112 protein-coding genes, 2 tRNA genes and 2 pseudogenes (2 of these 116 cut by a window edge) are annotated in these 110,552 nt (G+C 60.3%); 49 read left to right on the top strand and 67 right to left on the bottom strand.

Features of this window, described 5'->3' with window-relative positions; translation table 11 throughout:
* Both FHX15_RS23890 and FHX15_RS23885 read right to left on the bottom strand, forming a co-directional pair.
* Positions 1-1,349, bottom strand: the 5' portion of a protein-coding gene (locus FHX15_RS23890) for a metallophosphoesterase (protein WP_184400846.1). 10 nt of this gene lie to the left of the window's left edge; only the first 1,349 of its 1,359 coding nucleotides appear in the window; the start codon lies at positions 1,347-1,349; the stop codon falls past the left edge of the window.
* Positions 1,350-1,464: 115 nt separating this feature from the next.
* Complete coding sequence (locus FHX15_RS23885; RefSeq protein ID WP_184400845.1) at positions 1,465-1,860, bottom strand: hypothetical protein; 396 nt, start codon at positions 1,858-1,860, stop codon at positions 1,465-1,467.
* A gap of 238 nt (positions 1,861-2,098) precedes the next feature.
* Between FHX15_RS23885 and FHX15_RS23880 the strand changes: the two genes are divergently transcribed.
* Positions 2,099-3,646, top strand: coding sequence for a helicase HerA-like C-terminal domain-containing protein (locus FHX15_RS23880; RefSeq protein ID WP_184400844.1), 1,548 nt, complete (start codon positions 2,099-2,101; stop codon positions 3,644-3,646).
* A gap of 6 nt (positions 3,647-3,652) precedes the next feature.
* Here the strand turns inward: FHX15_RS23880 and FHX15_RS23875 are convergent, their stop codons facing one another.
* From FHX15_RS23875 to FHX15_RS23865, 3 genes are all read right to left on the bottom strand, one after another.
* Positions 3,653-3,955, bottom strand: coding sequence for an alkylphosphonate utilization protein (locus FHX15_RS23875; RefSeq protein ID WP_184400843.1), 303 nt, complete (start codon positions 3,953-3,955; stop codon positions 3,653-3,655).
* A 118-nt stretch (positions 3,956-4,073) separates the two neighbouring features.
* The gene (locus FHX15_RS23870) at positions 4,074-4,577 is read right to left on the bottom strand and encodes a GNAT family N-acetyltransferase (protein ID WP_184400842.1); all 504 of its coding nucleotides are present in this window, start codon (positions 4,575-4,577) and stop codon (positions 4,074-4,076) included.
* 116 nt (positions 4,578-4,693) lie between these two features.
* The gene (locus FHX15_RS23865) at positions 4,694-4,870 is read right to left on the bottom strand and encodes a hypothetical protein (RefSeq protein WP_184400904.1); all 177 of its coding nucleotides are present in this window, start codon (positions 4,868-4,870) and stop codon (positions 4,694-4,696) included.
* Between the two features lie 99 nt (positions 4,871-4,969).
* Between FHX15_RS23865 and FHX15_RS23860 the strand changes: the two genes are divergently transcribed.
* Positions 4,970-6,493: an ABC-F family ATP-binding cassette domain-containing protein gene (locus FHX15_RS23860; RefSeq protein WP_184400841.1), complete on the top strand. Its 1,524-nt coding sequence runs from the start codon at positions 4,970-4,972 to the stop codon at positions 6,491-6,493.
* A 284-nt stretch (positions 6,494-6,777) separates the two neighbouring features.
* Here FHX15_RS23860 and FHX15_RS23855 read toward each other — a convergent pair whose 3' ends face one another.
* From FHX15_RS23855 to FHX15_RS23845, 3 genes are all read right to left on the bottom strand, one after another.
* Entirely contained in the window at positions 6,778-7,554 is a 777-nt protein-coding gene (locus FHX15_RS23855; protein ID WP_184400840.1) for a VOC family protein, read from the bottom strand.
* Positions 7,555-7,665: 111 nt separating this feature from the next.
* Positions 7,666-8,130, bottom strand: coding sequence for a DUF1579 domain-containing protein (locus FHX15_RS23850; RefSeq protein WP_184400839.1), 465 nt, complete (start codon positions 8,128-8,130; stop codon positions 7,666-7,668).
* 21 nt (positions 8,131-8,151) lie between these two features.
* Positions 8,152-8,880, bottom strand: a complete 729-nt coding sequence (locus FHX15_RS23845; protein ID WP_184400901.1) for a DUF899 domain-containing protein — start codon at positions 8,878-8,880, stop codon at positions 8,152-8,154.
* Positions 8,881-8,985: 105 nt separating this feature from the next.
* On the opposite strand from FHX15_RS23845, the gene FHX15_RS23840 reads away from it, so the two are divergent.
* Entirely contained in the window at positions 8,986-9,432 is a 447-nt protein-coding gene (locus tag FHX15_RS23840; RefSeq protein WP_184400838.1) for a MarR family winged helix-turn-helix transcriptional regulator, read from the top strand.
* A 193-nt stretch (positions 9,433-9,625) separates the two neighbouring features.
* Here the strand turns inward: FHX15_RS23840 and FHX15_RS23835 are convergent, their stop codons facing one another.
* Entirely contained in the window at positions 9,626-11,170 is a 1,545-nt protein-coding gene (locus tag FHX15_RS23835) for an acid phosphatase (RefSeq protein ID WP_184400837.1), read from the bottom strand.
* Positions 11,171-11,380: 210 nt separating this feature from the next.
* On the opposite strand from FHX15_RS23835, the gene FHX15_RS23830 reads away from it, so the two are divergent.
* Positions 11,381-12,679, top strand: a complete 1,299-nt coding sequence (locus FHX15_RS23830; RefSeq protein ID WP_184400836.1) for a cytochrome-c peroxidase — start codon at positions 11,381-11,383, stop codon at positions 12,677-12,679.
* Between the two features lie 51 nt (positions 12,680-12,730).
* Here FHX15_RS23830 and FHX15_RS23825 read toward each other — a convergent pair whose 3' ends face one another.
* Positions 12,731-13,153, bottom strand: coding sequence for an organic hydroperoxide resistance protein (locus FHX15_RS23825; protein ID WP_007818814.1), 423 nt, complete (start codon positions 13,151-13,153; stop codon positions 12,731-12,733).
* Positions 13,154-13,281: 128 nt separating this feature from the next.
* On the opposite strand from FHX15_RS23825, the gene FHX15_RS23820 reads away from it, so the two are divergent.
* Entirely contained in the window at positions 13,282-13,758 is a 477-nt protein-coding gene (locus FHX15_RS23820; RefSeq protein ID WP_184400835.1) for a MarR family winged helix-turn-helix transcriptional regulator, read from the top strand.
* Between the two features lie 60 nt (positions 13,759-13,818).
* On the opposite strand, the gene FHX15_RS23815 is transcribed toward FHX15_RS23820, so the two are convergent.
* Complete coding sequence (locus FHX15_RS23815) at positions 13,819-15,219, bottom strand: MFS transporter (RefSeq protein WP_184400834.1); 1,401 nt, start codon at positions 15,217-15,219, stop codon at positions 13,819-13,821.
* Positions 15,220-15,341: 122 nt separating this feature from the next.
* Between FHX15_RS23815 and FHX15_RS23810 the strand changes: the two genes are divergently transcribed.
* Positions 15,342-16,304, top strand: coding sequence for a LysR substrate-binding domain-containing protein (locus tag FHX15_RS23810; RefSeq protein ID WP_184400833.1), 963 nt, complete (start codon positions 15,342-15,344; stop codon positions 16,302-16,304).
* Between the two features lie 357 nt (positions 16,305-16,661).
* On the opposite strand, the gene FHX15_RS23805 is transcribed toward FHX15_RS23810, so the two are convergent.
* The 5 genes from FHX15_RS23805 to FHX15_RS23785 form a co-directional block, all read right to left on the bottom strand.
* Positions 16,662-17,387 (bottom strand): L,D-transpeptidase, encoded by a 726-nt coding sequence (locus FHX15_RS23805; protein ID WP_184400832.1) that lies wholly within the window; start codon positions 17,385-17,387, stop codon positions 16,662-16,664.
* A 276-nt stretch (positions 17,388-17,663) separates the two neighbouring features.
* Complete coding sequence (locus tag FHX15_RS23800) at positions 17,664-18,476, bottom strand: L,D-transpeptidase (RefSeq protein ID WP_184400831.1); 813 nt, start codon at positions 18,474-18,476, stop codon at positions 17,664-17,666.
* Positions 18,477-18,619: 143 nt separating this feature from the next.
* Positions 18,620-19,543, bottom strand: a complete 924-nt coding sequence (locus FHX15_RS23795; RefSeq protein ID WP_184400830.1) for a S9 family peptidase — start codon at positions 19,541-19,543, stop codon at positions 18,620-18,622.
* A 112-nt stretch (positions 19,544-19,655) separates the two neighbouring features.
* On the bottom strand, positions 19,656-21,281 hold the full coding sequence (locus FHX15_RS23790) for a cisplatin damage response ATP-dependent DNA ligase (protein WP_184400829.1): 1,626 nt from the start codon (positions 21,279-21,281) through the stop codon (positions 19,656-19,658).
* A 199-nt stretch (positions 21,282-21,480) separates the two neighbouring features.
* Positions 21,481-22,491, bottom strand: coding sequence for a ligase-associated DNA damage response exonuclease (locus tag FHX15_RS23785; RefSeq protein ID WP_184400828.1), 1,011 nt, complete (start codon positions 22,489-22,491; stop codon positions 21,481-21,483).
* Positions 22,492-22,644: 153 nt separating this feature from the next.
* On the opposite strand from FHX15_RS23785, the gene FHX15_RS23780 reads away from it, so the two are divergent.
* Entirely contained in the window at positions 22,645-23,241 is a 597-nt protein-coding gene (locus FHX15_RS23780; RefSeq protein ID WP_184400827.1) for a DUF922 domain-containing Zn-dependent protease, read from the top strand.
* Between the two features lie 5 nt (positions 23,242-23,246).
* Here FHX15_RS23780 and FHX15_RS23775 read toward each other — a convergent pair whose 3' ends face one another.
* On the bottom strand, positions 23,247-23,819 hold the full coding sequence (locus tag FHX15_RS23775) for a dienelactone hydrolase family protein (protein WP_409527030.1): 573 nt from the start codon (positions 23,817-23,819) through the stop codon (positions 23,247-23,249).
* Between the two features lie 133 nt (positions 23,820-23,952).
* Here FHX15_RS23775 and FHX15_RS23770 point away from each other — a divergent pair.
* A pseudogene (locus FHX15_RS23770) lies at positions 23,953-24,915 on the top strand (glycerophosphodiester phosphodiesterase family protein); the annotation flags it as partial.
* Between the two features lie 8 nt (positions 24,916-24,923).
* Here the strand turns inward: FHX15_RS23770 and FHX15_RS23765 are convergent.
* Entirely contained in the window at positions 24,924-27,221 is a 2,298-nt protein-coding gene (locus FHX15_RS23765; RefSeq protein ID WP_184400825.1) for a bifunctional diguanylate cyclase/phosphodiesterase, read from the bottom strand.
* Positions 27,222-27,441: 220 nt separating this feature from the next.
* Between FHX15_RS23765 and FHX15_RS23760 the strand changes: the two genes are divergently transcribed.
* A complete protein-coding gene (locus FHX15_RS23760) occupies positions 27,442-28,824 on the top strand; it encodes a TIGR03808 family TAT-translocated repetitive protein (RefSeq protein WP_184400824.1) in 1,383 nt (460 codons plus the stop codon).
* Between the two features lie 96 nt (positions 28,825-28,920).
* Complete coding sequence (locus FHX15_RS23755; protein WP_184400823.1) at positions 28,921-29,586, top strand: glutathione S-transferase family protein; 666 nt, start codon at positions 28,921-28,923, stop codon at positions 29,584-29,586.
* 3 nt (positions 29,587-29,589) lie between these two features.
* Here FHX15_RS23755 and FHX15_RS23750 read toward each other — a convergent pair whose 3' ends face one another.
* The 3 genes from FHX15_RS23750 to FHX15_RS23740 all read right to left on the bottom strand — a co-directional run bounded on the left by FHX15_RS23750 (position 29,590) and on the right by FHX15_RS23740 (position 32,872).
* Positions 29,590-30,486, bottom strand: coding sequence for a LysR substrate-binding domain-containing protein (locus FHX15_RS23750; protein ID WP_184400822.1), 897 nt, complete (start codon positions 30,484-30,486; stop codon positions 29,590-29,592).
* A 367-nt stretch (positions 30,487-30,853) separates the two neighbouring features.
* Positions 30,854-31,432, bottom strand: coding sequence for a DUF4142 domain-containing protein (locus FHX15_RS23745; RefSeq protein WP_246779048.1), 579 nt, complete (start codon positions 31,430-31,432; stop codon positions 30,854-30,856).
* Positions 31,433-31,483: 51 nt separating this feature from the next.
* On the bottom strand, positions 31,484-32,872 hold the full coding sequence (locus FHX15_RS23740) for a cytochrome B6 (RefSeq protein ID WP_184400900.1): 1,389 nt from the start codon (positions 32,870-32,872) through the stop codon (positions 31,484-31,486).
* A gap of 231 nt (positions 32,873-33,103) precedes the next feature.
* Between FHX15_RS23740 and FHX15_RS23735 the strand changes: the two genes are divergently transcribed.
* Positions 33,104-33,484, top strand: a complete 381-nt coding sequence (locus tag FHX15_RS23735) for an MmcQ/YjbR family DNA-binding protein (protein WP_184400820.1) — start codon at positions 33,104-33,106, stop codon at positions 33,482-33,484.
* On the opposite strand, the gene FHX15_RS23730 is transcribed toward FHX15_RS23735, so the two are convergent.
* Both FHX15_RS23730 and FHX15_RS23725 read right to left on the bottom strand, forming a co-directional pair.
* Positions 33,454-34,074 (bottom strand): glutathione S-transferase family protein, encoded by a 621-nt coding sequence (locus tag FHX15_RS23730; RefSeq protein ID WP_184400819.1) that lies wholly within the window; start codon positions 34,072-34,074, stop codon positions 33,454-33,456. The genes FHX15_RS23735 and FHX15_RS23730 overlap by 31 nt on opposite strands.
* Before the next feature lie 188 nt (positions 34,075-34,262).
* Entirely contained in the window at positions 34,263-35,267 is a 1,005-nt protein-coding gene (locus tag FHX15_RS23725; protein ID WP_184400818.1) for an asparaginase, read from the bottom strand.
* A 197-nt stretch (positions 35,268-35,464) separates the two neighbouring features.
* Here FHX15_RS23725 and FHX15_RS23720 point away from each other — a divergent pair.
* Positions 35,465-36,678 (top strand): annotated as a pseudogene (locus FHX15_RS23720) (MFS transporter).
* Here FHX15_RS23720 and FHX15_RS23715 read toward each other — a convergent pair.
* Positions 36,675-37,349 (bottom strand): helix-turn-helix transcriptional regulator, encoded by a 675-nt coding sequence (locus FHX15_RS23715; RefSeq protein WP_184400817.1) that lies wholly within the window; start codon positions 37,347-37,349, stop codon positions 36,675-36,677. The pseudogene FHX15_RS23720 and the gene FHX15_RS23715 sit on opposite strands and share 4 nt — an antisense overlap.
* Positions 37,350-37,450: 101 nt before the next feature.
* On the opposite strand from FHX15_RS23715, the gene FHX15_RS23710 reads away from it, so the two are divergent.
* Positions 37,451-38,875, top strand: a complete 1,425-nt coding sequence (locus FHX15_RS23710; protein WP_184400816.1) for an MFS transporter — start codon at positions 37,451-37,453, stop codon at positions 38,873-38,875.
* Here FHX15_RS23710 and FHX15_RS23705 read toward each other — a convergent pair.
* From FHX15_RS23705 to FHX15_RS23690, 4 genes are all read right to left on the bottom strand, one after another.
* On the bottom strand, positions 38,856-39,854 hold the full coding sequence (locus tag FHX15_RS23705) for an NAD(P)H-quinone oxidoreductase (protein ID WP_184400815.1): 999 nt from the start codon (positions 39,852-39,854) through the stop codon (positions 38,856-38,858). The two genes, FHX15_RS23710 and FHX15_RS23705, sit on opposite strands and share 20 nt — an antisense overlap.
* A gap of 77 nt (positions 39,855-39,931) precedes the next feature.
* Positions 39,932-41,737 (bottom strand): GGDEF domain-containing protein, encoded by a 1,806-nt coding sequence (locus tag FHX15_RS23700; protein ID WP_210290822.1) that lies wholly within the window; start codon positions 41,735-41,737, stop codon positions 39,932-39,934.
* A gap of 153 nt (positions 41,738-41,890) precedes the next feature.
* Positions 41,891-42,133, bottom strand: coding sequence for an amino acid ABC transporter (locus tag FHX15_RS23695; RefSeq protein ID WP_184400814.1), 243 nt, complete (start codon positions 42,131-42,133; stop codon positions 41,891-41,893).
* 213 nt (positions 42,134-42,346) lie between these two features.
* Positions 42,347-42,898: an HdeD family acid-resistance protein gene (locus FHX15_RS23690; RefSeq protein ID WP_184400813.1), complete on the bottom strand. Its 552-nt coding sequence runs from the start codon at positions 42,896-42,898 to the stop codon at positions 42,347-42,349.
* 141 nt (positions 42,899-43,039) lie between these two features.
* Here FHX15_RS23690 and betI point away from each other — a divergent pair, with 141 nt between their 5' ends.
* The 3 genes from betI (at position 43,040) to betA (ending at position 46,985) form a co-directional block, all read left to right on the top strand.
* A complete protein-coding gene (gene betI, locus FHX15_RS23685) occupies positions 43,040-43,675 on the top strand; it encodes a transcriptional regulator BetI (protein ID WP_246779047.1) in 636 nt (211 codons plus the stop codon).
* A gap of 1 nt (position 43,676) precedes the next feature.
* Entirely contained in the window at positions 43,677-45,140 is a 1,464-nt protein-coding gene (gene betB, locus FHX15_RS23680) for a betaine-aldehyde dehydrogenase (RefSeq protein ID WP_184400898.1), read from the top strand.
* A 192-nt stretch (positions 45,141-45,332) separates the two neighbouring features.
* On the top strand, positions 45,333-46,985 hold the full coding sequence (gene betA / locus FHX15_RS23675; protein WP_184400812.1) for a choline dehydrogenase: 1,653 nt from the start codon (positions 45,333-45,335) through the stop codon (positions 46,983-46,985).
* On the opposite strand, the gene FHX15_RS23670 is transcribed toward betA, so the two are convergent.
* Both FHX15_RS23670 and FHX15_RS23665 read right to left on the bottom strand, forming a co-directional pair.
* Complete coding sequence (locus FHX15_RS23670) at positions 46,986-47,285, bottom strand: type II toxin-antitoxin system RelE/ParE family toxin (protein ID WP_184400811.1); 300 nt, start codon at positions 47,283-47,285, stop codon at positions 46,986-46,988. It abuts the gene before it with no gap.
* The gene (locus FHX15_RS23665; protein WP_184400810.1) at positions 47,282-47,563 is read right to left on the bottom strand and encodes a YlcI/YnfO family protein; all 282 of its coding nucleotides are present in this window, start codon (positions 47,561-47,563) and stop codon (positions 47,282-47,284) included. Before FHX15_RS23665 ends, FHX15_RS23670 begins: the two co-directional genes overlap by 4 nt.
* Before the next feature lie 202 nt (positions 47,564-47,765).
* On the opposite strand from FHX15_RS23665, the gene FHX15_RS23660 reads away from it, so the two are divergent.
* Positions 47,766-48,644: a sigma-70 family RNA polymerase sigma factor gene (locus tag FHX15_RS23660; protein ID WP_184400809.1), complete on the top strand. Its 879-nt coding sequence runs from the start codon at positions 47,766-47,768 to the stop codon at positions 48,642-48,644.
* Positions 48,645-48,730: 86 nt separating this feature from the next.
* The gene (locus FHX15_RS23655; RefSeq protein ID WP_184400808.1) at positions 48,731-49,312 is read left to right on the top strand and encodes a flavodoxin family protein; all 582 of its coding nucleotides are present in this window, start codon (positions 48,731-48,733) and stop codon (positions 49,310-49,312) included.
* A 126-nt stretch (positions 49,313-49,438) separates the two neighbouring features.
* Here FHX15_RS23655 and FHX15_RS23650 read toward each other — a convergent pair whose 3' ends face one another.
* The gene (locus tag FHX15_RS23650; protein WP_184400807.1) at positions 49,439-49,885 is read right to left on the bottom strand and encodes an Rrf2 family transcriptional regulator; all 447 of its coding nucleotides are present in this window, start codon (positions 49,883-49,885) and stop codon (positions 49,439-49,441) included.
* 419 nt (positions 49,886-50,304) lie between these two features.
* Between FHX15_RS23650 and FHX15_RS23645 the strand changes: the two genes are divergently transcribed.
* From FHX15_RS23645 to cysN, 3 genes are read left to right on the top strand one after another with little or no spacing between them, the layout of a single operon-like run.
* Positions 50,305-51,048 carry a phosphoadenylyl-sulfate reductase gene (locus FHX15_RS23645; protein WP_184400806.1) on the top strand — a complete coding sequence of 248 codons (744 nt, stop codon included), beginning with the start codon at positions 50,305-50,307 and terminating at the stop codon, positions 51,046-51,048.
* Positions 51,049-51,063: 15 nt separating this feature from the next.
* Positions 51,064-52,017 carry a sulfate adenylyltransferase subunit CysD gene (cysD, locus tag FHX15_RS23640; protein ID WP_184400805.1) on the top strand — a complete coding sequence of 318 codons (954 nt, stop codon included), beginning with the start codon at positions 51,064-51,066 and terminating at the stop codon, positions 52,015-52,017.
* A 1-nt stretch (position 52,018) separates the two neighbouring features.
* Complete coding sequence (gene cysN / locus FHX15_RS23635) at positions 52,019-53,503, top strand: sulfate adenylyltransferase subunit CysN (RefSeq protein WP_184400804.1); 1,485 nt, start codon at positions 52,019-52,021, stop codon at positions 53,501-53,503.
* Positions 53,504-53,542: 39 nt separating this feature from the next.
* On the opposite strand, the gene FHX15_RS23630 is transcribed toward cysN, so the two are convergent.
* Positions 53,543-54,595 (bottom strand): LacI family DNA-binding transcriptional regulator, encoded by a 1,053-nt coding sequence (locus FHX15_RS23630; protein ID WP_184400803.1) that lies wholly within the window; start codon positions 54,593-54,595, stop codon positions 53,543-53,545.
* A gap of 508 nt (positions 54,596-55,103) precedes the next feature.
* Here FHX15_RS23630 and FHX15_RS23625 point away from each other — a divergent pair.
* Positions 55,104-56,606: a DegQ family serine endoprotease gene (locus FHX15_RS23625; RefSeq protein WP_184400802.1), complete on the top strand. Its 1,503-nt coding sequence runs from the start codon at positions 55,104-55,106 to the stop codon at positions 56,604-56,606.
* 49 nt (positions 56,607-56,655) lie between these two features.
* Here the strand turns inward: FHX15_RS23625 and FHX15_RS23620 are convergent, their stop codons facing one another.
* Positions 56,656-58,062 carry a PLP-dependent aminotransferase family protein gene (locus FHX15_RS23620; RefSeq protein ID WP_184400801.1) on the bottom strand — a complete coding sequence of 469 codons (1,407 nt, stop codon included), beginning with the start codon at positions 58,060-58,062 and terminating at the stop codon, positions 56,656-56,658.
* 106 nt (positions 58,063-58,168) lie between these two features.
* On the opposite strand from FHX15_RS23620, the gene FHX15_RS23615 reads away from it, so the two are divergent.
* Positions 58,169-58,834: a GNAT family N-acetyltransferase gene (locus FHX15_RS23615; RefSeq protein WP_184400800.1), complete on the top strand. Its 666-nt coding sequence runs from the start codon at positions 58,169-58,171 to the stop codon at positions 58,832-58,834.
* 164 nt (positions 58,835-58,998) lie between these two features.
* Complete coding sequence (gene yghU, locus FHX15_RS23610) at positions 58,999-59,877, top strand: glutathione-dependent disulfide-bond oxidoreductase (RefSeq protein ID WP_184400799.1); 879 nt, start codon at positions 58,999-59,001, stop codon at positions 59,875-59,877.
* A 326-nt stretch (positions 59,878-60,203) separates the two neighbouring features.
* On the opposite strand, the gene FHX15_RS23605 is transcribed toward yghU, so the two are convergent.
* Positions 60,204-60,389: a hypothetical protein gene (locus FHX15_RS23605; RefSeq protein WP_184400798.1), complete on the bottom strand. Its 186-nt coding sequence runs from the start codon at positions 60,387-60,389 to the stop codon at positions 60,204-60,206.
* 219 nt (positions 60,390-60,608) lie between these two features.
* Positions 60,609-60,685 (bottom strand) — tRNA-Pro (locus FHX15_RS23600).
* Between the two features lie 261 nt (positions 60,686-60,946).
* On the opposite strand from FHX15_RS23600, the gene FHX15_RS23595 reads away from it, so the two are divergent.
* Entirely contained in the window at positions 60,947-61,357 is a 411-nt protein-coding gene (locus FHX15_RS23595) for a hypothetical protein (RefSeq protein ID WP_184400797.1), read from the top strand.
* A 131-nt stretch (positions 61,358-61,488) separates the two neighbouring features.
* On the opposite strand, the gene FHX15_RS23590 is transcribed toward FHX15_RS23595, so the two are convergent.
* A tRNA-Gln gene (locus FHX15_RS23590) sits at positions 61,489-61,563 on the bottom strand.
* 159 nt (positions 61,564-61,722) lie between these two features.
* On the opposite strand from FHX15_RS23590, the gene FHX15_RS23585 reads away from it, so the two are divergent.
* Genes FHX15_RS23585 through FHX15_RS23575 form a run of 3 tightly spaced genes read left to right on the top strand, consistent with a single transcriptional unit; the run spans position 61,723 to position 63,391 of the window.
* Complete coding sequence (locus FHX15_RS23585) at positions 61,723-62,019, top strand: cupin domain-containing protein (protein WP_184400796.1); 297 nt, start codon at positions 61,723-61,725, stop codon at positions 62,017-62,019.
* 2 nt (positions 62,020-62,021) lie between these two features.
* Positions 62,022-62,936: an MBL fold metallo-hydrolase gene (locus tag FHX15_RS23580; RefSeq protein ID WP_184400795.1), complete on the top strand. Its 915-nt coding sequence runs from the start codon at positions 62,022-62,024 to the stop codon at positions 62,934-62,936.
* A gap of 2 nt (positions 62,937-62,938) precedes the next feature.
* Positions 62,939-63,391 carry a thiol-disulfide oxidoreductase DCC family protein gene (locus FHX15_RS23575; protein WP_184400794.1) on the top strand — a complete coding sequence of 151 codons (453 nt, stop codon included), beginning with the start codon at positions 62,939-62,941 and terminating at the stop codon, positions 63,389-63,391.
* Between the two features lie 191 nt (positions 63,392-63,582).
* Here FHX15_RS23575 and FHX15_RS23570 read toward each other — a convergent pair whose 3' ends face one another.
* The gene (locus FHX15_RS23570) at positions 63,583-64,491 is read right to left on the bottom strand and encodes a DUF1499 domain-containing protein (RefSeq protein ID WP_184400793.1); all 909 of its coding nucleotides are present in this window, start codon (positions 64,489-64,491) and stop codon (positions 63,583-63,585) included.
* A 328-nt stretch (positions 64,492-64,819) separates the two neighbouring features.
* On the opposite strand from FHX15_RS23570, the gene FHX15_RS23565 reads away from it, so the two are divergent.
* Positions 64,820-65,209, top strand: a complete 390-nt coding sequence (locus FHX15_RS23565) for a hypothetical protein (protein WP_184400792.1) — start codon at positions 64,820-64,822, stop codon at positions 65,207-65,209.
* 3 nt (positions 65,210-65,212) lie between these two features.
* Here FHX15_RS23565 and FHX15_RS23560 read toward each other — a convergent pair whose 3' ends face one another.
* Positions 65,213-65,458: a hypothetical protein gene (locus FHX15_RS23560; RefSeq protein ID WP_184400791.1), complete on the bottom strand. Its 246-nt coding sequence runs from the start codon at positions 65,456-65,458 to the stop codon at positions 65,213-65,215.
* A gap of 109 nt (positions 65,459-65,567) precedes the next feature.
* On the opposite strand from FHX15_RS23560, the gene FHX15_RS23555 reads away from it, so the two are divergent.
* The gene (locus FHX15_RS23555; RefSeq protein WP_184400790.1) at positions 65,568-65,741 is read left to right on the top strand and encodes a hypothetical protein; all 174 of its coding nucleotides are present in this window, start codon (positions 65,568-65,570) and stop codon (positions 65,739-65,741) included.
* A 74-nt stretch (positions 65,742-65,815) separates the two neighbouring features.
* Entirely contained in the window at positions 65,816-66,088 is a 273-nt protein-coding gene (locus tag FHX15_RS23550; protein WP_184400789.1) for a hypothetical protein, read from the top strand.
* Here FHX15_RS23550 and ppdK read toward each other — a convergent pair.
* From ppdK to FHX15_RS23525, 5 genes are all read right to left on the bottom strand, one after another.
* Positions 66,082-68,748 (bottom strand): pyruvate, phosphate dikinase, encoded by a 2,667-nt coding sequence (ppdK, locus tag FHX15_RS23545; protein WP_184400788.1) that lies wholly within the window; start codon positions 68,746-68,748, stop codon positions 66,082-66,084. The two genes, FHX15_RS23550 and ppdK, sit on opposite strands and share 7 nt — an antisense overlap.
* Positions 68,749-69,177: 429 nt before the next feature.
* Positions 69,178-72,636 carry a chromosome segregation SMC family protein gene (locus FHX15_RS23540; protein ID WP_184400787.1) on the bottom strand — a complete coding sequence of 1,153 codons (3,459 nt, stop codon included), beginning with the start codon at positions 72,634-72,636 and terminating at the stop codon, positions 69,178-69,180.
* 72 nt (positions 72,637-72,708) lie between these two features.
* Positions 72,709-73,407: a DsbA family protein gene (locus tag FHX15_RS23535; RefSeq protein ID WP_184400786.1), complete on the bottom strand. Its 699-nt coding sequence runs from the start codon at positions 73,405-73,407 to the stop codon at positions 72,709-72,711.
* 415 nt (positions 73,408-73,822) lie between these two features.
* A complete protein-coding gene (locus FHX15_RS23530) occupies positions 73,823-74,098 on the bottom strand; it encodes a type II toxin-antitoxin system ParD family antitoxin (RefSeq protein WP_184400785.1) in 276 nt (91 codons plus the stop codon).
* A 66-nt stretch (positions 74,099-74,164) separates the two neighbouring features.
* Positions 74,165-74,653 (bottom strand): DUF721 domain-containing protein, encoded by a 489-nt coding sequence (locus tag FHX15_RS23525; RefSeq protein WP_184400897.1) that lies wholly within the window; start codon positions 74,651-74,653, stop codon positions 74,165-74,167.
* A gap of 97 nt (positions 74,654-74,750) precedes the next feature.
* On the opposite strand from FHX15_RS23525, the gene mutY reads away from it, so the two are divergent.
* Genes mutY through FHX15_RS23510 form a run of 3 tightly spaced genes read left to right on the top strand, consistent with a single transcriptional unit; the run spans position 74,751 to position 76,828 of the window.
* Positions 74,751-75,842, top strand: coding sequence for an A/G-specific adenine glycosylase (mutY, locus tag FHX15_RS23520; protein WP_184400896.1), 1,092 nt, complete (start codon positions 74,751-74,753; stop codon positions 75,840-75,842).
* Between the two features lie 2 nt (positions 75,843-75,844).
* Entirely contained in the window at positions 75,845-76,459 is a 615-nt protein-coding gene (locus FHX15_RS23515) for an HAD family hydrolase (RefSeq protein WP_184400784.1), read from the top strand.
* A 3-nt stretch (positions 76,460-76,462) separates the two neighbouring features.
* Positions 76,463-76,828: a nuclear transport factor 2 family protein gene (locus FHX15_RS23510; RefSeq protein ID WP_184400783.1), complete on the top strand. Its 366-nt coding sequence runs from the start codon at positions 76,463-76,465 to the stop codon at positions 76,826-76,828.
* Positions 76,829-76,950: 122 nt separating this feature from the next.
* Here the strand turns inward: FHX15_RS23510 and FHX15_RS23505 are convergent, their stop codons facing one another.
* From FHX15_RS23505 to FHX15_RS23495, 3 genes are all read right to left on the bottom strand, one after another.
* On the bottom strand, positions 76,951-78,081 hold the full coding sequence (locus FHX15_RS23505; RefSeq protein WP_184400782.1) for a site-specific DNA-methyltransferase: 1,131 nt from the start codon (positions 78,079-78,081) through the stop codon (positions 76,951-76,953).
* Positions 78,082-78,230: 149 nt separating this feature from the next.
* Positions 78,231-78,590 (bottom strand): antibiotic biosynthesis monooxygenase, encoded by a 360-nt coding sequence (locus FHX15_RS23500; protein WP_184400781.1) that lies wholly within the window; start codon positions 78,588-78,590, stop codon positions 78,231-78,233.
* Positions 78,587-78,916: an NIPSNAP family protein gene (locus FHX15_RS23495; protein ID WP_184400780.1), complete on the bottom strand. Its 330-nt coding sequence runs from the start codon at positions 78,914-78,916 to the stop codon at positions 78,587-78,589. Before FHX15_RS23495 ends, FHX15_RS23500 begins: the two co-directional genes overlap by 4 nt.
* A 71-nt stretch (positions 78,917-78,987) precedes the next feature.
* Here FHX15_RS23495 and FHX15_RS23490 point away from each other — a divergent pair, with 71 nt between their 5' ends.
* Entirely contained in the window at positions 78,988-79,674 is a 687-nt protein-coding gene (locus tag FHX15_RS23490; RefSeq protein ID WP_184400779.1) for an ArsR/SmtB family transcription factor, read from the top strand.
* Positions 79,675-79,772: 98 nt separating this feature from the next.
* On the opposite strand, the gene FHX15_RS23485 is transcribed toward FHX15_RS23490, so the two are convergent.
* The 3 genes from FHX15_RS23485 to FHX15_RS23475 all read right to left on the bottom strand — a co-directional run bounded on the left by FHX15_RS23485 (position 79,773) and on the right by FHX15_RS23475 (position 81,647).
* Entirely contained in the window at positions 79,773-80,198 is a 426-nt protein-coding gene (locus tag FHX15_RS23485) for a DUF1284 domain-containing protein (RefSeq protein ID WP_184400778.1), read from the bottom strand.
* On the bottom strand, positions 80,195-80,785 hold the full coding sequence (locus FHX15_RS23480) for a biotin transporter BioY (protein ID WP_184400777.1): 591 nt from the start codon (positions 80,783-80,785) through the stop codon (positions 80,195-80,197). Before FHX15_RS23480 ends, FHX15_RS23485 begins: the two co-directional genes overlap by 4 nt.
* A gap of 190 nt (positions 80,786-80,975) precedes the next feature.
* Positions 80,976-81,647 (bottom strand): GntR family transcriptional regulator, encoded by a 672-nt coding sequence (locus FHX15_RS23475; RefSeq protein WP_184400776.1) that lies wholly within the window; start codon positions 81,645-81,647, stop codon positions 80,976-80,978.
* Positions 81,648-81,806: 159 nt separating this feature from the next.
* On the opposite strand from FHX15_RS23475, the gene FHX15_RS23470 reads away from it, so the two are divergent.
* The gene (locus tag FHX15_RS23470; RefSeq protein WP_184400775.1) at positions 81,807-82,496 is read left to right on the top strand and encodes an HAD family hydrolase; all 690 of its coding nucleotides are present in this window, start codon (positions 81,807-81,809) and stop codon (positions 82,494-82,496) included.
* A 158-nt stretch (positions 82,497-82,654) separates the two neighbouring features.
* On the opposite strand, the gene FHX15_RS23465 is transcribed toward FHX15_RS23470, so the two are convergent.
* Positions 82,655-83,341 carry a hypothetical protein gene (locus tag FHX15_RS23465; RefSeq protein ID WP_184400895.1) on the bottom strand — a complete coding sequence of 229 codons (687 nt, stop codon included), beginning with the start codon at positions 83,339-83,341 and terminating at the stop codon, positions 82,655-82,657.
* A gap of 260 nt (positions 83,342-83,601) precedes the next feature.
* Here FHX15_RS23465 and thrC point away from each other — a divergent pair, with 260 nt between their 5' ends.
* From thrC to FHX15_RS23440, 5 genes are all read left to right on the top strand, one after another.
* A complete protein-coding gene (gene thrC, locus FHX15_RS23460) occupies positions 83,602-85,002 on the top strand; it encodes a threonine synthase (RefSeq protein WP_184400774.1) in 1,401 nt (466 codons plus the stop codon).
* Between the two features lie 27 nt (positions 85,003-85,029).
* Entirely contained in the window at positions 85,030-86,328 is a 1,299-nt protein-coding gene (locus FHX15_RS23455) for a pitrilysin family protein (RefSeq protein WP_184400773.1), read from the top strand.
* Positions 86,329-86,358: 30 nt separating this feature from the next.
* A complete protein-coding gene (locus FHX15_RS23450) occupies positions 86,359-86,973 on the top strand; it encodes a GNAT family N-acetyltransferase (RefSeq protein ID WP_184400772.1) in 615 nt (204 codons plus the stop codon).
* Positions 86,970-89,882, top strand: a complete 2,913-nt coding sequence (locus FHX15_RS23445; RefSeq protein ID WP_184400771.1) for a sensor domain-containing phosphodiesterase — start codon at positions 86,970-86,972, stop codon at positions 89,880-89,882. The genes FHX15_RS23450 and FHX15_RS23445 overlap by 4 nt, the downstream gene beginning before the upstream one ends.
* Before the next feature lie 93 nt (positions 89,883-89,975).
* Positions 89,976-90,284, top strand: coding sequence for a Dabb family protein (locus FHX15_RS23440; RefSeq protein ID WP_184400770.1), 309 nt, complete (start codon positions 89,976-89,978; stop codon positions 90,282-90,284).
* A gap of 11 nt (positions 90,285-90,295) precedes the next feature.
* Here the strand turns inward: FHX15_RS23440 and FHX15_RS23435 are convergent, their stop codons facing one another.
* The 3 genes from FHX15_RS23435 to FHX15_RS23425 are packed head-to-tail and all read right to left on the bottom strand — an operon-like array spanning position 90,296 to position 92,820.
* Positions 90,296-91,195, bottom strand: coding sequence for a metal ABC transporter solute-binding protein, Zn/Mn family (locus FHX15_RS23435; protein ID WP_184400769.1), 900 nt, complete (start codon positions 91,193-91,195; stop codon positions 90,296-90,298).
* A gap of 15 nt (positions 91,196-91,210) precedes the next feature.
* The gene (locus tag FHX15_RS23430; protein ID WP_184400768.1) at positions 91,211-92,083 is read right to left on the bottom strand and encodes a metal ABC transporter permease; all 873 of its coding nucleotides are present in this window, start codon (positions 92,081-92,083) and stop codon (positions 91,211-91,213) included.
* Positions 92,080-92,820 (bottom strand): metal ABC transporter ATP-binding protein, encoded by a 741-nt coding sequence (locus FHX15_RS23425; protein ID WP_184400767.1) that lies wholly within the window; start codon positions 92,818-92,820, stop codon positions 92,080-92,082. The genes FHX15_RS23430 and FHX15_RS23425 overlap by 4 nt, the downstream gene beginning before the upstream one ends.
* A gap of 237 nt (positions 92,821-93,057) precedes the next feature.
* On the opposite strand from FHX15_RS23425, the gene FHX15_RS23420 reads away from it, so the two are divergent.
* Complete coding sequence (locus tag FHX15_RS23420; protein ID WP_246779046.1) at positions 93,058-93,294, top strand: type II toxin-antitoxin system ParD family antitoxin; 237 nt, start codon at positions 93,058-93,060, stop codon at positions 93,292-93,294.
* Between the two features lie 228 nt (positions 93,295-93,522).
* On the opposite strand, the gene FHX15_RS23415 is transcribed toward FHX15_RS23420, so the two are convergent.
* Together FHX15_RS23415 and FHX15_RS23410 are read right to left on the bottom strand one after the other, a co-directional pair.
* Positions 93,523-94,008 carry a peroxiredoxin gene (locus FHX15_RS23415; RefSeq protein WP_184400765.1) on the bottom strand — a complete coding sequence of 162 codons (486 nt, stop codon included), beginning with the start codon at positions 94,006-94,008 and terminating at the stop codon, positions 93,523-93,525.
* A 68-nt stretch (positions 94,009-94,076) separates the two neighbouring features.
* Positions 94,077-94,919, bottom strand: coding sequence for a protein-disulfide reductase DsbD domain-containing protein (locus tag FHX15_RS23410; RefSeq protein ID WP_184400764.1), 843 nt, complete (start codon positions 94,917-94,919; stop codon positions 94,077-94,079).
* Between the two features lie 141 nt (positions 94,920-95,060).
* On the opposite strand from FHX15_RS23410, the gene FHX15_RS23405 reads away from it, so the two are divergent.
* Together FHX15_RS23405 and FHX15_RS23400 are read left to right on the top strand one after the other, a co-directional pair.
* Complete coding sequence (locus FHX15_RS23405; RefSeq protein WP_184400763.1) at positions 95,061-95,666, top strand: YqgE/AlgH family protein; 606 nt, start codon at positions 95,061-95,063, stop codon at positions 95,664-95,666.
* Between the two features lie 88 nt (positions 95,667-95,754).
* On the top strand, positions 95,755-96,831 hold the full coding sequence (locus tag FHX15_RS23400) for a putative zinc-binding metallopeptidase (protein ID WP_184400762.1): 1,077 nt from the start codon (positions 95,755-95,757) through the stop codon (positions 96,829-96,831).
* Here FHX15_RS23400 and rnhA read toward each other — a convergent pair whose 3' ends face one another.
* The 5 genes from rnhA to FHX15_RS23375 all read right to left on the bottom strand — a co-directional run bounded on the left by rnhA (position 96,832) and on the right by FHX15_RS23375 (position 100,501).
* Positions 96,832-97,284: a ribonuclease HI gene (rnhA, locus tag FHX15_RS23395; protein WP_184400761.1), complete on the bottom strand. Its 453-nt coding sequence runs from the start codon at positions 97,282-97,284 to the stop codon at positions 96,832-96,834.
* Complete coding sequence (locus tag FHX15_RS23390; RefSeq protein WP_184400760.1) at positions 97,281-98,246, bottom strand: homoserine kinase; 966 nt, start codon at positions 98,244-98,246, stop codon at positions 97,281-97,283. The genes rnhA and FHX15_RS23390 overlap by 4 nt, the downstream gene beginning before the upstream one ends.
* 66 nt (positions 98,247-98,312) lie before the next feature.
* A complete protein-coding gene (gene ispH, locus FHX15_RS23385) occupies positions 98,313-99,317 on the bottom strand; it encodes a 4-hydroxy-3-methylbut-2-enyl diphosphate reductase (RefSeq protein ID WP_184400759.1) in 1,005 nt (334 codons plus the stop codon).
* A gap of 61 nt (positions 99,318-99,378) precedes the next feature.
* Positions 99,379-100,128 carry an SURF1 family protein gene (locus FHX15_RS23380; protein ID WP_184400758.1) on the bottom strand — a complete coding sequence of 250 codons (750 nt, stop codon included), beginning with the start codon at positions 100,126-100,128 and terminating at the stop codon, positions 99,379-99,381.
* Positions 100,121-100,501, bottom strand: a complete 381-nt coding sequence (locus FHX15_RS23375; RefSeq protein WP_184400757.1) for a DUF983 domain-containing protein — start codon at positions 100,499-100,501, stop codon at positions 100,121-100,123. Before FHX15_RS23375 ends, FHX15_RS23380 begins: the two co-directional genes overlap by 8 nt.
* A 224-nt stretch (positions 100,502-100,725) precedes the next feature.
* On the opposite strand from FHX15_RS23375, the gene FHX15_RS23370 reads away from it, so the two are divergent.
* The gene (locus FHX15_RS23370) at positions 100,726-101,367 is read left to right on the top strand and encodes a chloramphenicol phosphotransferase CPT family protein (RefSeq protein WP_184400756.1); all 642 of its coding nucleotides are present in this window, start codon (positions 100,726-100,728) and stop codon (positions 101,365-101,367) included.
* A gap of 88 nt (positions 101,368-101,455) precedes the next feature.
* Here the strand turns inward: FHX15_RS23370 and FHX15_RS23365 are convergent, their stop codons facing one another.
* From FHX15_RS23365 to coxB, 6 genes are all read right to left on the bottom strand, one after another.
* Complete coding sequence (locus tag FHX15_RS23365; RefSeq protein ID WP_184400755.1) at positions 101,456-102,334, bottom strand: cytochrome c oxidase subunit 3; 879 nt, start codon at positions 102,332-102,334, stop codon at positions 101,456-101,458.
* A 57-nt stretch (positions 102,335-102,391) separates the two neighbouring features.
* Entirely contained in the window at positions 102,392-102,997 is a 606-nt protein-coding gene (locus tag FHX15_RS23360) for a cytochrome c oxidase assembly protein (RefSeq protein WP_184400754.1), read from the bottom strand.
* Positions 102,998-103,001: 4 nt separating this feature from the next.
* Complete coding sequence (locus tag FHX15_RS23355; protein ID WP_165911858.1) at positions 103,002-103,139, bottom strand: hypothetical protein; 138 nt, start codon at positions 103,137-103,139, stop codon at positions 103,002-103,004.
* Positions 103,139-104,095, bottom strand: a complete 957-nt coding sequence (locus FHX15_RS23350) for a heme o synthase (RefSeq protein WP_184400894.1) — start codon at positions 104,093-104,095, stop codon at positions 103,139-103,141. Before FHX15_RS23350 ends, FHX15_RS23355 begins: the two co-directional genes overlap by 1 nt.
* A 67-nt stretch (positions 104,096-104,162) precedes the next feature.
* Positions 104,163-105,866 (bottom strand): cytochrome c oxidase subunit I, encoded by a 1,704-nt coding sequence (gene ctaD, locus FHX15_RS23345; protein WP_184400753.1) that lies wholly within the window; start codon positions 105,864-105,866, stop codon positions 104,163-104,165.
* Positions 105,867-105,883: 17 nt separating this feature from the next.
* Positions 105,884-106,777, bottom strand: coding sequence for a cytochrome c oxidase subunit II (coxB, locus tag FHX15_RS23340; protein WP_184400752.1), 894 nt, complete (start codon positions 106,775-106,777; stop codon positions 105,884-105,886).
* 314 nt (positions 106,778-107,091) lie between these two features.
* Between coxB and FHX15_RS23335 the strand changes: the two genes are divergently transcribed.
* From FHX15_RS23335 to FHX15_RS23320, 4 genes are all read left to right on the top strand, one after another.
* Positions 107,092-107,754 (top strand): invasion associated locus B family protein, encoded by a 663-nt coding sequence (locus FHX15_RS23335; RefSeq protein WP_184400751.1) that lies wholly within the window; start codon positions 107,092-107,094, stop codon positions 107,752-107,754.
* A gap of 82 nt (positions 107,755-107,836) precedes the next feature.
* Entirely contained in the window at positions 107,837-109,252 is a 1,416-nt protein-coding gene (tldD, locus tag FHX15_RS23330) for a metalloprotease TldD (protein ID WP_184400750.1), read from the top strand.
* Between the two features lie 12 nt (positions 109,253-109,264).
* On the top strand, positions 109,265-109,753 hold the full coding sequence (locus FHX15_RS23325) for a GNAT family N-acetyltransferase (protein WP_184400749.1): 489 nt from the start codon (positions 109,265-109,267) through the stop codon (positions 109,751-109,753).
* A 43-nt stretch (positions 109,754-109,796) separates the two neighbouring features.
* Positions 109,797-110,423 carry a hypothetical protein gene (locus FHX15_RS23320; RefSeq protein ID WP_184400748.1) on the top strand — a complete coding sequence of 209 codons (627 nt, stop codon included), beginning with the start codon at positions 109,797-109,799 and terminating at the stop codon, positions 110,421-110,423.
* Here FHX15_RS23320 and FHX15_RS23315 read toward each other — a convergent pair.
* Positions 110,404-110,552: the 3' portion of a MazG nucleotide pyrophosphohydrolase domain-containing protein gene (locus FHX15_RS23315; protein ID WP_184400747.1), read on the bottom strand. The gene runs 160 nt beyond the window's last position; 149 of the gene's 309 nt are visible here — the last part of the coding sequence; its start codon lies off the right edge, out of view — the gene reads right to left on this strand; the stop codon is at positions 110,404-110,406. The genes FHX15_RS23320 and FHX15_RS23315 overlap by 20 nt on opposite strands.

Here is a 110,552-nt window from a genome sequence, read left to right as displayed (position 1 = left end):
ATACTTAGCCTCAGGCTCTCGCCCGCAAACGGCCGATCGCCTTCACCTTTCTGACCATGGCCGACGCTCCAACGAAACGGCCAGACAAGGCGATCAAGCCCCGTCGAGGCGATTGCCTCGAAGGATGACCAGGCCTCGGTGCCTGTCCGCCGCCAGAGCACGCCGCCAGGGCCCATACCGCCATGCAGAAGGATGTGAAGATCGAAATCCTCGCCCGGCGGCAGATCGGGACCGAAGAAATAGTAAGGACTGCGACCGGGATCGCGGCCGAGGACGAGCGTCAGTCGCTGCTCTTTGCCGCGCAGGCCGAGCCATAAGGGTGCCAGTCCTTCATCGGCGAAAGCCGAGAAGATCGTCTGCGACGCGGCACAGGCATCCGGTGCCATCCGGCCGCTCAGGCGGAGTTCGATGATCCGGTCCGGGCTCATCGGACCCAACCAGAAAGCGTCGCTCACGCCATGGGCAAGGCTGTGCCATTTATGCTCGCTCGCAAGAGCAGGAGGCCATTGCAGGCGTTCGCGCGCAACGCCTTCCATATCAAGAACCTGATAGCGCAGGCCCTCCTCATCGAGAGCGGCCTGGATGCAATGGAGATATTCGACGCCCTCGGGCATTCTGTGCGCGGTTCCCGCCCCTGCGGTGCAGATTTGCAGCAGGCCGCGATGAACCTGCACATCGAAAGCCAGGATATGGCTACAACAATACGCAAAGACGCCGGCCCCTGCGAGAATATCCCAGAAACGCTCAGCATATTCATGGCCGATCTCGCGCTGATAGGTGCCGGCGTAGCCATTTACCGGAAAGACCGGGTGATGGCCGAGCACCAGCTTATAGCGGGCATCGGCGTGCGCCTTCAGCGTCGCTTCCAGCCACTCCGTCTCGACATGGCCTTCCCCGCCGAGACCGCTCCAGAGCGTATGGACGAAAACGATAAGCAGATCGCCGCGGCGTACCCAATAGGTCAGACCCTCTTGCCCCGCCGGTCCGTTTGCCGGAAGGGCAAGCACGTCACGGAACACGGCCTCGCTCATCTCGTCATAGGTCGTGTGGTTGCCGGTCGTGTGCCACATCGGAATGTTGGCCCGGTCGAGCCAGGCCATCTCCACATCGAGCCAGTGCCGCCACTGGGCGCGCAGCGAGGCTTCATCCGCCATCAGACCGACGATCTCGTCGCCGGGAAAGAGGATGAACTGCGGTTGCGGCTCGAGCCTGCGCAGGACGGCGTTGACGGACGCGAAGGTTCGCTCGTGCAGGGCGCCGGCAACACCCGAGCAGGAGTCGCCGTAGAGCACGAATTGATGGCCGCCAGACTTCGGCAGCAGCGCCTTGATCGGAGATGTGTCGGTCATGAAACACCCGGAAAAGAACGAGGAAATGTTCAAAAAACAAAAACCCCGAAAGTTCACGGCAAACTTTCGGGGGTCGTTCAACGATGCCCGGGGCTTATTGAAGCGATGGATCGCGTCAGACGAACTGGCTGAGGCCGGGAACGGAAGCGACGACCTGATCCACCACTTCCTCGCCCGCATATTCCTTGGCAATCGCGATGGTTTCCTTGGCAAGCGAGGTGATCTCGCCCATGCCGAGGCCTTCGCTCATCAGCTGCTGGCCGAGGCCCATGATGCCGCCGCCACCAAGTGCACTCATGAGGCCGCCGAGCAATCCGCCGCTACCGCCAGAACCTTCGCCATTGAACTGGGCGACGAGTTCGGTGGCGCCGGGGATCTTCTCGATCATTTCGGCGACCGGGCCATCGGCCGCTTCCCGCTGCAGGAAGCCGAGCATCATGCCGAGCGCCTTTTCGGCCAGTTCGGGCGCAATGCCCACGCGATTGGCGATTTCAGTCACAATCTCATTCATCGTCTGCCTCCTATTTTGACGTTAACGTCAACGTAATGGAATCGAAGCGGCAACTCAAGCGGCTCTCTCCAAGGTCTCCGCTCCTGCTTTCCCTTTTAACGCAGACAGTTGTCCGTCTTCCGTCGCCTGCTTATAACAGAGAAACGATATTTGCATGACTGTGCGGAAAGAGCATCCCGCATATATGGACCGCAAACCTGTAATTGGGCGGCAGCATCGACCGAGGGAGACATTCTACATGCTCGAGGACGGCAAGATTTTCATCGGCGCAAGCCGCAATCCCGACGACAGCATCAACAAGGGCGAATATCTCGACCTCAAATTCGGCAACCGCCACGGGCTCGTGACCGGCGCCACCGGTACCGGCAAGACGGTGACGCTGCAGGTGCTGGCAGAGGGATTTGCGAGAGCCGGCGTGCCGGTTTTCGCCGCCGACATCAAGGGCGATCTCTCCGGCATCGCCGCCAAGGGCGAGCCGAAGGATTTTCTGACCAAGCGCGCCGAGCAGATCGGCTTTGACGATTACGAATTCGAGCAGTTCCCGGTCATCTTCTGGGACCTCTTCGGTGAGAAAGGTCACCGGGTGCGCACGACCGTCGCCGAGATGGGACCGCTGTTGCTCGCCCGCCTGATGGATGCCTCCGAGCCGCAGGAAGGCGTTATCAACATCGCCTTCAAGATCGCCGACAAGGCGGGCCTGCCGCTGCTCGACCTCAAGGATTTCACCGCACTGCTGAACTATATGGGCGAGAACGCATCTGAGCTTTCCAGCCAGTTCGGCCTGATTTCCAGGGCTTCCGTCGGCTCAATCCAGCGGGCGCTGCTGGTGCTCGAACAGCAGGGCGCGGAACATTTCTTCGGCGAACCGGCGCTCAAAATTTCAGACATCATGCGCACGTCGAACAATGGCTACGGGCAGATCTCCGTGCTTGCCGCCGATAAGCTGATGATGAATCCGCGCCTTTACGCCACCTTCCTGCTATGGCTGCTTTCCGAGCTCTTCGAGGAACTGCCTGAGGTCGGCGATCCTGACAAGCCGAAGCTCGTCTTCTTCTTCGACGAGGCGCATCTGCTCTTCAACGATGCGCCGAAGGTGCTGATCGAACGCGTTGAACAGGTCGTTCGCCTTATCCGTTCCAAGGGTGTGGGCGTCTATTTCGTCACGCAAAACCCGCTCGACGTGCCGGAAACGGTGCTCGCCCAGCTCGGCAACCGCCTGCAGCATGCGCTGCGCGCCTATTCGCCGCGCGAGCAGAAGGCGGTGAAGACGGCCGCCGATACGTTCCGCCCCAACCCTGCCTTCGATTGCGCCACCGTCATCACCACTCTCGGCACCGGCGAGGCGCTAGTCTCGACGCTGGAAGCCAAGGGCGCGCCATCGATCGTCGAGCGCACGCTGATCCGTCCCCCGTCCGCCCGTGTCGGGCCGGTCACGGATGCTGAGCGCCAGCAGATCATGGCCCGCAGCCCTGTCCTCGGCGTTTATGACGATGATGTCGACCGTGAATCCGCCTTCGAGATGCTGGCGGCCCGCGCCCAGAAGGCCGCCGATTCCGACGCCGCCAAGCGGGCGCAGGAACAAGCACCGCAGGAGGGCAACACCACGTCAGGCTGGACCCTGCCCGGCTTTGGCGGCAACGATGACGACAAGGCCCAGCCGCGCGGCCGTTCCGGATATCAGCGTGAAACGGTCATGGAAGCGGCGATGAAGAGTGTCGCGCGCACGGTGGCGACCCAGGTCGGCCGAGCGCTGGTGCGGGGCATCTTAGGAAGCCTGAAGCGGTAAGCCGCCTTAGCGCTTGCGAACAAATTCCGTGCGCAGGACGAGGCCCTTGATCGTATCGTGGCGGCAGTCGATCTCTTCCGGATTGTCCGTCAGGCGGATCGAGCGGATGACCGTACCCTGCTTCAGGGTCTGGTTGGCGCCCTTGACCTTCAGGTCCTTGACGAGCGTAACAGAATCACCGTCCTTCAACACATTTCCCGAGGCATCGCGAACCTCGGACGCGGCCTGTGCGGCTGCCGCCATTTCGGAGGCCGGGCGCCATTCGCCTGTCACCTCGTCATAAACATATTCGTCGTCACCACCCGCCATTGTACTCGCCCTCGATCAGGAATTGTCTCAGTCTGTCGACAGCCGCTTATAAGATCACACCGTGCTGCGCAACCGAGCGGCAACTGGCGGGCGTAACACGTCAGGAATCCAGGTGAGATCAAAGAGGCCGCGACATGAAGACTTCGGTGTGACTGATTTCGGCTGGAACCTCATGAAAAGGCGGGCAATGGACGAAGCCGAAGGCTTCGTAAAGGGAGACTGCGCTTTTCAGATAGGCGGCGGTATTGACGAGCATAGTGGACCGTCTGCTTCTTTTCGCCTCATCGAACACCCTTTGCATCAGCAGATTACCGATGCCCCGGCCGCGAAAGGTGGGGTCCACGTAGAACTTGTGGATCTCCATCGCATCCCCCTCGAACGGCGCAAGCGCGATGCAGCCGGCCGGCGCGCCTTCCCATCTGGCGAGAAACATCATCGCGTCGTCGGAGTCGTATTTCCGAGCGAGGCTTTCGTGCGTTTCGCCATGGAAAAGCGCCATGACAGTCTCTGCAGGGATGCCATGGTCGCGTCCGAGTTCCACGTCCAGCGCGCCGAGCGCCTCGCAGAAACCGGCGATGATGATGAAATCCTCTGTGCTAGCTGCCCTGGAAAGAGAAATCATCCCTCGCCCCCGATCCGGATGATGATGGTTGTTCATAGCATTTGCCTGCGTCCGGCGCCACCGCGATCCCTGTCCGCAATCCCTTGTCTGCGGCGGCAAGCAATGGTATTTCAATCCTACACTTGAGAAAGAAAGGAGGGCTGCGCGTGAATATCTATTTCCGGCATCATCGCCAGCGTGGCCCAGTCAACGCCCTGCAGATGCGTTTGCAGGGCTGACCAGAGGCCGTTTCTCAAAATCTCTTCCTGGTCTGCCCCTTGTGGCATTGCTGCGCCTGAACGTTCAGCGTCCAAGCTGTATGCATTTTCCAATCCGCAAGGCATAGCGCACTTTTCCGTCGATGGCTGGAGCCCCGGACAAGTGCGTTCGCCTGGCAAGACCAGGATCAGATCATGACCCTCATCAATATCCGCAATCTCGGCATCGTTCTGTCCGCGCCGCTGTTTTCGAAGCTCAACCTCGTCGTCAATGCCGGTGACCGTATCGGCCTCGTAGCGGCAAACGGGCGTGGCAAATCCACCCTGCTCAGGCTCATGACAGGGGCGCTGGCGCCGACCGAAGGCGAGATCACCAGGGCGCGCGGGCTCACTATCGGCCATGTGGAGCAGAACGTGCCGTCAGCGCTCCTCGACGCCACATTCCGGGACGCCATCCTGCACGCACTTCCTCCCGACCAGGCCGACAGCGAAAGCTGGCGTGCGGATGTGGTACTGGAATCGCTCGAAGTGCCCGAGGCGCTGCGCGAGCGGCCGCTTCAGCAGCTTAGCGGCGGCTGGCAACGGCTGGCGTTGATTGCCCGCACATGGGTGAACGAACCCGATGTGCTGCTGCTCGACGAGCCGACCAACCATCTCGATCTTGAAAAGATCGCGCAGCTCGAAAACTGGCTGAACATGCTGCCGCGCGATACGCCCGTCATCATCTCCAGCCACGACCGCGCCTTTCTCGATGCGACAACCAACCGGACGCTCTTCCTGCGTCCGCAGCAATCGCTGGTCTTTTCTCTGCCCTACAGCCGAGCGCGCGCCGCCCTCGACGAGGCGGACGCGTCAGACGCGCGGCGCTATGAGAAGGACATGAAGACGGTCGAGCAGCTTCGCAAGCAGGCGGCAAAGCTCAACAATATCGGCATCAATTCGGGCAGCGACCTGTTGGTGGTCAAAACGAAGCAGCTGAAGCAGCGCGCGGAGAAGCTGGAAGAGGCTGCCAAGCCCGCGCATCTGGAGCGGTCAGCGGGCGCAATCCGCCTTGCCAATCGCGGCACGCATGCCAAGGTTCTGGTGACGCTCGAGGATGCGGAGGTCGTAACACCTGACGGCACCCTGCTTTTTCGCACGGGAAAGCAGTTCATTTGTCAGGGCGACCGCATCGTGCTGCTCGGCCTCAACGGCGCCGGCAAGTCGCGGCTCGTCTCCATGCTGAGAACAGCAATCGCCGAGCCCGAAACGGCAAAGGCTGGCATCAAGGCCACGCCATCACTGGTGCTCGGCTATGGCGACCAATTGCTTGCCGATCTCAGTGATGCCGACACGCCGTTGCAGACGATCATCCGTCGCTTCGATGTCGGCGACCAGCGGGCGCGCTCGCTGCTCGCCGGCGCCGGCATGACGATCGAGATGCAGGGCAAGCCGGTGAAGCTGCTCTCCGGCGGGCAAAAAGCGCGGCTCGGCATGCTGGTGCTCAGGCTGACGCAGCCGAATTTCTACCTACTCGACGAGCCTACCAACCATCTCGACATCGAGGGGCAGGAGGCGCTGGAAAGCGAGCTGATGGCGCATGAGGCGAGCTGCCTGCTCGTCTCCCACGATCGCAGCTTCGTGCGCGCCGTCGGCAACCGCTTCTGGCTGATCGAGCGGAAGAAGCTGGTGGAGGTTGAGAGCCCGGAAGGGTTCTTTGCAAGTGTAGGGGCTGGGTAATGGGAGCTTGCGGACTAGAGTTCGTCTTCCGGCGTGCCATGTAGCCCCTTCTTCCGACCCTTCGGGCCACCTTCTCCCCGCTGGGGAGAAGGCAAGAATGCGAGGGCTCAGCAGAGTCCCTTCTCCCCAGCGGGGGTCCGAAGGACGGGTCGAGACCCGTGGCTCGACCCCCGGTCAGATGCCGGCAGGCAGATGAGGGGCCACGCGGCACACAATCAAAATCTTCGTTCCTGCCCTTTCAGGAACGCAGAAGCGCGACATGCATGCGCACCCTATTCTGCGGCCTACCGCTTGCCCGCCGAGAGGCAGAAATAGGCGCCTTGCGGATCCACCGCCTGACAGACCCAGCCGCCGGGGACTTCCATGGGACCGTTGACGACCTTGCCGCCGCCGGCATTGACCCGTTCGATGGCGGCATCGAGCGCCGGCACGGTGAAATAGTAGGACCAGAAGGCCATGCCGACTTCGGGCGGGCGGGTCATCATGCCGCCGGTCTGCTTTCCGTGTTCGGCGAAGATATGGTAGACACCCATCGGCCCCATGTCGAAGTCGTGATCCTTCGTCCAGCCGAAGAGCCTGGAATAGAAATCGAAGGCTTTGGCGCCATCATTGGCATAGAGCTCGCGCCAGGCGACATGGCCGGGCGTGTCGGAAGGCAAGTCCGGCGGCGGATTTTCCATCGGCACCGTCGTCATGATGCAAAGTACAGCTCCGTCAGGATCGGCCACGACCGCAAAGCGGCCGATGCCCGGAATATCTGCCGGCTGGCGGCGGACGGTGCCGCCATTTGCGGCGAAGTCGCGCGCTGACTGATCGACGTCGTCGACTGCGACATAACCGGTCCAGTTCGGCGGAATCCCCTGACCTTCCAGCTCTGCCGGGAAGGGCATCATACCGGCGACCCTAACGCCGTTTGCCTCAAAAATGGTGTATTCCGGCTGGTCTGCCGCGGGCATCTTGCTCGACGTCCAGCCGACGACGGAGCCATAAAATTTCGCCGCCGCATCCGGATCCGGCGTCATCAGTTCGCACCATATGAACTTGCCATGCGTATTGGACATCGTGTCCTCCTCGGTCCACGCTTGAGTTCTGTCTCTCTGCTATTACGCAATTCCGGACGCAAAATCGCTCTCGCGCTTTTGCCGGAATTCCTTTGATATGCCCCGGCGATTTCAGCCGTGGCGGGTATATTTGATTTCCATGAACTGCTTCCAGGCGCCGTCAGCTTCCTTGACGCTCGATGTGAAGGTTCTGGCGTTGTCGCCGAGGAAGGTGATCTGCTCGCGATAGTCGGCAAGGCCGTCGCCTTCGAAGGCCGGTCCCCGGGTGTAGAGCGAAAGGACGTTGCCCGAGGGCTCGACCTCGCCCTCGTAGGTCCACATGTAGTCCATCATCGAGCCGATCCAGCTGCCGACATACTTGCCCTTGCTCGAATCATAGCCGAGGGTGAGCATTGTGGTGGCGTGCTTACCATCCGTCATCTCACCACTGCCTTCGGCAACGAACCAGATTCCTTGCAGGGAGCGCACGGTCTCCTGCCAAGGCTTGTCGCCGGTCATGTCTGAAGCGGCGACGGTCCAGTGGCCGACCATTCTCTCCAGGAAGGCATGCTCCTTCAGCACCTCTGCGGTCTTCATCTTCCTCTCCTCAGGGCGATGTCAGTGGCAGCAGGACGAGGCCTGGGGCGCTTCCTCATATTCATCGTGGCGCTTGACGAAATCCATGGTCGTGTCTTCATTGCGACCTTTGGGGGCATGATCCAGGATCATCAGCGTACCGAGGATTTCTTCCGCGCCTCGGGCATAGCTCGAATAGGTATGAAATACTTCGCCCTTGTCATTTTTATAAAAGGCGGAAAGTCCCGGCAGTTCGTCGTTGGCGTCAGAGGGCGCTATCGGAGAGAAATTGTAGAAGACCTTATCTTTGGCAAGGTCCTCAGGCGTGAAAGATACGTGATAATCGAAGTTGAAATCACTGCCGAAGGACGAAACCCAGGGGAATTTCCAACCCATGCGCTTCTTGTAAGCCTCGATCTTGGCGAGCGGCGCGCGGGCGACGGCAACAAGGGTAACGTCGTGGTGATTGAGGTGAGGCAGCGTGCCGTCCAGATGATCGGCGAGGAACGAGCAGCCCGGGCAGCCGGCTTCCCATTCAGGGCCGAACATGAAGTGATAAACCATGAGCTGGCTGCGGCCATCGAAAAGGTCGGCGAGCGATTTCGGCCCCTGCGGCGTATCGAAGGTGTAGTCCTTGTCCACTTTCACCCATGGCAAAGCCATGCGCTCGGCATTTACCTTGTCTCTGAGATGGGTCGCCTCTTTCTCTCTCAAGAGCAAAGCTCGGCGGGCCTCAAGCCATTCTTCGCGGGAAACGACGGGATTTTGAATCACCTTGTTCAACATGGTCTGCGCCCTCCTCCAGCGCGGCCGGTTTTTTCCGGCGGGCAGTCTCCTCTTCTTGACTAAATACATTGATATCAATAGAAATAGACCATGTCAAACGTGATCACGATTCCTTTTTCTACGACGCTTCTGGTGCGGGATACCTGCCTGTGCCTGCACGTGCAGCGGGCCGCCCGTGCACTCGCAAGGCTGTTCGACGATGCGCTACGGCCCGTCGGTCTTACCAACGGCCAATTCTCCCTGCTGATGTCCTTGAACCGGCCGGAGCCGCCACCGATGGGACCGGTCGCAAACCTTCTTGCTATGGACCAGACGACGCTGACGGCGGCACTCAAGCCGTTGCAGCGAAAACGATATGTCGATGTGGTTCCAAACCCTAAGGACCGGCGCGGCCGGCTGCTCCGCCTGACGGATGACGGGCGAGCAGTGCTGCAAAAGGCGCTGCCGATATGGGAAAGCACGCATGCCGCTCTGGAGGCGAAATTGCCAGAGGGCAATGGGGATCGCCTGAGGGGCGACCTGAAATACCTGGCATGATCATAAGAAGCCGGTTTGTACACTCGATAAAATAGCGAAAAACCCTATTGACTTAGCGTGTGCTCGAAGCCGTCGCTTCTGCGGTCGGAGATCGCTACAGAGAGGCGATGATGTGCGGGCTGAACGGATAAAGTTCAACAAGCAGCAAGTCTTCTCCCCATTGCCTGGGGAGAAGACTTGCATGTCCTGACGATCAGCGCGTCAGGTCGAGGGCGGTCGTCAGATTGCCCATCGGCGGCTCGTTGTTGAGCATGAGCGCCTTGTCGCGGGCGAGCAGGCCGGGCAGAACCGGCAGATCGTAGCGGGCGGTGATCAGGCGCAGGATCGAAGTTGTGTCGTACTGCGTATGATCGACCATGCCGCCCCTGGCGTAGGGCGAGATGATGAAAGCGGGAACGCGGTTGCCCGGACCCCAGCGGTCGGCCTTCGGCGGCGCGACGTGATCCCAGAAGCCACCGTTTTCGTCATAGGTGACGACCACGAGCATGTGGCCCCATTGCGGGCTTTTTTCGAGGTGCGAGATCACATCGGCAAGATGCTGGTCACCGCTCGAAATATCGGCGTAGCCGCCATGTTCGTTGAGGTTGCCCTGCGGCTTATAGAAGGCAACGGCCGGCAGCTTGCCGTCATCGATATCCTTGATGAACACTTCGCCACCAAGGCCGCCATCCTTCAGATGCTCGGCGCGGGCGGGCGTGCCCGGCGCGAAATTGGCAAAGTAGTTGAAAGGCTGGTGGTGGAACTGGAAGTTCGGCACCGGCGTGGCATTCTTGCCATTAAGGGCAGCCTGCCACGCACCACTATACCATGCCCAGGTGACCCCCTTCAGCGACAGGAGATCGCCGATTGTGATCTCGTGCTGCGGCGGCAGGGTGTTCGGTTGCGAGGGGTCGGCATAGGCGGCATCGCCGTCCTTGGCCGGGGCGTTGGCGCTCGGCTGGTAGGGCGGCTGCATCGTATTGACGGCGTAGAAATCAGGCGTGAGGTTACCGTCGGATACGAATTTCGGCGCGCCTTCGAGAGCCGATTTCGGGTTGTTGTCGGCAGGCGTCAGCGAGATGCCGTCAGCATCGACTTTGGCGATGGTAGGCTTGGCAGGGCTCTTGTCCGCGTCCGCATAGTAGGGCGCACAGGCGCAGATCAGCTGGAAATGGTTGAAGAAGGAGCCGCCGAAGCCGCCCTGGAAGAAATTGTCGGCAAGCACGTACTTCTTGGCGACCTGCCACATGGGCAGGATAGAGCCGTCATAATGGCCCATGACCAGGCTGCCGGAATCGGCCCAGGCGACGAATTTGTCGTTCTTGCCGCCATCGATCTGCATCTGCTCCTGGTAGAAGCGGTGCCAAAGGTCGCGGGTGATAACATTCGCGGCCTGCGCAAAACCTTTGGGATCATCGATGGAGAAGACGGCGTTGGGCAGATGAGCGGACTGCGCCTCTGTGATGGCAGGCGTAACGCCCTTGCCCGTCAGGCCGCCCCAGGCCGGCGGCAGTTCGGCGAGCGGCGCGCCGTCACGATCGAGCTGGCGAGCCTGGCTTTCGCTGACATTGGAAAGACCGTTGGCGCCCGGGAAGCTGCCATAGAGGTTATCGAAACTGCGGTTTTCGGCGTAGATAACGACGATATTCTGGATCTTGTCCATGCCGGCGGGTGCGGCAGGGGCGGCCGCGGCTGACATCAGCGGCAGCAGGGCCGAGCCGGCCAGCGAGAGATTGCGGAGGAGATTCAGTCTGGTCATCGCGGGAAACCTCATGGCTAAGGGGGCGTGGCTAGAGGAGCTCTCGGCGGGAACAAAGAGCCAAGCGCAAGCGCGACGCTATTCCCGGCGTCTATCAACTTTGTGACATCTGACGGATTGCCGCAATAGTTGGTGAGTGCGCGTCATCAATCTGTTGCACTCAGGTTCGATCATGGGATCGGGCAATGTTAACCCATTGGAATCCTTGGTATGACTATAAAGAACTTCTGGCTCCTGCGATCCGGTCTGGCGCTCGGTTTGGCGGCGGCTGTGCTCGGTTATAGCCTTCTGTCCCTGCGGCAAAGCAGCGCGGCCGTCAGCGGTGGCGTACATCCCGGTCCGATGTCGCGCACGGAAGCCTATGCTCGCGCCGAGGCCCTGACGGAGCTCGGCCGCAAGATGTTCTTGGATGCCTCGCTGTCCGCCTCCGGCGTGCAGGCCTGCGCCTCTTGCCACGATCCGAATCATGGGTTTGCGCCAGCTTCCGCAAAGCCGGTCGAAATGGGCGGGCCGCATATGGATCAGCCGGGACTGCGTGCCGTGCCGACGCTGCGCTATCTGCAGGCCATACCCTCCTTCACCGAGCATTTCTACGATTCCGAGGATGAAGGCGACGAGAGCGTCGATAACGGGCCAACCGGCGGCCTGACCTGGGACGGGCGCGTGGACCACGGCTACGACCAGGCGAAGATTCCGCTGCTATCGCCTTTCGAAATGGGCAACAAGGACGAGGCGCAGGTCGTCGCCTCGCTCAGCAAGAGCGCCTATGCCGGTGATTTCAGGGAGATTTTCGGCCAGGATATCTTCGGCAACACCAAGGACGCCTTCCAGGGTGCGGTTGAGGCGCTTAGCACGTTCGAACAGAGCGGCGCGGACTTCTATCCCTATTCCAGCCGTTACGATGCCTTCCTTGCCGGCAAGGGCACTCTGACGGCGCAGGAACTGCATGGGCGCGAACTTTTCGAAGATCCCACCAAAGGGAACTGTTCGAGCTGTCATCTGAGCGAGCCCGCCAATGACGGCGAGCCGCCGCAATTTTCCGACTTCGGCTTCCTGGGGCTCGCGGCGCCGCGCAATATGGCAATCCCGGCCAATAGCGATCCTGATTATCATGATCTCGGTCTTTGTGGTCCGCAACGGACGGATTTCAAGGACCGATCGGACTATTGCGGCCTGTTTCGCACGCCGACGCTGCGCAATGTGGCGCTGAAGAAGAGCTTCTTCCACAACGGCTACTTCCATTCGCTGCGCGACGTCGTTTCCTTCTACGCGACACGCGACAGCGATCCGGGCCGCTGGTATCCGAAGAACGCGGACGGCACGATCCGGAAATATGACGATGTTCCGCAAGCCTATTGGGGCAATCTCAACCAGGATCCTCCATTCGGCCGCAAGCCCGGCGACCCGCCGGCGCTGACGGAATCGGAAATCGACGACATCGTTGCGTTCCTCGGCACGTTGACAGATGCGGACCAACTGCCGCGTCCGACGCAGGAGGCAGCGCATTAAAAGGGCCGGAGCGATGCCCCAGCCCTACTTCAGCAATACTGCAAAAATCGATCAGGCAACCGTGACCGGAACTTCGGTCGAGGTGCGCATAGCGTGGCTGTAGGGGCAAACGATGTGGGCTGCCGCTGCAAGCTTTTCGGCGGTTTCACGGTCGACGCCCGGAATATTGACGGTCAGCGCGACTTCGATACCGAAGCCACCGCCATCTTCACGCGGGCCGATGCCGACGGTTGCAGAAACCGTGGTTTCCTCAGGAATCTTGACCTTTTCCTTGCCGGCCACAAATTTCAGAGCACCGAGGAAGCAGGCCGAATAACCGGCCGCAAAGAGCTGTTCGGGATTGGTGCCGGTTGCGCCGTCGCCGCCGAGTTCCTTCGGCACGGTCAGCGTGACGTCGAGGACACCATTTTCAGAAACGGCGCGGCCTGCGCGGCCGCCGGTAGCGGAAGCTTTGGTCGTATAGAGAATAGGCATGACAATCTCCTTTGGTTGGCCCCGTTCGCTCGGGTTGCATTTTTAATAGTGCCAAATTAAATTGTACGCAAGTGAATTTTGCAAATTGCATTCGGAATTTGAAAAGAGGACAATGAAGAGCTCTAGGGATGGCAGCGATGAAAGCGAGAACGGCGAAAGTGATGGAGATACCGGAAGAGGAAAAGCGGCTGGAGAAGCAGCTCTGCTTCGCGGTTTACGCGACGGCGCATGCCTTTACCCGCGCCTATAAGCCCATACTCGACAAGGTGGGCCTCACTTATCCGCAGTATATCGTCATGCTGGTGCTTTGGGAAAAAGCCGAACTGCCGGTCAAGACGATCGGCGAGCAGCTCGATCTCGATTCCGGCACTCTTTCGCCTCTCCTCAAGCGGCTGGAGCAGAGCGGCCTCATCAAGCGCACCCGCGATTCCCGCGACGAGCGGCAAGTCATCGTGTCATTGACGCCGAAAGGTCAGGCGATGAAAGGCGAGGTCAATACGATCATGTCTTCGATCGGAGAGGCAATCGGCTGTACGCTGGAAGAAATGGCCGCGATGCGCGACATGCTGACCCGGCTCAGGGGAAATCTGAACGCAAGCATATAGGCCGAGACTGAGCAGTGATTCAAAGAGGAGGCCCGCGCCACCCGGCGCGGGCAATTTGCATTATTCCGCCGCCTGATAGGCCTGCGGGCGAAGCGTTACGCTCTTCGGGCCGACAGCGGCAAGCAAGGTGATCAGGATCGCCAGAAGCGCCACGAAGACGATACCGCCGACATAGGGATCCCAGCCGAACTGCGGGGCTGCAGCGAAGATCGCGGAAGCGGCCGCAAGCACGATGCCGCCACCGATCTGGAAGGAGGCGAAGAGCAGGCCGGAGGCAAGGCCAGACTTGTCTTCTTCGACATCGGAGAGCGCGGCAACCTGGATTGCCGGATAGGTCATGGCATAGCCGACGCCAAGCGGAATCTGGTTGAGAGCAACCAGGACGATCGGATCGATATGGCCGACAAGAGCAACCCAGAGGATATAGCTCGTCGCCTGCAGCCCGACACCAACCGCCATGAGGCCCGTCGTGCCGCGGTTCTGCGCCACAGTGGCAAAACGCGGTGCAAGGAACATGACGCAGACGCCGCCGAAGGCGAAGCAGAAGCCGGTGGCGAAGGCCGACCAGCCGATAACGTCCTGATAGTAAAGCGTCGCGATGAACTGGAAGCCGACATAGGCCCCCTGGAACAGCGCGGCAATCGCATTGGCATGACTGAGCTTTGCCCTGCGAAAGATATGCAGCGGCACCATGGGATCGGCATGGCGGGATTCCACGATCAGGAAGAGTGCGATCAGCACCACGGAGGCGACGAGCGAACCCCAGGTGAAAAAGTCATGCCAGCCGGCCGCCGCGGCATTGGTGATGCCGAAGACGAAGAGCAACAGGCCAGGCGTGATTGTGAGCGCGCCGGCCCAGTCGAAGTGCTTGCGTCCCTCGCTGCGACGTTCGTCCGCAGGCAGGACGAAGGGAGCGATGGCGAGGGTGAGGATTGCGACCGGCGCGCCCATGACGAGGGTCGCCCGCCAGCTGAAGATAGTGGCCGCACCGCCGAGCACCATGCCGAGCACGAAGCCGGTGGCACCCGTCGAGGCGAAGACACCGAGCGCCTTGGCCCTTTTCTCGCCCTCGCCGAAGACGGAGAGCAGCAGGGCGAGTGCGGCCGGTGCGGTGAAGGCGGCAGCAATACCCTTCACCAGACGGGCGGCGATCAGCGTCGGGCCGCTATCGACGAAACCGCCGGCAATGCTGGCGGCCGCAAAGATGCCGAGCGACCAGAGGAAGACGCGCCGGTGGCCGAAGAGGTCGGCGACACGGCCGCCGAGCAGCAGGAAGCCGCCATAGCCCAGCACATAGGCGCTGACGGCCCATTGAAGCGAGGTTGCCGGCATACCAAGTTCGGTCTGGATCGCAGGGAGCGCGACCCCGATGGTGGAAACATCCATGGCGTCAAGGAAGTTCGCAGCGCAGAGCAGCAGCAACGCCAGGCCGGCTCCGCGTGGAGATGGGGAATTGGTCATCGATCTCAGTTCCTTCTTTGCTGCCGCCTTCGCCGGGAGGCTGGCTGACGGCAGGAACGAGAAAATGTACAGCTTCAAACCCTATTGCAAATTGATAGTAGCCATGTCAGGTATTACTCATAATGATGAATGATGCCGTCCTTCGCAAAATCGATCTGAACCTCCTGCTCGCCTTTTCGGTGCTGATGCAGGAGCGTAACGTCAGCCGCGCGGCCGAAAGACTGCTGCTCGGCCAGCCCGGCCTTTCAGCCGCGCTCAAGCGGCTGCGCGAGGCGCTCGACGATGAGCTGTTCGTGCGCGTCGGCCGCGGCCTGCAGCCAACGGCGCGGGCGCTCGCCATCGCACCGGCGATCGAGGATGCGCTATCAGGCATCGAACGGGCGATCCGCCCGCCCAGAGGCTTCGATCCCTCGACCTGGCAAGGCGAATTCCGTGTCGGCATGTGCGACAACCTGGAAACCGCCTTCTTCGGCCCTCTGATTGCACGGCTGCGCCAGCTTGCGCCGGGCGCGCGGCTCGTCGGCATTGCTGCCGACAAGCGCGATGCGGCGCAGATGCTCGATGACGGTGCTTTCGAATTCAACATCTCCGTTCATGGCGAACCGGCCTCCTGGCATATCCGCATGCCGCTGTTCGAGCAGTGCTCGATCGCCATTTATGACCCGCAGCAATTGAAGCTGAAGCCGCCGATCAGCGTCGAGGATTTTATCGCCGCACCGCATATCGCCATCTCCTTTGTCAGTAGTGCGACGACGGCGGTCGATGCTGCGCTCGACAAGGTGGGCTTAAGCCGTAACGTGGTGGCAACGGTGCCCCGCTATTCGGCGGTGCCGCCGGCGCTGAGAGCCATGCCGTCGATTGCCATCGTACCGGAATCGCTAGGACGCTGCATGGCGCAGCTCCACAATCTTGAGGTCTCGATGCCGCCGATCGAACTGCCGGCCGATCCGGTGTCGATGTTGTATCGGCGGGTGGACAGGGCGGACGAGCGGGCGTCGTGGTTTCGGCGGTTGTTTATAGAAGTGGCGGACGCGGCGCTGCTTGCTTCCGGGTGCAAGGCTGGGATTCGCGCCGAGGCGGCTTGAGGAGAGCCAGTATGTTGGCGGTGGTTGAGGGTGGACCATGCTGGCCAGAGACTCTCGTCATGCTCGGGCCTGTCCCGAGCACTGCCCTGGTTAGATCCTCGGCACGAGGCCGAGGATGACGTCGAATGCAGAGCGTAGATCGACAAAAACAAACCGCCCATTCCGGGCGGCTTGTTTCTCGGGTTAGGCATCACTCCGGCCCTGCGCTTGCGCTTCGGGCGCTCGTCGTTACAATCGATTCATTGGATCGATTGTTGCCGCTACGCGGCACCTCTCCAGCCCTTCGCTTGGGCTCAGGGCGTTCGTCACTGCAATCGATTCGCTGGATCGATTGCTCGGGCTTCGCCCGACCGTTCCTCACTGCCAAACAACGATGGGTGTCTTGTTCGGAACGCGATCGTAGAGGTCGATGATGTCCTGGTTGAGCAGGCGCACGCAGCCCGACGAAACTGCCTTGCCAATGGAGCGCCATTCAGGATTACCGTGCAGGCGATAGAGCGTGTCTTCGCCATTCGAGAAGATGTAGAGCGCGCGCGCACCGAGCGGGTTCAAGAGGCCGGGCTCCATGCCGCCGCGATCGATCGAATATTTCGCGAGCTCCGGCTGACGGGCGACCATCTCGTTCGGCGGCTTCCAGCGCGGCCATTTCTGCTTCCACTGGATGACGCCGCTGCCCGACCATGCGAAACCTTCGCGGCCAATGCCGACGCCGTAGCGCATCGCCATGCCACCAGGCTCGACGAGATAGAGGAAGCGCGAGGGCGTATCGACGACGATGGTGCCGGGCGGCTCGCCCGTCGGGTCTACGACCTGCTGGCGATAGTAGCGCGGATCGATCTGCTGATAGGGAACGGCGGGGATGAGGAAACCGCCATCTTCAATCGGGCCGTACATGACGGCAAGTTCTGCTTCGCTGGGCACGCTCGTCGTTTGGAACGGGCGGAAAGGCGAACGGTAGCTGATCGACATGCTGCCATTTTCGACCGTATTCGAAGTAGAGGCACAGCCTGCCAGCGCGGAAGCCGCTGTCAGAGCGGTAAAGGAAAGAAAGCGACGACGGGAGAGGGATGTATCGAGGCTCATGACGCGGTACTGATTTCCTTCGTGATGCGGGGCTCGCCATAAACGCAGCTTGCCCCCGATTCGTCCAATGCCGATATCGACAACAGCGCCGCGCGTCTTCAAACGCGCAAAAGACGCTATAGCACTTTAAATTGCTGCATAATTTTATCCTCAAAGCGATTCCGGTTTAAGGAATCATGCAGCAGGAAAAATCTATCGGCTTATGCTGAATAAACCATAGCATCACGCAGACGTGTCCGGCTCAGGGAAGACGATCTCGCCAGTCCTGTTGCAGCCCTACATCACAACGATCTCGGACTTGGCAGGTACGCGGTCATAGAGATCGATCACATCCTGATTGAGCATTCGGACACAGCCGGAAGAGACAGGCTTGCCGACGGACTGCCAGTCGGGCGTACCGTGGATGCGATAGAGCGTGTCCTGACCGTTCTTGAAAATATACATGGCGCGAGCACCGAGCGGATTCTGGAGGCCGGGATTCATGCCGCCGTTTTCCGCAGAAAAAGACCGGACTTCCGGCTGGCGCGACACCATTTCGGCGGGCGGCGTCCAGCGTGGCCACTTCTGCTTCCACTGAATGACGCCACGGCCCTTCCAGGCGTAACCTTCGCGGCCGAGGCCGACGCCATAGCGCATCGCCCTGCCATTGCCTTCGACGAAATAGAGGAAGCGGTCCTTGGTATCGACGACAACAGTGCCGGGACGCTCATTGGTCTGATAATCGACCTCCTGACGCAGATATTGCGGCTGGATCCGGCTGGCGGGGATCGCCGGCAGCGTAAAGTCGCCATCCTTGACCTGGCCGTACCTGTCCATATCGAGGCGCAGCGGATTGCTGACCGGCAGACCGTAAGTCTGGTGGAACTGTGTCTTGTAGAGTTCGCGCGTCTGAGGCACCGGCTGATCGGGGATCGGCTTGACGCGACGCGGGTCGACACCCGGCGGCTCGTAGAAGACCGGCGAAGTTTCCAGCACGAAGCGCGCCGGAGAATCAGCTGCGACATCCGGAACGAGGATATTGCAGCTGCTGAGCGTCATTGCAGCAGCCGCGAGCCCGGCAAAGGGCAAAGCCCGGTGCAGAAAATTCATGAAACCACCCTCATCAGCGATCGTCGAACGGCATTAGCTGTCCACAGGATGACACACGCGGCTGGCGCGAGGCTGGTGACGGAGGTCAAATGACCCCAATAGCGCGGATGCAGGCCCTTGCTAAGATCCGCATTCGGCAGCTGTCAGGCTGCGATACTCCGGAAGAAGTGCATGCTCTGTTCGATCTCGCCCGGCAGCGCTGAAGTGTGGTTGCCGTCAACCGTATCGGCTTCGATATGCGTGCCGGCCGCACGGGCGCGCGAAACCAGCAAATCGGCCCGGTCGTTAAAATGCGCTTCCTCTGTGCCGTGCAGCACGCGCACCGGGCATTTAAAACTGTGGGCGTAACAAAGTGCGGTGCGTACTTCGAACTCATGGGCGTTCGAATCGTCGAAGCGGATGTCTTCCGGATAGCGGTTGAAGAAACGGAAGGCATCCGCACTGCCTGAGATCGGCACCGCGGCGCGGAAATGACGCGCGCTCATGGCCGTCAGCATGGTCAGCGTGCCGCCGATGCTGTGACCGGCGATGAACAGCCGCTCGGGGTCGATGCCCGGCAAGTGGCGCAGGCGCTCGGTTGCGGCAAGCACGTCGTCCACTTCGTCATAGAAGCCGGAAAAATTGCCCATCTGGCCGTTTTCGCCGCGCACCGACGGCATCATCACGACATAGCCGGCATCGACATAGGGCTTCATGAGCTGCCAATGACCCATGCCCATGGCATTGCCGCCATGGAGGAAGAGAATGGCGGGCTTAGGCTTTCGTTCCCGCTTGTACTTCGAAACCCAGGCGGTCAGTTCCAATTCGCCGCCGTAGCCGGAGCGGTAGAAGATCCTGTCGGCATCTGCAGGAGGATCGAGCGGCTCGAATTTGTCCGGGGCCGGTCCCTTTTGCAGCAGCTTGGTTCGGAAGTGGTGGCGAACGCCGGCATAATCATGCTTGGCGAGCCTTGGGACGTCGGGAACATCGAAGGCGTTCGCGAGGCGCGGCAACAATAGCGAACCGGCAATGCCTCCAAGCAGGCCGCGGCGCTGGCGAAAAAAAGCGTTTCGTTCTTGCGAGCTCATATGCAGCACCCATCATTTTCCGGCTCAAAAAATCTGCACTGCAAGCGCGCTGCCGCCAATACACATGCTGTTGAAAATCTGGGGATGCGTCATTTTGCACAGGCAAATATCATCATTCTGCCTTGGCATCGATCATAGCGATAAGCGTGCGCAGCCGATCGGCCTCGTAGGAGGGCTTGTCCGGACGCAATCTTGCGATACGCGGGAAGCGCATGGCAACGCCCGACTTGTGGCGAGTCGAGCGATTGATTCCCTCGAAGGCGACTTCCACCACGAAGCCGAAATCCTTATCCGCCCGCACTGCCCTCACCGGGCCGAAGCGCTCCGTCGTATTGTTGCGCACGAATTTGTCCAGCACTTCGAGCTCGGCATCGGTGAAGCCGAAATAGGCCTTGCCGACGGGAACGAGCTGTTCGCCGTCCTCGCCTTCCGCCCAGACACCGAAGGTGAAATCCGAATAATAGCTGGAGCGCTTGCCGTGACCGCGCTGAGCATACATCAGCACGGCATCGACATTGTAAGGGTTGCGCTTCCACTTGAACCACGGCCCCTTCATACGGCCGGCCTGATAGATGCTGTCGCGCCGCTTGATCATTACGCCTTCGATGACAGGATCGGGCGGGGCGGCGCGCAGATCGTCGAGCTCCTCCCAGGTCGAGAAAGGTACGAGCGGTGAAAGATCGAAGCGATCGTGGGGCGCGCGCTCGATGATTTCAGAGAGACGGTCGCGGCGCTCGATATAGTTCCTGCCGCGCACATCTTCGTCGCCGTCGAAGAGCATGTCATAGGCGCGGATGAAGGCTGGATATTCGTCCAGCATCTTTGCCGTCACCGTCTTTCGGTTCAGGCGCTGCTGCAGATCGGAAAAGGTGCGGGTCGGACTATTGGAGCGCGCCGTGCCGCCGACCAGAAGTTCGCCGTCGATGACCCCGGAAAAGCTGATCGATTCCAGAATATCAGGGAAGGCGCCGGAGATATCGTCGCCGGAACGGGAATAAATCTTTCGTGTCTCTCCGGCGCGCGACAGCTGGACGCGGATGCCGTCCCATTTCCACTCGGCGGCGTAGTCGGCAGGGTCGAGGGCACCCAAATCGCCCTCCTCTACCGGATTGGCGAGCATGACGGAATGGAAGATGGCGGGCGAAGCGAGCACCGGCTTTTCCTCTCCACCCTCCAGCCATTTGAAGAGTGATTCATAAGGCGGCTGCAGGCCATGCCAGAGGGTCTCGATCTCGGTGACATCCTTGCCGCCGAGGTCGGCGAGCGCCTGTTTGGCAAGGCGGGCGGAAACGCCAATGCGCAGCGCTCCAGTCGCGAGCTTGATGAAGGCGAAACGGCCGGATGAATCCAAGCGATCGAGCAGGTCGCGCACGAAGCTTCGTACCTCCGTGCGGCCGAGCGAATTCATTTTAATCACCACTTCGCCGAGGCGCGGCTGGGCGAGTGCCGAGCGGTCGATATCGCGCTCGTTGTCCCAGACCAGTGAGATGGTTTCGGCGAGATCGCCGACATAATCATAGGAATAGCGGAAGAGCACCTCGTCCATGCGCTCCAGCACCAGATCGCGCAACATTGCGGGCTTGACGTCACGCACTTCGAGCGTGCCGGCGATGGCGGCAAGGCCGTAACCGCGGTCGGGGTCCGGTGTGTCGCGGAAATAGTCGGTCAGCAGTTTGAGCTTACCGTTGCGGCTGGGGGTGAGAACCAGGCGGTCGAGGAGGTCGGCGAAGGCTTTCATGTCGAGCCTCCTCGTGGGAAGGAAGTCCCCGCACCAACCCCTCCCCACAAGGGGGGGCTAGCCTGCCGCGCCATCAGCATTTCACCCCCAACCGTCCCGTATGCAAAAACGTAGCGTAGGATTGCGAGGGAGCCGCGTTGTAGCCCCTCCCCCTTGCGCGGAGGGGTTGGGGAGGGGTTTTCAGCCACAAACGCCATCCTCAATCCCCCTCATCCTCGTAGCCGACCAGGTGCAGGGGCTTCGCCTTGATGCCTTGCAGCTCGCACCAGCGCACCAGCGCCTCTTCGCGACCATGGGTGACCCAGACTTCCTGCGGAGCAAGCTCGGTGATGGTCTCGATCAGCTCCGGCCAGTCGCAGTGGTCTGATATGACGAGCGGCAGTTCGACACCGAGCTGTTTGGCGCGCTGGCGCACCATCATCCAGCCGGAGGCAAAGGACGGCAGCGGATCGTTGAAGCGGCGTGCCCAGCGGTCGGCGAAAGCAGAGGAAGGGCCAATGACGACAGCACCTTTGAAGATGGACTTATCGCGGCTTTCGACAGTGGCCGGCAAGAGTTCGCCGAGATCGATGCCCTGGCTAATATAATAATCGCACAGCCTTTCCATGGCGCCGTGGATATAGATCGGCTCGCCGTATCCGGCGTCACGCAGCAGGCGGATGACGCGCTGCGCCTTGCCGAGCGCGTAGGCGCCGACCAGATGCGTGCGTTCGGGAAACTGCCGCAGCGAGGCGAGCAGCTTGCCGGTCTCGTCGATCGGGTCGGGATGATGGAAGACCGGCAGGCCGAAGGTCGCCTCGGTGATGAAGACATCACAGGGAACTGGCACATAGGCTTCGCAAGTCGGGTCCGGGCGGCGCTTGTAGTCGCCCGAAACAACAATGCGCGTGCCATTTTTCTCGATGGCGATCTGGGCGGACCCGAGAACATGGCCGGCGGGATGGAAATTCACCCTGACGCCATTGACCACCAATTCTTCACCGAATGCGACTGGCTGCTCGCTGGCGCAGAAGCCGTCGCCGTAGCGGATCCGCATGATGTCGAGCGTCTGGGCGGTGGCAAGCACATTTACATGGCCTGGACGTGCGTGATCGGAATGGCCGTGGGTGATCAGCGCCCGCTCCACCGGCCGCACCGGATCGACATAGAAGCCGCCTTCCGGGCAATAGAGCCCTTCAGGGGCGGGATAGAGCAACGCGTCAGGTCTCATGGCAGAAAAGATAGTGGGAATTGCGTTTTGCGCCAGAGGGATAGATAGGGCCAATTTTACGGGCCAGATGTGTCGTCCGATCGGTCCATTGCATCCTTCTGCAGCGCCCGTTAGCTTTGCTCGCGCTGCAGCAGGGAAGCGAATGAGAGGCGCATGCGGATCGTTTTCGAATTTGGACTATTGGCGCTCGGGCTGATGCTGCCTGCCGCTGCCTCGGCAACCGACTGGCAGCCGAGCGAGGAGGTGAAGGCTTACGCGATCACCGGCCGTACCGGCATGGAGCTCTACCGGTCCATCGGCGAACGCGGGCCACAGGTCGGGCTAGGTCGCGTCATCGCGCACACGACCTTCAAGCTGACCTGGACGCGCAAATACGAGCAGCAGGGCAGCGCCTGCACGCTGACATCAGCAAAGCCGAAACTCATCATCTTCTACACGCTGCCGAAAGCGCCGAACGACCTGCCGACAGCCACAAAGGCAAGCTGGGAGAGTTTCATTGCCGGCGTGCGCACGCATGAACGCTGGCATGGCGAGACGATTATCGAGATGGTCAAGGAGATCGAGACGCTGAGCAACGGCTTTTCGGTGCCTGATGATCCCGGCTGCAAGAAGATCAGGCCTGAACTGATGGTGCGGCTCGGCGAGCTCTCCAACAAGCAGCGCCAGCGCGGCCGGGATTTCGACCGCGTGGAAATGAGCGAGGGCGGCAACATCCAGCAGCTCATCCTGAAGCTGGTGAACGGTCCCTGACCTGTTCAGAGCGCGGCGAGGAAAGCGTCGACGCGGCTCCAGGTGGCTTCCGCCGCCTTGGCGTCGTAATCAGGCAGTGACGGATCGGTATAGAGATGACCGACGCCGCGATAGAAGAAGACCTCCAGGCCGATATCAGCTCTCGCGGCATGCGCACGCCACGAAGCCACCTCGTCCGCCGGCGCAAACTCGTCGGGCTCCGCCAGGTGGAGCTGAAGGGGAATGCCTTCGCGCACATTATCAGGAATTTCTGCGATACCGTGCAGCAGGAGAATGCCGGCCGCTTGCGGTCGGCCTGGCCAGAGGCTTGCGGCTACGCCTGCGCCCATGGAGAAGCCGCCGAGGACGGCCGATGCCGGCAAGTCGGCGACCGCCTTTTCGGCGCGCCTGCAAAGTTCGGCCCAGCCGATCTCACTCTTGAGGGCGAAGCCTTCTTCGAGGGTACGCCCTACCCTGCCCTCATAGAGATCGGGCGCGACTACCTGATGGCCGGCTCCACGCAGGCGCTCCGCAGCGTCACGCTCAAGGGATCGAAATCCGTAGACCGAATGAAAAAGTGCAATCACCGCCATAGCTATCTCCCTGTTTTTGGAGGTCAACGTAAGGTTTCTGCAACGTTAAGGCGAGCTTTAACCAGTAAAAGCCCGAAATGAGCCAAACAACCACCGGAATCACTTTCTAGTCATTGCCGAGGCACCGCCGGAGGGGATGATGGGACGGAAGCTCAAATATGCAGGCGCGGCGGTTGTCGCCTTTGCTGCCGCAGTTCATCTTAACAATACCAGCCTTTTAGCCGACCACCGCAAGGGCAAGCCGCTGCTGCTGGCCCATCGCGGCATCGCGCAGCGCTTCGACGAGACGGATCTGAAGAACGATACCTGCACAGCCGCACGCATGCTGCCGCCGAAGCATGATTATCTGGAGAACACGATCCGCTCCATGCGAGCAGGATTCGATGCAGGTGCCGATGTGGTGGAGATCGACGTGCATCCGACAACCGACGGGCAGTTCGCTGTCTTCCACGACTGGACCCTCGATTGCCGCACGGATGGGCATGGCGTCACGCGCGAACATTCCATGGCCGAGATGAAGACACTCGACATCGGTTATGGCTACACGGCCGATGGCGGCAGGAGTTTCCCCTTCCGTGGTAAAGGCGTCGGTCAGATGCCGACCCTTGACGAGGTGCTTTCCACCTTTCCGGACAAACATCTGCTCATCAACGTCAAAAGCCGCGACCCCTTGGAGGGCGAAAAACTCGCCGCCGTGCTGAACGGTCTGCCGGCTGAACGGCGCGCCAAGATGATCGTCTATGGCGGCGATGAGCCGATCGACAGGATCAGGCAACTGGCGCCTGATATCCGCACGGCTTCTCGCGCCAGCCTGATGGGCTGCCTCACCGGCTATATCGGTTACGGCTGGACGGGCGTTCTGCCTAATGATTGCAAGAATGTGATGATGCTGGTGCCGATCAACTACGCGCCCTGGCTATGGGGCTGGCCGGACCGATTCCTTAACCGGATGCAGGACGCAAATACGCAGGTCTTCGTCATCGGCCCCTATCACGGTGGCGGTTTTTCAACCGGGATCGACGATGCCGAGCGCTTCGCACAGCTGCCGGACAATTATTCCGGCGGCATATGGACGAACGAGATCGGGACGATCGCCGACCTGATGAACAATCAGGCGCCCCGCGCCAGCAGCATAATGACGATTTCTTCCGGTGTTACTGGCTTGGAGAAGCGATAGCCCTGCGCCTCCTCGCATCTCGCATGGCGCAGGAATTCCAGCTGCGCATCGGTTTCCACGCCTTCGGCGAGCACCGAGAGCTTTAAGGTCTGGGCGAGCGAAATGACGGCCGAGGCAATGGCGACAGCGGTCTTATCGGCAGGCAGCGCCTCGACCAAAGAACGATCCATCTTCAACCGATCGAAGGGAAAAGTCTTCAACGCCGCAAGCGAGGAATAGCCGGAGCCGAAATCATCGATCGACAGGCGCACGCCGAGGGCGCGCAGCGACAGCATCATGGAAAGCGCACGGGCAGCATCCTGCATGATGACACTTTCGGTCACCTCAAGCTCCAGCCACCGCGCATTCAGCCTATGGCTATCGATAGCCTCGGCAACGTGGGAGGCAAAATCGGGATCGGCAAACTGTTTGGGCGAGACATTCACGGCAATTGTCAGTGGCGTCAGTCCCATGTCCTGCCAAGCGCGGGCCTGCCGGCAAGCCTCGTTCAGCACCCACAGGCCGAGCGGCACGATGAGCCCGGTTTCTTCGGCAAGCGGAATGAAATTGACGGGCGATATCACGCCCTTCGCCGGATGGTTCCAGCGTACTAGGGCTTCAAGCCCGGTGACACGGCCGGTCGTGACATCGACCTGCGGCTGATAAAGCAGGAAAAGCTGGTTTGCGACGATTGCCTGGCGCAATTCCTCCTGTTCGCTGAGCGGCAGGTCGACACCCGGGCTCTCGACGCCGTCGTGGTATTGCAGCGTGTTGCGGCCAAGCTGCTTGGCACGGTACATGGCGCGATCGGCATTGGTGAGCAATTCGTCCGGTGTTGCGCCATCCCAGGGGAAAGCCGCGATGCCGATGCTGGCGGTGACGGCGATCTCTCCTACTTCGGAGCGGACCGGTTTGGAAATCGCCTTCTGCAACTCCCGCAAGCGCCGCATGATGCCGGCATCGTGGCCGGATTGGTGGACGAGCACGACGAGGAATTCATCGCCGCCGAGGCGCACGACCATATCGGAGGCGCGCACGCAATTCGCCATGCGGGAAGCCGTCTCTTTCAGCACCTCGTCGCCGGCGCCATGGCCGCTCGTATCGTTGATTTCCTTGAAATTGTCGAGATCGATATAGGCGACGGTGACTTTGCGATTGTTGCGGCGGGCCTGGTCGAGGATCTTGGCCATGCGCTCCTTCAGGAAAGCGCGGTTCGGCAGGCCTGTCAGATCGTCGTGATGGGCCATGAAATGGATGCGGTCGTCGACGCGCTTACGTTCGACGGCGATGCCGGCAATGTGGGTGGCAAGCGCCACCAGCTTCATCTCCTGTTCAGTCGGGCGCCGCGGCTCCTTCGAATAAAGCGCAAAGGTTCCAAGCACATTCTTCTGCGAGGTGCAGATCGGCGTCGACCAGCAGGAGCGGAAGCCGAACTGGCTGACCATCGCCCGGAAGTCCTCCCAGAGCGGATCGGCCATCACATCCTCGACGATAATGGTCTCGCCGCGCCAGGCTGCCGTGCCGCAGGAGCCCACCTTCGGGCCGATGGCAACGCCGTCGATCATCCGGCTGTAGGCGCCAGGCAGATTGGGAGCCGCGCCGTGGTAGAGCCGCGTGCCCTCGCTGTCGAGTAGCAGCACGGAGCCGGAAATGCCGGCCATCTGCCGTTCGATCATCAGCACCAGCGCCTCGAGTATCATCGGCAGCGGTTCATTGCGGGCGATCATTTCCAGCAGGTTCGCCTGGCCGCGATGGAGCTCCTCCTGGCGCTTGCGCTCGGTGATGTCACGGGAGACGCCGATCAGGCCGACCACCTCGCCGTGATCGTTGCGCAACGGTATCTTGGAGGTCAGACGACAGATGGTGCCGCCACCTGGCAGCGGCACGAGTTCTTCCATGTCGATGCGGGGCTCGCCGCTCGACATGATTTCCTGCTCGATATCGAAAAACCCCCGGGCCGTTTCAAAATCGAACATATCGAAATCGCACTTGCCGGCGATCTCGGCAGCGTTCTCCAGTCCGTGGCTGCGCGCCGTCACAGCATTGGCGAAGACGAAGCGACCGTCTCGATCCTTGACGTAGAGAAAGTCGGGAAGCTCGTGGACGATCGCCTTGAGACGGAGGTTTTCTATACCTTCGGAAAGGTGATGGGCTGTGGCCGCCATCAGCGCTTCGGTGGCCGCCACAATACGCTGTGTCTCAGCACTGAAAGTATCACCAGATTCCCAACGTCGGGCGCCCAATCCATTCATGACGCTGTTCTCCGGCAATCGCAGGCTCTGTTCAGAAGCATAATTGAAACCGCTTTCCAAGATAGCGATCATTTCCTTCGGGTTGCTTAAATGGGAAGGTGAACAAGACGACAATATTAGAAAGGTTGCGTCCGTTATTCGACAGACGCCTATTCTTCTCTTGCGGACATGTGCCGAAAAGAAACATTTCATATGGCACAAATCCTGCGTGAAATCAGACATGAAGAGGGATTTCAGCAAGCTCACCCGGCGGGATATATTTGGTCTGGCCGCGGCCTCCACCGCGGCCATGACGGCACCGCGCGCTTTTGCTGCTCCGCTCACCGCGGAGCAGCCCGACCTGCGCGGGTCGATCGATGCGGTACAGTATCGCGCCAGTCCTGAAAGCGATGACAGGAAGAACCGCAATCTGCAGCAGATGATCGAGAAAGCAGCACGCGAGAACGTCCCGGTCTTCCTGCCGGCAGGAACCTACCGTATCTCCAACCTGACGCTGCCGGACAATACGCGCATCATTGGCGTGCCCGGTGCAACGCGGATCGTTTATACCGGCGAAGGTTACCTCTTTGCGGCAGAGAATGCCGGCCGCATCGAGCTCTCCAACCTCGTCATCGACGGATCGAACCGGTGGCTTGCGGACTATGCCGGCGGCCTCATCCAATTCACCGGCGTCGGCGAGTTGCTCATCGACAATTGCGAGATCGGCGGCAGCCGCAAACATGCGCTCCAACTCGAGCGTTGTGGCGGGCGGATCGAACGCAGTCGTATTTTCGGCGCCGAGCAATCCGGCATATATGCCGTGGAATCGACAGGCCTCTCGGTCACGGACAACACGGTTTCCGAGTGTGGCAATGGCGGCATTCTGGTGCATCGCTGGAAGAAGGCCGAGGACGGCACGATCGTTTCCGGCAACCGTGTTTCCAATATCCGCGCCAATGATGGCGGCACTGGCGAGAACGGCAACGGCATCAATATCTTCCGCGCCGACGGGGTGACGGTGACGAACAATCAGATCTCCGACTGCGCCTTCACCGCGATCCGTGCCAATTCCGGCTCCAACGTGCTGATCAGCAACAACCAGTGCCGCCGCTCCGGCGAGACGGCGATTTATGTGGAGTTCGAATTCGTCGGCGCCGTCGTGTCAGGCAACATGATCGACGGGGCAGCAAACGGCATCTCCATTGCAAATTTCGACCAGGGCGGGCGGCTGGCAAGTGTGACGGGCAACGTCATCCGCAACCTGACGCTCAAAGGACCTTATAAGCATGAGGTCGGCTTCGGCATTGGTATCGCGGCGGAGGCCGATACGCTGGTGTCAGGCAATGTTATCGAGGATGCGCCGCGCTGGGGGCTGCAGATCGGCTGGGGGCCTTATCTGCGCAATGTCGTCGTCAGCGGCAATGTCGTGCGCAAATCGCCGGTCGGTTGCGCGGTCTCCGTTGCCGAAGGCGCGGGTTCGGCCGTCATCACCGACAATATCTTCCAGGAGATGGGCAAGGGCGCCGTCATGGGTTTCGAGTGGGATAAGCCGGTCTCGGATGAGCTTGCCGCCGACAGTTCCCGCTATAAGCAGCTGACAATCGAACGAAACCGGACTTCCTGAGCACTATCAAAAGCTTTGATAGACATATCATCCGCAGGCGCTTTCCTCGCGGCTAGGCTGGCTGTAGGTCTGTCCTCAGAGGAAGGAGGCCTTGCCATGCTGACAGTCTACGGAGTTTACCGCTCGCGTTCCGCACGGGTTTACTGGATGGTCGAGGAACTGGGGATCGAATTCCGTTCTGTGCCGGTGCTGCAGGCCAAGCGGCTTGCCAATCCGCTATCTCCGGACGCACCCATCAACACGCTCTCGCCGGAGTTCCTGGCTATCAATCCGATGGCGATGATCCCTGCCATCAAGGATGGCGACCTCGTCATGAACGAGTCGCTGGCGATCAACCTCTACCTAGCGCGCAAATATGGCGGCGATCTCGGTGGGAAAACCGTCGAGGAAGACGGTTTGATGACGATGTGGACGATCTGGGCCGTTTCCGAGCTCGATTCAAACACAGGCAAAATCGTTTCGACCTATGACGACGGCAAGGAAAACACCGAAGCGGGACGCGCCGTGATCGATGTCGCCTCCCGCACGATGAAGCGCCCGCTTTCGGTTCTGGAGAAGCATCTCGACGGCAAGGACTGGATCGTCGGCGAACGTTTCACCGTCGTCGACCTTAACATCGCGGAAGTGCTGCGTTACGCGCAAAGTGAAACGGAGCTGTTTGCGGCACATCCGAATATCGATGCCTGGATCAAGCGCTGCCAGTCGCGCCCTGCCTACCTGGAAATGCAACGCAAGCGCTCGCTGGAGCCGATCGAATTCTGATGGTCAGCCAAAGATCGCGGCCGTTGCGGCCATTTCCTCGCGGATCCAGGCCTTGAAGTCGCGCACTTTCTTCGGCTCCCGGCTGCCTTCCGCGGTCACGAAATAATAGCCGTCGCCGGTATTCGCACGGATACCAAAGGGCGCGACCAGCCGCCCTTCCTGCAGGGAAAAGCCCGCAAGCGTCTGCCAGGCAAGCATCACGCCCTGCCCGGCTATCGCCGCATCGAGGCAAAGCGAGGCATCATTGAAGCTGTGGCGTACAGCGGGCGGGGCACCGGATAGGCCGGCCGCCTGCATCCAGACATCCCATGTGAACATGGCATGGGCATCGATGACGGCCGGGAGCTTCAGGATATCGGCCGGCTCCTTCAGCTTTGCGGCGATTTCGGGAGAGCAGACCGGAAACACCTCCTGTTCCAGGAGATGCTCGACCTTGACGCCCGACCAATTACCCTTGCCGACGCGGATGGCGACATCGATATCGGAGGCGGCCAGATTGACAAGCCTGGTGGTCGCATCGAGACGCAGGTTGATTTCCGGGTGACGCTCCATGAAACGGTCCAGCCGGCAGACCAGCCAGCGGGCGGCGAGAACAGGCGCGACCGAGATCGTGAGGATGCATTCGTCCTTTCGTTGCGCCATTGCGACGGCTTCCGAAAGCCTGACGAAACCTTCGTTCAGCGCGGCAAGAACAGGCGTGCCGGCTTCCGTTACCAGCATGCCCTTCGGTGTGCGCTCAAAGAGCAACCGGCCGAGTTGGGCTTCAGCCTTTATGACCTGCTGGCTGACGGCGCCGACGGAAACGCCGAGCTCATCCGCGGCCGCCTGAAGCGAGCCCAGCCGACCGACCGCTTCCACGGCGCGAAGGCCGTTGAGATGTACGGAACTGAGGTTTCTCATATAGCTTTTCTATAGCACGAGATCGGTAATCTCAATTGAAAACCAACCAGCCGCCGCCAATATTGATATCACAAGAGCGGTGCAAGCAGTCTATAAACGGGCCGGTGCAGTTATGTCTCTGCGCCGCAGAGCCGAACACGACCCTCAGAAAGCGAGAGCAAGATGTCGCTACTGAAGTTTTTCTTGAGCCAATCGACCTCTAGCAGGGTCGCCGAACGCAAATATGACGAGGATGAAAATCTCCTCGATCACCCCGATATCACCACGATGTCGCAGCGGGAGCTTGCGGACCTGCCTTTGCGGCCGATACCTGCGCCAAAATGCTCGACGCAACCGCAATCATGCTCAGGATCTATCGGTTGACGGCTTATGGCCCGCTCTTTGTTGCCATCTCTTGCGGCGGAAGTCTAATCGCCGCACCCGTCAGGACGTTGTTGAGTTCCTGCGCCATCCGGAGGTGATCCAGCACCTTCGGAAGAAGGGCCGCCGCCAGCCGCTGCATGTCCGCATCCTCGCCCATGGAGATCTCCCATGAAAGCAGTTGCGCGTTTTTCTGGTGGTCGACGATCTGGGATTTGACGTAGGCGGCGTCAAAATCGTCGCCATTCAGCTTCTGAAGCCGGTCGCGCAGGATTGAGTGCTCCGCGTCCAGCTGGTCGGACACAGGGATTTTGGCGGCGTCAGCCAAATCCTTCAGCTTGGCCTTGGCATCGGAATGATCCCGGACCATCATCTCGGCGAAGCGCTGTACGGCGTCTGCCTTCGCCTTTTCACCGGCCAATTTTCCAAAATCGACTTCAGCGACGCCGCCGGCTATCGCGAGCTGCGCGAACAGCCTGTCCTGGTTGTTGGTCTGATGCGGTGCGGGAAATCCCGGCTTCGTCATGCGGGTATCGACGCCCATGCCGGCCGGGTTGCCCATTTGCGCCGCGGCGGCGAGCGGCATGACGCAGAGCGCGGCGCTTAGAATTGTCGTGCGGATTGTCATCGCGTTCTCCTATAGCGTCAGCATGTAAGCGACGAGGTCCTTCTTTTCCTGCTCCTCCAGCTTGGTGCCGAGAACGAGGTTGAAGAACTCGACGGTGTCGGCAAGCGTCATCAGGCGGCCGTCGTGCAGGTATGGCGGCGAGTCTTTGATGCCGCGCAGCGTGAAGGTCTTGATCGGGCCATCGGGGAGTGTGACGAAGTCGTTGAAGACTTGGCCGACCTTATAGAAACGCTCGAGCTTCAGATCGTGCATGTTGTTGTCCATGAACTCCGTCTGCGGCACGTGGCATTCGGAACAACGCCCCTTGCCCATAAAGATCTTTTCGCCTGCCAGCTCCTGTGGAGTGGCAAGTGAAGGATCAAGCCGATTGAACGGGTCGAGCTTGGGCGCCGGGGGAAAGTCGATAATATTTTGCATCTGCGCCATCATCGCGACCTGGTTCGTCCGGTCCGGCAGGTTGGGGCCTTTGCGAGTGGCGCTGACATGGTCGCCGTTAAAGTAGGCCGTCCGCTGTTCAAATTCACTGAAATCTTCGACGGACCGCAAGGAGCGCTTCGATCCGTGAATCTGCTGGTTGAACAGGCCTCTGATGCTCGTGGTATCGAGACGGAAGCGGTCCGCCTGCGGCCTTACATCCGGCGTCAGATGAAAGGCAGCGTTGGTGTGAAAATTCGAATGACAGTCAAGACAGGCGACACCGGTGCTCTGATCGGCCACCTTCCGGTCTTCCGTCTGGTTGAACTCCTCCTGCGGGAACGGCGTCAGCAGCAGGCGCAGTCCTTCCATCTGCACCGGCGTCACGATCCCGTTCATGATCTCGTAGAAATTTTTGATGGTGAGAAGCTGCCCTCGCGACACGTCACCGAGTTCCGGATGGGTCGTCAGGAAGATCGGCGGCGGGAATTCCGGCGTGAGATTGTCGGGCAAATCGAAATCGACGTCGAACCGCCGAAGATCGCGCATCTCCTGCGCATGGATCTCGTCTATCTGCCGGTTTGGAAACACTTGGCCGCCGGTCGCCTGCTTGACGTGAGGTAGAGGCAGGAAGCCTTCAGGCAGAAGGTTTTTGTCCCTGATCTCAAGCGGCTTCATCGTCGCGAGGTCAGTCCAACTCGTACCAGGGGCGAGTTTAACGCGGACGCCGTCCTGTACCGGTTTCAGCCCGCCGGACATCATCACGCCTGTCATTGGCCTGTCGGAAAGGTCGTAGCGCCTTTCGAGAAGGTCGCGCTGGCGCTTCATGACTTCGGGCTTCTGTGCCTCGTCGATTTGACGAGCTTGGGAAAACGGCATCGTCGGCAACGGCCGATATGTCGTGTCGGGAGGCAGCGGATCGGAAAAGGCTCCAACCGCAAAGATACAACCTCCTGCCGACAGAGATCCAGCAACGAGCGTCATCAAAATTCGTGATTTGGACATGATTTCCCCCTGCGTCGAGTGACCTCCAACTCCGAAAAAATCAAAATGTTCCCGTTAAGCGTGCTGCAGGCTGAACCATGCGATCCGAAATGAAGAGCTTTGAAATTGTCTGCTCAAACGGCCGGTTGGCGAGACAAAAGCCAGTCCTGAACTGGAGAGTACAACCGAAGATGTGATAGATTTTTTGCGGGAGACAATCGGGCGGACAACATGAGCGAAAGCGTGGAAGGCATTCTGGCGCGGTTGAAGCGGCTGGCGAAGGAGGCTAACCTGCCTGGCATCGAAGAAGGCACGTCCTACGGCAGCCTGGCGTTGAAGGTCGGCGGTAAAAGTTTCGTCGCGGTCAAGAACGACGAAACCGTGGTGATCTCGATCCCGATCGACCACAAGGAACACCTGCTGGCGATGGCGCCCGACATCTATTTTCAAACGAACCATTATGTCGGCTGGCCACATCTGCCGGTTCGGATCGCCGCTATCAGCGACGACGAACTCAAGCAACGGCTGATCGACGCCTGGACGTACCGGGCGCCGAAGAAGCTTATTTCAGCCTATCGGAGTCAAGCTTTTTCGCGTGCAAGTGCGCGCTGAACCGCCGGGCGCTCCAGCATGCGGGCATAGTGCTCATGCGCCTTAGGGAAGCGCGCGGGATCGACGCCATCGGACGGCAACCAGCCGGTCATGACGAAAAGATAGGGATCTGCGATCGTATAGGCCTCTCCCAATACCCATGGCCCTTCGAACATCGTCGATTCGATCAGTTCGAAGCTTTCGGCCATATTCTGCGGCACCTTCGCCTTCATGGATTCCAGCGCCGCCTGATCATCAGCCCAGCGGAAGCCGCGCGGGCGATGAGCGTGGTTCACATGCACTGTCGACGTGATATATCCATTGAAAGCCTGCAGCCTGGCAAATTCGAAGGGATCGTCGAGGGGCGCGAGCCTGGCGGCTGGCGCCATCTGGGCAATGTAGGCGAGGATTGCCGGCGTCTCCGTCAGCACGCCGCGGTCAGTGGCGAGAGCCGGAACGCGACCTTTCGGATTGATCTTCAGATAGGCTTCCGAGCGCTGCTCGTTCTCCCGCGTATTGATATTCTTGGTATCGAAGGAAAGGCCGGATTCCTCCAGCGTAATCAGGCTGGCAAGCGCGCAGGTACCGGGTGCGAAGTAAAGTGTGAGCATGATGAGACTCCCCTTTCGGGGAGCCTTATAGCGCGAGCTTCATGGCCAGCGGAAGACCAGGTTTTGTCATTCGCGCAGCCTTTCAGGCGCAACCCGGCACGTCCTCCAGCAATTTCGGCGCTGCGGCCGGATCTTCTTCCTCGGTGGAGGAATGAGGTCCGGTAGCGATGCATCGATCCGGGTAGCGATCAGGCGAAAGCGTCGGTCACCCTGATATCGCCGACATGGATGCCGTTCCAATTGCGCATCGATTTATTCGCCATCGCAGTCAGCGCAACCTCTTCCTTGCCGCCCCTCTCGAAGAAGCGGGCGAGCGTGGCGGCGACCATGGCCTCAGCGGCACGGGTGGTGCCGTCATCGCACTTCAACGCGATCGCAATGCCGTGCTCCGGAACGGCGGCGCAGAAAACGCCTTCCGCACCGGTCTTGCAGAAGATGCGGCCAGGGGCGATCTGCATCAGCGTCGTACAGGCGCGGCCGGTGCCGGCGACATAGAACGGCTCCGCCATGCAGGCTTCGATGAGCCGGCGGGAGGCTTTCGCACGCTCGCGGCCAAGGCCAATGCCGGTCGCCATCTTGGCGAAGCCACACGCGAGCGCTTTCAGCGGCACGGCATAGGTCGGAATGGAGCAGCCGTCGGTGCCGCAGACATCATGACCGAGTACTGTGCCCGTCAGGTTTTCCATCACGTCGCGAATCTGCTGCTGCAGAGGGTGATCGTAGCCGATGTAACCGTTGCTATCGATGCCCTGATGGCAGCAGGCGCAGATGAAGCCGGCATGTTTGCCGGAGCAATTGTTGTGAAGCGCGGTCGGCTTCTCCAGCGTGCGGGCCTGATGGATTAGTGTCTTCTGCTCCGAAGACCAGTGCGCGCCGCATTCCAGCGCTTCCACATCGCGGCCGGCCCGCGACAGCATGGAGGCGGCAAGCGCCACATGCTCGTCCTCGCCGCTGTGGGAGGAACAGGCGAGCGCAAGCTCCTTGTCACCGAAGCCATAGGCATCGGCAGCGCCGCTCTCGACGAGCGGCAGCCCCTGCATCGCCTTGCAGGCCGAGCGCGGGAAGACTTCCGCCTCTATATCCCCCAGCGAAAAGACGACACGGCCGTCGCCATCCACGACCGCAACCGATCCGCGATGGCGGCTTTCGACGAGCGAGCCTCGGGTGACTTCAACGAGGACGGGATTGAGCATGGGCAAGAATCCGGATTGTGGGTTTGAAGGCCGAAGGCATATCCTCTCGCTCTCTGAAAGCCAACGAAATTTGCGCTGCATGCCGGCCGATCACAGCATCTAAACACCTATCACATGAAGTGACGGCGGTTGCGGCAAACTATCGTTTTCTGTGCAAGTACGATGGGGTTAAACGTTCGATGTCAGGACTCGTTCTCATGCCATCTTCCTTTTCTTCCATCATCCGCGACAGCCGCATCCGTATTCCGACCGCCACCCTCGTGGCACTCGCCTTCACCTATGCCTCGACCGTTCCCTACCAGTCGATCATCGGGATCAGTGAGCTCGGCATGAGCGACGGCGCCTATTCGGCGCTGGTGTTTTTTGCCGCCGTCGTCAATGTCGCGATCAGCCTCACGCTCGGCATATGGTCGGACAGGCTGAGGGAACGGCGGCCGCTGGTACTTGCGCTTTCGGTTGCCGGCATGATCGGCTTCGGATCGATCGCGCTCATTCACAGTCCTGCAGTCTTCGTCTTCTCGGTGCTCTTCCTCGTGCCGATGAGCAACTCCACCTATTCACTGCTGTTTGCCAGCGTCAGGGCGCGCACCAACCAGCTCGCCCGCAGCGAGGCGGTCGCGATCACCTCGACGGTGCGCGCGCTCTATTCCGGTTCCTGGGCCGTGGCACCTGGCCTTGTCGGATTGGCACTGGTGACATCACCGTCGATGACGCCGGCCTACGGGGTCGCGGCGATGGCCAGCCTCATCTGCTTCTGTCTCTATTTCTTCTTCGCGCCCGGCAATGGCCCGGTGCGCGAGACGATCCCTAACCAGCCGGGGTTCTTCGCGTCGCTGAAACGGGTCTTTGCGCCTGATGTTTTCATCCGCGTGTTCGTGATGTCGTTGCTGCTTGGTCTGCAGCGGCTGAGCGGAATGGTCTCGCCGCTCATCATCGTGCACAAGATCGGCGGCAGCGTCGTCGATGTCGGCTTCCTGTCGGGCCTGACGGCCTTCCTCGAAATGCCCTTCATGATGATGTGGGGGCTGGTGCAGCGGCGCTTCCACACTGTGCATGTATTGGCTTTCGGCTCAGCGCTTTATTGCCTTTATCTGGTGCTGCTCGGTTTCGCGACCGCGCCTTGGCAGCTTTATGCGCTGCTCGGTCTGAACGCATGCGGTGCGGCAGCCATCCTCAGCCTGCCGATAACCTATCTTCAGGATCTCATCGCCGATCGGCCTGGCCTTGGCAGCTCGCTCATATCGCTCAACACCTTTATCGGCATCGGCGTTGCCGCTGGCCTTTTTGCAATCGGAACAGCCGTGACGGATTATTCCGGCACGGCGCCTTTGTCGGGGCGGCTGCAGGTATCGCCACCATCGTGATCTTGCTCTATCTGGAAAGCGGCAGTCGCCTGCGCCAATTTGCCTAGAGGCTCTGATTTCGCAATTCCGCACGACATCTTTTCCGGGAATTGCCCTGCGCCGGTGTGATCCGATAGGCGCAGCGGCGCGCGCCAAGCAGGATATGTTCGCTACGCTCGACATTGGCCGAAAGCACGCTGCGGAAGGTTTCGATCTCCGAGCGGCAGAAGCCGGCGCAAATCGCCGCCGCCGCACAGATCGGACAATGGTTTTCCACCAGCATCCAAGACCCGTCCTCTTCCTGCCAACTATCGGCCATATAGCCCTCGCGACTGCGGATGGCGGCCAACCCTTCGACACGTGCGGCTAAGTCTGACCGGCCTGCGAGTTCGTTGCGATAGCGTTGCAATGTTTCATTTTCGCGGGCGACGATAACCTTATCGAGCGCGGTGGGTCCGAGCTGCTCGACCATAGTCGTCAAAAGGGTTGCGGTCAGTTCGGCATGACCATCCGGGAAATGTCGGTTGCCCTCGGCCGTCAAATGCCAGAGCTGGCTCGGTCGTCCCCTGCCCTTGGCGGCAACCGTGACGGCTTCGACCAAGCCCTCTTCCGCCATTTTGGCAAGTTGCTGGCGGGCGGCCTCGCCTGATATGGCGAGTGCATCGCCAACCGCGGCAGCGAGCTGCGGCCCCTCGGTCTTCAACAGGATCAGGATGCGGTTGACGGGTGACTGACGCATATTTTCCAAGTTATCTCTTGTTTTAATCCGTAGCTCATGCAATTTTCCAATTCATAACTTGGAAAATAATCATAGGTTGGGAAAAACTCAAGGATTTCATTATGTCCGAGACTGCATTGGAGCCACCAGGCTCATCAACTTCTGTCTTTCAGCTGTTTTCTCCCCCGTTATTGCCAGCGACGCTGATGCTCGGTGGCGGCATGACGCTCGCTGCCGTCGAAAGTTATATTACGGCGACGATCGCGCCGAGCATCGTGCGCGACGTCGGCGGGCTGGAGTTGCTTTCGCTGGTAACGACGCTCTATGTGGCCGCCACCATACTGGGATCGATCTTCACGGCGATGCGGCCGAGAAGCATCACTCTGCGTAGCGTCTATGTCCTGGCGGCGGTGATCTTCGGCATCGGCAGCCTGCTTTGCTCCGGGGCACCCTCGATGCCCGTCGTGCTGATTGGCCGAACGGTGCAGGGGTTCGGCACTGGCGCGCTCGCTGCCCTTTGTTACGCTTTCATTCGCTTTGTCTATCCCGAGACGCTCTGGCCCAAAGCGTCGACGCTCTATGCGGCAATCTGGGGTGTTTCGACCGTCATTGGCCCGACGCTTGGCGGCTTCTTCGCGCATGACGGCGCCTGGCGCTACGCCTTCGCCGTGCTCGTTCCGCTCGGCGTGCTGATGGCATTGCTGGCGCCGCGGCTTTTACCCCAGGCAGAGGACGACCGCGAACAGACGAAGATGCCTGTCTTGCAGATCTGCTTGCTGCTTGCGGCGGTGCTGCTCATCAGCACGGCAGGTACGGTCCAGGCGATGATCGCAAAAATCGGATTGGTCACCGTTTCGGTCGTCGCCATCGGCGCGATGCTCGTCGTGGAACGCAAGGGAGACAACCGGCTGCTGCCATCAGGCGCGGTGGCGCTCGGCCAGCCGATCTCGCGGGTGTATCTGACCATGCTCGGCCTGAACTTCGTCCTCGTCAGCGATATCTTCATTCCCTATTTCCTGCAGATCCTGCACGGGGTGACGCCGTTGATCTCCGGCTACCTGGTAGCGCTTGTCGCGCTCGGATGGACGGTCGCAGCCTTCTTCAGCGGCTCATTCTCCGGCCGCAAAGCCAATGCGGCGATCGTGGCAGGCTGCATAACGCAAGCCGTTGCGACAGCGGTGCTCGCCGTTTTTCTTGCGCACGAGAATCCGGAAGCGAATCTGGCAATCCTCGGGCCAGCGGCGATCGCCATGTTCATGATGGGCTTTGGCGTCGGCCTCGGCTGGGCACACCTGGTTTCCAAGGTGCTGAAGCTGGTGGCCGACAGCGAGCAGGACAAGGCTTCGGCGGCCATCCCGACAATAAGTTCGCTCGGCAGCGCTTTCGGCGCGGCGTTTGCCGGCGTCATCGCCAATGGCGCGGGTCTGGTTGAGCCGGGCGGCATTGCCGGCGCGCTCTCGGCGGCGAACTGGCTCTATCTTATCATGGCATTACCGGGACTGATCGCGACAGGCGCTGCGCTGTCTCTCAGGCGAGCTTCAGCATGATCTTGCCGATGTGGTTGCTGCTTTCTATCAGCCGATGGGCGGTAGCCACATCTTCGAAAGCAAAGGTCTTGTGGATGACGGGCGAAACCGTGCCGGCTTCCAGCAGCGGCCAGACCTCGGAGAGAAGATCGTCGCGGATCGCCCGCTTTTCCTCCGCCGTGCGCGGGCGCATGGTGGAGCCGGTCACCGTCAGGCGCTTGACCATGATCGGCGCCAGGTTGACTTTTTCGGCAACCGCACCCCGCAGGAAGGCGATGATCGAAAGGCAGCCATCCTTCGCCAGCGAGGCGATATTCTTTTCGAAATAGGCCGCACCAATCATGTCGAGTACGATATCGACGCCCTCGCTGGTCTCCTGCTTGATGACCGCGGCGAAATCCTCTTCCCGGTAATTGATCGCGCGTTTTGCGCCGAGCTTCTCACAGGCCTCACACTTCTCCCTCGAGCCGGCGGTCGCATAGACCTCGGCGCCGAAGGCCCGAGCCAGCTGAATCGCAGTCGTGCCGATGCCGCTGGAGCCGCCATGAACAAGCACCTTTTCGCCTTCCGTCAGGCCGGCCATCTGAAAGAGGTTCGCCCAGACGGTGAAGAAGGTTTCAGGAAGGGCCGCTGCCCTCAGTGCATCATAACCTCTAGGGAAAGGCAGAGCCTGGCCGGTCGGCAGAAGGCAATATTCGGCATAGGCGCCGCCATTGGCGAGCCCGCAGACCTTCTCGCCCAAAGAATAGCCGGTTACGCCGTGGCCGATCGCAACGACCTCTCCGGCAAGTTCTAATCCGAGAACGGGGCTCGCATCCTTCGGCGGCGGATAGCTGCCCTGGCGCTGGGCAATATCGGGGCGGTTGACGCCGACCGCTTCGGTGCGGACGAGGATCTGGCCTTCACCGGGAACCGGTAGCGGTCCCTGAGCAATAACCATCGCCTCCGGCCCACCGAATGACGGCAAATCCACAAAACGCATATGGGACGGCAATGACATGACCGGCTCTCCCTATTCCCGGGTTCTCGAGATAAATCAGGCTCCGGAGCTTGGGAAGGCCGGAAGTGGCAGAGGCGTCAATTCGCCTCGCCTAACACATGAAATACAAGGCCGTCTTCATCTTCCTTGGCGGCAGACTTTACGAGAGCAATCTCCGCGCCGACGCGATTGATATCGTCGATGACGAGACCTTCGGGCAGTTCGAGAACGCCGATAGAGCAGTGCATCAGCGGGAAGAAGGCGTCCGCTCCGGCACGATCGTGGCCGCGGATGCGGCCGGCGGCGCGGTCCTCATCCGTGTAGAGATCGACCACGTCATCGTGAAAATCGCTGATAAGGCGATCGAGGATCTCCGTCAGTTCCTCCTTCATCCAACCGACGACACCGATGAAGAAGTCGTCGCCGCCGACATGGCCGAGGAAATGGCGCTCGGCGAAGAAGTAACGGCGCATCAGCGCGGCGAAAAGCGAGATGGCATGGTCGCCGAGATGAAAGCCGTAGGAATCGTTGAAAGGCTTGAAATTGTCGAAATCGCAATAGCAAAAATGGCGCACTTCATCGCCATCGCGGCCTGAATGGCGCATGAAATCCCGGATGGCGCGGTTGCCGGGCAGGCCGGTCAGCGGGTTCTGGTCCTGCGCCGTCTTCAATTGCTTCTCATTGATGACCTTAATCAGCGAGGCGGCGGAAACGACACCGGCGTAACGCATGTTGTCGGTGAGGATCAGGCAGTTGCTGCCTTCCATATTGGCGAAGATCGTCATGAGCCGATCGGCGTCGCTGTCGAGGCCGACGATCGGGGCTCGCTCGACGAAATGCGAGATGGTGCGTTCGTAGACCTTGTTCTTCAGGAGATCGCGGCCGAAGGGCTGGTAGATATATTCCTTGAGGTGATGCTCGTGGATGATGCCGCGCGGCTCGCCATTGGCGTTCAGGACCGGGAAGTATGCCTGGCGCGGGTTGCGGCGGAACAGTTCGAAGACGGTGTCGATGGCATCGCTCTCATAGACGGTCGGCAGCATTTCGATCTGCTTGCGGATGAGGATTTCGTCGAGCGACTGGCTGTTGCCCTTGTTCTTGCCGAGCTCCTGCAGATGCGGGAAGGCAGGCACGAGCTCGGAGAGATGCGTCGACGGGCGGGAGATGAACCAGCCCTGCACGAGGTCGACGCTATAATCGCGGCAGACGATGAATTCGGCTTCCGTCTCGATGCCCTCGGCGATCACGCGGGTGCCGAGAACATGCGCCATGTTGACGATGCTCTTCAGTAGGTGCCGCTTACGCGGGCTGCGATCGATGTCGGCGACGAAGTGACGATCAATCTTCAGGTAATCTACGGAATAATCGCAGAGCAGCTTCATCTCGCCATGACCGACCCCGAAATCGTCGATCGCCAGCTTGAAACCGGCCTTGCGCAGCCGCAGTACGAGTTCGGCGAACTCGGGCACGCTGGTATTGTCGAAACGTTCGGAGAATTCGAAGCAGACGGAGGACGGCGGAATATTCGCCGTTTTCAGCTGCAGCAGCAGGCTCTCGACCAGGCGGTTGCCCTGCGGGATGAGGCGGACGTCGAGATTGAGGAACAGCGTTGCGGTCGCGAAGTTCGACAGCGTGGCGAATTTGGCGAGCGCACGATTGGCGGCCATCTGCTCGAGCTGCAGAAGCTGCCCGTGTTGATAGGCCTCGTCGAGGATTTCGATCGGCGTTTCGAACCCGATGCGCTCCTGCCCGCGCATGAGGGATTCATAACCGAAAACGGTGCCGGTACCGGCTTCGACGATCGGCTGGAACGCATTTTCGACGACGAGTTTGGCGAGGGTGACGATCTGATCGCTGGCGTAACGACGCAAGACACCCGGTTCGACGCTGGCAGCCAAAGACATGCCAATCTCCACTGTGACCTTTTCTTTTTCGGCCGGACAGTGGAGCAGAAGGGTCAACGAACCCTTTCGTCAGTGTGAAACTTTTGTGAAACGCGCAAACTTCCCTGCGCGGCCAGCGATCATTATATTTTCATTTTATAATCAATAGCTTACTTAGGCGGAGCGGCTGTGTCCCGCTTCATGATCGGCGAACATGTCGGCAACGCATCTGCTGCCGCGAGGAGCACTTTCGTCGACCGAAATGTCGTGGTGGCATCCACCCGATTTACGGGCGGCATCCCACATGCGCAGCGCCTCGCGCACGACCTCGCTGCTCGATGCGTATCCGCCCTGATCGACGGCATCACGGATACCGGCTGCCTGGAGCGGTGAGATGGAAACGGTGACCATTGGCATGGAATTCTCCTCCCATTCTTTTCGGCAGAGACTGCCGACGGGGGTCCATTTTCGGCTTTGCAGGGCGACGCGCGCCAATGCCGAAGTGCCTCAGCACAGGAGCCGGCCCTCTTCGGGAGCCGGCCTTCAACCTTGAAATGTTAGTCCCCCGGCGTCTGCTTGTCAAAAAGGAAACGGGCCGATCAGGCCATCCGGCCGCCTCGTTCCGCAGCTTCAAGACCGAATGCCGAGGCCGAAGGCAACCATTGTCCAGCCCTGTACGATGAGATCGATTGCCAAGAAAAGACCGAGGATCCAGAGACTGTTGACCGGCCAGCCGAGCGCGATCACGAAGCCCGCGAGAGTGGTGATGATGCCGCTTGTTACGATCCAGCCCCAGCCCTTGAGCGGCCGCATGCGCATGCCGACGAAGAGACGGAAAATGCCTGCAACGAGCAGTGCGATCGCCAAGAACAGCGTCAAAATGGCCGATGTGAGGATGGGATTGATGAAGGCGCAGATGCCGGCAAGCACGTAAAGCACGCCGCTCAAAGCCCAGAAGAGCACATGATCCCAGCTGCGCACCTGGAAGGCGTGAATGAGATAGATGATCCCGCCTGCCAGCATCAGCATGCCGACATAAAAGACCGAAGCTACGGTAGCGACCAGCAGATTGCCGAGAGCAATGAGACCACAAATGAGAAGCAGCAGGCCGAGACCGACAAACCACAGCCATTTCGACCGCAGCGTTGAGGATGTGGGCATTTCATTGAACACACTGGCCATTGGCTCACCTCCTGATTGTTGATCATATGCTGCAGCAATTCCGCGCGGAAAGAGGTGACTCAAATCAACCGCGCGAAAGATTTTTATTGATTGATCAGTCAATCAAAAATACGGTTGAGACATTCACGGAGGAAACTGGATTTGCCGAAGGTCGGGATGGAGCCGTTGCGCCGCAAGGCGCTTGTCGATGCAGCGCTTCGGGTGATCGGCGATCGCGGCTCGCTGACCGTCACCATGTCCGACATCGCCCGGCGCGCTGGCGTATCGCCTGCCCTTGCGCATCATTATTTCGGCAGCAAGGAACAGCTGCTGATCGAGACCATCCGCTTCCTTCTGCGGCAGTTGCGCAACGACGCGGTGACGGCGCTGAAGCAAGCGGCAACGCCGCGCGAGCGCATCTCGGCGATTATCCGCGTCAGCTTCCATGCCGATCAGTTCGCGCCACAGACGATCGCCGCCTGGCTTGCGTTCTATGCCGAGGCTCAGCGATCGGAAGAGACACGACGTTTCCTCGTCATCTATGCACGGCGCCTGCGTTCGAATCTGCTTGCGACCCTCAAGGCGCTCTGCCCTGCCGATGCCGCAGAACGCATCGCCGAGGGCGCAGCCGCGATGATCGATGGGCTCTATATCCGCCAAAGTCTGAAATCGGCGCCGATCGGCATTACAGCCTCGATCGCGCTGACAGAGGATTACGTGAATGCGCTTTTGACCGCCACTTCCCCTTCTCCCGTGGAGCAGAAGGGACGACCACATCGAACCGCCAAGGACAAATGACATGAAAGCCCAGCCGAAAGCATCGCATTTCATCGACGGGGAATATGTCGAAGATGAAAGCGGCACCGTTATCGAAAGCATCTATCCGGCCACCGGCGAAGTGATCGCCCGGCTCCACGCCGCGACACCCGCCATCGTCGAGAAGGCGATCGCCGCGGCCAAGCGCGCTCAGCCGGAGTGGGCCGCACTGAGCCCGATGGCGCGCGGGCGGGTGCTGAAACGTGCGGCCGAGATCATGCGCCAGCGCAACCGCGAACTTTCGGAGCTGGAAACGCTCGATACGGGCAAGCCGATCCAGGAAACCATCGTAGCCGACCCGACCTCGGGTGCCGATGCCTTCGAATTCTTCGGCGGCATCGCACCGGCGGCATTGAACGGCTCTCACATCCCGCTCGGCCAGGACTTTGCCTATACGAAGCGCGTGCCGCTCGGCGTCTGTGTCGGGATCGGTGCCTGGAATTATCCGCAGCAGATCGCCTGCTGGAAGGGCGCACCGGCGCTGGTCGCCGGCAATTCCATGGTCTTCAAACCCTCGGAAACCACGCCGCTCGGCGCGCTTGCCATCGCCGAGATCCTGCATGAAGCCGGGTTGCCGAAGGGACTTTACAACGTCATCCAGGGCGACAGGGACACCGGGCCGCTGCTCGTCAATCATCCCGATGTCGCCAAGGTCTCGCTGACCGGTTCGGTCCCGACAGGACGCAAGGTGGCTGCCGCCGCCGCCGGTCAGCTCAAGCATGTGACGATGGAGCTCGGCGGCAAATCGCCGCTAATCGTCTTTGAGGACGCAGACCTCGATAGCGCCGTCGGCGGCGCGATGCTCGGCAATTTCTATTCCACGGGCCAGGTCTGCTCCAACGGTACACGCGTCTTTGTGCAGAAGAAGATCAAGGACGAGTTCCTGAAGCGATTGAAGACGCGGACCGAGTCGATCCTCATCGGAGACCCGATGGACGAGGCCACGCAACTCGGTCCGATGGTCTCCTGGGCTCAGCGCGAAAAGGTGTTGTCTTACATCGAAAAGGGCAAGGCCGAGCGCGCAACGCTGGTGACCGGCGGCGGCATTCCCAATCACGTGACCGGCGAAGGCTATTATGTGCAGCCGACCGTCTTTGCCGATGTGACCGACGACATGACGATCGCCCGCGAGGAGATTTTCGGGCCGGTCATGTGCGTACTCGATTTCGACGACGAAGCTGAAGTGATCAAGCGCGCCAACACCACGGAATTCGGCCTTTCCGGCGGCGTTTTCACCGCCGACCTGACCCGTGCGCATCGCGTCGTCGATCAGCTCGAAGCCGGCACGCTCTGGATCAACACCTACAATCTCTGCCCGGTGGAAATCCCGTTCGGCGGCTCCAAGCAATCTGGCTTTGGGCGGGAGAATTCGCTGGCGGCACTCGAACACTACAGCGAGTTGAAGACGGTTTATGTCGGCATGGGGCCGGTCGCCTCGCCTTACTAATAAAGTCCCCTCCCCAACCCTTCTCACAAGGGGGAGGGACTAACGAGCCGCATCGTTTCGTTCGACCTCATCCGTTGTGGTGGTGATGGGTAGCAAGACAGAGCGGCAAGTTAAGCCCCTCCCCCTGTTGGGAGGGGTCGGGGAGGGGAAATTCACACGATCCGTTGCACACGACAATCCAAAGGGAACAGCATGCAACAGGCAGATTTCGTCATCGTCGGCTCCGGCTCGGCAGGCTCGGCTCTGGCCTACCGGCTCTCGGAAGACGGCAAGAACACGGTTATCGTCATCGAGGCAGGCGGCTCGGATTTCGGGCCGTTCATCCAGATGCCGGCAGCGCTTGCGTGGCCGATGAGCATGAAGCGCTATAATTGGGGCTACCTCTCCGAACCCGAGCCGAACCTCAACAACCGGCGCATCACCGCACCGCGCGGCAAGGTGATCGGCGGCTCGTCGTCGATCAACGGCATGGTCTATGTGCGCGGCCATGCCGAGGACTACAACCGATGGGAAGCGCTCGGCGCGCGTGGCTGGGCCTATGCTGACGTATTGCCCTATTTCAAGCGCATGGAAAATTCCAAGGGCGGAGAGGAAGGCTGGCGCGGAACCGACGGGCCACTGCATGTGCAGCGCGGCGTGATGAAGAACCCGCTCTTCCACGCCTTCATCGCGGCCGGGCGGGAAGCGGGCTTTGAAACGACAGAGGATTATAACGGCTCGAAGCAGGAAGGCTTCGGGTTGATGGAGCAGACCATCTATCACGGCCGGCGCTGGTCGGCCGCAAATGCCTATCTGAAGCCGGCTTTGCGGCGTCCGAACGTTGAACTCGTTCGAGGTTTTGCTCGCAAGATCGTGATCGAGGACGGACGCGCGACGGGTGTGGAAATCGAGCGCGGCGGTGCAATCGAGATCGTCAAGGCGAACCGCGAGGTGATCGTCTCGGCCTCCGCTTTCAACTCGCCGAAGCTTTTGATGCTGTCAGGCATCGGCCCTGGCCAGCATCTGAAGGACATGGGCATCGAGGTGAAGGTCGATCGGCCCGGCGTCGGCGCCAATCTGCAGGATCATATGGAATTCTATTTCCAGCAGGTTTCGACCAAGCCGGTGTCGCTCTATTCCTGGCTGCCCTGGTTCTGGCAGGGTGTCGCCGGTGCGCAGTGGCTGCTCTCCAAGGGCGGGCTTGGGGCCTCCAACCAGTTCGAATCCTGCGCCTTCCTGCGCTCGGCCCCTGGCTTGAAACAGCCCGATATCCAGTATCACTTCCTGCCGGTCGCCATCAGCTACGACGGCAAGGCGGCCGCCAATACCCACGGCTTCCAGGTCCATGTCGGTTACAATCTCTCGAAATCGCGCGGTAACGTGACGCTCCGCTCGGCCGAGCCGAAGGCCGACCCTGTGCTGCGCTTCAACTATATGAGCCACGCCGAAGACTGGGAGAAGTTCCGTCACTGCGTGCGCCTGACTCGCGAGATATTCGGCCAGAAGGCCTTCGACCATTATCGCGGCCCGGAAATCCAGCCGGGCGAGAAGGTCCAGACAGACGATCAGATCGACACCTTCCTGCGCGAGCATCTGGAGAGTGCCTATCACCCCTGCGGCACCTGCCGGATGGGCGCGAAGGACGATCCGATGGCGGTTGTCGATCCCGATACGCGGGTGATCGGCGTCGACGGCCTGCGTGTCGCCGACAGTTCCATTTTCCCGCATGTGACCTACGGCAATCTCAACGGTCCGTCGATCATGACGGGCGAGAAGGCCGCAGATCATATTCTCGGCAAACAGCTGTTGGCGCGCTCCAATCAGGAGCCGTGGAGCAATCCTCGGGCTGCGGTGAGCGACCGATAGTCAGTGATAGTCTTCTTCGCGCCGATGACGAATGGCAAGCACGATGACGGTCGCTTCATCGGTCACTTTGAAAAGAATGACATACCCGGCTGAGCCGAACGGGACGACAAGTTCACGTAGGAACGGATCATCCGCAGATGCGCGTCGCGCCATCAGCGGAAAGTCCTGCAGTATCATCAGAGCTTTTTGAAGGCCGCTGATGGCACGTTCCGCCAGATCCGGATCGTGTTCGATAAGAAAGTCGGAAAGCCGCTCCAAATCCTCATAGAAGGTTCGAGTATACTTCAGCTCGAAGGTCATTTCGGTTGAGCGGCCTTGCGCGCTTTCGCCTTTTCAAGCTTCTTGCGTATCAGCTCCATGACGTCGGCATCCGTGTGATAGACACCCGTGCGTTCCGCTCCCGCCAAGCCGGCTAGCCCTCGTGCAATGAATTCCGCCTGGGTCTTTCTGTAATCGATCTGACGGCGAAGGGAGTCCTCGATCAGCGACGACAAGGACTCGCCTTCTTTCAAAACGCTTTCTGCGGCGGCGCGCAATTCAGGATCGACGCGAAGGGATGGGAGCGATGCCGATTTCATGATCTGCCTCATGCGTTGCAATCGCGATGCAAAATAGCGCGCTGTTGAGTCTTAAACAACTCCTCTCTGTCGAGCGCGTCTTGGCCGAAGCGAATAAAAACTGGACAGCATGTCACAAATGGCCCCTGATCTCGTCCAGCCTTCTCGAATGGACCAAGTAGGAGATGGCGATGGCGAAGCTGGACGAAAGAGAGGCTGAGCGATGACGGCGGCAGAGGGAACAGATGCCATTGCGGCCTTCAATCCGCTGCGCCCGCGACTGACGCGGGTCGCCTATCGCATGCTGGGCTCGGTGGCAGAGGCCGAAGATATCGTTCAGGAGGCATTCCTGCGCTGGCTCGATGCCGATCGCGACGCGGTTCGCGAGCCGGCAGCTTTTCTGCACCGGATCGTGACGCGGCTTTGCCTTGATCAGCTGAAATCGGCCCGGCGCCGGCGCGAAACCTATATAGGTCCATGGCTGCCGGAGCCGCTCATCGTCACTCCGGAAGAGGATATCGACGACGTCACGCTGCCGCTTATGATGGCGCTGGAACGGCTCTCGCCGCTCGAACGGGCAGTTTTCGTACTGCACGATGTGTTCGGCGTCGGCTTCGAGGAGATCGCCGCGACGATCAGGCGCAAGCCTGCAACCTGTCGCCAGCTTGCCAGCCGGGCGCGGGCCAATGTGCGAAGCGCACGGCCTCGCTATACCTTGCCGCCAGATCATGGAATGCAGATCGCCTCCGCCTTTTTCGCGGCATCACGCAGCGGTGATATCGAGGCGTTGCAGGCGCTGCTTGCCGAAGATGCAACTGTCTACACAGACGGTGGCGGCAAGGCGGCAGCCCCGCGGCGGCCGGTTATCGGCTGCGACAAGGTGATGAAGCTCTTTGCAGCCCTGGCTCCGATCTTCAGCGCGTACATGTCGCGACTGCTGCACTATGGCCTCGTCAACGGACTGCCGGGCTTTGTCAGCATCGAGGAAGGCGGTCGGCTGCAGACCACAGCCCTGCAGATCGACGGCGACAGGATCATCGCAATCTATGTGACCCGTAATCCTGAGAAGCTCGCGCATCTGGAGCAGAACGTCCTGCATTAGGGCGCACCGGACATCTCACAGCCTTTGCCAGTCCGCATTCCATCGCGGAGGCAGGTATTAATTTTTCAAATCATAGGAGATCACCCATGACAAACATTGCCGTCGTCTATCACAGCGGTTACGGCCACACAGCGCGGCAGGCGCGGGCGGTGAAGGCCGGTATCGATCGGGTCGACACCATGAGCGGGCTGCTGCTGACAACAGAAGAAGCGCAGGACCGCTGGGATGATCTCGCGGCGGCGGAGGCGATCATCTTCGGTGCGCCAACCTATGTCGCCGGGCCGACCGCCGCTTTCAAGGCCTTTCAGGAGGCAAGCTCGCATGCCGTCATGGCGCAAGGTTATCGCTGGAAGAACAAGATCGCCGCCGGCTTTACCAATTCAGGCGCTCAGGCGGGCGACAAGCTTGCGACGCTGATGCAGATTGCCCTCTTTGCCGCCCAGCATGGCATGCACTGGATCAACCTGGACCTGCCGCCGGCAAACAACTCCTCCTTTGGCTCGAAGGAGGAGCTCAATCGGCTGGGTTTCTGGCTTGGCGCGGCAGCGCAATCGAATGTCGATGAAGGTCCTGAGATCGCGCCGCCCGAAGCTGACCTCGCAACCGCCCGCCACCTCGGTCAACGGGTTGCCGAGGCAACGCTGCAATTCATGCGTGGGCGCTGCTAAGCGAAATCAGGGGCAATCGTCTCAGAGAAGGTTCCCCTAGCCGCATGCGCTGCCAGGTGGAGCATCGGTGGAGATAAAAAGTGCACCCACCGATTCCCAGAGATCGGTGAGTGGGAGGAAAACGGATCAGGCAAGCAGGCGAGTGACTTCAGCACCCCGCTTGGTGCTGACGGCATCGGCGATCGTCGTAGAGAACAGCACCTTGCGGGTGGCGTCCGCTACCTTGGCAAAGACGTGACGAATTTGGCAAGTCTGCTCGCCATCGCAATCGTCGCACTTGCGGTAGGCGGTGATCGACAAGCATGGCAGCGGCGCGATGGGGCCGTCGATGACGCGCAGGATTTCGCCGAAGGTGATGTTGTGGGCCGGCTTCAGCAGCAGATAGCCGCCCTGCTTGCCGCGGCGGCTGGCGACGATGCCATGATGCTTCAGGTCGAGCAGGATCTGTTCCAGAAACTTCTTTGGGATCTTCTGCTGCACGGCAATGTCGGAAATCATGACGGGTTCGTCCGACTCGGCTTCCGCCAGAACCGTTAGCGCCCGCAGCGCATATTTTGCCTTTTGCGTAATCATCTCGGACCGTCGACACACACAAAGCGGTGCCGAATCCCGACATCGCCAAAAAAGCTAATTGCCTCTATTGCACGGCCAGCATGAACGGAATTTGAACAAGCTGGAAAAACCCTTGAGAGACAAGTATTTTGGCCTTGTTTTTCACCCTCGGCCAACGCTTGATAGTTTACGTCAAAAGACGGCAGATTTCATCATTATTACCATCACTTCCGATTTCCAATTGACAGGCGGCGTGTAACACTACTATTTCTATAGACTTTAAGTTCGAGGCGCCTTCTCGGCGTCGGCGGCTGCTTTTCTGCATTGCGGCAGGATGGGAGAGATATTTGCTCCGCCAAGCAGCCCTTTCGAAATGCCTTTTTCTGTCCGATCCATCGCCGAACTGCAATACTCCGGCCAACACAAGGACAGGATCCCCCATGACTGTTATCAATCCGATCGAAGAAGCCGAGGCTTTGGCTGACAAGCTTTCGGGCCTCGACCTCGCCGACCGGCTTTCGCTTGTCGCAGGCCTTGGCGGACGCGTGGTCTTCACCACCTCGCTCGGCATCGAAGACCAGGTCATCACGGCGGAAATCGGCACGCATCGCCTGCCGATCGATGTCGTGACGCTGCAGACTGGCCGGCTTTTCCCTGAAACGCTTGCGCTGATCGATGAAACCGAAAGCCAGTACGACATCCATATTGCCCGTTACGAACCCGAGCAGGCCGATATCGATGCCTATGCGACGAAATACGGCATGAACGGTTTCTACGAGAGCGTCGAAGCCAGACATGCCTGTTGTGGCGTGCGCAAGCTGAAGCCGCTTGCGCGGGCGCTGGCAGGCGCCACCATCTGGATCACCGGTCTGCGCCGCGGCCAGTCGGCCAATCGCGCCGAGACGCCCTTCGCCGAATATGATGCCGAGCGCCACCTCTTGAAGGTCAATCCGCTCGCAGATTGGGACATCGACAAGATCAAGGCTTTCGTCGCCGACAATGGCGTGCCTGTCAATCCGCTGCACGCCCGCGGCTACCCCTCGATCGGCTGCGAGCCCTGCACCCGCGCCATCAAGCCTGGCGAGCCTGAGCGTGCCGGCCGCTGGTGGTGGGAGCAGGATGAAAAGCGCGAATGCGGTCTGCATGTCGCCGAAGAAGCGGCGTCGATCGTCGCACAGCAATAGGTTCTGGAGTACGAAATGCCCGATACCCGTCAGGATACGGAACTGACCAATCCGCAGAGCGCCAAGCCGCCGCTCGACCCGCACCTGAAGGCGCTGGAAAACGAAGCGATCCACATCTTCCGCGAGGTTGCCGCCGAATTCGAGCGTCCCGTGATGCTCTATTCGATCGGCAAGGATTCGTCCGTGCTGCTGCACTTGGCACGCAAGGCCTTCTATCCCGGCCGCGTGCCCTTCCCGCTGCTGCATGTGAACACCGGTTGGAAGTTTGCGGAAATGATTACGTTTCGCGACGAGATCGTGAAGAAGTACGATCTCGACCTGATCGAGTATATCAACCCGCGCGGCAAGGCTGAAAACATCACGCCGTTTACCTACGGCTCTGCCCGCTACACCGACATCATGAAGACGGAAGCGTTGCGCAACGCGCTGGACGCCGGCCAATTCGACGCGGCCTTCGGCGGCGCGCGGCGCGATGAGGAAGCCTCCCGCGCCAAGGAGCGGATCTATTCCTTCCGCACGCCTGACCATCGCTGGGATCCGCGCAATCAGCGGCCTGAGCTCTGGAACATCTATAATGGCCAGATCCGCAAGGGCGAAAGCGTCCGCGTCTTCCCGCTGTCGAATTGGACCGAAGTTGATATCTGGCGCTACATCCAGGCTGAGGATATCCCGATCGTGCCGCTCTATTTTGCGGCCAAGCGCCCCTATGTCGAGCGCGACGGCATGATGATCGCCGCCTCCGATCCGCGTCTGGAGCTGCTGCCCGGCGAAACGAAACAGGAAGATTTCATCCGCTTCCGCACGCTCGGCTGCTTCCCGCTGACGGGCGCGATCCGCTCGACGGCCACTACCCTTGAAGACATAATCGCGGAGCTGGAGATCGCCACGGTCTCCGAACGTCAGGGCCGCGCCATCGACCGCGACCAGTCCGGCTCCATGGAAAAGAAGAAGCGTGAAGGATATTTCTGAGATGAGTGCAGCAATTCCCGCAAACGTCGTCGCCGTACCCGCCGCCGAGCCTTTGAAGGCCCTGCGCGACTCGCGCCCGTTGCGCCTCATCACCTGCGGCAGCGTCGATGACGGCAAGTCCACCCTGATCGGCCGCCTGCTCTGGGACACCAAGGCAGTCAAGGAAGATCAGGCGGCAACGCTTCGCCGCGATTCCACCGGCAAGCAGAACGATCTCGGCCTGCCCGATTTCGCATTGCTGCTCGATGGCCTGCAGGCCGAACGCGAACAGGGCATCACCATCGATGTCGCCTATCGCTATTTCTCGACCGACAAGCGTTCTTTCATCGTCGCCGACACGCCAGGCCACGAGCAGTACACGCGCAATATGGCGACCGGCGCCTCCACTGCCGATCTCGCCGTCTTGCTGGTCGATGCCCGCGCCGGCATTCTCGAGCAGACGCGCCGTCATGCGACGATCGCCTCGCTGCTCGGCATCAAGCAGTTCGTGCTCGCGGTCAACAAGATCGACCTGACGAACTATGATCGTGCCGGCTTCGACAAGATCACCCACGAGTTCAAAGAGTTTGCGCTGTCGCTCGGCGTCAAGCAGATCACCGCGATCCCGATGTCGGCGCTAAAGGGTGAAAACGTTGTCTATTCCGGCCAGGCTGCCATGCCCTGGTATAATGGTCCGACGCTGGTCGAGACGCTGGAACATGCAACTGTGCGCTCCGGCCAGTCCACCGGCTTCCGCCTCTCCGTACAGCGCGTCTCGCGCCCGGGCGAAAGTTTCCGCGGCTATCAGGGCACGGTTGCCGGCGGTTCGGTGAAGCCGGGTGACAGCGTCATGATCCTGCCTTCGGGCATGGTTGCCAATGTCAGCAAGATTGTCACCTTCGACTTGGTGCGCAATGCGGCGGTTGCCGGTGACGCGATTACGCTCGTTCTCGACCGCCAGGTAGATGTGGCGCGCGGCGACATGATCGTTTCGATAGACAGCCAGCCGCAGACTGGCCTTTCCTTCGACGCGCAGGTCGTTGCTCTGCAGCCCGAAGGTATCGACGCTGGCAAGCGCTACTGGCTGAAGAGTGGCTCGCGCCGCCAGCGTGTTCAGGTCGAGCCTGTCAGCCAGCTCGAATTGAAGACCGGGGCATGGAATTCCGCCCAGCGGCTTTACATGAATGCCATCGGCAAGGTGCGACTCGTTTTCGACGAAGCCGCGATCTTCGATCCTTACGAGCAGAACCGCGCGACCGGCTCCTTCATCCTGATCGACCCGGAGACGAACAATACCATCGCCGGCGGCATGGTGACCGGCAAGCGCGCCGATGTCAGCGGTCTGCATGGCGACGATGCCCGTGTCATCCTCTCGCTTCCGGCCGATCTTGCCGAGCAGATCATGGCAAGCGAACTCTTCGCCAATCGCCGTCACGAGGCAGAAGTACGCCGGATGACGGCATCGGAAGCGGCCGACCTCTGGTCGAGCGCGGCGAGCGACATCTAATGAAAAAGGGGGCCGATCGGTCCCCTTCTTATTTCTGCTTTACTGTTTTCGTTCAGGGCGTGTCGAACCGCGCTCGATGATCGAAAAGCCGAGATCGACCCTGTGCTCCTGCGGCGGTTCCTCCCGGATGGCGCGCAACAGCATGTCGGCGGCGCGGTGGCCGAGATCGTGACGCGGGACATGCACCGTCGTCAGCGACGGCGAGGTGAACTGCGCGAACTCCAAGTCATTAAAACCGCAGATGCCGAAATCATCGGGAACGCTGATGCCGCGTTCGCTGCATTCGATCAGCGCGCCCAAGGCGAGATCGTCATTTTGCGCGAGTATCGCGTCGACATCCGGCACGCGCTTCAGCAGTTCGCTGCACAAGCTTCGTCCGAGGCCGATGCTGGTGGAGCCGTCTTCGCCGCGTATCAGCGACGGATTGTGGAGGCCAGCCAGATGCATGGCTTCCTCATACCCCGCACGGCTGCGGCGCGAACGGATATCGCCAAGTCCGCTGATGAAACCGATCCGCCTGTATCCCTTCGACAGAAGGAAGCGAGTGGCGGCCGCAGCGGCAACGTGATGCGACATGCCGACGAGGAGCGTTGCCGGCGGCTGGCTGAGATCGGCGACGTGGGCCACTGGAAATGCGGCTGCGTCCATCAGCAGCGCGAGCCCGTCATAATATTCCGCATTGACGAGGATAATACCGGCCGGCTTTTGTGCCAGGAAAGATTTGAATTGGTCGATCTCCTGATCGACGTCGTTCAGCGTGTTGGCATATTGCACGCGCAGATCCGTAGCGCGCAGACGCTCCTCGATGCCCATCATCACACCGGTGAAGCAGGGATGTTGAAGCGACGGCGTGATGACGCCGACGATACCGCTGTGGCGACCGGCCAGCGCACGGGCGGCAAGATTTGGAATGTACCCCATCTCTTCGACAGTGCGCAGGATGACCTCGCGCAGCTCTTCGGAGACGATCTCGGGGTTGCGAAGCGCGCGCGAGATGGTGATCGGACTGACCCCCACCCTCTTTGCAACATCGCTCAACTTGATATGGGCACCGCTCTTCTTCTCCCGCCCTGGCTTCACTGAAACCCTCATTGCTTCCCGCTCGGCCGCCGCGAACCTCACCCCGCCGATTCGCAGCCTCCATTTATGAAGAAAAATTAAATTAGATCCTACTAAGATTCTACCGTTACCTCAACCCAGGCGCGAAGCCGTATGTAAAGATCTCGAGCGGTTCGATTTGTTACGCAGCTGGCTGGTTGGCAGATCATAGGAAGAATGGACTATATTTTACTGTTCTGGCGCCTCGCGGTGCAGGCGGCGGGAGGATTGCGGCGATGCGTGATCGGCCAAGATTAAATCATAGTAATGTCTTACAATATCGTAATATAAACATGATAAATGTTTAATTTGTAAATCACGCAGAACGGATCATATAGATATCAAGCGCCAATTCCTGATGATCATAGTATTCACAGAAGAATACATGGGAGATCGTAGTAATCAACAACGTGAATTGGCAACGATACTTTTTGGCGCCGAGGCCCATGGTAGGGGACCAAGACGCCATCTAATGCCAACGCTCTCGCAAGGGACTTCCACCATGTCAAACATTCTTCGCAAACACCGGGCCGCAGCACTGGTCGGAGCGGCCATCGTTCTCGGCGCGGCTTCCCTGCCCTTCGCCATCTCCTCTTCCTCGAAGGCTCTTGCCGCACCAGCTGAGGCCGGCGGCATTCTCGCCTCCAGCGGCTCGTTTGCTTCCGTCGTCGACGCCGACAAGCCGGCCGTAGTAACCATCACCACCACGATGAAGGCGGCCAACGCCAGCGCCGACAATTCGCCGATGGATGAGCAGTTCCGCCAGTTCTTCGAGCAGCAGGGAATTCCTTTGCCGCATCAGGCACCGCAGCAGCGCGAGTCGCAGCATGCCATGGCGCTCGGCTCCGGCTTCGTCATCAGCCCTGACGGCGTGATCGTCACTAACAACCACGTTATCGACAATGCGATCGACATCAAGGTCACGCTCGACGACGGCACCGAGCTGCCGGCCAAGCTGCTAGGGGCGGATGCCAAGTCTGACCTTGCGGTTCTGAAGGTTCAGGCTCCGCATCGGCTTGCGACGATTGCATGGGGCGATTCCGATAAGCTGAAGCTCGGCGATCAGATCCTTGCCATCGGCAATCCGTTCGGCATCGGCACGACGGTAACGGCCGGCATCGTCTCGGCCCGCGGCCGCGACCTGCACAGCGGCCCCTACGACGATTTCATCCAGATCGATGCGCCGATCAATCACGGCAATTCCGGCGGCCCGCTGGTCGATCGCGACGGCAATGTCGTCGGCATCAACACCGCCATCTACTCACCGAACGGCGGCAGCGTCGGGGTCGGCTTCGCCATTCCCTCGGACGAAGCCAAGGCGATCGTTGCCAAGCTGCAGAAGGATGGCTCGATCGATCACGGCTATCTCGGCGTGCAGATCCAGCCAGTCACCAAGGACGTCGCCGATGCCGTCGGCCTCTCCAAAGCTGAGGGCGCGCTGGTGGCTGCCGTCTCCGATGACGCCCCCGCTTCCCATGCCGGCGTGAAGGCCGGCGATATCGTCACCGCAGTCGGCAGTGAAAACGTCAAGACGCCGAAAGACCTGTCGCGCCTCGTTGCCGACCTCTCGCCGGGTGCCAAGGAAACGCTGACCGTCTGGCGCGACGGCAAGGCGGTCGATCTCAATGTCACCCTCGGTGGCAATGAAGACACGCAGAAGCGGGCCGCTGCCGAAAGCAGCGACGACCAGGGCCAGACTGCCAGCCAGCCGAGCATCGGAATCGGCCTTGCCGACCTCACCCCTGATATGCGCGAGCAGCTCGATCTGCCCCGCAGCGTCAACGGTGCCGTCGTTGCCAACGTCAACCCGGACAAGTCCGCTGCTGCTGCCGGAATCCAGCCCGGAGACATTATTGTCTCGGTCAACGACAAGCCGGTGCATAACGCCCGCGACGTCAAGACCGCTGTTGCCGACGCCGGCAAGGCCGGCCGCAAGTCGGTGCTGCTGCTGATCGAACGCGGCGGCAACAAGACCTTCGTGGCAGTGCCCTTCGCCGCCGCTTGAAGGGTGGCCACGTGAGCGCTGCGCCCGGACCAGCTCCGGGCGCATGCGTTTAACCAAGTACTGTTCTGAGATCGGCTGCAAGTCTCTCGACAGCAACCGGTTGCGCTTGAGAGATGCCGAAGAGAATGCCGGGAGCGGATCTGCCGATAAAGAAATCCGACATCGGCATCAGACCGTATCCCAATGCATTCATCCTCGCGACGACCCCACGGTCGTCCGCAGTTTCATCGCGAAACCAGACCGCAAGCTGCAGCCCGCCATTGCCGCCGGAAATAACAAGTCTTCCGCCAAAACGGCTCTCCAGCATTCCGATCGTCCGGGCCATGCGTTCTGCATATTGCTCATTCATGCGCCTCAAATAGGCGCGCAGACGGCCCTCGTTGATAAAGTCGGCAAGAGCGGCCTGAATATGGGTGGAGACGGCAACGCCCCGGCGGTGCAGCGCCTCCGAAGCCTCCGCCATCAGCCAGCGCGGCACCACGGCATAGGCGACACGCAGGCCGGGCGCCAGCACCTTGGAGAAGGTACCGACATAGGCGACGACCTCCGCCCTGTCGATGCCCTGCAAGGCGGCGATCGGCCGCGAGCCATATTGAAAATCGCTGTCGTAATCGTCCTCGACGACAAGGCTTTCGTGACGGCGCGCAGCCTCCAGCAGCGCCAGCCGGCGCGGCAGGCTGAGCGTGACACCCGTCGGATATTGATGGGACGGCGTCACGTAAACCAGCGCCGGCTGCGGGCCTTCCGCCCTCGAAACATCGATACCCTGATCATCGCAGGGAACCGGCACGATATCGGCGCCGGCATCGGCGAGCAGCAAGCGAGCGGCGGGATAGCCGGGATCTTCCATCCACACGGTCTTGCGCCCGCTCCTTCTCAGCATTGACCTCGCCAGCATGTCGATCGCCGCGCGCGTGGACGGCATGATCATGACCTGCTCCGGCGCGGCGACCACGCCGCGCGTCACTGAAACATGAGCAAGAATGGCTTGGCGCAGCTCGCGGATGCCGGTCGGGTTCTCATAGCCGAGATGATGAATGCGCAGCGAGCGGCTGCGCGCGGCAAGGTGACGGCTCCAGGCGGCATGCGGGAAATCCGATATGTCGGGCACACCGGGCCGGAACAGGCCGCGATAGGAAGGCCGGTCGGGCCTCTTTTCCTCAACGGGCGCGCCATCGTCCCGCTGCCGTTCCGGCCGCATTCGCTCAAGTGCAGCAACCCGCGTCGCAGAACCCGCAGAAGCTTCGATATAGCCTTCGGACTTCAGCCGGTCATAGGCATCCACGGCCGTGGAGCGCGCGACACCGAGCGAGGCCGCAAAAGCACGCGTCGACGGCAGCCTGTGACCAGCCGGAAGCTGGCCGAGCAAGATGCGCTCGCGCAAGCTTCGATAGATCTGGCCGGTTAGATCGCCGCCATTTCGATCGAGGCTCAGCCATGTGGGTGCGGATGTCATGCCTCAACTGGTCTGCTGAAAAGATCGAAACTGGACTTTTACTCCAGTCCATTTGCAAGGCAAGAGCAGCCGGAGTTCAATGCATAGGCTCAATGGAACGACTGACATGACGAAGGATCTTGCCGATTGGAAGGGCGTTGCCCGCCCCGCCCGCACGCCGCTTGAGGGCCACTACTCCCGTCTGGAGCCGCTGGACACGGCAAAACACGGAGCCGACCTGCTCCGCTCGGCGCAGCAGCCGGGCGCGGAAGATCGCTTCCGCTATCTTTTCGAACAGGCGCCGGCTGACATGGCGGCCTTCACGCCCTGGCTGGAAAGATCCGCCGCGAGCGAGGATCCACTGTTCTTCGCCGTCATCGACAAGGCGACGGGACGCGCCGAGGGCCGGCAGGGGCTGATGCGGATCGATACTGCCCACGGCGTCATCGAGATCGGCAACATCCTTTGGGGACCTGCAATCGCCCGCACGCGTGTTGCGACCGAAGCGCTCTATCTCTGCGCCGCTTATGTCTTCGACGCGCTCGGCTATCGGCGTTTCGAATGGAAGTGCAACAATCTCAACGAACCTTCCAAGCGCGCCGCTGAGCGTTTTGGCTTCACCTTCGAGGGGATTTTCCGCCAGCATATGGTGCAGAAGGGCCGCAACCGGGACACCGCCTGGTTTGCCATGATCGATAGCGACTGGCCGAGGCTGAAGGCCGGATACGAGGCATGGCTTTCGCCCGAGAACTTCGATGCCGATGGCCGGCAGAAGAGCAAGCTCAGCTTCTGAAACGCTGCGCAGTCTTGCGTGGCATGGCTGAAAGCGGCGGCGATTAAAAAGCCGCTGCCCCGATGACAATAACTTCATTGCTACCAATATGTTCATAGGCCCCAATTGAGGTTAAGGATTGGGCCATTCATTCAAAGCACGAAGTTATTCTGTCAGGAGATCACATGACCAGTTCGTCCGAGTATACGCCCCCAAAGATCTGGACCTGGGACAAGGAAAACGGCGGTCAATTCGCCAGCATCAACCGCCCCATTGCAGGGCCGACTCACGAGAAGGAACTGCCGGTCGGCCGCCATCCGCTGCAGCTTTATTCGCTGGGAACGCCAAACGGCGTGAAAATTACCATCATGCTCGAAGAGCTGCTGGCACTCGGCCAGAGCGGCGCGGAATATGACGCCTGGCTGATCAAGATCGGCGATGGCGACCAGTTCGGCAGCGGCTTCGTCAAAGTCAATCCGAACTCCAAGATCCCGGCCCTGATGGACCGCAGCGGCGAGAAGCCGGTGCGCATTTTCGAATCCGGCGCGATCCTCACCTATCTTGCCGAAAAATTCGGCGCCTTCCTGCCGACCGATCCGGCCAAGCGCGCCGAATGTTTCTCCTGGCTGTTCTGGCAGGTGGGAAGCGCGCCCTATCTCGGGGGCGGTTTCGGCCACTTCTATGCCTATGCGCCGACGAAGATCGAATATGCGATCAACCGCTTCGCCATGGAAACCAAGCGCCAGCTCGACGTGCTCGACCGGCGTCTGGCAGAAAGCGAATATATTGCCGGTGACGAACTCACCATCGCCGACATGGCGATCTGGCCCTGGTATGGCGGCCTCGTGAAGGGCTGGATGTACGGCGATTCCGCCGAATTCCTGCAGGTGCAGGAATACAAGCACGTAAACCGCTGGGCCGACATGATCGGCGACCGCCCGGCCGTCAAGCGCGGCCGCATGGTCAACCGCCTCAGCGGCGAGCCCTCCAGTCAGCTCCGCGAACGCCATGATGCCAGCGACTTCGATACGAAGACGCAGGACAAGCTAGCGCCAGCCAGCTAGCGGATTGAAGAGGCCGGACGCGCCTTTCGATCACGCGTCCGCCTTTGAAAAAAACTGTAGCAGACCGCAATCGCATTTTTTCCCACTAAAAATGATGGGTTTTAAAGCGAACTGTACCAAATTCGGCAAAAGTGCCCTCGCCTCATCCTCTCAGGCTTGCTGAAATACAAACGCTCTCCTGCCACCTTTCGGAGAGCTTTCCCTATCTGCCCCGCCGACAGCCGGCGGGGCTTTTTTGTTTCAAGAAAAGCGGACACGTCTCACCGGTGCGCGGGAGCCATGGCCGACATCACATGCGGGGCTGAAAGGTGGAGACGGCGTGCGATCTAACGCCACTTCGGTTGAGGTATCGGACCGTTCGCCTGGATCTCATGGAGCGGCGCTCTGTGACCCAGAAGCTTCTTCAGCTTCTTCTCGTCTGCCGGACCTATGCCGAATTTTCGGCAATGCTCGGTGATGTCATGATCTTTCGGGCCGGGAATGCGGACTTGTCGGTTGTTCATCTGCTTCATCGACGTTTCCTCCTCCGAGGGAAACCAACGTAACGCCGATTTGTTCGTTAGGAAAATCTAAAATTATGGTCTTGCCTGCCGCAGATCGGTGCGGTGAATTGTGGCCTCCCAAATCCTCGCGGACCCATCGTCGTTGGAAAATTGAAGACGTTCGAATTCTGGGCTACCCAGCGCAGTAAACCACAAAAGAAAAAAGCCCGCTTTCGCGGGCTTTTCGGCTGGTCGGAGTGGAGTGATTCGAACACTCGACCCCCACGTCCCGAACGTGGTGCGCTACCAGACTGCGCTACACTCCGTGACCAGCGGCGCCTCTATAGACCGGCCTATTATGTTGCGCAAGCACCAAAATTCAAAAAGCCCTGGGAATTTTTGACAGGCTCATGACAGCGCCTTTCGGCCGGTCGTGCAGCAAAAAGCCACACCTTCGACAAATTCTGCGGAAGCGGCCAAGCGGCAATTTTCTTTTGCCGGGTTACGCGCTAAAGCGCTTGACGGGACAGGCGAAACCGTCGCGAGGGCGGCTTCGCAGCCACAGGCTAAATATCAGGGACGACACGATGAAACTCCGCATCATGACCGGGGCCGCCGCGCTTGCGATTGCGCTTGCCGGATGCACCACCATACCTTCTGCCGGCGATCCGATCAAAGCACGCTGGGTCGGCCAGTCGGCCGGCAAGTTCTTTGCCGCTTACGGCCCGCCGCTCAGCGACCGCGACGAAGGCTCGTCGACGATCTACAGCTGGAAGGGCGGTTACAAGACGGTGCGCGTTCCCGCGAAATATGCCGAAGGTGCCGACGGCAAGCGCGGCAAGCAGGTTGCGAGCGCCCGCACGCTCTACCTGCGTTGCCAGGCCGAAATCACCACCAATTCCGACTACACGATCCGCGATATCCGCACCGTCAACGATATCCCGGGCGTGAATGGTTCTTCTTACTGCGCCGAATTCCTGGCGCCCGAACAGAAATAGTCTGGCCGCTTAAAAGACGTTTGACCGAGCCCATTGGTGAAAATCGATGGGCTTTTTCTTTTCAGGCCTCGGAAAAGCCTCGCTCTGCTTCGCGACAGAGCCTTCGATAGCACGATCGTTATCTGGAAGTGTGGCTGGGGCGCCTGGATTCGAACCAGGGGATGGCGGTACCAAAAACCGCTGCCTTACCGCTTGGCTACGCCCCACCAGAGCTGAAGCGTGCGCCGCTTCGCCAAAACGTGGCCTGATTAGCAAAGGTCGGTCTGCCCCACAATCACTAAGTTCACTGCGACGTCATATTTGTATGCGGCCGCCATGCCGGCATGATAGGACTTCACCCATCGACACAGCCAATGGAGATACCGTTGAGCCAATATCGCGCCCGCCCGCCCGCGCTTGCCACGCTGATCCTCGACGACGCCGTCGTGCGCATCACCCAGTGGGATTTCGAGCCGGGTGCGGATACCGGCGTTCACACCCACGGATTTGGCTATGTCGTGGTGCCGATGACCGATTGCCAGTTCCTGATCGAGGATGCCGAAGGAAGCCGGCGGGTGGATGTCGCCAAGGGGGCTGCCTATCGCCGCGAGGCCGGCATCGAGCATAATGTCGTCAATGCCGGCGACCAACCGATGTCCTTCATCGAGATCGAATATAAATAGTCATGTCCGGTGCGAACTTCGATCTCTTCTTCGAGCCGGCCTATGGCCAGCCGGTTCCAGTCGCCGACGGCATCCAGCGCCTGACGGCGAAAAATCCGAGCCCTTTTACCTTCCATGGCACGAACAGCTATATCGTCGGCGGCGCGTCCGTCGCGGTCATCGACCCCGGACCGGAGAACGAGGCGCATTTCGAAGCGCTGATGGCAGCGCTTGCCGGCCGGCAGGTAACGCATGTTTTCGTCAGCCACACGCACCGGGACCACTCACCGCTGGCAAGGCGACTGAAGGAAAGAATGGGAGCGCTGACAGTCGGTGAAGGGCCGCATCGTCCGTCGCGGCCGCTGAGGGACGGCGAGATCAATCCCTTTGCGGAAAGCTCGGACGTGGATTTCGTGCCCGACATTGCTATCCGTGACAAGGGGACGATTTCCGGTGACGGCTGGACGCTGACGGGCGTTCTGACGCCAGGCCACACCGCCAATCATGCGGCCTTCGCGCTGGAGGGTAGCGGCATTCTGTTTTCGGGCGACCATGTGATGGCCTGGGCAACGACGGTGGTTGCGCCTCCTGATGGCTCCATGGCCGACTATATGGCCTCGCTAGACAAGCTGATCGCCCGCGATGACCGGCTGCTGCTCCCCGGCCACGGTGGACCGGTTACCTCGCCAGCCCCCTTCCTGCGCGGACTAAAGACGCATAGGCGCCTGCGGGAACGCTCCATCATCGAGCGTATTCGGAAGGGGGACGGCACCATTCCCGAAATGGTGAAGGTGATCTATCGCGATACCGATAAGCGGCTGCATGGTGCGGCGGCGCTTTCGGTACTGGCGCATATCGAGGAACTGATGGAGCGCGGCGAGGTCAGGACTGATGGGCCGCCTTCTCTCTTTGCGCATTATCGATTGGCGGAAGGCTGAGCATGACACAGGCGGATTACAGCTATCGCGACGATCCTTCCGTACCTGCTTTTGCCGATGACAAGCCGTTGATCCTTTTCGATGGCGAATGTGTTTTCTGCTCCGGCTGGGTGCAGTTCCTCTTGAAGCGGGATAGGGCGAAACGTTACCGCTTCATCGTCGCTCAGACGCCGCTCGGCGAGGCGCTTTACCGGCATTACGGGCTGGAGACGCGCGATTATGAGACCAACCTGCTGCTCGACAAAGGCCGTGCCTATTACAAGTCGGATGCGACGATCCGCATGCTGGAGGGGCTTGGCATGCCTTGGGCCTTGGCGGGCGCGCTGAGGATCGTGCCACGGTGGGTGGCGGATGCGGCTTATGGGCTAGTTGCACGGAACAGGCTGAGGATTGCCGGGCGGCGGGAGAGTTGTATGGTGCCGACGGCTGAGGTGCGGGAGCGGTTCCTGGGGTGAGGCTTGGGGTTTTGCAAGCCTTTGTGCGCAGCCCTTCGGGTGGCTCGGGTGCCGGAGCAATTTACCGGATAAGTTTGCGGTAAAGGCGTTTCAATATGCCTCGCCGTATCCCGGCCCTCCGCATGGCTCCGGGCGTTCGGTCTTGCAATCGATTCACTGGATCGATTGCTGCTGCTCCGCAGCACCAGACCTCACCCACCCGCAATTCCCAGGAGTTCGGAGTCGAGGGCGCCAAGATATTGCTCGGCCACCTCGGCGCTGAAACCGAGATCGTGCTGGCCGTAACGGGAGGCGACGCGCACGTCGACGAAGGTGGTTTCAGCCTCTTCGCGCAGACGGATGATGATGTCGAAGCGCAGACCGAGGATGAAAGTGCGGGTCGAGCCTTGCAGGGTCACGCCATTGGCGCCGCGGATCAGCTTGGCCACATCATCGTCATAGGGGCGCGGTGTCGGCACGGGAATGACGTCGGGAGAATCTGCGACCCCGCTATTTTCCGGCTGGGCCGGAACGGGCTTGTCCTCCAGCTCGCGGCCGGGCGTCGTGTCGCCTTTGCTCTTGGTGATGGTGATGCCGTTCTGCTTGGCGACTTTCTTGACCGCCTCGAGAACACGGTCGAGCGCGCCGTCGTAACGGCGGCCAGTGAGCTCCGGATAGGCGGCAAGCTGCCGCTCACGATCGCCAGGCGTGATCACGGGATCGCGCGGCAGCCATATCTGGTCGGCCTGCGGTTGCGACAGCCAGTCGGGTGCGGATGCAGTATCCGTCGTAACATCGTAGATCGCCGGCAGAGTGAAGTAGCGGTCGGCCGCGAAGGCACCGATACCGAGCGGAAACGCGGCGTAGATAAGGCCCGCCAGCGCATTCAGCCCACCTTCCGCACCGGTCATCCAGAGGCTGCGCAGGCCGATTACGGCCAAGAGGGTAGCGAGGACAGCGCAGCCGACGGAAACGAGGAGCACCAGGACGAGATAGGGCGTGGCAAGCCCGCCGAAGCGATGGGCGATCAGCACCGCCACCGCGAGCACGAGCGCGAACGCCCCGAAGTGCCGCGAAAAGCGGGCAGCGCTGGAAACGGGACGATCGAAACGAATGGCCATCAAAACTACCGGTTGGTCGGCGGCAGACGCGTCGAACGCCCCTGCTGCCAACGGCTTTTCTACTGCATAATTCCCTGAATCGGAATCGATTTAAGGATGAAATCATGCAGCAATTCAAAGTACTACAGCGTCCTTTACCCGTCTGAGAGGACGTGACGCTGCAAGGCAGAATTCTCTAAATTGAAACTCTTGCCTGAGCATTGCCGACGCAATCCACGTCAAAGGTCCATGTCAAGTCCTGCGGCACGTCCATAAGCTGTTGCTTATACGCCGTAAAAAGGCCATTCTGCCGGGGTTTCATGCACGTCCCACGAAACAGGAGAGACAGATGATCTCATCCGAGACGATGGAAAGGCAGCAGGCATCTTCACTTGGCGGAATCGAGCGCGCCGAGCCGCTCTTGCCGCTGGAGCTTCTTGAACTGGAACTTTCGCTGGAAGGCTATGCGGGGGGCGAAGCCGGATTCTGCGAGGCAGTGCGCAAGGCGGCCGGCGAAACCCATGGCGAGCTTCTCTTCGATCTGCCGGCAGCAGGCCTCGTGGAGGATTGCCGGCGCATCGCGGTGCTGCGCATCCCGACGTCGGACAAGAAGATGCGAGTAGTCCTTGCCCTGCTCGACCAGAACGGCACGGAAATCCGCATGCAGGCGCCGGATGAAGATACCGAGCACTTGGTGCGATTCGCCGATGCCTTCGTTGAGGTTCTGGAGCGAATTTGAGTTTCAGTCCAGACCGGCTGCGGCCTCCGCCAGCGAGCGGAAGGGGAATTTGCGGCCGCATTCGCATTTGAGCATGAATGTTTCCTGGTGCGCCGACGGGCGCTGCACGAAGAAGCCGCGCGGCAACTGATCCACTTTGAAGTCGGGATTCCTGCGTTTGGCATCATCGACCTCGGAGGCTTCGGCAAAGCCGCTGTTGCCGCATTGCGGACAGGTAAGTTTCTTCGAGAATCGATCGCGGATCGCCATGGTGCTCTTTCCAGTGCTGTTATCTTTGCTCTTACATAGGAACGCCCAAGGGCGAAAGTGGAACCAAGCATGCGTCCTGCCGTTCCTTCCCTAAAAGAAGGAGGCAATCATGCCAGACAAAGATCGCATTCCAACGCGGTCGCAGCCGGATCCGCAACGGCCCCGCAACATTCCCGACCCCAAACGGGAAAACCCACAGGATCAGAGCGATCCGAAGAAGCCTGAAGGCCGGCCACTCGATCCGGCGCTATTGCCAATTGGTGACCCCGCGGGCGCAGCCTGATATCACAGCCGAGTTGACGGCGCCCGGCAGATGAATTTTCTTGGCCGGATGTTCATGCTTCAGGGAATAGACCGATGCGCTCGTATGTTCTGCCGCTTGTCATTTTAGCCATGGGACTCGCCTCTTGCCAGACGCTGACACCCGAGGAGCGGCGGGCACGTGACGAGCAAACCTGCGTCGGGTACGGCTTCAAGCGCGGAACCGATGGCTTTGCCACCTGCCTGCAGCGTATCGATCTCGATCGCCGCGCCCAGGCCCGCTACGACAGTGACTGGGTAATGGCCGACATGGCCTATAATCTGAACGGTCCCTACGTCTATCCGCGCTATTACCGCTATCATCACTGAGCGGCTGAGATAACTGCCTGCGCTGCCGCAAGGCGCGCGATCGGTACGCGGAAAGGCGAGCAGGAGACATAGTCGAGGCCGATCGTCTCACAGAAATGAATCGAGGCCGGATCGCCGCCATGTTCGCCGCAGATGCCGAGCTTCATGTCGTTGCGGGTGCGCCGGCCACGTTCGGCGGCAATGCTGATCAGCTCGCCAACGCCGTCGAAATCCAGGGATATGAAGGGATCATGTTCAATGATGCCCTTGCGCTGGTACGTCGGGATGAACGCAGAGGCATCATCGCGGGAAATCCCGAAGGTGGTCTGCGTCAGGTCGTTGGTGCCGAAGGAGAAGAATTCGGCGGCTTCCGCAATCACGTGGGCGCGCAGTGCGGCACGTGGCAGCTCTATCATCGTGCCGACCAGATAATCGATGCGCATTGCGGCTTCTGACATGACATCCTGCGCCACAGCATCAATCTTCGCCTTCACATAATCGAGCTCGGAACGCAGGCCGACGAGCGGCACCATGATTTCGGGAACGACGGCGGCACCCGTTTCCTTTGCAGCAGCGACCGCCGCCTCGAAAATCGCGCGGGCCTGCATCTCAACGATCTCAGGATAGGAGATGGCCAACCGGCAGCCACGATGGCCGAGCATGGGATTGAATTCGTGCAGCGCATCGACCCGCAGGCGCAGGGCAGAAGGCTCCATGCCCATCGCATAGGCAACCTCGGCAATCTCCTCGTCCGTCTTCGGCAGGAATTCGTGCAGCGGCGGGTCGAGCAGGCGGATCGTCACCGGGAGGCCGTGCATGACCGTAAACAGCCCGGTGAAATCGCCCCGCTGCATGGGCAGGAGCTTGTCGAGTGCACTCCGCCTGCCCTTCTCGTCCTCAGCCAGGATCATTTCGCGCATGACATGGATGCGCTCGCCTTCGAAGAACATGTGCTCGGTGCGGCAAAGCCCGATGCCTTCGGCACCGAAGGAGCGGGCGGCGCGGGCATCGGCAGGGGTATCGGCGTTGGTGCGCACGGTCATGCGGCGGGCGCGGTCCGCCCAACCCATGATGCGGCCGAAATCGCCTGACAGCTCCGGCTGGATCATCGGCACTTCGCCCTTCAGCACCTGGCCGGCGGAACCGTCGATGGTGATGATATCGCCCTTTTTCAGCGTCACGCCAATGCCGATCAGCCGCTCATTGCGGGCATCGATACGCATGGTGCCGGCGCCGACAACGCAGGGAATACCCATGCCGCGGGCAACGACGGCGGCGTGGCTGGTCATGCCGCCCCGCGTGGTCAGAATGCCTTCGGCGGCATGCATGCCGTGAATGTCCTCGGGACTCGTCTCAACGCGCAGCAGGATAACCTTGCGGCCCTCTTCCTCCGCCTCGACTGCCTCTTCCGCGGTGAAGACGATCTCTCCGGTGGCAGCCCCCGGAGAGGCCGGCAGGCCGGAACCGATCACCTGGCGGGTGACACGCGGATCTATGGTCGGATGCAGGAGTTGGTCGAGCGTCGATGGCTCGATGCGCAGGACGGCTTCGTCCTCGGTGATGAGGCCTTCATCCACCATGTCGACGGCGATTTTCATGGCGGCGCGTGTCGAACGCTTGCCGGAACGTGTCTGCAGCATCCAGAGCTTTCCGCGCTCGATGGTGAATTCGATGTCCTGCATGTCGCGGTAATGGGATTCGAGTTCGGCGCAGATCCGGCCGAATTCAGCGAATGCCTCCGGCATCAGCTTTTCCATCGAAGGTTTTTCGGAACCCGAGGCGATCCGTCCCTCCTCAGTGATGCTTTGCGGCGTGCGGATTCCGGCGACCACGTCCTCACCCTGCGCATTCACCAGGAATTCGCCGTAGAGGATCTTCTCGCCCGTCGAGGGATTGCGGGTGAAGGCAACACCTGTCGCAGAGGCATTGCCGAGGTTGCCGAAGACCATGGCCTGGATATTGACCGCGGTCCCCCAGACTTCCGGAATATTATGAAGCTGGCGATAGGTGACGGCGCGTGGGCTCATCCAGCTCGAAAAGACCGCACCGACGGCGCCCCAGAGCTGGACTGCCGGATCCTGCGGGAAGGCTTCTTCCAGCTCTTCCTCGATCAGAGCCTTGTAGAGCGAAACGACGTGTTGCCATTCTGAAGCGCTCAGTTCGGTATCGAAATCGTGGCCAAGGCGCGCTTTCTCATCCTCGAGGATTTCCTCGAACAGATCATTGCCAAGACCCATGACGACGTCGGCATACATCTGAATGAAGCGGCGATAGCTGTCCCAGGCAAAGCGGGCATCGCCGGCATCATGACCAAGCGCCTGCACCGTCTCGTCGTTGAGCCCGAGGTTCAGCACCGTATCCATCATGCCCGGCATGGAAACGCGCGCACCGGAGCGAACGGAGAGCAAAAGAGGCTGGTTGCCCGCACCAAAACGGCGGCCGGTGATCTCTTCGATACCGGCAATGCCCGAAAGCACCTGCTTTTTCAGATCAGGATCGATCTTGCGGCCATTCTTGTAATAGGCGTTGCAGGCTTCGCTGACGATGGTGAGACCCGGGGGAACCGGAAGGCCGAGGCTGCACATTTCGGCGAGATTGGCGCCCTTGCCGCCAAGGATCTCCTTGTCTCGCGCCCGGCCTTCTGCTTGCCCGTTGCCGAACGTATAGACCCACTTGGTCATCTTCCCCCCAACACCATTTCGGGGATCAGCTTAATCCCTTGGTGTTGAAATGAAAATCGACAAATGCGGCGAAATATTGCGCCGCACAATAAATCCCTGACACGAGGCGAAATCAAACGATTGAAACTTATGGAGCGCATTAAAAAGCTTTGCGGGACTGCAACAACGGTCCCGCAAAGCCTTGTTTCCGTCCGGCCAGGAAAACCGGACGGGGGGTCCATTCATGCCGTATGGGCCTCGGTCCCCTCCCTCAACCCCAAGACAGCATTACAATTCCAAACACCGCAACGAGCGATTGCTACCTATCCGGAACGACCACGGTTGCGATAAAACAACTTCTAATGCAAGACACGCAAAAGAGCATCACCCAAATGGGGTACGTACCCACCGCCAGGCTGACCTTTTTTGGTCTTTAATTAAAATGCCACGTCAGGCCGTCTCACGGAGACGCTCCGCGGTCTGCAAATCGACCGAAACGAGCTGGGAAACACCCTGCTCGGCCATCGTAACCCCAAAGAGGCGATTCATGCGGGCCATGGTAATGGGGTTATGCGTGATGATGACGAATCGAGTCTCGGTCGATGCCGCCATCTCATCCATGAGATTGCAATAACGCTCGACATTATGATCGTCGAGCGGAGCATCCACCTCATCCAGGACACAGATCGGCGCTGGATTGGTGAGGAAGACGGCGAAAATCAAAGCCATTGCCGTCAGCGCCTGTTCGCCACCCGAGAGCAGCGTCATCGTCTGCGGCTTCTTGCCCGGCGGGCGAGCAAGAATTTCGAGACCGGCTTCCAACGGATCATCGGATTCGATAAGCTGCAATTCCGCTGTCCCGCCCCCGAAAAGATGGGTGAAGAGCCGCTGGAATTGCGCGTTGACCACATCGAAGGCGGCGATCAGCCGTTCACGGCCTTCGCGATTGAGGCTCTGGATCGCGCCGCGTAGCTTTCTGATCGCGTCGATGACGTCGTCACGTTCCTTGACAAGCGCTTCCAGCTTCTCGCTGAGTTCCTTCTGCTCCTCATCGGCACGCAGGTTGACGGCGCCGAGCCGCTCGCGCTCGATCCGCAGCCGCTCCACCTCGCGTTCGACCTCGCGCGGATCCGGCAACGTCTGCAGTCCCGTCCGACCGGCAAGGCGCAGCGCTTCATGTGGCGGCACGTTCAGTGTCTCGCGAATGCGCTGTTCGCTTTCCTGCCGCTTCTCGCGGGCGGAAACGAGGCGTTCTTCGGCACGGCCGCGACGCTCGCGGCTTTCGGCGAGTTCGGAAAGAGCGGTTGCCGCCTTATGGTCGGCATCGCGCTGCAAGAGTTCGGCTTCCGCCAGGAGGTCGGCAGCGTGGCGGCGGGCATCCTCCGCCTTTTGAAGTTCGCTCAGCAAGGCGCGGCGCTTATCGTCGAATTCATCCGGCGCCATTTCGAGCTCTGCCGCTTCCTCGCGGGCTTCCTCCTCGCGATCGCGCAGCGTGCCAATGTGATCCTCGGCGCTTGCGGCGCGCTGGCGCCATGTCTCGCGCTCTTGCCCGATGGCTACGATGCGGCGCTGGCGGGTGTCGTTCTCACGGTTCAGGCTCTCGTGGCGGGCGCGAGCTTCGGCGAGAGCGCCGCGATCCGTCGCCACCTCGGCCTGCTGGAAGCGTAGCCGTTCATCGAGCGCGGACAGATCCGGTGCATCTTCGAGCTCGATACGGGCATTCTCTTCCTGAACCGAAATGTCTTCGAGCTGTGCCTGCAACTGGCTGACGGCCTCGGCGATGACATCGCGACGGCGAATGAGATCGCCGGAGGCGCGCTCGGCAGCAGCAAGCGCCTCCCGTGCCTCGGCCAAGTGGCGGGCAGACAGGCGGCTCATGTCACGGGCGTCCGCCAGCCGTCGTTCCTCACCGCGGATGGTTTCGGCAGCAACGGCAAGGCGTTCTTCAGCTTCGGCCAGAATGTCGCGAGCGAGGTCGGCTTCGCCTTCCAGCTCGGCAAGACGGTTCTTCTGGGCAAGGCGGAGGGCGGCAGCACTGGGTGCATCCGCGCCGGTCACATGGCCATCCCAGCGATAGACCGCACCTTCCCTGGTGACGAGCCGCTGGCCCGCCTTGAGTTCCTTCACCAGACCCGGGGCATCGGTCGCAGCGACGAGACCGATCTGGCGTAGGCGGCGGATCAGCGCGGCGGGTGCACGGACATGGTTCAACAGAGGCTCGGCGCCCGGGGGCAACGCAGGGTCATCAGCGCCGTCGCCATTTTCCGACCAGTGAGCAGGCGCATTCGGGTCGAGCGGAGATTCGAGATCATCTCCAAGCGCGGCACCGATCGCCGTCTCGAAACCGCGATCGACCTTCAGCTCCTCGGCAACCGGCGAAAATTCTCCGGCCGCGGCACCGGCCAGCATGCGCTGGATCGTGCGGGCTTCCGTTTCCAGCGCGTTGAGCTTGCTGCGGGCTTGCTCGACCGGGGCACGGGAGAGCGCTTCGGTCTCACGCGCCTTCGCAAGCGCCTGCTCGACCGACTGGATCGTCGCTTCGGCATCAGCGACTGCAATCTCGCCCGCCTCGACCATGGCGCGTTTTTCGTCGGGATCGGGCAAGGTAGCGATCTTCTGATCGATGCCTGCAAGCTCGCGGCTAGCCTCCTCCATCTGGCGTTCGAGGCGCAGCTTGCGGTCCGCGAGGTCGCGAATGGCACGTTCAAGCTGGTTGCGGCCGGCGGCGGCTTCGGCGCGTTCTGCCGTTAGGGCAGTGAAGATGCGTTCGCTATCGGCGAGTTTTGCGGCCGCCTCCTCGAAAGCCTGCTGCATTTCCTCGGCATAACGGCCGGAATCGGCCAGGATTTCGGCGATGTCGGCTTCCTCGGCATCAAGTCTGGCAAGGATGGCGGCGTTATCGGCAACAAGCCGTTCTTCGCGCCGGATGTCTTCGGCAAGCTGCGCCAGACGCCGGGTAAGCTCATCACGGCGGCGCAGGATGCGGTTGGCATCTTCTTCGAGCTGGCTACGGGCGATCTGCAAGCGCTGGAGAGCGGCAGCCACCCGCGCTTCGCTTTCGCGCAGTTCCGGGAGCTTCAAGCTGGCGATACCCTGGTTCTTCGCCGCATCCATCTGGATCTGAGCCTTTTCGGCGACGACCACGGTTGCCTGGTTGAGCGCGCTGTCGGCCTCGGCTTCCGCTTCCTTCGCTTGCACCCAACGAATGTGCATAAGCATCGCCTCGCGGGCGCGAATATCGGCAGAGAGCGTCTTGAAGCGGTTTGCCTGGCGCGCCTGGCGCTTCAGGCTTTCGATCTGGCTTTCGAGCTGCGAGGTGACATCGTCCAGGCGCTCAAGATTGCTTTCGGCAGCCCGCAAGCGAAGCTCCGCCTCGTGGCGGCGCGAATGCAGGCCGGAAATGCCGGCGGCCTCTTCCAACAGCTGGCGGCGGGCCTGCGGCTTTGCGGCGATGAGCTCGCCGATACGGCCTTGCCCGACCATCGAGGGAGACCGCGCGCCGGTAGAGGCATCCGCGAAGAGCAATTGCACATCCTTGGCGCGGCTTTCCTTGCCGTTGATGCGGTAGATCGAACCCTGCTCGCGCTCTATGCGGCGGGTGACCTGGATTTCATCGCTGTCATTGAAGGCGGCAGGGGCTGTGCGCTCGCCATTGTCGAGATAGAGCGCGACTTCGGCGGTGTTGCGCGCCGGGCGGTTTCCCGAGCCGGAGAAAATGACGTCGTCCATGCCGGACGCGCGCATATTCTTGTAGGAATTCTCGCCCATGACCCAGCGCAGGGCCTCGACGAGATTGGACTTGCCGCAACCGTTGGGCCCGACGACGCCCGTCAGGCCGCGTTCGATGATGAATTCGGTCGGTTCGACGAAGGACTTGAAGCCGACAAGGCGGAGCTTGTTGAACTTCATGCCACAGCCTTATCGAACGAAAAAGCGGGCGCACAGCCTTCGCCGTCGCCCGCCTTCGCAAAACGGTACGGTTTAGAGGAGGCTGTCGATGAGGGCCGACATGGTGTCAACCGGCATGTCTCCAGAATAGCGCTTGCCATTGATGAGGAACGTCGGCGTGGCGTTGACGCCAAAATCCTTGGAACCTCTTTCCCGCGTGGCATTCACTTCATCCAGCAGCTTCTGGTTCGTCAAGCACTTCGTGAAGCTATCCTCAGTAAATCCGGCGAGCTTCGACATCTGCAGCAGCGCGGCGCGGCCGTCATCGGCGGCAGCCCACTGCTGCTGCTGCTTGAAGAGCATGGCGACCATCGGGAAATACTGCTCGGGCGTCGAGAGTTCTTCCGGTTTTTGCGGATTGCAGCGAGCGAGCATGAAGGCGGCGGCCGCGCGCGGATCGAAGGGGAATTCGCGCAGGACGAACTGAACTTTGCCTGTGTCGACGTATTTCTGCTTGATGGTGTCGAAGGTGGTATTGTGGAAGTGGGCGCAGTGCGGGCAGGTCATCGACATATATTCGACGATCTTGACCGGAGCATCGGCCTTGCCGAGCGCCATTTCCGGCAGCGTGCCTGCCGTCATGACCTTGGCCATGTCCACATCGCCATCCGGCTTCGGGATTTCGGCGGCTGCCTGCGCCTGCGCCGTACCGTAGACCGCCATGGACGCGGTTGCGGCGGCGACACCGCCCAGAAGCTGGCGTTTCGTCAGTTGCATTTCAGAGATGCGCATGGGTTCCCCATAAACAAGTGTGGCAGCTGATTGTGCGATATAACGGCAGCAAGCCGCTAACAAGGCACGCTTCGCCAACTTTCTTCAAAGAATTGTGACCTGCGAAAGACGAAACCGCAGATCAAGGGACAAATCAATCATTCCCAGAATGCTGCTGGTACGTTTCGCCCCGCATAAAAGAACCTACCTGACCCTTTAGTACGCGATAGGCGATCGTAACGCGCTGCTCGAAGACCAGAATTCGGACACCGGGCGCGAAATCATCGCGCGGGGCACCACGCTCCGGCATTGTTTCCAGCGAGGTGCAGAGGCTCTTAGCCTGCGGATAAACTCGATAGCCCGGGCCGGGCTGTTGCCGGCGATGAACTCGTATACGGCAAAAAGATCGTCCTCCGCCTTGGGACGAAAGATGATCTTAATTGCCATTGCCGTCCGCGCCGCCGCGCTCGGCGTGCAACCGCTCGATACGGTCAAACGCTGTTTCCGCGTCGACATCCGGACGCGGATCGTCGAGCGCGTCGCGGATTTTCTGTTTCATGATTTCGTTGATCGCGTCTTCTTCGCGGTCGAGCGCTCGTAGCGCCGCACGAAGAACTTCGCTGGCGGAGCCGTAAGCTCCCGATTCCACACGAGCATCGACACTTTTCTGCTGGTTGCCCAAGGTGACGGTGATGGGCTTGCTGCTGCGCATTGGTTGACCTCTCTTCGATGCATTACAGTGTAATACACCAGCTGGATCATGCCAACAGAATGAGGACTATCTAGGCTTTTTACCGAGAACCGCCGTCCCGAGGCGGGCAATCGCCTGTCTGATTTTTTCGTCTTCCAAGCCCTGCATCATGCTGTCCAGCTTCCGAGCGGCCTCGCCCTTCAAAGGCGGGGGTGTGCGGGAACGCTTAACCGGCTGATAGACCGGCTTTTGGACGATGCGGATTTGGTGGACGGCGGCAAACCCGAAGAAGCCGTTGATGCGCTGAATGAGTTCGCCCTGTGCGTGGGTAAGGAAAAGAGCTCGTGCGCCTTCGCAGGCAATGGTCAGGATACCGGGGCGGAAGCTGCCGTCATCGCCGCCGCGGGCCCAGGCGATCTTTTCCGGGCGGGTGCAATCGGCGAAGTCCTCGCCGGCGATTTCGTCCCAGGAGCCGAGAAGTGCGCTGTTGATGCCGGCGCGGCGAGCGAGAACGGGATCGACGATGCCGTTCGTCAGCTCGGAAATCTGCTTCTCATCTTTGCGTGGATAACTCATCGAAACCTTGATAAGCGACGTCCAGTCGAGGCCACCGGCTTGATCGCGCCGCATTGCTTCGCCAAGTATAGAGCACTTCCCCCGATCGCGGCAAATGATGACGATACGCACACCGGACGCGCCGACCGCCTCCCCTCTCCTCGAATGGTATGACCGCCATCACCGCGACCTGCCCTGGCGGGTTTCACCGCCGATGGCCAGGCGCGGCATCAAGGCCGATCCCTATCACATCTGGCTGTCGGAAGTGATGCTGCAGCAGACGACCGTGCAGGCGGTGAAACCATACTTTGCCAATTTCCTGGCGAAGTGGCCCTCGGTAAAGGATCTCGCAAAAGCGCCGAGTGAAGACGTAATGGCCGCCTGGGCGGGGCTAGGCTACTATGCGCGAGCGCGCAACTTGAAGAAATGCGCCGAGGCTGTTGCGGGCGACCATGGCGGTATCTTTCCTGATACCGAAGAAGGCCTGAAGGCCTTGCCCGGCATCGGTGATTATACGGCGGCGGCGGTGGCGGCGATCGCCTTCAACCGGCAGGCCGCGGTCATGGACGGTAATGTCGAGCGGGTGATTTCCCGACTCTATGCCATTGCAACGCCGCTCCCCGCCGCAAAGCCGCTGATGCGCCAGAAGGTGGCGCTATTGACGCCAGCCGACCGGCCCGGCGATTTTGCGCAGGCGATGATGGATCTCGGCGCCACGATCTGTACGCCGAAGCGTCCAGCTTGTTCGCTCTGTCCCTTCAATGGGTCGTGTGAGGCGCTTAGGCTGCACGATCCCGAGCAATTTCCGCTCAAGGCTGCGAAGAAGGAGAAGCCGATCCGGCGCGGCGCCGCCTTTGCGGCGGTTACCGCCGATGGCGACATTCTGTTGCGGCGGCGGATTGAAAGCGGCCTGCTCGGCGGCATGACGGAAATTCCGACGACAGCGTGGACCGCCCGTCAGGACGGTGAAACGTCAGTCGAGGCTGCGCCTTTCCCGGCCAACTGGGAAAGTGCCGGCAGCGTCACCCACGTCTTCACCCATTTCGAGCTCAGGCTTTCGATCTTCCGCGTGGCGATTAAAGATCGCGTCCCGATTAATGACGGATGGTGGGAACCGGTTACAAATCTTGAAGCTCAGGCGCTGCCGACCATCATGAAAAAAGCGATCGCAGCGGCTATTCCTCTCGCGTTCAAAACAGCCAAGGGATGATTATGGCAGACGACATCAAGCATATCGTTTTCGATATCGGCAAAGTTCTTATTCATTACGATCCGCATATTCCCTTCAGCCGCCTCATTCCCGATGAGGCTGAGCGCAACTGGTTTTTCGCCAATATCTGCACACATGACTGGAACATCGAGCAGGACCGCGGCCGCACCTGGGCCGATGCCGAGGCATTGCTGATCGAGCAGCATCCGACGCGCGAAGAGCATATCCGTGCCTTCCGCAAGAACTGGCACGAGATGGTGCCGCATGCCTATGAAGACAGCGTTTCGATCATGGAAGGCTTCATCAACGAAGGCCGGGACGTGACGATGCTGACGAACTTCGCCTCTGACACGTTCCGCGAAGCGCAGGAGCGCTTCCCCTTCCTTAAGAAGCCGCGTGGCGTCACCGTTTCCGGCGATATCGGCCTTATCAAACCCGATATCGCAATCTATGAGACGCATGCGAGGAGCTTCGACCTCGATCCCGCCGCGACGATCTTCATCGATGACGCTCCTGCCAATGTCGAGGGTGCCAAGGCTGCCGGCTGGAATGCCGTGCTCTTCACCGGTGCCGACAAACTGCGCGCCGATCTCGCCGCTTACGGACTGAAGGCCTGAGCCATGGCTTTCGATCCCGCAGCCGCCATCGACCGCTTCCACGCCGCCATCAACGATCTCGATTTTCCCGAGATCGAGAACTGGTTCGCCGAGGATGCGACTTATGTCTCCAATGGCGTTGGTAGCCTTGCCGGCCGCGCCGAGATCATGGCCGCATTCCGCCGCTACTTCGACGACTACCCGGACCAGACCGCAGAGAATTCTCTGGTCGAGACGCTGACGCCGCTCTCCGGTCGTGCCGTGTGGTCCGTTCGCGCAACGCACAGCAAGACCGGCAAGCCATTGATCCGCGAAGGTGAGGAAACGATCACCTTCAACGAGGAGGGCAAGATTACGCGCGTCGATGTAACTGATTACAAGGAATTCTGAGGTGCGATCTTGATGTGAAAGCACGAAGCCCGGGATCTTTCGGCCCCGGGCTTCTTGTTTCTTCTTCCGTAACTGGAGGTACAAACCGGAAGAAGCTGTATCTCAATCTCGCAAGCTGTTGCTTAATCCACTTTCGCTAGGTCACTGCGGATGACGGATCGCAAATCGTCGATCGGGCGCAGGGATTGCCCGTCGTCAAAATGCCAGAAGGTCCACCCGTTGCATGCGTCAAGGCCCTGCACTTTCGCGCCGAGGCGATGAATGGAGCCGGCCTCGCCACCGGCGGCGACCGTGCCGTCGGCACGAACCACGGCGCTGTAGCGGCGTTTGGCGTCCGTCAGCACCTGGCCAGGCCTGATGAGGCCGCTTTCGACCAGCACGTTGAAGGCGACGCGCACTTCGGCCTTCTTGCCGGTCATCACGGTCAGTTCCGCCTTGCCGAGCGGCTCGACGGCGGCGATTCGCGCGGAGGCCGCGTCGATATAATCCTGCTCGCGTTCGATACCGACGAAGTGGCGGCCGAGACGCTTGGCGACGGCGCCGGTCGTTCCCGAGCCGAAGAAGGGATCGAGAATGATATCGCCCGGCTTCGACGAGGCCATGATGACGCGAGCAAGCAGCGCTTCCGGCTTCTGCGTCGGATGCACCTTCTTGCCGTCGTCGCCCTTCAGGCGCTCGTTACCGCTGCAGATCGGGAAGAGCCAGTCCGAGCGCATCTGCACGTCGTCATTGGCAGCTTTCATGGCATCGTAGTTGAAAGTATAGCCCTTGGCCTTGGCGTTGGGACTTGCCCAGATCATCGTCTCATGGGCGTTCTGGAAGCGTCGGCCCTTGAAGTTCGGCATCGGATTGGTCTTGCGCCAGACGATGTCGTTCAAGATCCAGAAGTTCAGATCCTGCAACGTGGCGCCGACGCGGAAGATATTGTGATAAGAACCAATCACCCAGATCGTGCCCGTCGGCTTCAGGACCCGGCGGCAGGCGAGCAGCCAGGCGCGGGTGAAGGCATCATAGGCCTCGAAGGAGGCGAACTGATCCCAATCGTCGTCGACCGCATCGACCAGCGACTGGTCCGGACGGTGCAGTGTGCCACCGAGTTGGAGATTATACGGTGGATCCGCGAAGATGACGTCAACGGAGTGGCTTGGAAGAGCCTCAAGGGCTGCAACGCAATCACCCTTGATGATCGTGTCAACCCAAGAACCCGGTTTTACGGAAGTCTTGAGGTCGGCAAGCGGAAATACAGACGCCATGTAGATACTCACTCATACGCTTTACGCTTAACTCTCCATTATGGTTACGCAAGTTGGTTACCAAAGCCTGAAGCACAGGCCCGTTTCGGGAAAATATTCCGGTTCGCGTATAAGAAAGGGACAGGCGCATGGACACGCCCGCTCCTATTTCACTCAGCCGCCGGGGACATGTGGACCTGCCTGCTATCCTCGGGCGCCTCGGCCCGGTCGACCATGCCGTAATCTCTGACGACATGGCCGATACGCAAACGATAATCTGCGAAAATGCCGTTGCGGCCGGCCTTCTGGGCCGCCCGATGGGCTTCGAGATTGCGCCACTCGCGCACCGCCTCCTCATCGCGGAAGAAAGACAGCGAGAGGATCTTGCCGCGCATCGTCAGGCTTTCGAAACGCTCGATGGAAATGAAGCCGTCGATCTTTTCCAGTTCGGATCTGAGTTCGCCCGCGAGGTCGAGATATCGATGGCGCTCGCCCACATAGGGAATGACTTCGAAGATCACGGCGATCATGGCAGCACCAGCTTCGCATGCGGCGCCGAGACGCTCTTCAGAAAGATACGGTCTTCCTTCAGGATGAAGCGCTCGCGGCGGGCGAATTCGTAATTCTCCCGGCCGAGCGGATCAGCGGCAAGCCTCGCGCGGTAGGCTTCGTAGGCTGCAAGGCCTTCGATATTATAGACGCCGTAGGCTGTCGTCGCCGAACCCTCGTGCGGGCCGAAATAGCCGATCAGGTCAGCACCGTTTCGCGGAATCGCCTGCCCCCAGTTGCGGGCATATTCGGCAAAGGCATCCTTGCGGAAGGGGTCGATCTCATAGCGGATGAAGCAGGTGATCATCACTTTCTCCTTTCGTATGCAAAGAGTTTTCGCACGTTGCAGCGCAGGGATGCTTCGGTTACGATCGAAGTATGAAAGAAGGACCCGACATTGCGCAGATCGGTGCACTCATAGGTGATCCGGCGCGCGCGAACATGCTGGCGGCGCTGACCGGCGGCCGTGCGCTGACGGCGACCGAGCTTGCTGCAGCCGGCGGCATCACGCTGCAGACGGCAAGCACGCATCTCTCGAAACTGGAAACCGGCGGCTTGCTTACTCAGCGCAAACAGGGGCGGCATCGGTATTTTACGCTCGCCGACGAGGCGGTGGCCCGGCTGATCGAAAGCATGATGGGTCTTGCGGCGAGCCGCGGGCATCTGCGTCACCAGCCCGGCCCGAAGGATCCGGCGCTGCGCAAGGCGCGCATCTGCTACGATCATCTTGCCGGCGATTACGGCGTGCGCATGCTGGACAGTCTGGTCGCCTCCGGATCGATCGATGCTGTCGGCGACGGACTTGCGGTGACGGCCAAAGGCGAGAGCGATCTGCGATCGATCGGCATCGATATCGGCAGCCTCAAATCCTCGCGCCGGCCGCTCTGCCGCTCCTGCCTCGACTGGAGCGAACGTCGCGCCCATCTCGCCGGCAGCCTCGGCAAGGCGCTGCTATCGAACTTTATGGAGAAAGGCTGGGCACGGCGGATGCCGGAAAGCCGCTCGGTGATCTTTTCACCCGAAGGCGAGCGGCAGTTTCTGAAGTTGTTTCCGCTGGAAACCTAGAGCATTTCCGTTTTTCTTCGAATCACGAAAATGCTCTATCTCTTTGTTTTCACGCAATTCCGGACGCAAAACCGCTGCGCACTTTTGCTGGAATTGCTCTAGCAGGGCGCGACCAACGTGTTCCTGAATTGATTGCGGGCGACGGTGCCGCAGAGTTCGCTCCATTCGCAATCTTCGCAGGCATCACGGATGAGATCGGCAGCGAAGGCGCGGCGTAGTCTTTTCAGCAGCGGTTCATCGGGAACAAGGCGGGCTCCTTGCTCTATCGGCACGCCAAGAAGCTTGTCAACCGCTTCGGCGGCAGCTTCATCCCGGCCCTTTGGACTCGGCAATAGACAATGCGCAGCGGCCTCCGACAGCAAAGGAGCACAGATATCGTCAGGGCCGGAGACGATTTCGATCTCCTCTCCGGCCGAAAGGCGCTCTGCGATGCGACGGTAATTGGCGGTGAAGGCCGGAGTATAGCCTTCACCGACGAATGTCAGCATACAGAGCAGATGATGGGCACGCAGCCTGACGGTCAACGCAGCTCTGCCTGACCGCCATAGATGCGGATGCCCTTAAGAACGGCCGCGGCAAGCGCCGACTTCAAGACGCCGCCCAGGATGAAGGGCGCAACACCCAGCAGCCAGCCTTTTTCTGCGCCAATCAGAGAGGCCAGATAGAGGCCGCCGAGAGCGAGGCAGAAGATGTTGGCAACAAGATGAGCCACGAAGCTGCGCACGATATTGTCGCCCGTCCAGCCGCGTTCTGCGAGCCAGCCAACCATCAGCGCCATCAGAGGAAAGGCGACGAGATAACCCGCGGTCGGGCCGGCAAAAGGCGCCATGCCACCGGAACCGTTTGCAAGCACCGGTGCGCCGAGCATGGCTTCGCCGAGCCAGGCGAGAACGGTAAGCGCGCCAAGCCGCCAGCCATAGAGCGCACCGATCATGGTGACGGCAAAGGTCTGCATCGTGATCGGCACCGGCATCATCGGCACCGATATTTGCGAGGCCAGCGCAAGCACGAGCGTGCCGGCGAGAACGAAGAGATATTTGACGACCAGGGATCGCGCAGCAAGGCGCAGCGGATCGAAAGTGACGGTGCGGGACTGGTCAGAGAGGGACATAAATTCTCCTTTCAAAATTATAGATAATTTTTGACACCCATCTATTTCATGGCCGAGATCTTCACCCGAAGCAAGAGCGGATAAATGAAATGCAGATATGCCGCATCTGAACTCGGCTCGATACGGGACTGAAACGTCAGAAATTTCAGGAACTTTACGCTTCCAAAATTATCTATAATTTTTTGGAGGATCAGCCGACGATGGCAAAAGCTTCTCGTTCCAAGCCCTTTTGAGCGGGCTGCGGAGCGCGTCCGATCCACTGCACATGCTTCTGGAGGATGGCAGCCGCCTCCTCCGCCTTGCCTTGCCGAAGGGCGGCAAGGATGGCGCGGTGGTCGTGATCGGTGCGCTTTTCCCAGCCTGAACGCCAGGCGGAAAACAGGAAGCGGGCGCTTGCCGCATGCAGATCGTCGATCGAGGCGAGCAGGCGCGGCATAGCGCAAGGAGTGAGGATCAGGCGGTGGAAGCGGCGGTTTGCCTCCTCCCAGGCATGTACGTCGGCGGCCGCATCCCCTTCGCGCGTCGCCTCTTCCGCCGCATCAAGGATGGCGGGCGTCAGGTGGCGGCTGGCATGTTTCAAAGCGAGCACCTCGAGGGCGGCGCGCATTTCAGCCACTTCGCGCACTTCTGCAAGATCGAAGGAGGCAACGCGAACGCCGCGACGTGGCTCGCTGATCGCCAGCCCCTGCGCTTCAAGCCGGCGGAAGGCCTCGCGCACCGGCACATGGCTAGTCTCGAATTCCTCGGCGATATAGTCCTGACGAAGACGCGCACCGGGCGCAAGCTCGCCGTGGACGATGCGCTCTGCAAGCACGCGGGCGATGCGCGCGGCGATGGTATTGTCTTCAGGTTCCCTGCTCATTGCCATCCAGTAGCGAGACCTGCGGAGCTTGTCGAGGTGGGATGAAAGGAGCTCCCGGTAAAGCTGCCCGCACTGCGCATTCCAGCCATGTTCCGCTATCGGTTGAGCTTTTATCCGCCATCGTGTAAAGGCGCATTATCCTGAACAGGGCATGAGTATATGGACGGCTTCGACCTGATTATCTTCGACTGCGACGGCGTGCTGGTCGATTCCGAAATCATTGCGGCAGATGTCGAATCCAAGCTGCTGACGGAAGCAGGTTATCCCATCGGCATCGAGGAAATGAACGAGCGTTTCGCCGGCCTTACATGGCAGGACATTCTCTTTCAGATCGAACGGGAAGCCAACATTCCGCTCTCGGCGTCCCTCATCGATCAGTCGCAGAAGCTGCTCGACATTCGGCTCGAACAGGAAGTCCAGCCCATTCCCGGCGTCGAATTCGCTGTCAATCGGCTGTCGATGAAGCGCTGCATCTGCTCGAACTCCTCGAGCCAGCGCCTCGACATGATGCTGAGCAAGGTCGGCCTGAAGAAGCTGTTTGCGCCGAACATCTTCTCCGCCAAGGATCTCGGCCCGGACCGGGCCAAGCCTAAGCCGGATATCTACCTGCACGGCGCAAGCCAGATGGGCATCTCGCCTTCCAGGACGATCGTCGTCGAAGATTCCACCCATGGGGTCCATGCTGCGCGTGCTGCCGGCATGCGCGTAATCGGCTTCACTGGCGGCGCGCATACCTATCCCTCGCATGCAGATAAGCTCACGGATGCAGGCGCAGAGACGGTCATCTCACGTATGAACGATCTGCCGGGAGTGGTCGCGGCACTCGCCGAATGGGAAGGCGTGCTCTGAGCGGCAGCCTCGCTGCCTCCGGCCTCTCGCCGAAGTTCATCCCGAGCCCGCAGGTCCGCGAACTCTTTTCATATTATGGATAATCGTTTGCCGCGTGCCTGCATGCACCGCGCCGCTACTTCAGCGCATTAACTCTCGAGACGTTGCAAGCCGATTGCTCAGCTGCTCTTCTTCTTGGAATTCTTTGCGCTCTTGGCAGGCTGGGTGTCGAAGCCGACATTGACGCGGACCAGTGCGCCGGAGCCGACCGGCATCTTGACGCCTTCGTGACGGAAGATGACCTGCGTGCCTGGCGAGCCTGGGGGAATTTGCGTCGGGAAGTTGATGACTTCGGACGACAGTACATCCTGCCCATCCAGCACCGAGATGCGGATCGGCAGAGTGACCGGACCCGGGGTGCCGCCCGGACCGGCGACGAGGCGAAGTTGCGCCACGACGGTCATCGAAAGCGCCGTGTCATTCAGCGTGCACTGGCGGGTGTAATCGCCGAAAGAGGCCTGGAAAACGACTTGCTGCGGATCGCCGCTCTTAGCGCCCTTCGCATAGGTGCGGTAAATCGCATCCTGGTCACGCAGGAATATCTGCGGGCAAGCCCCCTGAACGACAGGGGCAACCTTGCCCTGAGCGGTGACACCGGTGCCGATCGGGGTTTGGCTGGACGAAGGATTGGCAGGCGCGACCGGCATGACCTGAGCATTGCCGTTCGGCTGAAGCGGAGCGGAACCACTGCTGGCAGAGGCCGCTTCAGGCTTGCTGTCGCCACCGATCCCGAGTGAATTGCAGCTGGCAAGGGCAGCCAAGAGCGATGCGGAAACGATGAGACGCGAGACCTTGCCAAGCACGATATTCCACCCTTTGCAAACGCTTTTCTTCTAGGTACTTGCGACTTGCGCGCAAGGCCTTTCATGACAGTTGGCGATGGTCTATATCAGCGGCGCAAAGAAAAATCGATTGGGTAAGCACCGTTTTGATGCACTTTTCGGCGCCGGATGCGGGCAACTTCAAAAGGATACCTGCGACCATGCCCCTGCAGCCCGGCAAGCTTCCTCTTTTCGGCGATGCGGCGGCTCGTTTTCGCACGAAAATTCTCAAGCCATAATCAAGGATGACGAACGTGGACTATATCTCGACCCGCGGCGAGGCCCCTTCCCTCGGCTTTTGCGACGCGCTTCTGACGGGGCTGGCGCGCGATGGCGGGCTCTACGTTCCCCGCAAATGGTCGAGTTTTTCCAAAAAGGAAATCCGGGCCTTGCGCGGCAAGACCTATCAAGAGATTGCTTTCACCATCCTCTCGCCCTTCACCAATGGCGAAATTCCGGATGAGACCTTCCGGACGATGATCGATGAAGCCTACGGCACGTTCCGCCATCCGGCGATCGCGCCGCTGGTGCAGACAGGCCCGAATAGCTTCGTCATGGAGCTCTTCCACGGCACGACGCTCGCCTTCAAGGACGTGGCGATGCAGCTTCTCGCCCGGCTAATGGATTATGCACTGGAAAAGCGTGGTGAGCGGGCCACCATCGTCGGCGCCACGTCGGGCGATACGGGTGGTGCGGCGATCGATGCTTTCGGCGGCCGCGAGCGCACTGATATCTTCATCCTCTTCCCGCACGGCAAGGTTTCACCGGTGCAGCAGCGGCAAATGACGACGTCGACGGCCGGCAACGTGCATGCGCTCGCCGTCGAGGGCAATTTCGACGATTGCCAGAACCTCGTCAAAGCCATGTTCAACGATGCCGTCTTCCGCGACCGGGTGAAGCTTTCGGGTGTCAATTCGATCAACTGGGCACGCATCATGGCCCAGATCGTCTATTACTTCACGACGGCGATCGCACTCGGCGGGCCGGACCGGAAGATCTCGTTTACGGTGCCAACGGGCAATTTCGGCGATATATTTGCCGGCTATTGCGCCAAGCGCATGGGCCTGCCGATCGACAAGCTCGTCATCGCCACCAATGAAAACGATATCCTAACGCGAATGCTGAAGACCGGCCGCTACGACATGAAATCGGTGAAGGCCACGACCTCTCCATCAATGGATATCCAGATTTCCTCCAACTTTGAACGGCTGCTGTTCGAAGCCTATGACCGCGACGCTTCCAAGGTGCGCGCCGCCATGGAAAGCCTCAAGCAATCCAATGGTTTCGAAATCGCGCCGGAAGCGCTGAAATTCATCAGAAAGGACTTCCGCGCCGGCCGTGCCAGCGAGCGCCAGGTGGCCGAAACGATCCGCAAGACCTATGCGGAAACCGGCTATCTGCTCGACCCGCATACGGCAATCGGCGTCTTCGTCGCCACCAAGCGGGAAAAGCCGAATACACCAATGGTGACGCTTGCGACCGCCCATCCGGCAAAATTCCCCGCAGCCGTAAAATCCGCCTCCGGTATTGACCCGGCGCTTCCGACGTGGCTTGCTGATCTGATGCACAGGGAGGAGCGCTTCCAGATCATCGAGCCCGAACTTAAAGCGGTTGAAACCTTTATCGGCAAGCACGCCCGCAGCTAGATGACGGCAGGCGCAGAAAGATAGCACATGACAGTTGAGTGCACCCGGCTCAAATCCGGGCTGACAGTAGTCACACAGACCATGCCGCACCTTGAAAGCGTTGCGCTTGGAGTCTGGATCAAATCAGGTTCGCGAAACGAAACGGAAGACGAGCACGGCATCGCTCACCTGCTCGAACACATGGCCTTCAAGGGCACGGCACGTCGTTCCGCGCGGCAGATTGCCGAGGAAATCGAGGATGTCGGCGGCGAGGTGAACGCTGCGACCTCCACCGAGACGACCTCTTATTATGCCCGCGTTTTGAAGGATCACGTACCGCTCGCCGTCGATATCCTCGCCGATATCTTGACGGAATCCGCCTTCGAGGAGGAAGAGCTGGAGCGCGAGAAACAAGTCATCCTTCAAGAGATAAACGCAGCCAACGACACGCCCGACGATGTCGTCTTCGACCGTTTTTCGGAAGTCGCCTATCGCGGCCAGACGCTCGGCCGGCCGATCCTCGGCACGCCCGATACCGTCGTTTCCTTCACGCCGCAGCAGATCCGCACCTATCTCGGCCGCAACTATACGACCGATCGGATGTTCGTCGTGGCAACCGGCGCCGTCGAGCATGATGAATTCTTGCGCATGGTCGAAGACCGTTTCGCGAGCCTGCCGACGGAGCCCAATGCGCCGCCGGTCATGGAGGCTGCACGTTATATCGGCGGCAATGTGCGCGAGCCACGCGACCTCATGGACGCGCAGATCCTGCTCGGCTTCGAGGGGAAGGCCTATCATGCCCGCGATTTCTATTGCTCGCAGATCCTCGCCAATATCCTTGGCGGCGGTATGTCCTCCCGCCTCTTCCAGGAAGTGCGCGAGTTCCGCGGCCTCTGTTACTCCGTCTATGCCTTCCACTGGGGCTTTTCCGATACGGGCATCTTCGGCATCCATGCCGCGACCGGCGGCGAGAATCTGCCGGAACTGGTGCCCGTCATCATCGACGAGCTGCACAAGTCGGCAGACAGCATCCACCAGAAGGAAATCGAGCGTGCCCGCGCCCAGATCCGCGCCCAGCTTCTCATGGGCCAGGAAAGCCCCGCCGCCCGCGCCGGCCAGATCGCCCGGCAGATGATGCTTTACGGCCGTCCGATCTCCAATCCGGAGATGATGGAGCGGCTGGAAGGCATTACCATCGAGCGCCTGACCGATCTTGCCGCCCGCCTCTTCTACGATACCGTTCCGACGCTTTCGGCGATCGGCCCGCTCGAACAACTTGCCCCGATGGAAGACATCACCGCCTCGCTCTCGGTTTCGGCGCCGAAGACGATGCAGGCAAGCCGCTGACCGGCACATACGGTGCGCCGGAGGGTATCGATGCCAAAATCGGTTTTTCGGTTCCTGTCGCGACAGCCTGAAGCGGTCGAACTCGAGAACGACAGATATGTCCTGCGCCTGCCGCGCTATCAGGATTTCAACCAGTGGCACCGGCTTCGCGCCGACAGCCGCCGCTTTCTGGAACCCTGGGAGCCGACGTGGCGGCGCGACGAACTGACGGAAGGCTCATTTCGCGCCCGCGTCATCCGCGGTAAGCAGGAATACGCCTCAGGACAGGCAATCCCGCTCTTCATCTTCCTGAAGAAGGATATGACGCTCGTCGGCGGCATTACGATCGGCTATATCCGCCGGGGCGCCGCACAAAGCTGCATGATCGGCTACTGGATGGGCGAGCGTTATGCCGGTCAGGGACATATGTTTGCCGCACTTCAATTGGTTATTCCCTATATCTTCACAGGGCTCGAGTTGCACCGTATCGAAGCAGCCTGTATTCCAGACAACGCACGGAGCATTCGCCTGCTTGAGAAAGCCGGGTTTCAGCGGGAAGGCTATCTGCGCGGATATTTGAAGATCAACGGTCAGTGGCATGATCACGTGATGTTTTCACGTCTGGCCACGGACGCGGATACAGGCAGGAAACCCAACAGCCGATGAATAAAAACCGCATGCTGCTGGCGTCGCCATCCGGACGAGTGATCGCGATGATCGCAGCCCTTCTCCTGTCGGTATTCGCCTTTGCGGCGGGTACCGTGCGGGCGGCCGAACCGGTTAAAATTTCCCGCGACGATACCGCGCTGGACCTGACTGCCACCACCGAAATCTACGCCAATCAGGGGGAGGCCTTTCAGGTTTCGACCGCAGCCGGCGCAGATGGTATCCGACGACGTATTGAAGTGCGCGCAAGCTCAGAAAACCATCAGGGTGATTGGGCGGTCTTTGCACTCGCCAACGTTTCGGAAGAGCAGCTCGAGCGGGTCATCGTCGCGCCGCACTTCCGCCTCGTCAATTCCAAACTGTTCTGGCCCGATCTCGGCTCGCAGCGCATCATCGCGATTACGCCGAGTGAAGGTTTTGCGCTCGACCGTCAGCCGAGCGACGAAGCGGACGTCTTCCGCATCACGCTGAACCCCGGCGCGGTCATTACCTTCGTTGCTGAGCTTGCCACACCCGATCTGCCGCAGATCTATCTGTGGGAGCCGGATGCCTATAAGGACACGATCAACGCCTTCACGCTCTATCGCGGCATCGTGCTCGGTATTGCCGGCCTGCTGGCGGTCTTCCTGACGATCCTCTTCGTCGTCAAGGGAACCTCGATGCTACCGGCAACGGCGGCGCTGGCCTGGGCGGTGCTCGGCTACATCTGCGTCGACTTCGGCTTCCTTGGGAAGCTGATCAGCGTCGCCTCCGCGGATCAACGAATATGGCGCGCCTGTGCGGAGGTGGCGCTCGCCTCCAGTTTCGTGATCTTCCTGTTTACCTATCTCAATCTCAACCGATGGCATGTGCATCTCGGTTATGCCACGCTCGCCTGGGTGCTGGGGCTTGCGCTGCTGTTCGGTGTGGCGATCTACGATCCCTCGATCGCAGCCGGCATTGCGCGGCTGTCTTTTGCGCTGACGGCGGCGATCGGCCTGCTGCTCATCATCTATCTCGGCTTCAATCGCTACGACCGCGCCATCCTGCTGGTGCCTGCCTGGGCGCTGACGCTCGTCTGGCTGTTCGGCGCGTGGCTGACGATTACCGGCCGGCTCGACAATGATATCATCCAGCCTGCACTCGGCGGCGGCCTCGTCCTTATCGTGTTGCTGATCGGCTTTACCGTCATGCAGCATGCCTTTGCGGGCGGCGCCTTCCAGCAGGGGCTGTTCTCCGATCTGGAGCGCCAGTCATTGGCGCTGACGGGCTCCGGCGACATGGTCTGGGACTGGGATGTCGCGCGCGACCGCGTCGTCACCATTCCCGATGTTTCCGTGAAACTCGGGCTTTCGCCGGGCACGATGCACGGCGCGGCGCGCAACTGGCTGCCGAGGCTGCACCCCGACGACCGCGACCGTTTCCGCGCCACGCTCGACGTGCTCTTGGAACATCGCCGCGGGCGGCTGAATCACGAGTTCCGCATCCGCGCCGAAGACGGCCATTTCCACTGGCTGCTGATCCGCGCCCGGCCTGTCCTCGGCTCGAATGGCGAGATCATCCGCTGTGTCGGCACGATCGTCGACGTGACCGAGCAGAAGAATTCGGTCGAGCGGCTGCTGCAGGATGCGCTGCACGACAATCTGACGGGCCTGCCGAACCGGCAGGTGTTCATCGATCGCCTGCAGTCCGTGCTGACGCTGGCGCCGGTCGGCGAGACGCTGCGCCCGACCGTCATGGTGATCGACATCGACCGCTATAAGCTGGTCAACGATTCCCTTGGTGTCGCAGCCGGCGACAATATCCTCATCGCGCTCACCCGCCGTCTGCGCCGCCTCCTGAAACCGCAGGATACGCTGGCGCGCCTTTCCGGCGACCAGTTCGGCCTCATCCTCGTTTCCGAACACGATCCGGCCAAGGTTGCCGATTTCGCCGATGCAATGAGCAAGGCGATCATGGTGCCGATCAACTTCTCCAACCGGGAAATCATCCTGACCGCCTCCATCGGCCTCACCTCCTGGGTCGACCGGCAGGAGAGTGCGTCGGGTCTGCTCAGCGACGCCGAGCTTGCCATGTACCGAGCCAAGCGCGCTGGCGGCAATCGTGTGGAGCCCTTCCAGCCGGCTTTCCGCGATTTCGGCACCGATCGCCTGCAGCTCGAATCGGATCTGCGCCGGGCCATCGAGCGCAAGGAGCTTTCGATGGTCTACCAGCCGATCGCACGGCTGGAGGATGTCGAGATCGCAGGTTTCGAGGCGTTGATGCGCTGGGAGCATCCGAAGCGCGGCAACATTCCGCCGTCGGAATTCATCCCGATCGCCGAAGCGTCCGATATCATCAGCACACTTGGCATCTTCGCACTGGAACAGGCGACCAACGATTTGATGGCCTGGCAGAATCAGACGGGCGAACTGCCGATCTTCGTTTCCATCAACCTCTCCAGCGTGCAGCTTCTGAACAATGAGCTTTACGACGACGTTCGATCGGTGCTGGCAAAGACCCATTGCGATCCATCCAGGCTGAAGCTGGAACTGACGGAATCCATGGTGATGGAAAATCCGGAACAGGCTCGTCTCGTGCTGCAGAAGCTGAAGGAAGCCGGCCTTGGACTCGCGCTCGACGATTTTGGCACCGGCTATTCCTCGCTCGCCTATCTCACCCGCTTCCCCTTCGACACGATCAAGCTCGACAAGGCACTGGTCCGCGACGACAGCGACAAGAAGGCCACCATACTAAGATCGGTCATATCCATGGCCCGCGAGCTGGAGATGAAAGTGGTCGCCGAGGGTATCGGATCCAACGAGGACGCGATCGAGCTTGCCAAAATGGGTTGCAGCTATGGTCAGAGCTATCTCTTCGGTCCGCCGATGCCGTCGGAATCGGTGCTGCGGCTGCTGAGGGAACGATTTCCGCTGACGAAGCGGGCCTGATCTTTGCCTGTGAATAGGGAGGAGGCGGTTTGCTGCCTTGCTCTCCCCGCCGCGATAGCTATTCTGCCCGAAAACACAACCGGGAGGCACCTTATGATCCTGCACTGCGTATTCATGCGGCTGAAGAGCGCTATGACACCTGACGATAAGCAGGCATTGTTCGACGCGATCGTGGCACTGAAGCGGGTGGTCCCGGGAATTCTTGACATTAAGTACGGGCCGAATGTTTCGCCCGAGGGGTTACATGGCGGTTTCGTCGACGGATTTGTCGTGACCTTCGAGGGCCCCGAGGCCCGGGATAGCTATCTCGTACATCCCGAACATGTAACCGTCGGTGAGCGCATCGTCTCGTCGACGGATGGAGGCCTGGCCGGCCTCCTGGTTTTCGATCTGGTTATCTGAAGCCCTATCTATCAGCTCGATTTCGCCATGGCGGCGGAGAGCTGTTCGACATTGTAGTGGAACATCTTCTCATAGGTCGGTGCCGGGCCTTTCGCGTCCGACAGCGACTCGACGTAGAGCTCGCCGCCCGGCTCAGCGCCGGTTGCCGTGGCGACCTGCTTGACGAGGCGAGGATCGTTGGAGTTCTCGAAGAAGTAAGTCTTCACATGTTCCCGCTTGATCTGCTCGATTAGCTTAGAAACGCCGGCGGCGGAGGCTTCGCTTTCTGTCGAGAGGCCAAGCGGGGCCAGGAAGCTCACATTGTATTCGCGGCCGAAATAGCCGAAGGCATCGTGGCTGGTCAGCACCTTGCGGCGGTCAGCCGCGATCTTGTCGAATTTGGAATGCGCATAGGCGTCCAGTTCGTCCAGCTTCTTTGTATATTTTTCGGCATTGGCCTTGTAGGCGGCGGCATCGGCCGGATCGGCGTCCGACAGCGCCTTCTCGATATTGGCGACCCAGACCTTCACGTTGACAGGGCTATTCCAGACATGCGGATCTGTGACGATCTTGCCATCCTCTTCCATTGTGCGGGTGTTGATGCCCTCTGACACGGTGACCGGCTTGCCCTTGTAGCCGGAGGCGGTGATCAGGCGATCCATCCAGCCTTCCAGCCCCTCGCCGCTGACGAAGGTGACTTTTGCGGCGTTCAGCGCCTTGGCGTCGGCCGGCGACGGTTCGAATTCATGCGGATCGCCGTTCGACCCGACGAGGCTCGTGACTTTGACGTGGTCGCCGCCGACCTGGCGGACGACATCGGCAAGCACGGTGAAGGAAGCGACGACTTTCAGCGTTTCAGCCGAAGCCGGTACGGCCGAAAGCGTCATCAGCACGGGCAAGGCGGCGGAGAGAAGCAATCTGCTAGACATCATTGGTGTCTCCTGTAATCAGCCCTTCAGATGTGGGCGGGGGAAAAGACGCCGGGCAAGGCCCGACGGCGCGAAGAAGATCGAGAGGCCATAGAGCAGCGCCACCGTCATGATGATCGTCGGGCCAGAGGCAAGTTCGAGGTGATAGGAGGCGATGAGGCCGAGATAGCCGGAGACCGCCGCACTTGTCGCCGCGACAACCATCATGACAGGCAGGCTGCGGGACCAGAGTTGGGCGACCGCTGCCGGCAGCATCATCAGGCCGACAGCCATCAGCGTGCCGAGCGCCTGAAAGCTCGCGACTAGGTTTAGCACCACCAACAGCAGGAAGAGGAAATGATAGATTGGCCCGCGCCCGCCTACGGCACGCAGAAAGCCCGGATCAAAGCATTCGGCGACCAGCGGCCGATAGATGATCGCCAGCGCCAGCAGGGTGACCGAGGTGATGGCGCCGATCTGCGTCAATGCCGGCGCATCGATCGCGAGGATCGTGCCGAAGAGCACGTGCAGAAGATCGATGTTGGAACCGCGCAGCGAGACGATGAGTACCCCGAGCGCCAGCGAGGCGAGATAGAAGCTCGCAAAGCTCGCATCCTCCTGCAGCACAGTCATGCGGCTGACGACACCCGACAGCAGCGCGACGGAAAGACCGGCGACGAGGCCGCCAATGCCCATGGCCGTCAGTGACAGCGAGCCGGCGACGAGATAACCGACCGCCGCACCGGGCAGCACAGCATGGCTCATGGCGTCTCCCATGAGGCTCATGCGGCGCAGCATGAGGAAGACGCCGATCGGACCGGAGCCCAGCCCGAGGCACAGGCAGGCGACGAGCGCGCGGCGCATGAAGCCGTAATCGGCGAAGGGGGCGAAGAAAATATCGTAGATCGTCATGCCGCGGGCTCGCAGGCTTCGGCATCCTCATCCCACCGTTCCGCCATGGCGCGGGCCTGTAGAAGATTGGCTGACGACATGACCTCCTGCGTCGGCCCCCAGCCGATCAGCCGGCGGGCGAGCAGCAGGGTCTGCGGGAAATGCGCCCTCACCTGTTCGAAATCATGCAGCACGGCAATCACCGTGCGACCATCAGCATGCCAGCGGGCGACGATGTCGAGCAGGTCCCTTGTTGTTCGGGCGTCGATCGCAGTAAAGGGTTCGTCGAGCAGGATGATGGGAGCGTCCTGCAGCAGTAGGCGGGCGAAGAGCACACGCTGAAACTGGCCGGCTGACAGCGAACCGATATGGCGCTTTTCGAAACCCTCCAGCCCAACGGTGGCGAGTGCGGCACCCGCCCGCGCAGCGTCTTGCTTTGCGATGCGGCCAAAAGCGCCCGCCCAGCGCCATCTTCCGAGCAGCACGGTATCCAGCACCGAGATCGGAAAACGCCTGTTGATGTCAGCCGCCTGTGGCAGATAGGCGAAATCCGTGCGCTGCAGCCGGTGCTCCATCCGCCCCTCCGCTGGACGCAGTTCCCTCATGATCGCTTTCAGCAGCGTGGATTTTCCGGCGCCATTCGGCCCGGCAATTGCTGTCAGGCTGCCGGGCTGAAACGTGCCTGAGAGATGATGAACCGCTGGATGACGATCATAGGAGACCGTTAGATTGTCGAGGCGAATGGCCGACGCGCTCATGGCAGCAGGACCGCCCAATGGATCGCGAACCAGAGAAGCAAGACGATAATGGTTGCACCGCAGGCGCGCAGGACTGCCGATTGCCCGAGGAGACTGCTGGCGAAACGTTTTGAGTTGGGCAAGTTTATTCCCTTCATACGTAATAACATTACGGTTATGTTATAACAAATACGGCAAGAATGAGGCAGAAGAAACCTTGACGCAATGCTAATTATTGCGCGTTTTTCGTTATCGAGATTGAACGGAGACGATTGCTATGAACGTGTCGAGCAGGCCGTCAAGGATGGCCGATATGGTTCGGCAAGCGAAGTGGTACGCGAAGGATTGCGACTGGTGGAGGAGCGGGAGGCGAAGCTTAATGCGTTGCGCCGTGAAATCGCTGAAGCAATCGTACTCGGCGGGGAGATAACTGAAGAGGAGCTACAGGCATCGCTGGACGAGGTAGAGGCCGAATTGGCAAAGGAAGGCCATTGATATGCCGCAACTTCGCTTTCTCCCGGGCACATCGGACGACTGCGCCCGGAACTCGGCGACGACATCCGTAGCTTTGCCTACAAAAACTATGTCATCATATTCCGCTCTGTCGGCAATGACTTCGAGGTCGTTAAGATATTCGAAGGCCATCGCGATATCGACGCGTGTCTCAACATTCCGCATTGAAAGGCGCCCGCTGGCCTTTTGATCGACTGATACGCTTCAGCCTCAGAGCTGTTCGAGCATCGCAGCAGCACCGGAAACTGTTGCCTGGCCGGGAGATTCCTCGACATTGAGCGACTTCACCACACCGTCTTCAACCAGCATGGAATAGCGCTTCGAGCGGACCCCAAGACCGCCGGCGGAAAGATCAGCCTCAAGGCCGACCGCCTTGGTAAAGCTCGCATCCCAGTCGGCGAGGTAGTGAATCTTGCCGAGGCCGCCTGACGATTGCGCCCAGGCGCCCATGACATGCCAGTCGTTGACGGCGAGAACGGCGATATCGTCGACGCCCTTGGCGAGGATGGCGTCGCGGTTTTCCAGGTAGCCCGGTAAATGATTCAGCGAACAGGTGGGCGTGAAGGCACCTGGTACGGCGAAGAGCACGACGCGTCTGCCGGCAAAGAGCTGCTCGGTGCTGGTTTCGACCGGACCGTCGCCGGTCTTTTCCTTGAAGGTGGCGGCAGGAAGCTTGTCACCGATCGCGATGGTCATGGATTTCCTCCTCGGTTCTGGCTGGCCGCGGCAGCGCCGCGTGGGGATCGAGGGACTATAAGATGCGATCAATCAAAGGCAAGTGTGGTTTCCATCGCCCGCGCACCATCGATGATCAGCACGCCCCACTGCTTGCCGTGAATGTCATAATCCTTCGGCAGCTTGCCGATGGCGATATCGGTGGCATAGGCCTTGCCGCCGCGGGCAGTGTTCACTTGTCTGCTAAAAGCATAACCATTCGGGCCGGTGACGATGATATCAGGTGTCTCGCTCCGCTCTTCCGGCAGCATGACCTTCAACGAAAGCTGCTTCAGGTCGGGTGACATGGCGTGCGCCACGATCTCGAAATCGGCAGACGGCGCTTCGGGAAGGCGGGCAGTTGCAGCCTGCAGGATCGCTTCTTCCTGCGGCCGCGACTGGGCGACTGCCCCGATTTTCAGCGAGAACTGCGCCTGAAAAGGGATGCAGATATCCTTGCAGATGCCGACGAAGGCTGTGGCGTCTAATATAAACGATCCAGTCTTCGAGGTCCTCAGCGACAATGGCAGTGTCACTGGCGCGTCATAAGCGATATCATCGACCTTGTTGCCATCGGTAATGTGCCTGGGGACGGGATAGGAAATCGCATCGAGCGTCACGCCACTCTGCGGTGCAATGGTGATCTGCGGTGGGATGCCGTTATTGCCCGGTTCACGCCAGTAGGTGATCCAGCCGGGCTTCGGCTCGATCTGTAGGCCGGCGCGCATGTGGCCATTACCATCAGGCGGCAGCGCCACGAGGCGCATTCGGCCGCCTTCGTTCTCTGCCCAATCACTGATCTCAGCATGGGCCGAATGAAATAGGCCGACTATGGGCATAGCCGAAATGACTATGATTAATACGGCTCGCTGGAGCAATGAAATAAGTCTCATGGAACAAAGGTTTACCGAAACATGCCAATTGCCGCCAGAAGTCCTGTCCATTTAAATCTTCATTTTCGGTTGATTGATTTGTGACATTGGCCCATGTTTCTCTTGTCGGGGCCTTTGTGCAGTCTGGCGGCAGGAGGAACCATGTCCTTAGCAACGCTGAAGAACAGACGGGAACGCGGATTTTTCGACGGTCAGTTCCTGATCGCCATGCCCGGCATGGAGGATCGCAATTTCTCGCGCACGGTGATCTATATCTGCGCTCATTCGGATGCCGGCGCCATGGGCTTCGTCATCAACCGCCCGCAAAGCCTCACCTTCACCGATGTGCTGCTGCATCTCGACATGATCAAGCAGGATGATTCCATCGTATTGCCGAAGGACGCGCGAGAATTCCCGATCCAGACGGGCGGGCCTGTGGAAAGCGGCCGCGGCTTCGTGCTGCATTCCGACGACTATGTCAGCGACTCCTCCATTCCCGTCAGCGACGATATCTGCCTGACAGCGACACTCGATATCGTGCGGGCCATTTCGAAAGGCGGCGGCCCTAAGCGGGCAACCATGCTGCTCGGCTATTCCTCCTGGGGCGCGGGCCAGCTCGAAAACGAGGTGGCTGCCAATGGCTGGCTCAATTGCGCGGCCAATGAAGAGCTGATCTTCGATCGCTGCCTCGACGACAAGTATGAGCGGGCGCTGGCAAGCATGGGTGTGACACCGGCCATGCTCTCGGCCGAAGCCGGCCACGCCTGATTGTATCCTTCCGGAACGAAACCCGTTCATTAGCGTTTCCCCGGCAGTGCCTGCGGCGCTCAATGCGGTGGGCATTTAGGGGGCTGCCATGAGGTTGTTTGCCTGCGACAATTGCGGTCACGTCATCCATTTCGACAACAGGCAATGCGTGCGCTGCAACCATCGCCTCGGCTTCTTTGCCGGTGATCTTTCGATGCATGCCCTGGAATCGCGCGACGAAGCGAACTTGCAGCTCGTTTCCGATCCGACGCGCCTAGTGCGGTTCTGCGCCAATGCCGGCCTCGATATATGCAACTGGCTGGTCGATGACGGCAACGATTTCTGCATCGCCTGTCGACATAACCGGCTGGTGCCAAATACCGGCACGCAAGATGGCATCGACCGCTGGCGGCGGATCAGCCAAGCCCAGCGTCACCTTTTCTATTCGCTGTTGCGCTTGAACCTGCCGCATCCCAACCGACAGCAAGACCCGCAGGGCGGCCTCGTCTTCGATTTTCTCGAAGACGCCGTGCAGAGCAACGGCGAAGTCGTGCCGGCCATGACCGGCCATGAGGAAGGGTTGATCGCCATCCGTGCGGCCGAGGCGGACGACGTGACCCGCGAGCAGGCACGCACGGCGATGGACGAGCCTTACCGCACCCTGCTTGGACATTTCCGTCACGAGACCGGACATTTCATCTGGAACAGGCTGGTACGCGACCGCAATGGGTTCGATGCATTCCGCATCGTCTTTGGCGACGAGCGGGAGGACTATGGAGCGGCATTGCAGAACCACTATGCCAACGGACCCGCTCCCGGCTGGCAGGAAAGTTTCATCAGCGCCTATGCCTCCGTCCATCCCTGGGAAGATTTTGCGGAATGTTTCGCGCATTACCTGCACATCGTCGATACGTTGGAAACGGCACGCAGTTTCGGCATGGCGATCGATCCGCGCGGGCATGAAGAGATTGCGGCGGAAGTGGATTTCGATCCCTACCGGGCGCGGAGCGCCGAACAGCTCGTCAGCGCCTGGGTGCCGCTCAGCCTGGCGATCAACGCGATCCAGCGCAGCATGGGACAGCCGGATTCCTATCCCTTCGTGCTGTCTCCGCCTGTTGTGGCGAAGCTGGAATATCTGCACCAGCTGATACGGAATGCCGCCGGCGAGCAACGGCAGGCGGCCTGATCAGCTCGCCTTCCTGCTTTTCTTGAACGGCTCCATCCCCTTGCGGGCCAGTTCATCGGCACGCTCGTTCTCGGGGTGGCCAGCATGGCCTTTGACCCAGTGGAGCGTCACCTTATGCCTGTTGCGAGCCTCCTCCAGTGCCTGCCAGAGTTCGGCGTTCTTCACCGGCTTGTTGTCCGATGTCCTCCAGCCATTCTTCTTCCAGCCGAAGATCCACTTGGAAATCCCGTCTTTCACATAGGCGCTGTCGGTGTAGAGATCGACCTCACAAGGCTCTTTCAACGCACTGAGCGCAGAAATGGCGGCCAGAAGCTCCATGCGGTTGTTGGTGGTTTCAGCCTCGCCACCGGAGAGCTCCTTTTCCACCTCACCATAACGCAGCACGGCGCCCCAGCCGCCAGGGCCGGGATTGCCGGAACACGCACCATCCGTGAAGATATCGATATGCTTCATCGGCTCAGCCCGTATTCGGCCGGCGAGGAAATCTGACGGTGGAAGCGCAGCTTGCGCAGATATTCGAGAGGGTCCTTCTTGGTAACCATCGCGCCGTCGGGGGTCGTCAGCCAGTCGTAGAGACGGGTCAGAAAGAAACGCAGAGCCGAGCCGCGCGACAGAACCGGCAGGGCCGCGATCTCGGCATCGCTCAGCGATCGCACGCTCTGGTATCCTTCCAGCATCTGCATGCCTTTGGTGATGTTATAGGCTCCATCCTTCTCGAAGCACCAGGCATTGAGGCAGATCGAGACATCGTAGGCGAGGAGATCATTGCAGGCGAAGTAGAAATCAATGAGGCCCGAGAGCTCGTCGCCGAGGAAGAAGACGTTATCGGGGAAAAGATCGGCGTGGATGACGCCAGCGGGCAAATCCTTCGGCCAATGGGCGCTGAGGAAATCAAGTTCGCTGCGGATTTCGTTCTGCAGGCCGGGCTCGACCTCGTCGGCGCGAGCCTCGGACTTCTCCCAGAGTGTCTGCCAGCCGTCTAGCGACAAGGCGTTCGGCCGCCTCAGCGCAAAACCTTCTCCAGCGATATGCATATGCGCCAGTGTCTTGCCGACTTCGCGGCAATGCTTCGCTTCCGGCTTTCGCAGCCACATGCCTTCGAGGAAGGAGATCAGTGCAGCCGGACGGCCCGACAGCGTGCCGAGCAGAGCGCCGTCCTTGCGCGGCAGCGGCAGCGGGCAGGACAGGCCGCCGGCCGACAGATGCTGCATCAGGCCGAGAAAAAACGGTAGATCGCTCTTTTCCACCCGCTTCTCGTAAAGCGTCAGGATAAGCGGCGCCTTGGATGTGTGCAGCAGGAAATTGGAGTTCTCCACGCCTTCGGCGATGCCCTTGTAGGATAGCAGCGTGCCGGCATCATATTCGGTGAGAAACCATCTCAAATCGTCTTCGGCGATATCGGTATAAACTGCCAAGGTAGGTTTCTCACTCAAGAAGCGGTGTCATTGGATGGGCAGGACAGGGAGGGCAGCCGCCCTCACCTATTCTCCGTTCACGAATGCCATGTCAGCCGTCGTCAATTCAAGGCTGCGCAGTTCGCGGTTGACGAGGAAGTGCTCGTTTTCCTGCACGGTTTCGGCAAGCTCGACACGGGCATCGAAGCGGGCGCGGAAGGCCTCGATGATCTCGTTGACGATCACTTCGGGGGCGGAAGCACCGGCGGACAGGCCGAGGGTGGCAATCGGGCCGATCTCATCCCAGTCGAGTTCGGAAGCGCGCTGCACGAGGATCGACTTCTTCGCCCCTGCTCTCAGCGCCACTTCGACGAGCCGCTTGGAATTGGACGAATTCGGCGCGCCGACAATGATAAAGAGATCGCAGCCGGGAGCTGCTTCCTTCACAACTTCCTGGCGGTTGGTCGTGGCATAGCAGATGGAATCGGCGGCCGGTGCGTGCAGATTGGGAAAGCGCTCTTCCAGCCGTTTGATGACGCTTGCGGTATCGTCGACCGAGAGCGTCGTCTGGGTGACATAGCCGAGATTATCGGGATCGCCAGTCTCATAAGCATCGACGTCCTCGACAGTCTCGACCAGAGAAACAGCACCCTCCGGCAGTTGGCCCATTGTACCGATCACTTCCGGATGGCCGGCATGACCGATCAGGATCACATGCCGGCCGAGGCGATTGTGACGCATTGCCTGCTTGTGAACCTTGGAGACCAGCGGACAGGTAGCGTCGAGGTAGAAAAGGTTGCGGGCATTCGCATCTTCGGGGACTGATTTCGGCACGCCATGGGCGGAAAAGACGACCGGCTGGGCGCGGTGTTCGGCCGGAATCTCGTCGAGCTCTTCGACGAAGACGGCGCCCTTCGCTTCCAACCCTTCCACGACATAGCGGTTATGGACAATTTCGTGGCGGACATAAACGGGGGCGCCATAGGCCTTCAGCGCCAGCACGACGATCTGGATTGCCCGATCGACGCCGGCACAGAAGCCGCGCGGACCGCAGAGCCTGATCACCAACGGAGGTTTTGCCGCAATATTCATAACATATCCAGGTTAAGCTTCAGGGACCTCTAACCCAATATGGAACGGAATTGAAGCGATACTATTGCGTGGCACCCTTGTGCCGGAACCAGGAAACAGCGACGACAGCAACCAGCACCACCGCCAGCCCATACCAGGTGAAGGCATATTGCAGATGGTCGTTCGGCAGATCGACCTGGGTCACGCCGCCGATCGGAAGGCCCGCCGGGTTGGGGGTGGAATCGGCATCTACGAAGAAGGGCACGACATCAGCCTTGTCGAGATCGACGCTCGAGGCCATGACATCAAGATCCTTCCAGTAGAAGATATTCTTCGCCACGTCATTATCGGGCACCAGCCAGGAAGGTTTGGCCGGAAGTCTGGCGCGTGCAAGGCCGATCACCGTCTGCTCGCCGGTCAACTGGCCCTGCATGCGCATTTCCGGCTCCTTGTTCTCATAGGGAACAAAGCCTCTGTTGACGAAGAGGTAGCGCCCGTCCGGAAGCTGCAGCGGCGTGTAGATGTAATAGCCGGTCTGGCCGCGCCAGGTGGCGAAGAAGTGGCGCTCCTTGTTGTTGACGTATGTGCCCGTGGCCGCGACTGTGCGGTATTCGATATCACGGCCCTGCGCCGCCATGGCCTCGATATCTGCAAGTGGGACCGGAGCTGCGGCGCGACGCTCGGCAATATCGGCGAGCAGACCTTCCTTCCAGTGAAGACGCTCCACCTGCCAGGTGCCGAGCGATATCAGGATGGCAAGCGCGAAGAGAACGGCAATGCCGGTAAAAACCGGCAGCTTGCGCCGGCGCGACGGGCTTTCGATCTCAGTCACTCAGGCGTCCCTCGCGGGCATTGTGGCGATATTGCATGGCGATGAGGATGCCCTTGCACCAGCGCAGCGCAAGCAGGGACAGAATGATCGTCAGCGGACCGAAGAGCAGGATATGGACCCAGATCGGCGGGGCATAATTAATCTGCAGCCAGAGAACCGAACCAATGACGATGAAGCCGACGATGAGGATGACGAAGACGGCGGGGCCATCGCCTGCATCGGCGAAGGAATAATCCAGCCCGCAGGCGGCGCAGTTCGGTTTCAGGCCGAGCACGCCATCGAAGAGTTGCCCATGACCGCAGCGCGGGCAGCATCCCTTGATGCCGGTCTTGACCGGATCGACCGGCGGAAATTGTGCGCTATCTTCATTCATGCCGATCTCCATGCAGCCGGCTTTTCGTCGTCTGCCTTAACTCTCCCATAAAGTATTCGCATCCCGAATGGAAATGCCTGCGCGGTTTCGCCCGCCGCATAATTCCTCAAATCGGAATCGATTTAGGGAATTATGCAGCAATTCAAAGTGTTACAGCGTCCTTTGCTCGTCTGGAAAGACGAGCGGCGCTGTAATGATTCGCGCCAAACAGAAGAAGAAGACTGATGACCAACGACAGCCATGCCGGACAGATCATTATCCTCAACGGCGCACCGCGAAGCGGCAAATCCAGCATTGTGCGCGCAATCCAGGAAGAATTCGAGGGGCCGTGGATCAACCTCGGCGTCGACAACTACAATGCCATGACGCCGAAGCGCTATCTACCCGGCATCGGATTGAGGCCCGGCGGAGAACGGCCGGATCTCGAAGAACTCGTGCCGTTTCTCTATGCGGCGCTTTATGAATCGATCGCGATCCATGCCGGATTAGGCCTCAATGTCATCGCCGATCTCGGTCATCACGACAGTTATTCGCAGCCACTCGGCATCCTCGGCGATTGTGCCCGGCGGCTGGAGGGCTTTCCCGTGTTATTCGTCGGCGTACGCTGCCCGATCGAGACGATCATGCAGCGCCGCGAGATCACGCAGGAAGGCCGCGAGACCCTTTACCTGCGCGCCAGTGAAGAGACACCTGTGCCGGAAGCGGTGCAGCGCTGGCAGGACGAGGTACATCGTCCGGGTCTCTACGACATGGAGGTCGATACGTCCGTCCTGACCGCGCTCGAATGCACCGAGGCGATCCGCCACCAGCTCGACTTCGGAATTCCCGATCCTTCGGCTTTCGAGAGACTGGCCAGCCAGCGGTAAGACAGAGCGAGTCTCAAGACAAAAAGGCGGGACAAAGAAAAAAGCGGGGCCGATGGCACCCGCCTTTTTGATTTCTATCCGAGCTCGTTCAGCCTGCTGCGACCGGAGCGCCCCAGCCACCCCAGACGTAGATGCAGAAGAACAGGAACAGCCAGACGACGTCGACGAAGTGCCAGTACCAGGCAGCCGCTTCGAAGCCAAAGTGCTGCTTCGGCGTGAAGTCTCCGCGCAGCGCACGCAGCAGGCAGACCAGCAGGAAGATGGTACCGACCAGAACGTGGAAACCGTGGAAGCCCGTGGCCATGAAGAAGGTCGCGCCGTAGATCGAGTTGCGGAACTCGAACGGAGCATGCGCATATTCATAGGCCTGGACGGAAGAGAAGAGCACGCCGAGCAGAACCGTCAGCGTCAGGCCCTGAATGAGACCCTTGCGATCATTGTGCAGCAGGGCGTGATGAGCCCAGGTCACCGTCGTGCCGGAGAGCAGCAGGATGACGGTGTTGTAGATCGGCAGATGCCAGGGATCGAGAACCTCGATGCCCTTCGGCGGCCAGACGCCGCCGGTATAGGCAAGCCGCGAAGCCTGGATTGCTTCGTGCGGAAACAGGCTGGCATCGAAATAGGCCCAGAACCAGGCGACGAAGAACATCACTTCCGAAGCGATGAACATGATCATGCCATAGCGCAGGTGCAGGGACACGACGCGCGTGTGGGCGCCCTCATGGGCTTCCTTCACGGTGTCCGACCACCAGCCGTACATGACGTAGAAAACGACAGCGAGGCCGATGAAGAAGACCCACGGCTGGGCCCACTCGACGCCGAGAACATGCAGCGAGCCGCCGTTCAAGAAGCGCATATAGCCGACGCCGCCGAAGGCCATCAGGAAAGCGCCGAGCGAGGCCAGGATCGGCCACGGGCTCGGAGCTATGATGTGATAGTCGTGATTCTTCTGATGAGCATCGGCCATGTCAGATCCCCGGTGTCTTCCTTCTCAGCTTCCGGCACCGCCGGAAACACTCCTCAATCAAAGTTTCTTTTCAACCTGTACCGTCTTATCCTCATTCGAAGCCAGCGGCTTCGGACCCTCTTTGGGATAGAACGTGTATGACAGCGTGACCGTGTGAATGCTTTTCGATTCAGCGGCCTTGGTAATTTCCGGATCAATATAGAACACGACCGGCATTTCAAGTTTTTCGCCTGGCTTCAGATCCGTTTCATTAAAGCAGAAACATTGCACCTTATTGAAATAGGCGCCCGCCTCGCCCGGCGTCACATTGAAGATCGCCTGGCCGCGCTGGGTTTCGTTGGATCGGTTCTCAGCGATGAAATTGACCTGGATGGTCTCGCCGATCTTCGGATTGACCTCGCGCTCGACTGGCTTGAATTCCCACTGCAGACCCGGAGCGACATTGGCATCGAAAGTCACCCGCATCGTGCGGTCGAGAATGACGCTCGAAACCTGTTCGACACGCTTCGTCGTGCCATTATAGCCGGTCACCTGGCAGAAGATGCGATAAAGGGGTACGGCAGCATAGCTTGCTGCGCCCATGCCGACGACAAAGCTCACGCACATGAAGACGACAGCGGCGTTGTTGCGCGGTCTCTTCGGTGCGTTGACGGCATCCCTCATTCGATCAGCCCCCATGTGCCAGGAACTTGACGATGGTGATCGCGTAAAAAAGGATCACCAGACCGGCGAGTGCCAGACCGAGGGCGATATTGCGATTGCGGCGCGACTTGCGCTGCGCTTCGGTAAGCTTGACCAGCTCCATCAGAACGAGCCTCCTGCATACGAGACCAGCATGGCTACCAGCCGGTCGAGCATCAGCGCGGAAAACACGGCGAAGAGATAGAAGATGGAGAAGCCGAAAAGCTTCTTCGCCGGGATCATCTTGAGATCGCCGTCGGGCATGCGCCAGACGGCGATGGAACAGTATATGAAGACTGCGCCGAGCGCTGCGGCAACCACGCCGTAAGCGACGCTGGCGAAGCCAAGGAAGGTCGGCAGGACGGCGCAGACAGCCGTGAGCACGGCATAGGCAACAATCTGATGCTTGGTGGCGCGTTCACCGGAAACATTCGGCAGCATCGGCACGCCGACCGCCTCGTAGTCCCGCATCTTGAAAAGGGCGAGCGCCCAGAAATGCGCCGGCGTCCAGAGGAAGATGATGAGAAAGAGGACCGTGCTTTCGATCGTAACCGAATTGGTCACGCAGGCCCAGCCAATCACCGGCGGAAAAGCGCCGGCCGCGCCGCCGATAACGATATTCTGCGGTGTCGAACGCTTCAGCCACATCGTGTAAATGACGGCATAGAAGAAAATGGTGAAGGCGAGGATGAAGGCCGACAGCCAATTGACCGCCAGACCGAGGATCATCACCGAGAAGCAGGAAAGCACAAGGCCGAAGGCCAGTGCTTCCTTGGGCATGATGCGGCCGGCCGGGATCGGGCGCTTGGCGGTGCGGCTCATGACGGCGTCGATATCGGCGTCATACCACATGTTCAGCGCACCGGACGCGCCTGCGCCGACAGCGATGCAAAGGATGGCAATCAGGCCAAGGATCGGATTGATGTGGCCCGGCGCGAGCACGAGGCCGGCAAAGGCCGTGAAGACGACGAGCGACATGACACGCGGCTTCAGAAGCTCGAAATAATCGCGCGCGCTAGCTTCCGACAAGCGAAAATCCCCGTCGTTTGCAAGAGCCTCGTGATTGTCGATTACCGTCATCATTCCGTCCTGGCTAACTCAATTACCAGACGCCGCAGAGGCCTGCGACGTCCGCAAGTCCGGCATCTTACTTGATACGCGGAAGCTGTTCCCACTGGTGGTAGGGCGGCGGCGAAGGCAGCTGCCATTCGAGGGTCGTTGCACCCTCACCCCACGGATTGTCGCCGGCAACGCGCTTCCGGGCGAAGGCTTCCCAGACACCGACGAGGAAGATGATCACGCCGACGAAGGAGATATAGGAGCCGACCGAGGAAACATAGTTCCAGCCAGCAAATGCATCCGGATAGTCGATGTAGCGGCGCGGCATACCGGCGAGGCCGAGGAAATGCTGTGGGAAGAACACGAGGTTCACGCCAACGAACATGACCCAGAAGTGCAGCTTGCCGAGGAACTCGCTGTACATATAGCCGGTCATCTTCGGGAACCAATAGTACCAGGCAGCAAAGATGGCGAAGACGGCGCCGAGCGAGAGAACGTAGTGGAAGTGAGCTACGACGTAGTAGGTGTCATGCAGCGAGCGGTCGAGACCGGCATTTGCAAGCTGAACACCCGTCACACCACCGACGGTGAAGAGGAAGATGAAGCCAATCGCCCAGACCATCGGCGTGCGGAAAGTGATCGAACCACCCCACATCGTCGCAATCCAGGAGAAGATCTTCACACCCGTCGGAACGGCGATGACCATCGTCGCGAAGACGAAGTAGCGCTGTGCGTCGAGCGACAGACCGACCGTGTACATGTGGTGCGCCCAGACGACGAAGCCGACAGCGCCAATGGCGACCATAGCGTAGGCCATGCCGAGGTAGCCGAAGACCGGCTTCCTCGAGAAGGTGGACACGATGTGGCTGATGATGCCGAAGCCCGGCAGGATGAGGATGTAGACTTCCGGGTGACCGAAGAACCAGAACAGGTGCTGGTAAAGGATTGGGTCGCCGCCGCCTTCCGGTGCGAAGAAGGCCGTACCGAAGTTACGGTCGGTGAGCAGCATCGTGATGGCACCTGCCAGAACCGGCAGCGACAACAGCAGCAGGAAGGCGGTGATCAGGACGGCCCAGGCAAAGAGCGGCATCTTGTGCAGCGTCATGCCCGGCGCACGCATGTTGAGGATCGTGGTGATGAAGTTGATTGCACCGAGGATCGAGGACGCGCCGGCAATGTGCAGCGCGAAGATCGCAAGGTCGACCGCCGGACCGGGGTGACCAACGACTGCGAGCGGCGGATACATGGTCCAGCCGCCGCCAGCGCCATATGCGCCGGCCGGGCCCTCGACGAACATCGAGATGACCAGGAGCAGGAAAGCCGGAACGATCAGCCAGAAGGAGATGTTGTTCAGACGCGGAAAAGCCATATCCGGCGCGCCGATCATGATCGGCACCATCCAGTTGGCGAAACCGCCGATCATCGCCGGCATGACCATGAAGAAGATCATGATCAGCGCGTGAGCGGTGGTGAAGACGTTGAACATGTGCTTGGCGCCGTCGATAGCGGCATCGCCTTCGAAGCCGTAGACCATGGAGGCCAGGCCATGGAAGATCTGGATGCCCGGCTCCTGCAGCTCCATGCGCATCGCAACGGAGAGCAGGCCGCCGATAATGCCGGCGAAGATCGCGAAGATCAGATAAAGGGTGCCGATGTCCTTATGGTTCGTCGAGAAGAACCAGCGGTCAGCAAAGCTTGGAGCATGCGAGTGATCGTGATGGTCGTCATGCGCGTGGGCGTCATGAGCGTGGTGATCATGAGAATGATCGTCGTGAGCGGAAGGTCCAGCCATTGTCCCGATCCCCTATCTTACTTTGCGACGTTTTCAGCGACAACGACGGTCTTTGCAGAACCGTCGGCAGCGGCGATCAGTGTCTTGTAGGCGCCGGGCAAGTCGCTGGCGGCCGTGGTCAGCCACTGCTTGTACTTGTCCTCGGATACGACGCGGATGGCGATCGGCATGAACGCGTGATCCTTGCCGCAAAGCTCGGAACACTGGCCGTAGAAAAGACCTTCGCGCTCGGCGCGGAACCAGGTTTCGTTCAGACGACCCGGAACGGCGTCGATCTTGATGCCGAAGGACGGCATGGCGAAAGCGTGGATAACATCGGTCGGCGCGGCGGTGACGAGAACGCGGACCGTCTTGTTAACCGGCAGAACGAGCTCGTTGTCGACGGCCAGAAGGCGCGGATAGACGGAAAGATCGGTCTTGCCGGCAGCAGCGCGATCCGGCTCCTTCAGAAGGTAGGAATCGAAGGCGACAGGCGTTTCGCCCGAGCCTTCATATTCATAGTTCCACTGCCACTGGGTCGCGGTCGCCTTGATGGTGACATCAGGGTTTTCCGGTAGGGTGAGCTGCGCAGTGAGCAGGTTGAAAGAGGGAACTGCAAGGAAGAGAAGCACAAGGACCGGCCCCACGGTCCAGATGACTTCGATGAGGGTATTGTGGCTCGTCCTGGAGGGAACCGGGTTCGCCGAAGCGCGGAACTTGAAACAGACGACAATAAGAAGAACGAGAACGAACAGTGTGATCGGAACGATGAACCACAGCGTGTATTGTTCGAACCAATGAATTTCCCGCATGATCGGCGTTGCTGCCGGCTGCAGAGTAGCCTGCCACGGCATCGGCTGATCGGCATATGTGCCGGAAGCAAAAAGCAGACAGACCAGCGCGGTCAGAGCTGCAAAAGCCTTCTTTATCACCTTGTAATCTCCCTCGAGCGCTGATCTGCATCAAATCGGACGCAGAATCCTTGCCATCTTCTGCGCTTCAAACCACAGTTTGGCATCCGCCGCAACAGGCAGAAGCAATTGTCTATGCGGCATTTTTGCTCAAAGACTGCCTCCCCCGCCATGGCAAAACATTGCAAGCTTTTCATCAGCATACGAAAAACGCGCTTTGCGGCCAATCCGCCCGCTGCACATTCTTTTGGCGAGGTCCTATTTCTGCCGCAGTCCCCCGGTTTTCACGGGTTGGGGCTTTTCATTTCTTGTGGGCAGCTTCACAAATAGCGGCAATGATTCGATATCCAGAGGTTTTCATGGGTTTCCGTTCCCTCGCGCGGTCATTTGTTCTGACCGCAGGCATCGCGGCCGCCGCGACGAGCCCCGTTTTTGCGCAGCAGACGCCGGCACCCGTGCAGTCGCGCCCCACCGCACCTGCTCCGAAGCCCGCCCCCGCACAGCAGCCTGCACCGTCGGCGACGCCGAACGTCGAGCAGGTCACGCCCGGCCAGACGCAGCCTCAGGCCCCGGGTACGGTCCGTTCCAACCATGGCGCATGGTCGGTGGTCTGCGACAAGCCGGCCGGTGCTTCGACCGAGCAGTGCGCGCTGATGCAGAACGTCATTGCCGAGGACCGGCCGGAAGTCGGCCTGTCCGTCGTCATCCTGAAGACGGCTGACCGCAAGTCCAAGATCCTGCGCGTGCTGGCACCGCTTGGCGTGCTGCTGCCGAACGGCCTCGGCCTCAATGTCGACGGCAAGGATATTGGCCGCGCCTATTTCGTGCGCTGCTTTGCCGATGGCTGCTATGCCGAAGTCGTTCTCGAGGACGAACTGCTCAAGACCTTCCGCAGCGGCGCACAGGCGACCTTCATCGTCTTCCAGACGCCGGAAGAAGGCATCGGTATCCCGGTCGACCTCAAGGGTTTCGCGGAAGGCTACGACGCCCTCCCGTGAGGCGTCGGGGGCTTGCTCGCGCAGCACAACAGACCTACATCGGCTATTGAGCATTCCCGCTCTCCCTGCGGAGCAAAAAACCATGACCACCGATCTCCTGACGCTTTTCGATGTCGACGAAGCTGCCATGCGCAAGCATGTTGGCGAGGCGCTTTCCGGCGCCGATGACGGCGAACTCTTCATTGAGCATGCGCAGGCGGAATCGCTGACCTTCGATAATGGCCGCCTCAAAGGGGGCAGCTTCAATACCGAACAGGGTTTCGGCCTGCGCGCGGTTGCGGGCGAAGCTGTCGGCTATGCCCATGCGGGCGATCTTTCGGTTTCGGCGCTCAAGCGTGCAGCCGATGCGATCGGCGCAGTAACGCGCGGCTATTCCGGCACCTATGCTGCCGCGCCACAGCGGACGAACCGTAAGCTCTATACAGACGAAAACCCGATCGGCACGCCGACCTTTGAGGAGAAGGTGAAGGTGCTGACGGATATCGACGCCTATCTGCGCGGCAAGAATGACAAGGTGCGGCAGGTTACGGCTTCGGTCGCCGCAAGCTGGCAGGTGGTCGACATCCTGCGCGCCGACGGTCATCGTGTGCAGGACATCCGGCCGATGACGCGCATCAACATCTCCGTGATGGTCGGTGAAGGCGATCGGCAGGAAAATGGTTCCTACGGCCAGGGCGGTCGCATCGGCTTCGGCGATTTCATCGCGACGGGAAGCTGGCAGCATGGTGCCGACGAAGCCCTGCGCCAGGCGCTCATCAATCTCGAGGCGATCGATGCGCCGGCCGGCACGATGGATGTCGTGCTCGGCTCCGGCTGGCCGGGCGTCATGTTGCATGAGGCCGTGGGTCATGGTCTTGAGGGGGATTTCAACCGCAAGAAGACGTCCGCATTCGCAGGACTTCTGGGCCAAATGGTTGCAGCACCCGGCGTAACCGTCGTCGACGACGGCACAATCGACAGCCGCCGCGGATCGATCACGATCGATGACGAAGGCACGCCCTCCGCCTACAACGTGCTGATCGAAAACGGCAAGTTGGTCGGTTACATGCAGGACCGGCAGAATGCCCGGCTGATGGGCATGGCGCCCACCGGCAATGGCAGGCGCCAAGGCTATGCGCATGTGCCGATGCCGCGCATGACAAACACTTATATGCTTGGCGGGGACAAGACGCCGGAAGAGATCATCGCTTCGGTGAAGAAGGGCGTCTATGCCGTCTCCTTCGGAGGTGGGCAGGTGGATATTACGTCCGGCAAGTTCGTCTTCGGCTGCACCGAAGCCTATCTCATCGAAAACGGCAAGATCGGCGCTCCCATCAAGGGCGCCATGCTGATCGGCAACGGCCCGGACGCGATGAAGCGTGTGTCGATGATCGGCAACGACATGAAGCTCGACACCGGCATCGGCAATTGCGGCAAGGCCGGCCAATGGGTTCCCGTCGGCGTCGGCCAGCCGCATTTGCGCATGGATCAAGTCACCGTCGGCGGCACTCAGGCCTGAGGCGGTGCCGTCATGGTAGAAATCGAAATCAGAACCTTTGTCCCTGACGACGCTGATGACGTGATCTCGGTCATCCTGCCGATCCAGCGTGAAGAATTTGGCATCGACATTACCGCTGACGCACAGCCGGACCTGCGGGTCATTCCGGATTTCTATCAATCCGGCAACGGCCAGTTCTGGGTCGCGGTCAAGGACGGTGCCATCGTCGGCACGCTCGGCCTCAAGGATATCGGCAACAACCAAGCGGCACTTCGAAAGATGTTCGTTGCCGCCGAAGTACGCGGGCGTGAACATGGTGTCGCAGCCCGGTTGCTCGAAGCCCTCCTTGCCCATGCCGGTGAAGTCGGCGTCACCGACATCTTCCTCGGCACGACGGACAAGTTCGTTGCCGCGCATCGGTTCTATGAGAAGAACGGTTTCTCCGAGATTGCCAGCAAGGACCTGCCGCGAGCATTCCCGCGGATGGTCGTCGACAGCAAGTTCTATCGGCGAACAATATAGGCTAACCTCAAGGAATTAGAACGTCGAACCCATGGGGCGTTGGTTGGCGATGGAGACATTTCTATTGAAATTCCTATCGCCTGAGACGGGCTGCTCAGTGCATGAGATGCGCTTCGAGGCTCCGATGGAGGCTGTTGCGGCCATTCTCGACGTCGCAACGCCCGAACTGACAGAGCATCTTTTCTACCTAGAGAAGAGCGAACTGGACGGGCTTTCCTCGATGCTGGCTCTCCGCTTTTCCGAACCGGATGGCGATGTCGTGCTTACCCGATCGCAATTGATCGATAGCGCGCCCTATCTGGTCCACACTAACTTCGAACTCGCCCTAATGCTGGATGGCCGCAAGCCATTCGCCATGTTTTTGGACGAAGAAAGCTCGGGGATCCTGAAAGAGGTCCGGGCTTATTTTCAGCCCTACGTCGACAGCGGTGCAATCATCGAACGGGTCGCACCATTCGTTCAGGACAAGTTTCGCCTGGTTCATATTCTCTACGTACTGCCGAACGAAGAATGGCGGTTCGACGCCTACGCCGAGCTGATGAGCGAAAGGCGTTGGACGGACGAAAGCGAGTACCGCCTGGGGCGTCTGCTCGGCTATACGGAAGAACAATGCCAATGGTGGATCACGCAAAAACGTGAAACACGAAACGTTACTGAGCCGAAGGCTTGAATTTCCATTTCCGCTCGATCGCAGCGGAGAGATCAATGTCATGGCGACGGGCGAAGAGCAGCACATGGCCAAGAATATCGGCGGTCTCGTCAGCGAGGTCGCGTTCCATCTCCTCAGGCGAACGGCCCC

It is taken from the genome of Rhizobium sp. BK650, from assembly GCF_014195325.1.
Lineage (GTDB): Bacteria > Pseudomonadota > Alphaproteobacteria > Rhizobiales > Rhizobiaceae > Rhizobium.
The sequence above is the reverse complement of the archived record's forward strand: the minus strand, read 5'-3'. Positions and strand labels throughout refer to the sequence as shown.

Bases quoted from the DNA above. Each gene is read 5' to 3' on its own strand.
- FHX15_RS23410 (WP_184400764.1), bottom strand. From the start codon at position 94,919: ATGAGACTTATTTCATTGCTCCAGCGAGCCGTATTAATCATAGTCATT.
- FHX15_RS23475 (WP_184400776.1), bottom strand. From the start codon at position 81,647: ATGAGCAGGGAACCTGAAGACAATACCATCGCCGCGCGCATCGCCCGC.
- FHX15_RS23455 (WP_184400773.1), top strand. From the start codon at position 85,030: ATGACAGTTGAGTGCACCCGGCTCAAATCCGGGCTGACAGTAGTCACA.
- FHX15_RS23365 (WP_184400755.1), bottom strand. From the start codon at position 102,334: ATGGCCGATGCTCATCAGAAGAATCACGACTATCACATCATAGCTCCG.
- FHX15_RS23525 (WP_184400897.1), bottom strand. From the start codon at position 74,653: ATGAGTTATCCACGCAAAGATGAGAAGCAGATTTCCGAGCTGACGAAC.
- FHX15_RS23735 (WP_184400820.1), top strand. From the start codon at position 33,104: ATGAGCGAAAGCGTGGAAGGCATTCTGGCGCGGTTGAAGCGGCTGGCG.
- FHX15_RS23580 (WP_184400795.1), top strand. From the start codon at position 62,022: ATGTCCGGTGCGAACTTCGATCTCTTCTTCGAGCCGGCCTATGGCCAG.
- FHX15_RS23370 (WP_184400756.1), top strand. From the start codon at position 100,726: ATGACCAACGACAGCCATGCCGGACAGATCATTATCCTCAACGGCGCA.
- FHX15_RS23665 (WP_184400810.1), bottom strand. From the start codon at position 47,563: ATGAAATCGGCATCGCTCCCATCCCTTCGCGTCGATCCTGAATTGCGC.
- ispH (WP_184400759.1), bottom strand. From the start codon at position 99,317: ATGAATATTGCGGCAAAACCTCCGTTGGTGATCAGGCTCTGCGGTCCG.
- FHX15_RS23445 (WP_184400771.1), top strand. From the start codon at position 86,970: ATGAATAAAAACCGCATGCTGCTGGCGTCGCCATCCGGACGAGTGATC.
- FHX15_RS23510 (WP_184400783.1), top strand. From the start codon at position 76,463: ATGGCTTTCGATCCCGCAGCCGCCATCGACCGCTTCCACGCCGCCATC.
- FHX15_RS23670 (WP_184400811.1), bottom strand. From the start codon at position 47,285: ATGACCTTCGAGCTGAAGTATACTCGAACCTTCTATGAGGATTTGGAG.
- FHX15_RS23615 (WP_184400800.1), top strand. From the start codon at position 58,169: ATGACGAAGGATCTTGCCGATTGGAAGGGCGTTGCCCGCCCCGCCCGC.
- FHX15_RS23350 (WP_184400894.1), bottom strand. From the start codon at position 104,095: ATGACGGTAATCGACAATCACGAGGCTCTTGCAAACGACGGGGATTTT.
- FHX15_RS23515 (WP_184400784.1), top strand. From the start codon at position 75,845: ATGGCAGACGACATCAAGCATATCGTTTTCGATATCGGCAAAGTTCTT.
- thrC (WP_184400774.1), top strand. From the start codon at position 83,602: ATGACGAACGTGGACTATATCTCGACCCGCGGCGAGGCCCCTTCCCTC.
- FHX15_RS23650 (WP_184400807.1), bottom strand. From the start codon at position 49,885: ATGATTACGCAAAAGGCAAAATATGCGCTGCGGGCGCTAACGGTTCTG.
- FHX15_RS23655 (WP_184400808.1), top strand. From the start codon at position 48,731: ATGACAAACATTGCCGTCGTCTATCACAGCGGTTACGGCCACACAGCG.
- ppdK (WP_184400788.1), bottom strand. From the start codon at position 68,748: ATGACCAAGTGGGTCTATACGTTCGGCAACGGGCAAGCAGAAGGCCGG.
- FHX15_RS23810 (WP_184400833.1), top strand. From the start codon at position 15,342: ATGATGAATGATGCCGTCCTTCGCAAAATCGATCTGAACCTCCTGCTC.
- FHX15_RS23750 (WP_184400822.1), bottom strand. From the start codon at position 30,486: ATGAGAAACCTCAGTTCCGTACATCTCAACGGCCTTCGCGCCGTGGAA.
- FHX15_RS23470 (WP_184400775.1), top strand. From the start codon at position 81,807: ATGGACGGCTTCGACCTGATTATCTTCGACTGCGACGGCGTGCTGGTC.
- FHX15_RS23800 (WP_184400831.1), bottom strand. From the start codon at position 18,476: ATGAATTTTCTGCACCGGGCTTTGCCCTTTGCCGGGCTCGCGGCTGCT.
- FHX15_RS23400 (WP_184400762.1), top strand. From the start codon at position 95,755: ATGAGGTTGTTTGCCTGCGACAATTGCGGTCACGTCATCCATTTCGAC.
- FHX15_RS23495 (WP_184400780.1), bottom strand. From the start codon at position 78,916: ATGATCACCTGCTTCATCCGCTATGAGATCGACCCCTTCCGCAAGGAT.
- FHX15_RS23595 (WP_184400797.1), top strand. From the start codon at position 60,947: ATGAAACTCCGCATCATGACCGGGGCCGCCGCGCTTGCGATTGCGCTT.
- FHX15_RS23830 (WP_184400836.1), top strand. From the start codon at position 11,381: ATGACTATAAAGAACTTCTGGCTCCTGCGATCCGGTCTGGCGCTCGGT.
- FHX15_RS23550 (WP_184400789.1), top strand. From the start codon at position 65,816: ATGCGCTCGTATGTTCTGCCGCTTGTCATTTTAGCCATGGGACTCGCC.
- betB (WP_184400898.1), top strand. From the start codon at position 43,677: ATGAAAGCCCAGCCGAAAGCATCGCATTTCATCGACGGGGAATATGTC.
- FHX15_RS23325 (WP_184400749.1), top strand. From the start codon at position 109,265: ATGGTAGAAATCGAAATCAGAACCTTTGTCCCTGACGACGCTGATGAC.
- FHX15_RS23335 (WP_184400751.1), top strand. From the start codon at position 107,092: ATGATTCGATATCCAGAGGTTTTCATGGGTTTCCGTTCCCTCGCGCGG.
- FHX15_RS23850 (WP_184400839.1), bottom strand. From the start codon at position 8,130: ATGAAGACCGCAGAGGTGCTGAAGGAGCATGCCTTCCTGGAGAGAATG.
- FHX15_RS23645 (WP_184400806.1), top strand. From the start codon at position 50,305: ATGACTGTTATCAATCCGATCGAAGAAGCCGAGGCTTTGGCTGACAAG.
- FHX15_RS23870 (WP_184400842.1), bottom strand. From the start codon at position 4,577: ATGATTTCTCTTTCCAGGGCAGCTAGCACAGAGGATTTCATCATCATC.
- ctaD (WP_184400753.1), bottom strand. From the start codon at position 105,866: ATGGCTGGACCTTCCGCTCACGACGATCATTCTCATGATCACCACGCT.
- FHX15_RS23755 (WP_184400823.1), top strand. From the start codon at position 28,921: ATGCTGACAGTCTACGGAGTTTACCGCTCGCGTTCCGCACGGGTTTAC.
- FHX15_RS23605 (WP_184400798.1), bottom strand. From the start codon at position 60,389: ATGAAGCAGATGAACAACCGACAAGTCCGCATTCCCGGCCCGAAAGAT.
- FHX15_RS23690 (WP_184400813.1), bottom strand. From the start codon at position 42,898: ATGGCCAGTGTGTTCAATGAAATGCCCACATCCTCAACGCTGCGGTCG.
- FHX15_RS23825 (WP_007818814.1), bottom strand. From the start codon at position 13,153: ATGCCTATTCTCTATACGACCAAAGCTTCCGCTACCGGCGGCCGCGCA.
- FHX15_RS23765 (WP_184400825.1), bottom strand. From the start codon at position 27,221: ATGAATGGATTGGGCGCCCGACGTTGGGAATCTGGTGATACTTTCAGT.
- FHX15_RS23505 (WP_184400782.1), bottom strand. From the start codon at position 78,081: ATGGCGTCTGTATTTCCGCTTGCCGACCTCAAGACTTCCGTAAAACCG.
- FHX15_RS23530 (WP_184400785.1), bottom strand. From the start codon at position 74,098: ATGCGCAGCAGCAAGCCCATCACCGTCACCTTGGGCAACCAGCAGAAA.
- FHX15_RS23450 (WP_184400772.1), top strand. From the start codon at position 86,359: ATGCCAAAATCGGTTTTTCGGTTCCTGTCGCGACAGCCTGAAGCGGTC.
- FHX15_RS23565 (WP_184400792.1), top strand. From the start codon at position 64,820: ATGATCTCATCCGAGACGATGGAAAGGCAGCAGGCATCTTCACTTGGC.
- FHX15_RS23625 (WP_184400802.1), top strand. From the start codon at position 55,104: ATGTCAAACATTCTTCGCAAACACCGGGCCGCAGCACTGGTCGGAGCG.
- FHX15_RS23415 (WP_184400765.1), bottom strand. From the start codon at position 94,008: ATGACCATCGCGATCGGTGACAAGCTTCCTGCCGCCACCTTCAAGGAA.
- FHX15_RS23875 (WP_184400843.1), bottom strand. From the start codon at position 3,955: ATGGCGGGTGGTGACGACGAATATGTTTATGACGAGGTGACAGGCGAA.
- betA (WP_184400812.1), top strand. From the start codon at position 45,333: ATGCAACAGGCAGATTTCGTCATCGTCGGCTCCGGCTCGGCAGGCTCG.
- FHX15_RS23430 (WP_184400768.1), bottom strand. From the start codon at position 92,083: ATGACGATCTACGATATTTTCTTCGCCCCCTTCGCCGATTACGGCTTC.
- FHX15_RS23705 (WP_184400815.1), bottom strand. From the start codon at position 39,854: ATGTCATTGCCGTCCCATATGCGTTTTGTGGATTTGCCGTCATTCGGT.
- FHX15_RS23490 (WP_184400779.1), top strand. From the start codon at position 78,988: ATGAAAGAAGGACCCGACATTGCGCAGATCGGTGCACTCATAGGTGAT.
- FHX15_RS23795 (WP_184400830.1), bottom strand. From the start codon at position 19,543: ATGAGCTCGCAAGAACGAAACGCTTTTTTTCGCCAGCGCCGCGGCCTG.
- FHX15_RS23805 (WP_184400832.1), bottom strand. From the start codon at position 17,387: ATGAGCCTCGATACATCCCTCTCCCGTCGTCGCTTTCTTTCCTTTACC.
- FHX15_RS23745 (WP_246779048.1), bottom strand. From the start codon at position 31,432: ATGCCGCTCGCCGCCGCGGCGCAAATGGGCAACCCGGCCGGCATGGGC.
- FHX15_RS23715 (WP_184400817.1), bottom strand. From the start codon at position 37,349: ATGCGTCAGTCACCCGTCAACCGCATCCTGATCCTGTTGAAGACCGAG.
- FHX15_RS23730 (WP_184400819.1), bottom strand. From the start codon at position 34,074: ATGCTCACACTTTACTTCGCACCCGGTACCTGCGCGCTTGCCAGCCTG.
- cysN (WP_184400804.1), top strand. From the start codon at position 52,019: ATGAGTGCAGCAATTCCCGCAAACGTCGTCGCCGTACCCGCCGCCGAG.
- FHX15_RS23785 (WP_184400828.1), bottom strand. From the start codon at position 22,491: ATGAGACCTGACGCGTTGCTCTATCCCGCCCCTGAAGGGCTCTATTGC.
- rnhA (WP_184400761.1), bottom strand. From the start codon at position 97,284: ATGAAGCATATCGATATCTTCACGGATGGTGCGTGTTCCGGCAATCCC.
- FHX15_RS23760 (WP_184400824.1), top strand. From the start codon at position 27,442: ATGAAGAGGGATTTCAGCAAGCTCACCCGGCGGGATATATTTGGTCTG.
- FHX15_RS23725 (WP_184400818.1), bottom strand. From the start codon at position 35,267: ATGCTCAATCCCGTCCTCGTTGAAGTCACCCGAGGCTCGCTCGTCGAA.
- tldD (WP_184400750.1), top strand. From the start codon at position 107,837: ATGACCACCGATCTCCTGACGCTTTTCGATGTCGACGAAGCTGCCATG.
- FHX15_RS23700 (WP_210290822.1), bottom strand. From the start codon at position 41,737: ATGTCTTTGGCTGCCAGCGTCGAACCGGGTGTCTTGCGTCGTTACGCC.
- FHX15_RS23790 (WP_184400829.1), bottom strand. From the start codon at position 21,281: ATGAAAGCCTTCGCCGACCTCCTCGACCGCCTGGTTCTCACCCCCAGC.
- FHX15_RS23780 (WP_184400827.1), top strand. From the start codon at position 22,645: ATGCGGATCGTTTTCGAATTTGGACTATTGGCGCTCGGGCTGATGCTG.
- FHX15_RS23620 (WP_184400801.1), bottom strand. From the start codon at position 58,062: ATGACATCCGCACCCACATGGCTGAGCCTCGATCGAAATGGCGGCGAT.
- FHX15_RS23535 (WP_184400786.1), bottom strand. From the start codon at position 73,407: ATGCGCATCTCTGAAATGCAACTGACGAAACGCCAGCTTCTGGGCGGT.
- FHX15_RS23710 (WP_184400816.1), top strand. From the start codon at position 37,451: ATGTCCGAGACTGCATTGGAGCCACCAGGCTCATCAACTTCTGTCTTT.
- FHX15_RS23555 (WP_184400790.1), top strand. From the start codon at position 65,568: ATGCCAGACAAAGATCGCATTCCAACGCGGTCGCAGCCGGATCCGCAA.
- FHX15_RS23840 (WP_184400838.1), top strand. From the start codon at position 8,986: ATGTCAAACGTGATCACGATTCCTTTTTCTACGACGCTTCTGGTGCGG.
- FHX15_RS23740 (WP_184400900.1), bottom strand. From the start codon at position 32,872: ATGACGCTCGTTGCTGGATCTCTGTCGGCAGGAGGTTGTATCTTTGCG.
- FHX15_RS23695 (WP_184400814.1), bottom strand. From the start codon at position 42,133: ATGCCAATGGTCACCGTTTCCATCTCACCGCTCCAGGCAGCCGGTATC.
- FHX15_RS23815 (WP_184400834.1), bottom strand. From the start codon at position 15,219: ATGACCAATTCCCCATCTCCACGCGGAGCCGGCCTGGCGTTGCTGCTG.
- cysD (WP_184400805.1), top strand. From the start codon at position 51,064: ATGCCCGATACCCGTCAGGATACGGAACTGACCAATCCGCAGAGCGCC.
- FHX15_RS23405 (WP_184400763.1), top strand. From the start codon at position 95,061: ATGTCCTTAGCAACGCTGAAGAACAGACGGGAACGCGGATTTTTCGAC.
- FHX15_RS23500 (WP_184400781.1), bottom strand. From the start codon at position 78,590: ATGATCGCCGTGATCTTCGAAGTCATTCCCTATGTGGGCGAGCGCCAT.
- FHX15_RS23880 (WP_184400844.1), top strand. From the start codon at position 2,099: ATGCTCGAGGACGGCAAGATTTTCATCGGCGCAAGCCGCAATCCCGAC.
- FHX15_RS23575 (WP_184400794.1), top strand. From the start codon at position 62,939: ATGACACAGGCGGATTACAGCTATCGCGACGATCCTTCCGTACCTGCT.
- FHX15_RS23855 (WP_184400840.1), bottom strand. From the start codon at position 7,554: ATGTCCAATACGCATGGCAAGTTCATATGGTGCGAACTGATGACGCCG.
- FHX15_RS23630 (WP_184400803.1), bottom strand. From the start codon at position 54,595: ATGAGGGTTTCAGTGAAGCCAGGGCGGGAGAAGAAGAGCGGTGCCCAT.
- FHX15_RS23835 (WP_184400837.1), bottom strand. From the start codon at position 11,170: ATGACCAGACTGAATCTCCTCCGCAATCTCTCGCTGGCCGGCTCGGCC.
- FHX15_RS23540 (WP_184400787.1), bottom strand. From the start codon at position 72,636: ATGAAGTTCAACAAGCTCCGCCTTGTCGGCTTCAAGTCCTTCGTCGAA.
- FHX15_RS23425 (WP_184400767.1), bottom strand. From the start codon at position 92,820: ATGAGCGCGTCGGCCATTCGCCTCGACAATCTAACGGTCTCCTATGAT.
- FHX15_RS23860 (WP_184400841.1), top strand. From the start codon at position 4,970: ATGACCCTCATCAATATCCGCAATCTCGGCATCGTTCTGTCCGCGCCG.
- yghU (WP_184400799.1), top strand. From the start codon at position 58,999: ATGACCAGTTCGTCCGAGTATACGCCCCCAAAGATCTGGACCTGGGAC.
- FHX15_RS23480 (WP_184400777.1), bottom strand. From the start codon at position 80,785: ATGTCCCTCTCTGACCAGTCCCGCACCGTCACTTTCGATCCGCTGCGC.
- FHX15_RS23440 (WP_184400770.1), top strand. From the start codon at position 89,976: ATGATCCTGCACTGCGTATTCATGCGGCTGAAGAGCGCTATGACACCT.
- mutY (WP_184400896.1), top strand. From the start codon at position 74,751: ATGACGATACGCACACCGGACGCGCCGACCGCCTCCCCTCTCCTCGAA.
- FHX15_RS23570 (WP_184400793.1), bottom strand. From the start codon at position 64,491: ATGGCCATTCGTTTCGATCGTCCCGTTTCCAGCGCTGCCCGCTTTTCG.
- FHX15_RS23560 (WP_184400791.1), bottom strand. From the start codon at position 65,458: ATGGCGATCCGCGATCGATTCTCGAAGAAACTTACCTGTCCGCAATGC.
- FHX15_RS23355 (WP_165911858.1), bottom strand. From the start codon at position 103,139: ATGGAGCTGGTCAAGCTTACCGAAGCGCAGCGCAAGTCGCGCCGCAAT.
- FHX15_RS23820 (WP_184400835.1), top strand. From the start codon at position 13,282: ATGGCAGCGATGAAAGCGAGAACGGCGAAAGTGATGGAGATACCGGAA.
- FHX15_RS23885 (WP_184400845.1), bottom strand. From the start codon at position 1,860: ATGAATGAGATTGTGACTGAAATCGCCAATCGCGTGGGCATTGCGCCC.
- FHX15_RS23660 (WP_184400809.1), top strand. From the start codon at position 47,766: ATGACGGCGGCAGAGGGAACAGATGCCATTGCGGCCTTCAATCCGCTG.
- FHX15_RS23360 (WP_184400754.1), bottom strand. From the start codon at position 102,997: ATGAGGGATGCCGTCAACGCACCGAAGAGACCGCGCAACAACGCCGCT.
- FHX15_RS23435 (WP_184400769.1), bottom strand. From the start codon at position 91,195: ATGATGTCTAGCAGATTGCTTCTCTCCGCCGCCTTGCCCGTGCTGATG.
- FHX15_RS23375 (WP_184400757.1), bottom strand. From the start codon at position 100,501: ATGAATGAAGATAGCGCACAATTTCCGCCGGTCGATCCGGTCAAGACC.